Origin of the sequence: Streptomyces sp. SAI-170, from assembly GCF_049739565.1 — a bacterium.
Taxonomy (GTDB): Bacteria; Actinomycetota; Actinomycetes; order Streptomycetales; family Streptomycetaceae; genus Streptomyces.
The window spans coordinates 3,676,198-3,789,280 of record NZ_JBMGQD010000001.1; the positions used below are offsets into that span (position 1 = coordinate 3,676,198).

Here is a 113,083-nt window from a genome sequence, read left to right on the forward strand (position 1 = left end):
CGCCGTCTACTTCAACACCCTGGCCAACGGCCTGCCGTACCTGCTCGGGGTGGAGCGGCTCAAGGGCAGCCACTCGATGTCGATGTACCACTCGGCCGAGCTGTGCTACCTCGCCGCGGTGTACAACAACCTGCTCATCAACGGCAACGCGATGGACTTCTGGTTCAAGCCGGACCCGTCCGACCTGCCCGAGCGCACCCTGCGCGTCTCCCCCGACCTGCTGCCGGCCGGCTCGGTGCGCATCGAGAGCGTGGAGATCGACGGCGAGGAGCACACCGACTTCGACGCCGGCGCGCTGACCGTGCGGCTGCCCGAGACCTCGGGGCGCGTCAAGGTCAAGGTCCGGCTCTCGCCCACGGAGGTGTCCGGATGACCGTCAAGCTCACGTCCCGCATGGAGGGCTCGGCCTGTGTGGTCGCCCTGGAGGGGGAGATCAACTCCACCACCTCCGGCGGGCTCCAGGCCCAGCTGCTGCCCTTCATCGGGCACAGCTCCAGCGTCCTGATCGACCTGACCGGGATCAGCTACATCTCCAGCGCCGGGCTGCGCACGCTGCTCATCGTGCACCGCCGCGCCCAGCAGCTGGAGGCCCGCGTCACGCTGGTCGGGCTGTCCGAGGAGGTCAGGTTCGTGATGTCCGCGACCGGCTTCCTGGACTTCTTCGACATAGCCGAGGACCTCGGCTCCGCACTGGAGAACGCGGGCCGATGACCGTCCAGGACGTACGAGAGCGCGTCGACGGTTATCCGACGCGCCAGATCTCCGGTTACCGGGTGCGCGCGGGACGTCCGTTCCCGTACGGCGCGCACCCGGTCCCGGGTGGGGTCACCTTCTCCGTGTACTCCGACCGCGCCACCTCGATGAGCCTGGTGCTCTTCGAGCGTGGCGCCAAGGAGCCGCTGGTGGAGCTGCCCTTCCCGCCCGAGTTCCGTATCGGCAGCGTGTACGCCATGACGGTGTTCGACCTGGACACCGAGAACCTCGAGTACGGCTTCCGCGCCGACGGTCCCTTCGACCCCGGCGCCGGCGACCGCTTCGACCCGACGAAGGTGCTCAGCGACCCCTACGCCCGGTCGGTCTCCGGCCGGGACGTGTGGGGCGCCGAGCCCGACTGGTCGAACGTCTACCAGTACCGGGCGACCATCCCCGACGACGACTTCGACTGGGGCGACGACACCCCGCTGGGCATCCCCAGCGAGGACCTCGTCGTCTACGAGACGCATGTGCGCGGCTTCACCCGGCACCCGTCCTCGAAGGTGGCCGCGCCGGGCACCTACGCGGGCCTGCGGGAGAAGATCCCCTACCTGCGCGAACTCGGCGTGAACTGCGTGGAGCTGCTGCCCGTCTTCGAGTTCGACGAGCTGGACAACACGCGCAGCAACCCGGCCACCGGTGAGCGCCTGTACAACTACTGGGGCTACAACACCGTCTCCTTCTTCGCGCCCAAGGCCGGATACGCCGCCACGGGACGCTTCGGCATGCAGGCCGACGAGTTCAAGTCGCTCGTCAAGGAGCTGCACAAGGCCGGCATCGAGATCATCCTCGACGTGGTGTTCAACCACACCGCGGAGGGCAACGAGCAGGGCCCCACGATCTCCTTCCGCGGCCTGGACAACTCCACGTACTACATGCTCACGCCGGAGGGGTACTACTACAACTTCTCCGGCACCGGCAACACGGTCAACTGCAACCACCCCGTGGTGCGCGACTTCGTGCTGTCCTGCCTGCGCTACTGGGTGTCCGAGTACCACATCGACGGCTTCCGCTTCGACCTCGCCTCGATCCTGGACCGGGCCCCCCGACGGCACTCCGCTGCCCAACCCGCCCCTGCTCGAGCAGCTCGCCGCCGACCCGATCCTCAGGCACACCAAGCTGATCGCCGAGGCGTGGGACGCGGCCGGCCTCTACCAGGTCGGCAACTTCCCCAACTACGGCCGCTGGTCGGAGTGGAACGGCAAGTACCGCGACACGGTCCGCAAGTTCGTCAAGGGCGAGCCCGGACTGGTCGGCGAACTCGCGACCCGGATGGCCGGCTCCCCCGACCTCTACCAGGGCCGCACCTCCTCGGCGTCCGTCAACTTCATCACCGCCCACGACGGCTTCACGCTGTACGACCTGGTGTCGTACAACGACAAGCACAACGAGGCCAACGGCGAGGGCAACGGCGACGGCGCCAACGACAACAACAGCTGGAACTGCGGCGAGGAGGGCCCCACCGCCTCCGAGCACGTGCGCGCGCTGCGCATGAAGCAGATGAAGAACCTGATGGCGATCCTGCTCACCAGCCAGGGTGTGCCCATGTTCGTAGCCGGCGACGAGGTCGGCCGCACCCAGCTGGGCAACAACAACACCTACTGCCAGGACAACGAACTGTCCTGGTTCGACTGGGGCCTGGTCGACTCCAACGCCGAACTCCTGGAGTTCACCAAGTCGTTGATCGCCTTCCGGCACGCCCATCCGGTGCTGCGCAACTCGATGCACCCGATCGGCGCCGACCAGGTCGGCAGCGGCTACCCCGACATCAGCTGGCACGGTGTGCGCGCCTGGGCGCCGGACTGGTCCAGCCACTGCCGGGTGCTGGCGCTGATGCGGTGCGGCAAGCATGCCAAGGGCGGCACCGTCGCCGACGACCACGTCTACATCGCCATCAACTCCCACTGGGAGGGCCACGACCTGGAGCTCCCCCGGCTGCCCGAGGGCCTGAAGTGGCGGCTGTTCGCGGACACCTCCGCGGCCGGCGCCCACCCGCTGGGCCAGGAGCCGCCGCTGGAGCAGCCCGACAGCTACCACCTCGGCGCGCACTCCGTGGTGGTCCTCGTCGGCCGCTGACCGCCCCACCCCCGCACCATCCCCCGCGAAGGAGATTCCACCGTGTCTTTCGAAGTGAAGCTCAGGGTCAACGAGCGTGTCGCCACCATCGAGCTGAGCGGTGAGCTCGACGCGGCGACCGCGGGACAGTTCCACGACACCGTCGACGAGGCCGCCTCCGCGGGCGCCGTCGAGCTGGTCATCCGCGCCGAGAAGCTCTCCTACCTGTCCAGCGCCGGACTGCGCTCGCTGGTCTTCGCCCGCCAGAAGATGGGCGACGACGTGCGCATCGCCGTTGTCGGAGCGCCGGAGCCCGTGGCCCGGACCATCCGGCTGGCCGGGTTCGACCACAGCATCGACCTCGTCGACGTGTGAGGGGGCGGGCAGGCCGATGGCGATCGACCACGGTGCGCCGTCCGCCGCCGGAGTCCCCGCCCAGGTGGCCCGCGGCGGCGGCCTCCCCTTGGGTGTCGTCCGCCGCGCCACCGCGGAGCACGCGGTGAGCGCGGGACGCATCAAGGTGCGCGCCGCTCTGGAGGAACTCGACCGCGTCGCGGCCTTCGTCCTGGACGTCGGCCGCCGCGCCGGACTGAACGAGAGCGCGCTGTACCGGCTGCGGCTGGCCGCGGACGAGCTGGCGACCAACATCGTCATGCACGGATACCGCGGCCGGTCCGGTGAGATCGCCGTGGAGGCCGCCATCGAGCCCGAGCGGCTCTGGGTCCGCTTCCAGGACGACGCCCCGGCCTTCGACCCGCACCAGGGCATGCGCGCGCCCGAGCTGGACGCGCCGCTGTCCGAGCGCCGGATCGGCGGCCTGGGCGTGTATCTCGCCGTCACGGCGGTGGACGAGTACCGGTACGAACTCGTGGCCGGACGCAACGTGAGCACGCTGGTCATGCTGCTCCCCGGCCGGGGCGGAAGCACACGTCCGCCCCGGACCCGGGGCGGCGACGACGAGCCGACAGCGGAGTAGACGAGGCGGAGATGGTGCAGACGAAGGTGCTGGTTCTGGACGAGCATCGCAGCGTGCCTCCGGACCTGCACGACGCCCTGAAGCGTGTGGGCGCCGAGGTGCACGTGCACAGCCCCGGCGAGGTGCTTGCGACCTCGCCGGGGCGGCTGCCCGAGGTGACGGTGGTCCTGGCCCATGCGCAGCTGACCCCGCACACCGTGCGGGCGGTGGCGCGCAGACTGGACGACGAGGGACTCCAGCCGGCCGTGGTGGCCTACGCCGAGCAGGATCATCTGCATCTGCTGGACAGCCACGTCGGCGCCGGCGCGGACTACCTCGTGCCGCCGTTCCACACCCACCTGGTGCGGGCGCGGCTACGGGACTGCCATGAGAAGGCGCAGTTCAGCCGGACGATGGAGGACGTGGCCGCGCACGCGGAACTGCTGTCCTACGAGCGGGAGCTGGAGATCGGCCGGGAGATCCAGCTGGGTTTCCTGCCCGACGACCTGCCCAGCCCCGACGACTGGGAGATCCATGTGCGCTTCCGTCCCGCGCGGACGGTGGCCGGGGACTTCTACGACGTCTTCGAGATCGTCAACCGGCGGCGGCTCGCGCTGATCGTGGCGGACGTGTGCGACAAGGGCGTGGGCGCGGCGCTGTTCATGGCGCTGATCCGCTCGCTGCTGCGGCACACCGCCGAGCAGAGCGGGCTGCAGTCCCTGATCGCCGCCGAGCTGATGGGTGAGGAGACCACCTGGGCCGAGCACAGCCGGGCCATCCCGGTGGTGGGGGCGACGCCGCTGCTGAACGCGGTGGTGGGCACCAACAACTACCTCACCCGCAACCACATCCGGCAGGGCTACTTCGCCACCATGTTCTTCGGCGTCCTCGACCCGGCCACCGGCAACCTCGTCTACATCAACGGCGGCCACAACCCGCCGGTGCTGCTGAGCGCGAGCGGCGCCGAGCCGGTGCTGCTGCAGCCGACGGGGCCGGCGGTCGGGGTCATCCCGGACGTCGACTTCTCCCTCGGCTACGCCCGCATCAGCCCCGGCGACACGCTGTTCATCTACACCGACGGGGTCACCGAGGCCCGGTCGGCGTCGGGGCTGTTCTTCGGCGAGGACGAGATGATCCGGCAGCTGACCGCGGCGAAGGTGTGCGGGGAGGGGCTGCTGGACCACATGGACGGGGCGCTCAGCGAGTTCGTCGGGTCCGCGGAGCAGTCCGACGACATCACCATGATGGCCGTCCACTGGCGCCCGCCCGGGCCGCAGAGCAACTGATCAGTCGGGGGTAGACGTGTCGCAGATCATCACCGTGCATTCCTATCGGGGAGGCACCGGCAAGTCGAGCACGGCCGCCAATCTGGCGCTGCTGCTGGCCGCCTCCGGCCGCCGGGTGGCGCTGGTGGACACGGACATCCACACGCCCGCGCTGGACGTGATCTTCGACGGCTCGGTGGAGCAGGTACGGCGTCGCTCGCTCACCGACTATCTGATCGGCCGGTGCGAGATCGAGGACGCGGTGTACCCGGCGGACGGCGACTGGGGCCACGACGGGTTCTTCCTCATCCCGGCGCGCAGCCGGTCCACCGCGGCCGCCGAGATCATGGGCCGCGGCTACGACGTGGGCCTGCTGCGCGAGGGCTTCGACCGGCTCATCGACTCCCTCGCCCTCGACGTGCTGCTCCTCGACACCCACGCCGGGTTCAACAACGAGACCGTGACCGCGATGGCCTGCTCCGACGACCTGGTCGTGGTCACCCGTGCCGACCGCCTCGATCTGGCCGGCGCCCGCGAGACGGTCGCCCTCGCCGAACGCCTCGGCGGGGTCGGCCTGACCGTGGCGGTCAACATGGCTCCCGACGGCCAGGTCCACGACCGTCTGCACGCCGAGGTGGAGAAGGCCTACGACACCAGGGTCTCCGCCGTTCTGCCCTACGCGCCCGAGATGGCCACCCTGGCCGGCGAACGCGTCTTCTCCACGGCCTACCCCCACCACCCCCTCGTCGCCGGCTACCGCCGCATCATCGCCGAGGTCAGCAACGGAACGACGGGGCTCCGCCGGTGAGCCGGCCTGAAGCCCGGCCCTCCCTTTCAGCGACAGCACCCCCCGTGCGAGGAGGCACATGATGCAGGAGAAGCGCGCCGCACGGCGGTTCGCGCCCAGTGTGGGGCGTATTCCCGTGCTGGACGTCCGGCCCTCGGTGGACGGGGGACGGCGGCCCGCACGCGCCGTGCCGGGTGAGGTGTTCGAGGTGTCGGCGACCGTGTTCCGGGAGGGGCACGACGCCGTCGCCGCGAACGTGGTGCTCACCGCGCCCGACGGCACCGAGGGCGAGTGGACGCCGATGCGGCTGCTCGCACCCGGCACCGACCGGTACGCCGCCTCCGTGAGCGCCGACCGCGAGGGCGACTGGTCCTTCCGCGTGGAGGCATGGTCGGACCCGGTCGCCACCTGGCGGCACACCGCCGACATCAAGGTCCCGGCGGGCATCGACGTACCCCTCGTACTGGAAGAAGGGGCGCAGCTCCTGGAGCGGGCCGCCGACGCGTTCGCCAAGCGTGAGGGCGCCCCGCTGATCGCCGCCGTGCGCCGGCTGCGCGACACCGACAAGGCGCCGGAGGAACGGCTCGCCGCCGCGTCCGACCCGGTCGTGCTCGCGCTGCTGTGCGCGCGCCCGCTGCGCGAGCTGGTCACCCGCTCCGAGGAGCTGCCGCTGCGGGTGGACCGCGAACGCGCCCTGTACGGCGCCTGGTACGAGCTGTTCCCGCGCTCCGAGGGCGCCGTCGTGGCCGGTGCCCCGCAGGCCGACGGGCTGCTCCAGCCGCCGCGCTCGGGCACCCTGCGCACCGCGGCCAAGCGCCTGGAGTCGGTGGCCGGCATGGGCTTCGACGTGGTGTACCTGCCGCCGGTGCACCCGATCGGCACGACGTACCGCAAGGGCGCCGGCAACACGCTCGTGGCGGGTCCCCACGACCCGGGCTCGCCCTGGGCGATCGGCTCGCCGGCCGGCGGCCACGACGCGATCCACCCCGACCTCGGCACGCTCGAGGACTTCGACCACTTCGTGGCCCGGGCCACCGAGCTGGGCCTGGAGGTCGCCCTGGACTTCGCGCTCCAGTGCTCCCCCGACCACCCGTGGGTCACCGAGCACCCGGAGTGGTTCCGGCACCGCCCCGACGGCACGATCGCGTACGCGGAGAACCCGCCGAAGAAGTACCAGGACATCTACCCGATCGACTTCGACACCGACCCCGACGGCCTGCACGAGGAGTGCCTGCGCGTCCTGCGCCACTGGATGGCCCACGGGGTGCGGATCTTCCGCGTGGACAACCCGCACACCAAGCCGGTCGCCTTCTGGGAGCGGCTGATCGCGGCCGTCCACGACACCGACCCCGATGTGCTGTTCCTCGCCGAGGCGTTCACCCGCCCGGCGATGCTGCACACCCTGGCCCGGGTCGGCTTCCACCAGTCGTACACGTATTTCACCTGGCGCAACTCCAAGGACGAGGTGGAGTCCTACCTCTCGGAGCTGGCCGGTCTCGGCGGCGAGGAGTCGGCGGCCTTCCTGCGGCCCAACCTGTTCGTGAACACCCCCGACATCCTGCACGCCTACCTGCAGTACGGCGGCCGTCCCGCGTTCGCCGTGCGGGCGGTGCTCGCGGCGATGGCGGGGGCCAGCTGGGGCATGTACGCGGGCTACGAGCTGTTCGAGAACGTGCCGGCCGGGCCCGGCAGCGAGGAGTACCTGGACTCGGAGAAGTACCAGTACCGGCCGCGCGACTGGGAGGGCCGCGAGGCGTCCGGCGACTCGCTCGCCCCGCTGGTGCGCACCCTGAACGAGCTGCGGCGCTGCCACCCGGCCCTGCACCAGCTGCGCAATCTGCGCTTCCACCGCACCGACAACGACGCGGTGATCTGCTTCTCCAAGCGGGACGACACCGACTGGGTGCTGGTCGTGCTCACCCTCGACCCGCACACCGCGCGCGAGGCGACCGTCTTCCTCGACCTGCCCGCGCTCGGCCTGGACCGCTCCGACAGCTTCGAGGTGTACGACGAGCTGTCCGGTCAGACGTACACGTGGGGCCGCGACAACTACGTACGCCTGGACCCGCACCGCCAAGTGGCCCACATATTCACGGACGGGAACCCGCAGACGTGACCACCGCATCGCACTCACCGGCCCTGCCCGCCACCGACATCAAGCGGCTCGTCACCGGCGAGATCAGCGACCCGCACGCCCTGCTCGGGCCCCATCCGGGCCCGGACGGGGTGACGGTGCGGGTACTGCGGCCGCTCGCCGACGCCGTCCGCATCACCGACCCCGGCGGGGGTCTGCTGCTGGAGCTGGAGCACGAGTCCGACGGGGTGTTCGCCGGCCGGCTGCCCGGTTCGGCCATCCCCGACTACCGGATCACCGCCGTCTACGGCGGCGGCAACGAAGTGCACCGCTACGACGACCCCTACCGCTTCCTGCCCACGCTCGGCGACCTCGACCTGCATCTGATCCGCGAGGGCCGGCACGAGGAGCTGTGGCGGGTGCTCGGCGCCAACGTCCGCACCCACGAGTCGGGTTGGGGACCGGTCACCGGCACCGCGTTCGCGGTGTGGGCGCCCAACGCGCGCGCGGTGCGGGTGGTCGGCGACTTCAACTACTGGGACGGCCGGGCCCATCCGATGCGCTCGCTCGGCATCAGCGGCGTCTGGGAGCTGTTCGTGCCGGACGTCGGCGACGGCTGCCACTACAAGTACGAGATCCTCACCCCCGACGGCCGCTGGATCCAGAAGGCCGACCCGCTCGCCACCCGCGCCGAGCCGGCCCCCGGCACCGCGTCGATCGTGCACACCTCCCGCCACCGCTGGGGCGACAGCACCTGGATGGCCCGCCGCGCCTCCTTCTCCGCGCACCGCGAGCCGATGAGCGTGTACGAGATGCACCTGGGCTCCTGGCGGCCCGGCCTCACCTTCCGTGACCTGGCCCGTGAACTCCCGGCGTACGTCAAGGCGCTGGGGTTCACCCATGTGGAGTTCCTGCCGGTCGCCGAGCACCCCTTCGGCGGCTCCTGGGGCTACCAGGTCACCTCCTACTACGCGCCGTCCGCCAAGCTGGGCGGCCCGGACGACTTCCGGTTCCTGGTCGACGCGCTGCACCAGGCCGGCATCGGGGTGATCGTCGACTGGGTGCCGGCGCACTTCCCGCGCGACGAGTGGGCCCTGGCCCGCTTCGACGGCACCCCGCTGTACGAGCATCCCGACCCGCGGCGCGGCGAGCACCCCGACTGGGGCACGCTCGTCTTCGACTACGGCCGAGGCGAGGTGCGCAACTTCCTGGTGGCCAACGCCCTGTACTGGATCGAGGAGTTCCATGTCGACGGGCTGCGGGTCGACGCGGTCGCCTCGATGCTCTATCTCGACTACTCGCGCGGCGAGGGGCAGTGGCTGCCCAACGTCTACGGCGGGCGCGAGCACCTGGAGGCGGTGGAGTTCCTCCAGGAGGTCAACGCGACCGTGCCGCGCCGGAATCCGGGCGCCCTGACCATCGCCGAGGAGTCCACGTCCTGGGAGGGCGTGACCCGGATGACCGACCACGGCGGGCTCGGCTTCTGCCTGAAGTGGAACATGGGCTGGATGCACGACTCGCTGGACTACATGGCCAAGGACCCGGTGTACCGGCAGTACCACCATCACGCCATGACCTTCGCGATGGTCTACGCGTACTCGGAGAACTTCGTGCTGCCGATCTCCCACGACGAGGTCGTGCACGGCAAGGGTTCGCTGCTGACGAAGATGCCGGGCGACCGCTGGCAGCAGCTGGCCAACCTGCGCGCGTTCCTCGCCTTCATGTGGGCCTTCCCGGGCAAGCAACTGCTGTTCATGGGGCAGGAGTTCGCGCAGGACACCGAGTGGTCGCACGACCGCGGCCCGGACTGGTCGCTGCTCCAGCACGCCCCGCACGCCGGGGTGCGCGACCTGGTGCGCGACCTCAACGGCGGTTACCTCGCCCAGCCCGCGCTGTGGCGCCATGACACCAGCCCCGAGGGCTTCTCCTGGATCGACGCCGACGCGGCGCAGGACAACGTCTACTCCTTCGCCCGCCACGGCGACGACGGCGAACTCCTCGTCTGCGTCTACAACTTCCAGCCCACCCCCCGTCCCGGCTTCCGCATCGCGCTCCCCCGGGCCGGCGAGTGGACCGAGGCCCTCAACACCGACGCCCCGGCCTACGGCGGCAGCGGTGTGCTCAACCCGGGCACCGTGCACGCCGAGGAGACCCCCCACCAGGGCTTCCCGGCCAGCGCCGTCATCACCCTGCCGCCCCTGGGAGCGGTCTGGCTGCGGCCCCTCTGACCGACGGGCCCCACGACGGCGGCCCCGGGACACGGCGGTGTCCCGGGGCCGCTTTTTGCTGTTCCTAGGGCTTCTTTTTACTGTCCTGAGAACCTCTTCCGCAGTGCCCCCGACCCGGTCTCCGGCACCCCCGGGCGTCCCTTCGCACGGCAAAAACCGGTGGACTAACCGGAATCGGGTCCACTACATACGAAAGTCGGCCTGTTCACCCGACGCATCCCGGCCATGCGCCCTTCACAGGTTCTCCCAGTTCACCCACCCCACCAGGACGAACTGCGTGTACAGGGCCGCTTTTCCCTCCCGACGGAGGGAGGCGTTCCAGCCATACGTTCCTCTCGCCGACCCGGCCGGAACTGACCGGCCCCTTTCGGCCAGACGCACATGCACTTTCCGTGCAGATCCGTGCAAGGAGGAACCTTCATGCGACTCACCCGCGCGCACCGCAGCCTCGCGGCCCTCGCCCTGGCCCTGTCCGGCCTCGTCGCCGCCGCGGCCGCCCCGTCGACGGCCCTGGAGCCGGAGACCGTCGAGACCCCGAAGAAGGTCGACGGTCCGCTCTACGTCCAGGACGCCATCAGCCTGCCCGGCACCGACGCCTACCCGGAGGGCATGTCCGTCGACTACCGCAACGGCGACACCTACATCACGTCCTTCGCGACCGGCGCCGTCTACAAGGCCCCGGCCGGCCAGACCCAGGCCCAGGTCTGGCTGCCCGGCGGCACCGACGGCCGCACGGAGGCGATGGGCATCGAGGCCGACAAGAACGGCCGCATCTGGGTCTGTGACAAGAACTACGTCACCCTCTACGACGCGGCCACCAAGGCCCGGCTCGCCCGCTTCGTCACCCCGACCCCGGGCCAGTCCGTCCTCAACGACCTGGAGATCACCCAGGACGGCACGGCGTACATAACCGACTCCAACCGGCAGAAGGTCTACAAGGTCACGCCGACCCAGCTCACCGAGGCGATCTCGTCCGGTGCCGACCGCACCCTGACGGTCGCCTTCGACCTCAACAGCCTGGTCGCGCCCCACGAGGAGGGGGCCATCACCCTCAACGGCATCGAGGCGGGCCAGTACAGCAACTGGCTGATCACCGTCGACATGATGACCGGCGACCTGTTCAACCTCAACATCGCCACCGGCAAGGCCACGAAGGTCCAGTTCGTGGGTGGGAGCCTGCTCTCCGCCGACGGTCTGATGATCGAGAAGAACAAGATGTGGGTCGCCCAGTTCGGCACCAACAAGATCAGCCGGCTGCTGCTGAACTCCGAGGGCACCTCAGCCCTGGTGGAGAGCGAGGCCACCGACGCCAGCCTGATGAAGCCCACCACCATCGTGCGCAAGGACGGCTCGATCCACGTCGTGCGCTCTCAGTTCGGGCTCGACCCGACGACGCTGCCCTTCACCGTCGGCCGGATCAGCAGCGGCATCTGATCCTCGGCGGGCAGCGGCCGCAGCCGGTCCACCAGCCGTAGCCCCGGCCCTGCCATCGCGGTCGTCGCCAACGCCACCACCGTCAGCGCGACCAGCAGACCCCGGTCGATCAGACCGGCGTCGAACCCGGCCGACAGCACCACGATCTCGGTGAGGCCACGGGCGTTCATCAGCACCCCCAGGCGCAGCCACTGCGCGGACGGCAGTCCGCGCACCACCCCCGCGCCCGCACAGCCCACGGCCTTCACCACCACGGCGACGGACAGCAGGACGGCCAGCAGGAGCGCGAAGTCGGCGTCCCAGGAGACCCCGCCCAGGTCGACCCGCTGCCCGAAGCCCAGGAAGAAGCAGGGCAGCAGGACCTGGTCCACCACCGTGTCCAGCCGCCCGGCGGCCAGGTCCTCCACCGGCCGGCGCCTGCCCCACACGAAGCCGAACACCACGGCCCCGAGCAGCTGGTGCAGCCCGGCGGCCGAGGAGGCCGCAGCGGCCAGCGCACACCCCGCGACCAGCACACCGGCGTCCGCAGGGGCGCTGGGGGCCTCGGCACCGCGCCACCGCAGCAGGGCCGCGCACAGCAGCAGCCCCGCGGCCACCAGCGCGATCCGGCCCGGGCCCAGCCGGCCCGCCGCGAACAGCGCCGCGGTCAGGACGACCCACACGGCCGCGTCCCCGGCGGCAGCAGCGGCCAACGAGATCCGGCCGGCCCTGCTGTCGGTCAGCCCCTCGTCCTGCAGCAGCCGTGCCAGCACCGGCACGGCCGTCACCCCGAGAGCCCCGCCCAGGAACAGGGCGAGCGCGACCGGGGTGGCGTGCTCTCCGGCGTACGGGGCGCACAGCGTCAGCGCGAGCGGCACCCCCGCGGCGAAGGGCAGCACGAACCCGGCCGCCCCGACCGCGAGAACGGTCCCCCGCTCCCCCGAGCCGCCCCCTTCGCCCCGCGCCAGCAGCCGCCCGATCCGCAGCGCCAGCAGCACCAGCCCGAGCTGCCCGAGCCCGTCGAGCAGCGGCAGCACGTCATCGCCGTAGAGCAGGGCGTGCGCGTCGGGGACGGCGAGTCCGAAGAGGGAGGGCCCGAGCAGTATTCCGGCGGTCAATTCGGCGAGCACGGCGGGCTGTTTGATGCGCCGGGCGAGAAGGCCGGCGGCACGAGTAACCAGCAACAAGCAGGCAAGGGCGAGCAGAAAACGACCGGAGAGGTCCACCTTCGTCACTCCCTCAATGCAAGGAAGGGGCGCGGGGAACTGCGCGAGCAACCACATACGGCCCGCACAGACCCCACGCCCCAGCCACTCACATGCTCAGCGCTCGACCTTTGCGTAACGCCCGGAGGAAACGGTCGACTTGTCGATGGCGGCGAGGAACTCCTGCGTCTCCGGCGCGGCGAAGAAGCCGCCCATCGTCGCGTCGGCCTCCTCCGGCGAGGCCCAGTGCACGATGACGAGGTACTCGCCGTCCTCGCTGAGCGTCACCTCACGGGAGACGAACCCGGGCCGCTTGGCCATGTACTCGTTCTCGACCTTCTCGTCGAGCTTGCCGAAGGCCTCCGGGTCCGTACCGGGTATCAGCTTGAAACGGACGGTCTCGACAGTGGTCATGCCACGTACCCCTTCTCGAAGTTCAACTCTGGCTCTGGAAGTTCTGCGCGTGCGCCCGGGCCCACTGCGCGAAGGTGCGCGGCTCACGCCCCAGCACCTCGCGCACACCCGGCCGCACGATCGAGTCGTCGAGCGTGCCCTCGGCGTAGTAGCGGAAGAACGCGTCGACGTACTCCTGCGGCATCGAGCCCTCCATCCCGGCCCGCGCCTCCTCGTCGGTCAGCCCGACGAAGGTGAGCGGCCGGCCGAGGACCTCGCCGAGGATGCGCACCCGGTCCGCGGGCAGCAGGGCCTCGGGCCCGCTGAGGGCGTGCGCCGCGCCGAAGTGGTCGGCGTCGAGCAGCACCCGCGCGGCCACGGCCGCGATGTCGTACGGGTCGACCATCGCGACCCGCACCCCGCCGAAGGCGTCCCGCACCTCGTCGCCCGCCGCCAACTGCCCCTGCCACTGGAAGGTGTTGGACATGAAGCCGCTCGGCCTCAGGATCGTCCAGGGCACATCCGCGGCCCGGACCGCCTCCTCGGAGCGGATCATGAAGCGGGAGATGGCGTTGTCCAGGTCGCCGTCGGGTGCGGCGATGCTGGACAGCAGGACCACATGCTTGACGCCGGCCGTGCCCAGCTCGGCGAGCACGCCCGGCATGTCCGCGTAGCCGGGCAGCAGGAAGACGCCCTCGACGCCCTCCAGGGCGGGCCTGAGGGACGCCGGGTCGTTCAGGTCGCCGACGGCCGCCTCGGCGCCCTCGGGCAGGGTGCCCGCCGCCGGTGCGCGGCGGGCCAGGGCCCGTACCGGGCGGCCCGTACGGGCGAGTTCGGCGACCAGTTCACCGCCGACGTGTCCGGTCGCTCCCGTCACCAGGATCATTCCGCCTCCTCCTTCAGTGCCATGGGGTGGTCATCCGTTCCCCGGGAGGGTCAGGACAGATCCAGGACGAGCCGGCCGCGCACATGCCCCTGCTCGCCGAGCGCGTGCGCCTCGGCCACCTCGCCGAGCGCGAACACCCGCTCCACATGAGGGCGCAACCGCCCCTCGGCCAGCAGCGGGGCGAGCCGGTCCAGGACGGGCGCGTCGGGGTGGACGTAGGTGAATCCGGCGCGCACCCCGTGCTCGTCGGCGGCCTGCCGATGCTGCGGACCTTCACCCTTGAGGGTGACAACGATGCCGCCGGGGCGTACGACGTCGAGCATGCGGAAGTACTCGGCGCCGCCCATCGGGTCGACCGCCAGGTCCACGTTCTTCACCTCGCGGACCATGTCGTGCGCGACGACGTCCTTCGCGCCCAGGGAGAGCACGAAGTCACGGTTGCGGGCCGAGGCCGTGCCGATGACCTCGGCGCCCGCGTCCGCGGCGAGCTGCACCACCAGGTGGCCGACGCCGCCGGCGGCCCCGGCGACCAGCACGCGCTGCCCCGCGGTGAGGCCGCCGTGCCGGAACACGGTCTGCCAGGCGGTGATGCCGGGCATCGGCACCGCGGCCGCCTCCACCATCGACAGTCCCTCGGGGACGGCGGCGAGCTCGTCCTCGGGGGCCACCGCGTACTCGGCGTACGCCCCGGCGAGGGCCGGGAAGCGGGGCATGCCGTAGACGGCGTCGCCGACGGCGAACCGGCCTGCGCCGGGGCCGGTGGCGGCCACGGTGCCGGCGATGTCCCAGCCGAGCACGGCCGGGAAGGCGTCGATGCCGACGCCCCGCCCGACACGGGTGGCCCAGTCGATGGCGTTGATCCCGGCCGCCGCCACCCGCACCAGGACCTCACCCGGGCCGGGCCGCGGCACGGGCAGGTCGGTCAGGCGCAGGGTGTCGGCGGCGGGACCGAGACGGTCGATGACGGCGGCGCGCATGGTTGTCGCTCTCTCCACGCTTTTCCAGCCTCTTTCCTTGGTCGTTCTTTTTCGCTGGTGCGCCGCCGTGCGGTCACCGACCCCGCTCGGTGTTACGGGGCCAGCGTCAGATCGTGGCGCGGCGCGAGGTCCACGATCATCTGCTTCTGTTCGGGCGTCAGCGGCGCCGGAGCCTCACCGGCCCGCGCCTCCTGGCCTATCTCCATGAAGAACTTCTCCAGGTAGGCCGGGGTGAACATGAACAGCATGTGCGCCGTCTGCAGACCGACGTTGCGGAAGCGGTGCCGGGTGCCGCGCGGCACGAACACGAAGTCCCCGGTGCCGGCGACGAAGGTCTTCTCGCCGTTGAGGAACTCGATCTGGCCGCTGAGGATGTAGAACGCCTCGTCGGCGCGGGGGTGGATGTGCGGGGGCGGGCCGCCGCCCGGCGGGACGGTGGCCTCGGCCAGCGTCAGGTTGCCGCCGGTGTTCTCCGAGATCGCCTTGAAGCTGTAGATCGCGTCGCCGAACCACACGGTCTTCACGCCCGTGCCCGCCGGACAGTGCACGACGGCACCCTCCGGGTGGTTGGCGGCCGGGGCGGAGCCCGGCTGCGCTGTGGTGGTCATGATCTCTCCCAACTACAGAGGTGTGTTGGTCGGTTCGCTCAGAGCCGGAACAGGCCCGGGTCCTCGGTCTTGACGTCGATCAGCACCGGGCCGTCGGCGGTCAGCGCGTCGCGCAGCGCCTCCTGCAGGCCGTCGGGCGAGTCGACGGTCTCGCCGCGCACACCGAAGCCGCGGGCGATCAGCGCCATGTCGACGTCGCTGAGGTCGTAGCCCGCCTCCCACGACTTCTGGTCCTGGAGGTAGTACTTCAGGGACAGGTAGCCGGAGTTGTCCGGGATGACGAAGGTGACCGGCAGGTTGTGCCGGGCCGCCGTCCACAGGGCGTGGATCGTGTACTGCGCGGAGCCCTCGCCGACCACGACGACGGCACGCCGGTCGGGGCGGGCCAGCGCGTAGCCGACGGCACCCGCGAAGGGGAAGCCGAGCGCACCGGAGGCCGTGGCGAAGTAGCCGTTGTCCTCGCCGAGCGGGATCTGCTCGTGGAAGTCGGCGCGGGCGATCGGCAGTTCCTCGAACAGCACCGCGTTGTCGGGCAGTTCCTTGGACAGCACGTGGAACAGGTACGCCTGCGTCAGCGGCGTCGACGGCTCCGGCACGGCGACCGGCTCGCGCACCGGCGCCAGCTCGACCCGCTCACGCTGCTCGACCAGCGGCACCAGGCCCTTGACGACGGCACCCGGCGGGGCGACGAAGCTGCGTCCGGCGAGGGTCGCGGCGGCGGCCTGCGGGTCGTCGGTGACGTGCAGGAAGTCCACGTCCGCGGTCAGCGTCGGCCGCGGCGACTTGTCGAGGTCGGCCGGGGCGGTGGAGAACAGGTCCCACGCGGTGAACAGCGTGAACGCCGGCCCGCCGAGGACGACGACCACGTCGTGCTGCGCGGACAGCCGCTCGTTGATCAGCTCGGGGATGGGCGGCAGCACACCCGCGAACAGCGGGTGGTTCTCCGGGAAGGCACCGCGCGCCCACACCGGCGCACCCCACACGCGTGCGTTCAGCTTCTCGGCGAGCGCGATCAGGTCCCCGCGGGCACCCTGCGCGTCCACCGGGCCGCCCGCGATCAGACCGGGCCGCTCGGCCCCGTTGAGCGCGGCGGCGATCTGCTCCAGCGCCGCCGGGTCCGGCACGACCGCCGACTCGACCTTGGCGATGCGCAGCGGCTCCGGGTCGGCCGGGCGTACCCAGTCGTCCTCGGGCACGGCCACGAACACCGGGCCCTGCGGGGTCTGCTTGGCAATCTGGTAGGCCTGCGCGATGGTCGCCGGCACGTCCTGCGGCCGCGCGGGCTCGGCCGCCCACTTGATGTACGGCTTGGGCAGCTGGGTGGAGTCCTTGGCGATCAGGAACGGCTCGCCGAGGAGCATCTTGCGGGCCTGCTGGCCGCCGAGGATCACCATCGGCGTCTTCGCGGAGGCCGCGGTGTAGACGCTGCCCATGGCGTTGGCCAGACCCGGCCCGCCGTTGATGATGACCAGCGCGGGCTCGCCGGTGGCCTGCGCATACCCGTCGGCCATGCCGACGACGGCCTTCTCCTCCAGGCCCAGGACGAACTTGAAGTCCCCCTCCAGCCAGTTCTCGAACAGCTTCATCTCGCTGTGGCTGGGGTTGCTGAAGACCGTGGTCAGCCCTAACTGCTTCAGCACGTCCAGCGTGGCGTCACGTACGGTCCGCCCGGTTTCGGTCACGGGGTTTCACTCTCCTGAGAATGGTTGGTACGGAACTTGTGGGGGGCGTTCTAGGCGGGACGCGTCAGCCGGTGGCGGTGACCGGCGCCTTCTGGGCGGCTCCGGAGGCGGCGACCTCGCTGGGGGTGCCGGGCACCTTGAGGAACCTGGTGCCGAACACGGCCGGCAGGGCGATCACGGCGACGATCAGAGCGGTGAGCGGCACGTTGCGCACCTCGAAGGTGTCCAGGGCCCAGCCGCCCACGGCCGCTCCCAGCGCGACACCGACGTTGGTCGCGGAGGCACCCAGCGTCGCCGCGAGGTCACCGCCCTCACCGGCCAGCGAGATGACCCGCAGCTGGTACGCCGGTGTGACACCGAAGCCGACGATGCCCCAGCCGGCCAGCGCGATGGCGACCAGCACCGGGTTGCCCCGGAACAGATACAGCCCGGCCAGCGCCACGATCAGCACGACGTTGCCGATGAACAGCGTCGCCGAGGCGTTGATGTCGGCGAAGCGGCCGCCGGCGATCGTGCCGATCGCGCTGAACACACCGAAGATCAGCAGGAACGCGGACACCGCCCCGCTGCTCACCCCGGTGACGTCCTCCAGGAACGGCGCGAGATAGGTGAACGCGATGAACTGCGCGCCCATCAGCAGCACACCGGAGGCGAGCATCGCCAGCACCCGCGGGTGGAAGGCGTGCCGGGCCTGGGCCGCGAGACCGCCCGAGCCGGAGCCGTGCACGACCGACGGCACGAACGCCATCATCGCGGCCAGCGCCAGCACACCGAGCACGGCGACACCGGCGAACGTGGCCTCCCAGCCGAGGTTCTGGCCCAGCAGGGTGCCCAGCGGCACACCGACGACCGTGGAGACGGAGATACCGCCGAAGACCAGGCCGACGGCCTGTCCGCGGTGCTCCGGCGCGACCAGGCCGGTGCCGACCGCCGTGGCGGCGCCCAGGAACAGGCCGTGGATCGCGCCGCACAGCACCCGCGCGGCCACCAGGAGCCCGAACACCCCAGCGAACACGGCCACCAGGTTGCCCGCGATGAACACAGCCATGGCCAGCCACAGCAGGGATCGGCGCGACATGCGGATGGTCGCGGCGGTCACCACCGGGCCGCCGAGGGAGACGCCTAGGGCGTACGCGGTGACCAGCAGGCCCGCGGTGCTCACGGAGACACCGAGGTCGTCCGCGATCAGTTCCAGGACGCCGACGATGACCAGTTCGGCGGTGCCGATGACGAAGGCACCCAGACCGAGCGAGGCCAGCGCGAGCCGGTTAGGGCTGCCGGATGCCGTCGTGGTGGGGGTACTCATGGTGGACCTCTCCTGTCGGGCGGGTCAGGCGTACTGCAGGTCGAGCTTCGTGATGAGGCCGTCGCGGGAGGTGAACTCGTAGTTGGCCTCGAAGCCGCCGTCGCCGCCGGGGGCGAAGCGGACGAGGAGCGTGGTGCCGTCGGACTTGGGCGTGTTCTTCAGCACCGTGAGCTTGCCGCCGATGACCTCGTTGTCCGCCCAGTCGCGGATCTCGTCGTGGCCCGTGAACTCGCGGCCGACGTCGGTGAGTTCGGCGTCGGGGTGGAAGGCGGCCACGAGCGCGTCCAGGTCCTCCGCGGCGACCGCGTCGACGTACTTCTGGGCCGCCGGGTCGATCCCGCCGGGGTTCTCGCTGCTCGCCACGTCGTCCGTTTCCTTCGTGTCGCTCGGTTCGTTCGTCGCGCCGGCACCGGAGTCCTGGGGCGCCGAGACACTGGTGGTGGGCCCGTCGGCGGCGGTGTCGTCCTCGCCGTCGGAGCAGGCCGTCAGCAGGACGGTGGCGGCCAGGGCCAGGGGGACGTATATGCGATGTCGCACGGCAGTCCTTCTTTCTTCGGGCTCAGGCGTACGCCATGGACACCCGGGCGATCCGGTCGTCGTCCACGTCGAACAGGTAGGTGGCCCGGAAGCCCACGAGCGGGCCCTCCGGGTCGAAGCGCAGCAGCACGCTGGAGGTGCCGTCGCTCTCCGGGGTGTTCCTCAGCACGGTCAACCGGCCGCCGATCACCTCGTCGCTCGCCCAGGCACGGATCTCCTCGTGCCCACGGAACTCGCGTCCGGTGTCGGTGACGACCGCGTCGGGGGCGAAGGTGCCGACCAGTGCCTCGACATCCTTGTCGTCGACCGCGCTGACGTATCCGCGCACCGCGGGGTGCAGCGAGGCCAGCGCCTCGGCGTCGTGCTCCTCGGGGGTGTCGCGTACCGCCTCCTTGGCGGCGGCCCGCACATAGTCGCTGGTGAAGGCGAGGGCCACGCCCAGCACCAGCACCGCCGACAGGGCGTACGCGACGATCCGCCGCCTGCTCGGGCGGCGTGCGGCCAGAGTCACCATGCGATCCTCCTGCGGTGGCGGAAGAACCCGCCGGTGGGTCCGTCGTCCGGCAGCCGGGCGAGCCAGACGGCCGTGTCGGCGCCTTTCTCCACACTGGTGGGCGCCCATGCGCCGCCCATGTCGGTGCGCACCCAGCCGGGACACACGGCGTTGACCTTCACCCCGTGCCCGGCCGCCGCGGACACCACCAGCGTCAGCGCGTTCAGCGCCGCCTTGGAGATGCCGTACGCGGCCGGGGAGGGCACGTTGTCGGTCATGGCGCCGAGCCCGGAGGACACGTTGACCACGCGGCCCCAGCCGCGCCGGGTCATCGCCGGTACGAACACCTGGCTGGTGTGGAAGGCGCCCATCAGGTTGACGTCGAGGGCTTCACGGAAGGTGTCCTCGGTCAGTGAGAAGAACGAGTCCGTCGGGTAGACGCCGGCGTTGTTGACGAGGATGTCGATCTCGACGCCGTCGGCGACCAGCCGGGTCGCGCAGTCCGTGACGCTCGCCCGGCTGGTGACGTCGAGCTGTTCCACCCGGAGCCGGCCGTCGGCGCTCTTGAGGCCGCGGGCCGCCGACCGGCCGCGCGCCTCGTCGCGTGCGGCCAGGACGACGTCGTGCCCGGCCTGCAGCAGTTGCCGGCAGATCTCCAGGCCGATGCCCCGGTTGCCGCCGGTGACGAGTGCGGTGCGGGTCCTTGACCGGCTCACGTGCGTCAGTCCTCTCGGCTCAGACCTTGTAGCGCTTCTTGACGTCCTCGGCGAAGCCCAGGTAGTCGCGCAGCGGCCAGACCTTCTCGAACTCCAGGTAGTCGCGCATGGGCAGCCGGCCGAGCGCGGTGCGGTCCAGCTCCTCGGCGTCGGGCGAGTCGATGATGGCTATGACGCGCTTCTGCGCGGCGACCTTCCAGATGCCCACGCAGAACCCGGAGTCGAGGGTCTCCTGCGCGTGCTCGGCCTCTTCCTGCTCGAGCTCCCAGAGCTCGTCGAGGGTCATGCGGCCCTCGTGGATCCACTTCATCTGGACGTAGAAGAGCATGGACGACTCCCGTCGTACGAAAGGGGGTTGGGGGCGGCGTTCGGTGCGGCTCAGCCGGCCGAGCGGGCGCGGATCAGCTCGGTCAGGGCGTGGCCCTCGCCGAAGACCTCCACGGCCAGGTCGAGCGGCGTCTTGCCGTCGTGGGCGACGTGGGTCAGGTCGGCGCCCGCCTCGACGAGGATGCGGGAGCAGTCCTCGTAGCCGTGCCACAGGCTGTCGTGCAGGGGCGTGTAGCCGTTGGTGGCGCCGACCCAGTTGAGGTCGATGCCGTCCTGGCGGACCAGGTCGGCGGTGATGTCCGCGTGGCCGTTGTAGACGGCCTTGTGCAGCGGGACCGCACCGAAGGTCGGCTCGACGGCGTTGACGTCGGCGCCCGCGGCGAGCAGCAACCGCACGATCTCGGTGTGGCCGTCGCGGGAGGCGACCAGCAGGGGGGTGTGGCTGTCGTTGAAGCCGCCCACGTTGGGGTAGCGCTCGTCGACCTCGGCGCCGTCGTCGAGGAGCTTGCGCACCCGGTCGGTGTCGCCCTCGGCGGTGGCGGCCATCAGCTCCTGGCGGGCGATCGCGGCCTCGTCGGCGCCGCGCCGGGCCTTGAGGTGCTGCTCGGCCTGGAGCAGCTTGTCCTTGCCGAAGGTGTTCACGTTCAGCTCGTACTGGAAGTGCTGCTCCAGCGAGAAGCCGTAGTGGGTGTAGATGTTCAGCGAGGTGCCCTGGGCGAGCAGGTACTCGGCGATGTCCGGGAACTTGTACCAGAGGGCGTCCATCAGCGCGGTGTGGCCGGTGGTCGTGGCGATGGCGTCGACGAACGCGCCGGCCTCGACGAGCTGGCGCACCACGTCGAGGCTGCCGCCCTGGCAGGCCTTGTGCAGCGCGGTGGCGCCGGCCCGGGGGTCGGTGGTGAGGACGTCGGCGCCGGCGCCGATCAGGACCCGCACGGTGGCGGGGTCGGCCTGGCCGGACGCGATCATCAGCGCGGTCAGCCCGGAGGAGTTCTCGCGGGTGTCGGGGTTGGCGCCCGAGGCGAGCAGGCGCTCGACGACGGGGGTCTGGCGGCCGCGGACGGCCTTGATCAGTTCGGCGCTCATCAGGCGGCCACCTCATCGGGCTTGTCCCCGCGCAGGGCGCGGATGATCTCGGAGGGGTCGGTGTAGGACTTCCAGCGCACGATCTTTCCGTCGCGGACCGTGAGGGACTGGATGAATTCGATGTGGAATTCGACGCCCGTCTCCTTGACGACGGAGACCTCGTCGATGACACCGAAAGCCTGGTCCCCGTCGGCGACGAGGTTGATCAGCCGCTCGGATTTCACGTCGACGGCACCGGTGAAGATCTGCAGGGTGCCGAGGACGGCCTCACGGCCGTGGACCGTGCCGATCCACTTCATGTCGTCGTTGTAGCCGGGAACGATCGTGTAGTTGATCCACTCGACGTTCTCGTCCAGTGTGTTGAGCGCGGTCTCGAAATCACCGGAGGTAAGCGCCTCGAACCACGTCCGGGCGACTTTCCTGGTCTCTTCGGTGAGGTTGCTCATGGGGTCTCCTCGACAAGGTGGAGAGAGTGCCGAATGGTCGCGCAGGCATTCACCGGAAAATCATTCGCGGGCCGCTCGACCTGCGGCAAGAAAGGGAAGGTTGACTTCCTGACTTTCGGCTCCCGCCGACCGGCTTTCAGCTCTCGCCGGACGCGATCTTGGCCGCGTCGGTGAACAGCTGCTGGTTTCCGTCGGCCCACAGGACGGTCATCACGACGTCGTCGATCTGCCAGCCCGACGGCGTGCGGGTCAGCCCGAAGCGGTACTTCCCGGCCAGCGTCCACAGCGGGCCGCCGTGGTCGCTGGGCATACGGTGGGTGGCCTGGAACATGGCGGTGACGACCGCGGTGTCACCGGAGACCTCGGCGAGGAAGTTGCTCAGGATGTGCTGGGTGGCGGTGAACGCGCCCAGCAGGCCCGACCAGGCGGCGACGAGGTCCTTGCGGGCGATGGTGAAGGGCTCACCGCCGTTCAGGCTCGTGTAGTCCAGCCGGATCTCGTCGGCGAAGGTCTCACCGAGCTTCTCCCAGTCGCGGGAGTCGGTGTGCCAGGCCATACGGGTACAGGTGTCGATGACGTCCAGGCGGTCGGCCACGGAACTCATGAACGGTTCACCTCCGGTGTCGCGGTGACGCGGGTGGGCGGGGCAGGGGGGTGGTGCGGGCGGTCGGCCGTTTCGGGGGCCGTACGCAGATGGGGTGCGAGCCGGTCGATCTGCCGGGACCAGCGGTGCTCACTGACCAGGGCGGCCACGATGAGCAGTCCGAGCGCGACGACCTCGGAGACCGCGCTGCCGTAGCGGCCGACGGCGATGGCGCCGAGGCCGATGACGGAGGCCGCGAGATGGAAGCGCTGCGGCCCGATCTTGAGGATGCCGTGGAACCAGGCGATGCCGGCGAGATAGAGCGAGACACCGCCGGCCAGCGCGATCGAGGGCGCGAGCTCGAGCGGGTCGAAGGGATGCACGATGGTCTTCTTCACCGCGGAGGCGATCAGGATCAGCCCGAGCAGCATCGGCACATGGGCGTAGAAGAAGGCGCTGAGGGCGAGCCGGGAACGCTGGTGGGCGTCCTCCTTCTCCAGCGCCAGCTCCGCCCGGCGTGCCTTCTCGGACTCGTCGAAGTACACCCACCACAGACAGGCCGGGATGACGAAGATCAGTACGGCCGTCGTCACGTGCGAGAGCCCGGCCTGACCGCCGTCCATGCCGATGCCGAGCGCCAGGAACGAGTCGCCGAGCGCGATGATCATCAGCAGGCCGTGGCGTTCCACGAAGTGCCCCGGCCGCAGTGCGAAGCCGGAGACGCCGGTCACCACCGGCGCGACGACCTCCAGCAGCACGGCCGTGGCCCACAGCGCGTAGACGACCGGCCCGTCCAGGAAGCCGGCCGCGATGATCAGCAGCGCGGACAGCGTGTGGAAGGGCGCGATCCGCAGCATGTTGCGGGCCGCGTCGGGACCGCCGTACGCGAACAGCGCCGCGTGCACGCCGACGGTCAGCAGGTATCCGATGCCGAAGGCCACGCCGTCCCCGCCGAAGGCGTTGGGCGTGGCCAGTCCGAGCACCAGGAAGGACGCCATGCCGAGCAGAAGCAGCAGCCGGTGGCTCTTGCGGTGCGGGGGCAGATGGTTGGTGAGCCAGGCGTAGCCGCCGTACATCCACCACAGCAGCCAGAACACCAGCAGGACCTGCACCAGGCCGCGCGGGGTCATGTCCCGGCTCAGGAGCCGGGCCAGCTGGGTGAAGTTGAAGACGAAGGCGAGGTCGAAGAACAGCTCCAGGGTGGTGACCCTCGTCTCGCCGTGCGTCGTCGACGGGGACTGCGCTTCCGACATGTCCGCGAACGTAACGGCCGTGCGGGTGCCCCGGTCAACGCCTTCGAACGGACTCCATGAGGTCGCGCCGCCTCACCCTCGAAGGGCGCTGCGGTACACCTCGTGCACCCGTTCGGCGGCCACGTCCCAGCCGAACTCCCGCTCGGCGCGCAGCCGTCCGGCGGCGCCCATGGAACGGGCCGTTCCGGGCTCGGCGAGGAGCCGGTTGACGGCGGCGGCGAAGTCGGAGGCGAAACGTTTCTCGTCGAGCGGCGTACCGGTCCCGTCCTGCTCCTGCTCGATCGGCACGAGCAGCCCGGTCTCCCCGTCGACGACGACCTCCGGAATCCCCCCGGTGGCGGTCGCCACGACAGCGGTCCCGCAGGCCATGGCCTCCAGGTTGACGATCCCCATCGGCTCGTAGAGCGAGGGACACACGAACACGGAGGCATGCGTGAGCAGTTGCCGCAACGAGCGCTGGTCCAGCATCCCGTCGATCCGCACCACCCGCCCCCGCCTGCGCCCCAGCTCCTCGGCGAGGGCGGCGGTCTCGGCGGCGATCTCCGCGGTGTCGGGCTGCCCGCAGCACAGCACCAGCTGCGCCTCGGGATCGATCTCGAAGGCGGCGCGCAGCAGTTGGGGCAGCCCCTTCTGCCGGGTGACGCGCCCGACGAACAGCACGATGGGCCGGTCGGGGTCGACCCCGTGCCGGACGAGGGCGTCGGTGGCGAGGTCGGGCCCGTGGACGGCGGTGTCGATGCCGTTGTGCACGACGTGCACCCGCGCGGGGTCGACCTCGGGGTACACCCGCAGGATGTCCTCCCGCATGCCCCGGGACACCGCGATCACGGCGTCGGCGTGCTCCAGCGCGCCCCGCTCCACCATGGACGACAGGGCGTACCCGCCGCCCAGCTGCTCGGCCTTCCACGGCCGCAGCGGCTCCAGGCTGTGCGTGGTGACCACGTGCGGGACGCCGTACAGCGTCTTCGCCAGATGCCCGGCCGCGTTGGCGTACCAGGTGTGGCTGTGCACCAGCTCGGTGCCCTCGCAGCCGGCCGCCATCGCCACGTTCGCCCCGAGGGTGCGCAGCGCGGTGTTGGCCCCGTCGGCGAGGTGGGGCTCGGCATAGGCGCTCACCCCCTCCTCGTCGCGGGGAGCCCCGAAGCAGTGCACGCGCAGGTCGACCAGACGCCGCAGCGCCTTGGCGAGTTCTGCGGCGTGGACTCCGGCTCCGCCGTAGATCTCCGGCGGGTACTCCTTGGTGAGCAGATCGACGCGTGTGTTCATCCGACTTCCTGAGGTAGGCGAGCCTGGCGGTACGACTGTCGGCAGCCGCGGCCCGGACCTCAGGGCGGTGTTCCGGCCCGGTGGGGACGGGTCGCAGGGTGCCTGAACTGGCCTTGCGGGGGGGCCGGCGACGCTGCGACGGCGGGGTTGTTGGCGCATCCACCACCGACCCCCTCGGCGGCACGGTAACGAAAACCGGGCGCGCACCCGGCCCGGACCTCAGGACACCGGCCAGCCGCTTTCGGGGCCGGCCCGGGCGGACGCGGGCTGGGCGTGGTCACGGTTTGTTGCGGGATTCAGGCCTTCAGCCACCCCCGCACTGCACCTTTCGGTGATCACACCCCTGGAATACGCCGGGCCCCCGCCCCGTTCAAGCGTATGGTTGAACGGTCAACAAACTGGAGGGTGAGCGACCATGCAGTTCGGGATCTTCACGGTCGGCGATGTCACGCCGGACCCGACGAACGGCCGGACGCCGACGGAGCGCGAGCGGATCAAGGCCATGGTCGCCATCGCGCAGAAGGCGGAGGAGGCCGGACTGGACGTGTTCGCCATGGGTGAGCACCACAACCCGCCGTTCGTGCCGTCGTCGCCGACGACCATGCTCGGCTGGATCGCCGCCCGCACCGAGCGGATCATCCTGTCCACGTCCACCACGCTGATCACCACCAACGACCCGGTGAAGATCGCCGAGGACTACGCGATGCTCCAGCACCTGGCCGACGGCCGCGTCGACCTGATGATGGGCCGCGGCAACACCGGCCCCGTCTACCCCTGGTTCGGCAAGGACATCCGCGACGGCATCGACCTGGCCATCGAGAACTACGCCCTGCTGCGCCGCCTGTGGCGCGAGGACGTCGTCGACTGGGAGGGCAGGTTCCGCACCCCCCTGCAGGGCTTCACCTCCACACCCCGCCCCCTCGACGGCATACCCCCCTTCGTCTGGCACGGCTCCATCCGCTCCCCCGAGATCGCCGAACAGGCCGCCTACTACGGCGACGGCTTCTTCCACAACAACATCTTCTGGCCCGCCGACCACACCAAGCGCATGGTCGAGCTCTACCGCGAGCGCTACGCCCACTACGGCCACGGCACCCCCGAACAGGCCATCGTCGGCCTCGGCGGACAGGTGTTCATGCGACGGACCTCGCAGGACGCCATCCGCGAGTTCCGCCCCTACTTCGACAACGCACCCGTCTACGGCCACGGCCCCTCCCTGGAGGACTTCACCGACCAGACCCCGCTGACCGTCGGCACACCGGAGCAGGTGATCGAGAAGACGCTGGCCTTCCGCAGCTACGCCGGCGACTACCAGCGCCAGCTGTTCCTGGTCGACCACGCCGGACTGCCGCTGAAGACCGTGCTGGAACAGATCGACATGCTCGGCGAGGAGGTCGTGCCGGTGCTGCGCAAGGAGTTCGCCGCCGGACGTCCGGCCAATGTGCCGGACGCGCCCACCCATCAGTCCCTGCTCGCCACCGCCTCGAAGGAGGTCCTCGCATGAAGCTCGTCGTCGTCTCCGCGGGGCTGAGCGTCCCGTCGTCCACCCGGCTGCTCGCCGACCGCCTCGCCACCGCGGTGGGGCGTGCCGCACCGGTCGACATCCAGCACGTCGAGCTGCGCGAGCTGGCGGTCGAGATCGCGCAGAACTTCACCAACGGCTTCCCCGGCCGGCACCTCGCCGCCGCGCTGGACGCGGTGGCCGGAGCGGACGGACTGATCGTCGTCACGCCCGTGTTCTCGGCGTCGTACAGCGGACTGTTCAAGTCGTTCTTCGACGTCCTCGACAAGGACGCCCTGACCGGCAAGCCCGTGCTGATCGCCGCGACCGGCGGCACCGCACGGCACTCCCTGGTGCTGGAGCACGCGCTGCGCCCGCTCTTCGCCTACCTGCGCGCCGTCGTCGTACCGACCGGGGTGTACGCCGCCTCGGAGGACTGGGGCGCCGAAGGCCTCCAGGACCGCGTCGACCGGGCCGCCGGGGAACTGGCCGCGCTGATGAGCGGGCTCGGCGGGGCCCGGCGGCCCGCACCGAAGGACGACCTCGCGGTCGTGCCGTTCGAGCAGCGGCTCGCGGCGCTCCGGCCGACGGGGTGAGCAGCAGGTAAGAACAGGCGCTACGCGGGCCGGGGCCGCGGTTCCGCACAGATGGCTTTGCCACACTGGGCGGGTGGCCCCGACTGTTCTGCTCGCCGAAGACGACCGCGCGATCCGGCACGCCCTGGAGCGCGCCCTCACCCTGGAGGGATACCAGGTGACCGCGGTCGCCGACGGGATCGAAGCCCTGGAGCAGGCGCACCGGACCCCACCGGACGTGCTCGTCCTCGACGTGATGATGCCCGGCAAGGACGGCCTCCAGGTCTGCCGCACCCTGCGCGCCGAGGGCGACCGCACGCCCATCCTGATGCTGACCGCGCTGGTGGAGACCGCCGACCGGATCGCCGGCCTGGACGCCGGTGCCGACGACTACGTCGTCAAACCCTTCGACGTCGAAGAGGTCTTCGCCCGCCTGCGCGCCCTGCTGCGCCGCACCAGCCCCCCGCCCGAGACCCCCGCCGCTCCCGAGCCCGCCCAGGGCACGCTGGAGGCGGCCGGGCTGCGGATGGACCCGCAGGCGCGCAGAGCCTGGCGCGGCCGGCGCGAACTGGAGCTCACCCGCACCGAGTTCGAACTCCTGGAACTCCTCGTACGCCACGCCGGCACGGTCCTCGACCACGCCACCGTCTACGACCGCATCTGGGGCTACGACTTCGGGCCCGGCTCCAAGAACCTCGCCGTCTACGTCGGCTACCTGCGCCGCAAGCTCGACGAGCCCGGCGCCCCGCAGCTGATCCACACGGTCCGCGGGGTGGGCTACGTCCTGCGGGAGGGCTGAGTGAGCGGCGGCCGCCGCTGGCGGCTGGTGTCGCTGCGCACCACCTTCGCCCTGTCCTTCGCCGCGGTCACCGCCGGCGTCACCGTACTCGTCGGCATCCTGTCCTACGGCGCCGCCGCCCGGCTCGTGCGCGTGGACCAGCAGACCGTCTTCGACGAGGTGGTGCAGGACGTACGGGCCGAGGTCCGGCGCGGCCGCATGATCCCGGCCGACTTCTCCTCGGCGCCCGGCCACGACCTGGTCCGCCCCGCCCGCACGGACGTCCAGGTGCTGGGACCCGACGGCCACGTCTTCGACGAGGGCAGCCCTGGCCTGCCCGTCGGCGAGGACGACCGGCGCATCGCGGGCGCCGAACCGGCCGGCCGGCTGGTGGTGCACGAAGGCGTCGGCGTCGGCGACGACGTCTACCGCGTGGCGACCGTCGCACTCGGCGGCGGACGCGGCGCGGTGCAGGTCGGGCAGCAGTTCAGCGACACCGAGGACCTGCTGCGCGTGCTCCAGCAGCGCACCCTGGTGCTGGTCGGCGCGGTCGTCCTGGGCGCCGGCCTGTTCGGCTGGTGGCTCGCCTGGCGGATCACCCGCCGCCTCGTCGTCCTCACCTCCGCCGCGGAAGCCGTCGCCCGCACCCGCCGCCTCGGCATCGAGGTACCCGTCTCCGGCAACGACGAGGTGGGACGCCTCGGCCGCGCCTTCGACCGCATGCTGGGCCGCCTCGCCCAGTCGGAGGAGGACCAGCGACGCCTCGTCCAGGACGCGGGCCACGAACTACGCACACCGCTCACCTCCCTCCGTACGAACATCTCCCTGCTCGGACGGATGGACGAACTGCCCCCCGAGGCCCGCGAGGAACTCGTCGCCGACCTCGGCCAGGAAGCCCGCGAACTCACCGACCTGGTCAACGAACTCGTCGACCTCGCCGCCGGCCAGTCCGACAGCGAACCGCCCCAGCAGGTCGACCTCGCCGACATCGCCGAGGACGTCGCCGCACTCGCCCGCCGCCGCACGGGCCGGGACATCGACGTGCAGGCGACCGGAGTGACGATCACCCAGGGCCGCGCCGGCTCCCTCACCCGGGCCGTGTCCAACCTCGTCGAGAACGCCGCCAAGTTCGACCGCACCGGAACCACCCCCATCGAGATCCGCGTGACCGGCGGCCCCGGCGAAGGACTCCCCGTCCGCGTGGAGGTCCTCGACCGCGGCCCCGGCATCGACCACGACGACCTCCACCGCGTCTTCGACCGCTTCTACCGCGCCCCCGACGCCCGCGCCCTCCCCGGCTCCGGCCTCGGCCTCTCCATCGTCCGCGAAGTCGCCCTCGCCCACGGCGGCGCCCCCTTCGCCTACCCCCGAGAGGCCGGCGGCTCGGTGATCGGCTTCACGGTCCGCACGTCGTTTCCGGAGACGGGGGCGGGCTTGTGATCGCCGGACACTGAGCCGTCGACGACCCCTCCGCACCGTCCCCTGCGGCGACGGCTACGGCACCAGCACCACCCGCCCCCGCACCCCGCCCTCCGCCAGCAGCGCGTGCGCCTTCGTCGCGTCCTCCAGGGCGATCGTCTCGGCGACCCGCAGGGTGAGTACGCCGTCGTCGACCAGCCGCGCCAGCTCGGCCAGGCGGGAGCCGTCCGGGCTCACCTCGACCGCGGCGACCCGCACGCCGCGCACGGAGGACGGCTCGGCCTGCGGGATCACGCCCGCGTACGCGCCGCCGTCGCGCACCCAGGCCAGTGCCCGCTCACCCAGCACCGCCGCGTCCAGTACCGCGTCGAAGCCGGAGGCGATGCCCTCGGTCAGGAACGCCGAGGCGCCCAGCGAGCGGACCAGGTCCTCGTCGGCCTCGCGGGCCAGCCCCGTCACCGTGACACCCGCGTGCGCGGCGAGCTGGACGGCGAAGCCGCCGACCGCGCCGGCCGCGCCGGTCACCAGCAGGGACTGCCCAGGCCGCAGGTCGAGCAGGTCCAGGGCCTGGGCGGCGGTCAGCGCGTTCAGCGGGAGCGTGGCCGCGTGGACCGGGTCCACCGACGCCGGCGCCTTGGCGAGGGCGTCCGTGTCCACGACGACGTACTCCGCATGCGTGCCCAGCGCCTTCGCCACGCCGTACTGAAGGGCCACGACCTCCTCGCCCACCTGCCACGCCGAGGCCACGGCCACCGCGTCCACCGTGCCGGCCACATCCCAGCCGAGCCCCACCTGCGTGCCGGCCCCGCCGAACGCGCCCGAGCGCACCCCGGCGTCCACCGGGTTCAGCGTGGCCGCCGCGACCTTGATCCGCACCTGCCGCGCGGCCGGCTCGGGCACCGGCGCGTCCACGATCCGCACGGCCTCAGGACCGCCGAACTCCGTCACCACTGCAGCACGCATCTCAACTCTCCCCGGTTCACGATCACTTGTGGGCTTCCCGCCCCGTGACCACAACCCTAGGAAGAGTTACTATCCAGAAGGAAGTAGTTACCTGAAGGTGCCTACCGCACCCCAAGGGGAGCGCAGAGGAGAGCCATGGCCACCCAGACCGCCGCCCAGCGCCGCGAACAGGCCCGCGCCGAATACGACGCGTTCATCAAGGCCTGCCCCACCAACCAACTGCTCGACCGCATCAGCGACAAATGGGTCAGCCTCGTCGTCTCCGCCCTCGCCCCCACACCCATGCGCTACAGCGACCTCAGCCGCAAGATCGCCGGAGTGAGCCCCAAGATGCTCACCCAGACCCTGCGCTCCCTCGAACGCGACGGCATCCTCACCCGCACCGTCACCCCCTCCGTCCCCGTCCGCGTCGACTACGAACTCACCCCGCTCGGCCACAGCCTCGCCCTCCTCCTGACCGCCGTGAAGGACTGGGCCGAAACCCACTTCGACGAGGTCCACCGCGCCCGCGAGCACTACGACCACCAGCCACCGCACGCTCAGAAGTAGTACGTGTCCCCGGTGTCCAGCACCAGCACCCGCTGCCGGTCGTTGCCCCGATTCCGGTCCACCGCACCCCCACCCCACACCGTGTCCAGCTCCAGCCCCACCTCCGCCGGCACACCCCGCAGCCCTACCGCCAGCTCCACCCGCTCCCCCAACCCGTCCGCCGCCAGCTCCCCCGTACGGCACACCACCACCCGCACACCGGCCCGCACACACCCCTCCGGCAGAACCTGCCGCACACCCAGCGGCACCGACCAGCGCAGCCGCACCGTCGCATCCGACACCGCCTCCGGCCCGTGATTGCGCGCCACGAACCACACCCGCATCCGCCCGTCCGCCATCACGGCAGCCCCGTGATACGCCAGATCGGCCTCCCCCGGCGCCACACCCACCTCCCGACCGTCCCCCGACAACCCCGGCCCGCTCACCGCACCCGCCCCCGACACCCCCGCCCCAGCCAGCCCCAGCACCACACCGCACACCACAAGCCGCCGCGCCACCGCCCACATGCCGTTCACCAGCCCTCACTCCCGCACTACGCCGGGCCACCCGATGTCCACCCGGTACGCACGGCCATCTATCCCCCGGCCCACCCGCCCCCAGGCGCCCTCCAACAGGTGACAGCCCCCACCGTGCCAAGCTGCCCCCATGCTTGTGCTCCGCTCCGCCGCCCTCTTCGTCGTCGCCGCCCTCTTCGAGATCGGCGGCGCCTGGCTCATCTGGCAGGGCCTGCGCGAACACCGCGGCTGGCTGTGGATCACCGGCGGCGTCCTCGCCCTCGGCGCCTACGGCTTCGTCGCCACCTTCCAGCCGGACGCCCACTTCGGCCGCATCCTCGCCGCCTACGGCGGGATCTTCGTCGCCGGCTCGATCCTGTGGGGCGTGATCGCGGACGGCTACCGCCCCGACCGCTGGGACATCACGGGCGCACTGATCTGCCTCACCGGCATGGCCGTCATCATGTGGGCCCCACGCAACGGCTGAGCCGTCCGCCCCACGAAACTCCACGTCATCCGCGGCAACACGCCGCCTATCCTGGCGGAAGCCCGACGTACGAACGCCAGCACGAGGAGCAGCCCCATGGCCACCGCCGCACCGTCCGCCGCCTCCCGCATCGCCGTCGTCACCGGTGCGAGCAGCGGAATCGGCGCCGCCACCGCCCGGCAGCTCGCCGCCGCCGGCTACCGCGTCGTGCTCACCGCACGCCGCAAGGACCGCATCGAGGCACTGGCCGAGGAGATCAACGCCGCCGGCCACTCCGCCACCGCGTACCAGCTCGACGTCACCGACCGCGCCGCCGTCGACGAGTTCGCGACGGCCTTCAGGACCATCGGCGTACTCGTCAACAACGCCGGCGGCGCCCTCGGCGCAGACCCCGTCGCCACCGGCGATCCGGCCGACTGGCGCACGATGTACGAGACCAACGTCATCGGCACCCTGAACCTCACCCAGGCCCTGCTCCCCAAGCTCGAGGCCAGCGGGGACGGCACGGTCGTCGTGGTCTCCTCCACCGCCGGCCACGGCACCTACGAGGGCGGCGCGGGCTACGTCGCCGCCAAGCACGGCGCCCACGTCCTCGCCGAGACCCTCCGCCTGGAGATCGTCGGCCGCCCGGTCCGCGTCATCGAGGTCGCCCCCGGCATGGTCAAGACCGACGAGTTCGCCCTCACCCGCTTCGGCGGCGACGAGGCGAAGGCGGAAAAGGTCTACGCGGGCGTCCCCGACCCCCTCACGGCCGACGACGTCGCGGAAGCGATCACCTGGACGGTCACCCGCCCCAGCCACGTCAACATCGACCTCCTGGTCGTCCGCCCCCGCGCCCAGGCCTCCAACACCAAGGTCCACCGAGAGCAGCCGTGACGGACCCCGAATCCCCGGCCCACCGCCAGGCCCGCCGGGCCCGCGAAAAACGCGACGAACGCCAGATGTGGATGTGGCTCGCCTACTTCCTCTTCGGCATCCACATCGTGGCGCTCGTCATGATCTACGCGGTCATGCACGCGAAGTAACTCACACGGGTGATGATCCTCGATCACCCGAACGGCCTCCGAACTACCGACCTAGGCTCGCTCCACAACCAAGTCAACGGCCCCCGGCCGGGCGGCATCCCGACCGAGGGCCTGACCATCAGGAAGTGGAGGCTTCCCTATGGCTGATTGCGAGCCTAACCCTCACCAGTTCATGGACCTCAGGGTCCCCGAGTACGCGTACATGTTCGGCTTCTTGCAGGCGGACGGGCACCTGGCGAAGGGGGCCGGGCAGAAGGGGAAACTGACGGTCGAGATCAACGCTCGGGACGTCGACCTCTTGCGCGAGTTCCAGAAGCTCACGCCGTACTACAGCAGCATCACCGAACGCACGCGGTCGACCAACTTCTCCGAGACTCACACCTCAGCCGTCTGGAGCCTGTGCTCCCTCGAAGCCAGGACCCGCCTCAACGAACTCGGCCTGCCCTACGGCCGGAAGTCGACGACCATCGCCCCGCCGCAAGTCGAGCACTCAGCGCGCGACTACCTTCGCGGCCTCATCGACGCTGACGGCTCGGTCGGCTTCACGGGAAAGGGTTTCCCGTTCGTCGCTCTCACCACGGCCAGCACTGCCATCGCAACCCAGCTGTGCGATTACGCCAAGGAAGTGACAGGCGCCGAGCGCGTCCTCACGCGCAACGCCCGAGACAGCATCTACAACGCCTACTACGCGATGGAGCCCGCCCAGCGCCTGGCGGCCCACCTCTACTACCCCGGCTGTCTCTCCCTGGCACGCAAGCGCACAGCAGCCGACTCCCTGGCCGCTTGGACCCGACCTGCCGGCATGCGGGCCGAGTACACCCGGCGCCGATGGTCCGAGCAGGAAGACCGCATCCTGCTCGAACTGAACAGTCCGACAGCAGCAGCCGACGAGCTCGGCAGGACCGTCCAGAGCTGCAACCTCCGCCTCTGGCGTCTCCGCACAGGCCAAACACCACTGCCCAGCGAGCAGTGACCAGGTGAGGGGCCCCGGCATCGGCCGGGGCCCCTTGCGTCATCCCTTCACGCAGATGACCTGCTTCAGCTTCGCCACGACCTCCACAAGGTCCCGCTGCTGGTCGATGACCTGGTCGATGGGCTTGTAGGCGCCCGGGATCTCGTCCACGACGCCGGAGTCCTTGCGGCACTCCACGCCCCGTGTCTGCTCCTCCAGGTCCTTCGTCGAGAAACGCCGCTTGGCCGCGTTGCGGCTCATGCGCCGACCGGCGCCGTGCGAGGCCGAGTTGAAGGACTTCTCGTTCCCGAGGCCCTTCACGATGTACGAACCAGTGCCCATGGAGCCGGGGATGATTCCGTACTCCCCCGCCCGGGCACTGATCGCACCCTTGCGCGTGACGAGCAGGTCCATACCCTCGTAGCGCTCGCGGCTGACGTAGTTGTGGTGACAGCTCACCTCAGGCTCGAAGGTCACCTTGGCCTTCTTGAACTCCTTGCGGATCACGTCCTTGAAGAGCGCCATCATGATCGTCCGGTTGTACTTGGCGTACTCCTGAGCCCAGTAGAGATCATGCTCGTACGCCCTCATTTGCGGGGTGTCCGCAACGAAGACGGCGAGGTCCCGGTCGATCAGGCCCTGGTTCTGCGGCAGCTTCTGCGCCACGCCGATGTGATGCTCGGCCAGCTCCTTGCCGATGTTCCTGGACCCGGAGTGCAGCATGAGCCACACCGAACCGGACAAATCGACACAAAGCTCAACGAAATGATTTCCTTGGCCAAGGGTTCCCATTTGCGTAGCCGCCCGCCCCCTACGGAACTTCACCGCCTCGGCGACCCCGTCGAACCGCACCCAGAAGTCATCCCACCCGGCCGTGGCGAGCCCATGAAACCTCCCCGGCTCCATGGGGGTCTGATGCACCCCCCGCCCCACCGGAATCGCCTGCTCGATCTTCGACCGCAGCCGAGACAGATCCCCGGGAAGGTCGTTCGCCGTGAGGGACGTCTTGACGGCCGACATCCCGCAGCCGATGTCGACCCCCACCGCCGCCGGGCAGACCGCGCCCTGCATGGCGATGACGGAGCCGACGGTGGCGCCCTTGCCGAAGTGGACGTCCGGCATGACCGCGAGGCCCTTGATCCAGGGCAGGGTCGCGACATTGCGGAGCTGCTGCATGGCGACGTCCTCGACGGTCGTCGGGTCGGTCCACATGCGGATGGGCACCTTGGCGCCGGGCACCTCGACGTACGACATATCGTCCTCATTCCCCCGGAAAGCAATCAGAAGCCATAAATCGCAAAACCGGCGCCAAGGTCGATGAAAGGGATGACGGACCGGCGTCCACGGCATTGCGTGCGATACACATTGTCTGCGGGTGACACCCCCGCCCGGCAACCGAATAAGCGGCGGCCGGCACCCGCGGGGACATCGACCGAGAGGAGCCCGACCGTGCAGCGGAAGGCCTACGTACCCGGCACCGCCGCCCTGCTCGCGGCGCTGCTGGCCGGCTGCACAGGCGGCTCCGGCGGCGACGCCACCTCCGACGGCTCCAACCCGGAGGACACCGGCACGACGGTCACGGACGTCGAGCCGGGCCGCTACCGCACGCTCCCCGAGCCGTGCGGAGCCGTCGGCCGCGACACGCTCGACACCCTCCTGCCCGGCATCCGCGAGATCCCCGACGAGGTCCAGCGCGAGCAGGCGTACGAGGGTGAGGCGACGCTCACGTACGACACGGACCGCAAGGTCGGCTGCCGCTGGAAGGTCGAGTCGGCGACGGCCACGGACCACCTGCTGATCGACTTCGAGCGGGTGGTGTCGTACGACACGGCGGTCAGCGACGACAGCGAGGCCGAGGCCCTCTTCGCGACGAAGGTCACCGCCGCGGACCTCCCGGAGCCGATCGCCACGGACACGGAGACCGGCACGGAGACCAGTGCCGAGGCTGATGCCGAGGCCGCCGGCGCCGACGGCAGCCCCGGCGCCGGCCCCTCCCCGAGCAAGTCCGCCAAGTCCCCCTCCGGCAGCCCGAGCGTCGGCTCCTCCCCCTCGGCCTCGGCCTCCCCCTCACCCTCCTCCACCCCCACCGCCCTCCAGCCCCGGCTGCTCGACGACCTCGGTGACGAGGCGTTCGTCGACGACGAGCTCGGCAGCTCCGGTTCGACGGCCGAGCGCCGTACGGTCACTGTGGCGTTCCGCACGTCGAACGTCATCGTGACCATCGAGTACGAGGAGCAGCCGGCGACCATCGGCACGGCCCCGGACAGCCAGGAAATGCAGGACAGGGCGCGGAAACTGGCGTCCCGGCTCGCCGACTCCCTGTCGGGTTGAGCCACTTGTGCGGCCGGCCCGTGCCGTCCGGTGATGCGTCCGAAGGAAGGCCGTGGGTGTCGCGTACCGCGTACCGTGGCCCCTCGGACCCGATCCGACCGCAGGAACCACGAGCGTCATGAGTGAAGGAACCATGCAGCGACGAGCACAGCGAGCCGACCGGTCTGAACAGCGTGCCCAGCGAGTGATGCGGGGTCGCCGCGTCCTTGTCGGTGCCGCCGCCCTCCCCGTGGTGCTGCTGGCCGCGGCCTGCTCCTCCGGCTCGGACTCGGACGGCGGCGACGCCAAGCAGACGTCCCCGAGTGTGACGGCGAGCCCGTCGCCGACGGTGCGGGCGGCCGCGTACGGCACGCTGCCGGAGGCGTGTGACGTGTTGTCGGACAAGACGCTCGAGGATCTGGTGCCCGAGGCCCGCAAGTCGGGCAAGGAGGGCAGTTCGGACGATCTGGAGTCCCGGGCGAGCTGTTCCTGGGACAGCCTGGACAACAACGGCGTGAAGGGCTCGCAGTTCCGCTGGCTGAACGTCTCGATGCTGCGCTTCGAGTCGGACGTCGCGCGCGGCGCGGGTGACGAGCTGGCCGCGGAGTACTACGAGGGTCAGGTCGAGGACGCGCGGGCGGTGACGGGTGCGAAGAACGTGAAGTCGGCTCCCGTCGCGGGCATCGGTGACGAGGCGACGGCGGTGCGGTACGACCTGAAGAAGAAGGAGGGGTCCTTCAAGCAGCAGACGGTCGTGGCCCGGGTGGAGAACGTGGTGGTCACGGTGGACTACAACGGTGCCGGTCTGGCGGGTGACAGGACGCCGGACGCGGACGAGCTGATGAAGGACGCCCAGAAGGCGGCGAAGGAGGCTGTCGCGGCCGTGCTGAAGGCGAACAGCGCGGTCAGTGGGGACGCCGACGCCAAGGTTCCGTCCGCGACGAAGTCGCCGTCGAAGTCCGCGTCGACCTCGTCGGGTACGTCTTTGAAGAAGCCGTCGGCCTCCAAGTCGTCGTCGACTTCGCGGAGTTCGTCGAAGTCGTCGACGCGTAAGGGCTGACGCCGACAGCATCACCCCGGTCCGGCCACCCGTTCCCCGCACATGTGTGCCACTCTGTTGCCCGCACAACAGCACGCAGTGGGAGGGGAGTACGGGTGGCCGCGCCCATACAGCTGACACGGATGCACCGCGTTCTCATCGGCGTGGTCGTCTTCGGTGCCGTGATCATCGCCGGCATCGGTTTCGCGGGTTCCTACGCGGCTGTCCGCGAGCTGGCCCTGAAGAAGGGCTTCGGGAACTTCTCCTACGTCTTTCCGATCGGTATCGACGCGGGTATCTGCGTGCTGCTGGCGCTGGACCTGCTGCTGACGTGGATCCGTATCCCGTTCCCGCTGCTGCGGCAGACGGCGTGGCTGCTGACGGCGGCGACGATCGCGTTCAACGGCGCGGCGGCCTGGCCGGACCCGCTGGGTACGGGTATGCACGCGGTGATCCCGGTGCTGTTCGTGGTCGCGGTGGAGGCGGCGCGGCATGCGATCGGCCGGATCGCGGACATCACGGCCGACAAGCACATGGAGGGTGTCCGGATCACCCGCTGGCTGCTGAGCCCGGTGCCGACGTTCCTGCTGTGGCGGCGGATGAAGCTGTGGGAGCTGCGCCGTTACGACCAGGTGATCAAGCTGGAGCAGGAGCGGCTGGTCTATCAGGCGCGGCTGCGGTCCCGTTACGGCCGGGCGTGGCGGCGTAAGGCTCCGGTGGAGTCGCTGATGCCGCTGCGGCTGGCGCGGTACGGTGTGCCGCTGGCGGAGACGGCTCCGGCGGGGCTGGCCGCGGCGGGCATCGAGCCGGCGCTGATCCCGCCGGCGCCTCAGGCGCAGCAGGCCCAGCAGCTTCAGCAGCCGCGGCTCGCCGCCGTGCCGGTGCCGGCGCAGCAGCAGTTGCCCGCGCCGGAGCGGGCCGTGGACGCGGACGCGGACCCGGAGCAGAATCCGTGGCTGCACGCCCGGGACCCGCATGCGGTGGAGTACCACGGGGGCTACGACCCCAACTTCGATCCGGAGCTGTACGGGCCGCCGTACGAGGAGTCGCCGTTCCCGCCTCATGAGGAGGAGCCTGTCTCCGAGGGGCCTTCGGGTGAGGAGACGGGTGGCTTCCCGGTGCCGGCGGGGCCGGGCCGGACGCGTGAGCTGGGTGAGGGTGGCGGCTCGGAGCCGGACGAGGAGGCGTACTACCAGGTGTTCCGCGAGTCGATAAAGAGCGGGAACGGGGCGCCGACGCCGCGCGGGTTCATGGCGGACGTGGAGGCGACGTACGGGATCGCGTTGCCCGAGGCGGAGGCCAAGCGCATGGTGAACCGTTTCTCGAACCGGCTGAACGCGGAGCTGGCGGACGAGCACATCGCGTGAGCCCGGACATACGGAAGGGGCCCTCGTGAGAGGGCCCCTTCTTCATGCGTGACTCACTCTCCGAGCAGTGCCCGGACGCGGTCCTGGCCGACGGCCAGCAGCAGCGTGGGCAGGCGCGGGCCGGTGTCACGGCCGACGAGCAGGTGGTAGAGCAGTGCGAAGAACGTCCGCTGGGCGGTCTTGATCTCCGGGGGGAGTTCCTTGGGCGTGGCGTCCGCGGAGAATCCGGCCTGGACCTTGGGGACGCCGTAGACGAGGTGGGTCAGTCCGTCGAGCGACCAGTGCGAGGCGAGTCCGTCGAGGAGGAGTCGCAGGGATTCGCGGCCGGCGTCGTCGAGGGACTTCAGCAGCTCGGTGTCGGGCTCGGTGCGGACGATGGTGCGCTGGTCGGCGGGGACGTGGGTATTGATCCACGCTTCGGCCTTGTCGTAGCGGGGGCGGACCTCGTCGAGGGAGCCCACGGGCCGGGAGGGGTCGAGCTCGGTGAGGATGCGCAGGGCCTGGTCCTCGTGTCCGGCGGTGATGTCGGCGACGGAGGCGAGGGTGCGGTACGGCATCGGCCGTGAGGTCCGCGGCAGCTCACCGGCGGCGGTGCGGACGGCACGGGAGTGCGCGGCCACGTCGGCCGGGAGGGCGGAGCCGTCCGTCACCTTCGCGTCGAGCTTGTCCCACTCGTCGTAGAGCCGCTGGATCTCCTGGTCGAAGGCGATCTTGAAGGACTGGTTGGGCCGGCGGCGGGCGTAGAGCCAGCGCAGGAGCTGCGGCTCCATGATCTTCAGGGCGTCGGCCGGGGTGGGCACGCCACCGCGGGACGAGGACATCTTGGCCATGCCGGAGATCCCGACGAAGGCGTACATGGGACCGATCGGCTGCTTGCCGCCGAAGATCCCGACGATCTGGCCACCCACCTGGAAGCTCGACCCCGGCGAGGAGTGGTCGACGCCGCTGGGCTCGAAGATCACGCCTTCGTACGCCCAGCGCATGGGCCAGTCGACCTTCCAGACGAGCTTGCCGCGGTTGAACTCGTTCAGCCGGACGGTCTCGGAGAAGCCGCACGCGGTGCAGACGTACGTCAGCTCGGTGGAGTCGTCGTCGTAGGAGGTGACGGTCGTCAGGTCCTTGTCGCAGTTGCCGCAGTACGGCTTGTACGGGAAGTACCCGGCGGAGCCGGAGGAGCCGTCGTCCTCGCTGGCGGCACCCGATCCTTCGGCGGCCTCCAGCTCGGCCTCGTCGAGCGGCTTCTGCTGCTGCTTCTTGGCGGGGGCCTTCTTGGTGCGGTACTGGTCGAGGATCGCGTCGATGTCGCCGCGGTGGCGCATGGCGTGCAGGATCTGCTCGCGGTAGACGCCCGAGGTGTACTGCTCGGTCTGGCTGATGCCGTCGAACTCCACGCCCAGCTCGGACAGCGATTCGATCATCGCGGCCTTGAAGTGCTCGGCCCAGTTGGGGTGGGCGGAGCCCTTGGGGGCGGGCACGGAGGTCAGGGGCTTGCCGATGTGCTCGGCCCAGGTCTCGTCGACGCCCGCGATGCCGGCCGGGACCTTGCGGTAGCGGTCGTAGTCGTCCCAGGAGATCAGATGGCGCACCTGATATCCCCGCCGCCGGATCTCGTCGGCGACGAGGTGCGGGGTCATGACCTCGCGGAGGTTGCCGAGGTGGATGGGGCCCGACGGGGAGAGGCCGGACGCGACGACGACCGGTTTGCCCGGGGCCCGACGCTCCGACTCCTCGATGACCTCATCCGCGAAACGGGAGACCCAGTCGGTGGTCTCGGTGCTCTGAGCCACGATCGGCACGTCCTTCTTTCTGAACGGGTGACGCTGCCATTGTCACAGACCGTCCTGCGGCCGGGAAAACCGCTTTACCCCCCATGGGATACTGAGTGGGTCTATCCATCCCCACGAGGAGAACGGCACCCCTTCCTATGGCCTCGGTCACGTCCCTCAGCGACTCCGTCCAGCAGCACCTCGCGTCCGCCCTCTCGGCCACCCTGCCGGAGGCCGCCGGCGCGGACCCGCTGCTGCGACGAAGCGACCGGGCCGACTTCCAGGCCAATGGCATCCTGGCGCTGGCGAAGAAGGCGAAGGCGAACCCGCGGGAGCTGGCGACGCAGGTGGTGGCCGGGATCGTCACGGGCGAGGAGCTGATCAAGGACGTCGAGGTCTCCGGCCCCGGCTTCCTCAACATCACGCTCTCCGACCGGGCGATCACCGAGAACCTCGCGGCGCGCTACGAGGACGGCGACCGTCTCGGCGTGGCCCCCAAGCCGGACCCCGGCATCACGGTCGTCGACTACGCCCAGCCGAACGTGGCGAAGGAGATGCACGTCGGCCACCTGCGGTCGGCGGTCATCGGCGACGCGCTGCGCGGCATGCTCGACTTCACCGGCGAGAAGACGATCGGCCGGCACCACATCGGCGACTGGGGCACGCAGTTCGGCATGCTCATCCAGTACCTGATGGAGCACCCGGGCGAGCTGGCTCCGGCCTCGGAGGTCGACGGCGAGCAGGCCATGTCGAACCTGAACCGGGTGTACAAGGCTTCGCGGGTGCTGTTCGACGCGGACGAGGAGTTCAAGGAGCGGGCCCGTAAGCGGGTCGTCGCCCTGCAGTCCGGCGACAAGGAGACCCTCGAGCTGTGGCAGCAGTTCGTGGACGAGTCGAAGGTCTACTTCTACTCCGTCTTCGAGAAGCTCGACATGGAGATCCGCGACGAGGAGATCGTCGGCGAGTCCGCGTACAACGAGGGCATGCCGGAGACCGCCCGGCTCCTGGAGGAGATGGGCGTCGCGGTGCGCTCCGAGGGCGCGCTGGTCGTCTTCTTCGACGACATCCGCGGCAAGGACGACCAGCCGGTTCCGCTGATCGTGCAGAAGGCGGACGGCGGCTTCGGCTATGCGGCCTCCGACCTGACGGCGATCCGCAACCGTGTCGTGGACCTGCACGCGACGTCGCTGATCTACGTGGTGGACGTGCGGCAGTCGCTGCACTTCAAGATGGTCTTCGAGGCGGCGCGGCGCGCGGGCTGGCTGACCGACGAGGTCACCGCCCACAACATGGGCTACGGCACGGTGCTGGGCGCGGACGGCAAGCCGTTCAAGACGCGTGAGGGTGAGACCGTACGGCTGGAGGACCTGCTGGACGAGGCGGTGCAGCGGGCCGCCGAGGTCGTCCGGGAGAAGGCTCAGGACCTGACCGAGGACGAGATCCAGGAGCGGGCCCAGCAGGTCGGCATCGGTGCGGTGAAGTACGCGGACCTGTCGACGTCGCCGAACCGGGACTACAAGTTCGACCTGGACCAGATGGTCTCGCTCAACGGCGACACCTCCGTGTACCTGCAGTACGCGTACGCCCGTATCCAGTCGATCCTGCGCAAGGCGGGTGACGTACGGCCCGGCGCGCACCCGGAGCTGGAGCTGCACGAGGCGGAGCGGGCCCTGGGGCTGCACCTGGACGCGTTCGGCGACACGGTGTTCGAGGCGGCCGCGGAGTACGCCCCGCACAAGCTGGCGGCGTATCTCTTCCAGCTGGCGACGCTGTACACGTCGTTCTACGACAAGTGCCCGGTGATCAAGCCGCAGCCCCCGAAGGACGTGGCGGAGAACCGCCTCTTCCTGTGCGACCTGACCGCCCGCACCCTCCACCAGGGCATGGCCCTGCTGGGTATCCGGACGCCCGAGCGGCTCTAGGAGGAGGATGCCTCTCCGCCGTGCGGCGGAGAGGGTCCACCGGTGCGACTGATGTGAGGTCGCTGTCGTCACGGCCAGCATGAGGGGCATGACGACAGCGACCGCTCTGCTTTCCGCTCCGGCCCCGCTCTGGGCGCGCCGCGCCGCCCACGCGATCGCCCTGTGCGCCCTGCCGTCCGGCCTGTGGCGGATCGCGATGGCGTCGGGGGTGTACGTCGGCTACTCGGACCGGGTCCTGCGGGAGGTGTTCGACATCCCGGGGTGGGGCATCGCGTACGTCGTGGGGCTGTCGGTCCTCACCGAACTGGCGGCGCTGCTTCCCCTGTTGCTCGTCACCGATCGCCCGTCCGTGCTGCGGCCCCGGGTGCTGGGGGCTGTGGCCTGGACGGCGTCGGGCGTGCTGCTCCTGGGGGCGCTGTGGCAGTTGGTGGTGGCGTTCACCGTGGAGAGCCAGACCTATATGACGAGCGCCGCGGCCCATACGGTCTGGGCCGTCACCTTCGCCCCGCTGTTCGCCGTCCCGTTCCTGCTGACGGCGGTGACGTGGTCGTACACGAAGCGGTGCCGGGGCTAGAAGGGCCGTTGTCAGTGGGTGCCCGTACAGTCCCGGGCATGGCGACTCTTCCGAATCCGCTGCCGGGGCTGGCGGCCGATCCCAGTGGGCGTTCTCTAGGGCTGCGGCTGCCGCCGGGCCGGCTGGTCGACGTGACCGACGACGGGCCGTGGCACGAGCCGTTGTTGTGGCATGCGGAGAAGGGTGCCGCGTCGGGGAACTGGGCTGTGCTGGGCGGGCCCGCGGCCCAAGTGGGGCTGCTGCCGGTGCTCGTGGATCTGGGGGACGGTCAGGGTGGTCCTGCTGACTGGGAGTTGGATCCTGCGGGCGTGTCGTATCCGGGCGACCATGACGTCGAGGACGTTCTCGCCGAGTACTGGGAGGGCGACGAGGGCGAGTGGGACGAGGAACTCACCGAGGTGACCGAGCCGTTCGGGCCGGACTGGCCGGGGCTCGCGCCCGCCGGGGCGCTCACCGCCGAGCCGGGCTCGTGCGCGGCGCAGGTCGCCGACTCGTTGTGCGACGGGTCGCGGCCGTGGCAGGAGGGGCCGCATCTGGCGCTCGTCCCGGCCCGGCGCTCCGCCGACATACCGGCCGCGATCGGCTGGACGGGCCCGCTCAACCACGACGACGACGTGGCCCGGCTGTGTGCCGTGCTGCGGTCGTGGGAGGACCGGTTCGGCATACGGGTCGTCGCGCTGGGCTTCGACACGCTGGTGGTGTCCGTGGCCGCGCCTCCGGCGGACCTCGAGCAGGCGGAGGCGCTCGCGGCGGAGCACTTCGCGTTCTGCCCGGACGTGGTCACGCAGGACGGTCCGGGCAGTGTCGGGGCGTACGCGAAGGGGCTGGTCGGCGAGCGCGCCTGGCGCTTCTGGTGGGACTGAGTCCGGCCTCTTACGCCGCTCCAAGGCCTCGTGCCAGTCTGCGCAGGCCCTCGGCGATCTCGTCGGGGGTCTGGGTGACGAAGCACAGGCGCAGGGTGGCGGGGTCGGGGGTGCCGGCGTAGAAGGGGGCGCCGGGGACGTAGGCGACGTCGTGCTTGACCACCTCGGGCAGCAGGGCGGTGGTGTCGTAGGCGTCGGGGAGGCGGGCCCAGACGAACATGCCGCCCTCGGGCCGCTGCCAGGTGGAGCCCTGGGGGAGGGCGGCGGGCAGGCCGGCGAGCAGGGCGTCGCGGCGTTCGCCGTAGACGGCGCGGACCTTGGTCACATGGGCGTCCAGGACGTCCAGGTAGCGTGCGGCGGCGAGCTGGTTGAGGGTCGGGGTGTGCAGGTCGGCGGCCTGCTTGGCGACGGCGCAGGCGCGGCGCAGGGCGGCGGGTGCGCGCAGCCAGCCGAGCCGCAGGCCGGGGGCCATGATCTTGGAGAAGGAGCCGAGGAGGACGGTGCGGTCGGCGGCGCCTTCGTGGGAGGCGATCCACGGCAGATGGTCGCCGTCGTAGCGCAGTTCGCCGTACGGGTCGTCCTCGACGATCCACAGCCCGTGCGTCAGGGCGACGGACGCGACGGCGGCGCGGCGGTCGGCGGGCATGGTGCGGCCGGTGGGGTTCTGGAAGGTGGGGACGGTGTAGAAGAACTTGGGCCGTTCGCGGGCGACGAGGTCGGCGAGGGCCTGCGGGTCGACGCCGTCGGCGTCGGTCGGCACGGGGACGACCCGTGCGCCGGCGAGGCCGAAGACCTGGAGGGCGGCCAGATAGCAGGGGTCCTCGACGAGGACGGTGTCGCCGGGGTCGAGGAGTGCGGTGGCGAGCAGGGACAGCGCCTGCTGCGAGCCGGTGGTGATGAGCAGGTCGTCGGCGTCGGTGGGCAGCCCGCGGCGGGTGGCGCGGGCGGCGAGCGCGGCGCGCAGGGAGGGCTCGCCCTCGGTGGTGGAGTACTGCAGGGCCTGGGCGGGGGTGTGTTCCAGGGCGTCGCGGAAGGCCGCGGCGATGCCCTCGCGGTCGAACAGCTCCGGCGCGGGCAGCCCGCCCGCGAAGTTGATCACCTCGGGGCGTGCGGTGACCGCCAGGATGTCGCGTACGGGCGACCCGCCGACCGTCGCGGTGCGCGCGGCGAGGGGCGGGAGGGGAGCGGGGGCGACTGCTGCGGTCATGGCGGGGCTCCTTCGGCTGCGACACGGCTCGTGCCCGCAGCCTAGGCACATATATGCCGCCTACAACTTGTCTTTCATGATGTGGACTTGCGGCTACCGCTCACCGCGGTGTCGTCCCCTCGGGCACCCAGCCCTCGCCGCCCAGCGGGAACTCGTACGCGGGCCGCCCGTTGTTGCCGCTCGTGCGGAACGGCCGGCCCTGGTCGTCGACGGTGAGCGTGCCGTGCCGGCCGCCGGAGGACCAGCTCAGCACCAGGTACCAGCGCACGTCGTAGGCGGAGGCGTCGGCCTTGACGTAGTACACCTCCGGGTCGGACTCGCTCACCTTGAACGGGAAGTCCCGGTGTCCCGCGACCGGTTGCACGGCGGGTCGGGCGGCGTCCAGGGCCACGGTGAAGGACCGGACCGGCACGTCGCCGCCGCAGCCGACGCCGGGGTAGCCCATCGCGTAGTCGTTCCAGGCGAGCGGCGCGCTCCGGCCGGCCGTGCGCACGGACAGCCCGTCGACCACCACGGTCTCCTCGCCCGTCCCCTGCACGGTGAGCTTCACGTACTGCTCCCCCGAGGACACCGCCCTCATCGCCCCCACCCATGCGCTCGCGTTGTCCTCCACCGGCGGCGGGGACACCTCGTCCGGCTGTCCGTCGACGAGGTAGCGCTGGGAGCAGGGGTCCTCCCAGGCGTACGGCTCCGTCGTCACGGTCAGCGGCGGGCCTTCGGCGGCCGCGGCTCCGCCTCCGGCCGGGGCGGAGGGAGAGCCCGGGGTGGCGTCCCCGCTCGGCTTCCCGGCCGCGCCGGTAGGGTTCGCGCCCGGAGACGTGGTGGCGGAGGCGGAGGCGGACACCGACGCGGGAGCGGACGGGGCCGGGGAGGCCGGGGCCGAGCCGGACGCCGTACCGGCATGAGCCCCGCCTCCGTGCGACGCGGCCGCGACGGGGCCACGGCCCCCGCCGTCCTCCCCACCCGACGACGGCCCCACCGCCAGCGCCACCGCCCCGAACACGCCGGCGACGGCGATCCCCGCGCCGACGGCTACGGCGGTACGACGACGAGGGCGGGCCGGGCGGGATCCACCGGCCTCGCGGGCAGCTGGCGCGGACGGTGCGGTGGCCTCCTCGTCGTTGTCGACGGCCGGTGGCGCGGGCGCAGTTGTCTCCTCCTGTACGGCCGGTGTCGCAGGGGCAGATACCTCGTCGTCGACGGCCGGTGCCGGGCCCGCGGACGTTCTGCGCCCTCGCTCCGCGTCCGCCAGCACCCACCGCCGGTGCAGCGCGACCAGTTCCTCGGAGGTGGCCCGGCACAGGCGGGCGAGCCGTTCCACAGGGGCGTAGTCCGCCGGTACGGCGTCCCCGTTGCAGTACCGGTGCAGGGTGGACGTGCTCAGGTGGAGCCGCTTGGCCAGTGCGCCGTAGCTCAGTCCCGAGCGGACCTTCAACTCCCGCAGCAGCGCCGCGAAATCGGCCGCGGCCGTGCTCTCGGACACCTGTGTCTCCTCCCCCGTGTCCCGTCCCACCGTTCCAGGGGGCGGGTGTTTCCTCAGGTCAGACCCACTTCGGGCGTTCCAGCGTCCCGTGTCGGCCGCGCGGTGTGGCGGCCGGGACGAAGGCTCCCGCAAGCTCAGGTCATCCAAGCACGGCGCTCCCGTTCTCCGGTCGAGCGGCCGTCGCAACTCACCTGCACCGCAAAGGAATCAGCCATGCGCACACGCCTGCTCGCCACCGTCGGCGCCGCCTTGACCGTGCTCGCCCTCACGGCGTGCGACAACGGCGAGGGAACCCGGGACGAGGGCGCGGCCGGATCGACGGCCACGGCCCCCTCCACCGCACCGGGCACACAGCAGCCGGCGACGAGCCCCGGCACGGGCGGGGCCGGCGACGGGGACGGGGGTGGCAAGGGCACGGGCGGCGAGGGCGCCGACTCCCCTGCGCCGAGCGGCGCGGGCGAGGCGGCCGGCTCGGCCGACTCGGGCGACTCGGCGGACGCGAGCGGCGAGGCCGACACCGGTCTCGTCCCCTGCAACGGCGCCACCACCAAGGTCACCGCCCAGCCGGTCTCCCGCCCCCTCAACCACATGCTGCTCACGGTCGAGAACACCGGGAGCAGGCCCTGCCACCTCACCTACTACCCGGTCCTGCGGTTCGACGAGATGCAGTGGGTGCTGCGGGCGGCCGAGGAGACCAAGCCGCAGGCGGTGCCGACGCTGGCCCCCGGCGAGTCCGGCTACGCGGGCGTGCTGCTCTCCGCGGCGGACGGCAGCGGCCAGGGCGGCAGCACCGGTCACCGCCTGACGGTCGCGTTCCAGGGCGCGACCCCGAACAGCAGCGGCGGTGCCTCGGCGACGCCGCCGCTGCCCGCGCGGGGCGTGTACTACGACAGCGCGCTGACGGTGACGTACTGGCAGAGCGACCAGGACACCGCGCTGGCCTACTGACGGCCCAGCATCCGGGCGGCCTCGGTCGCCCAGTAGGTGAGGATGGTGCGCGCGCCGGCCCGCTTGATGCCGGTGAGCGTCTCCAGGATGGCCCGGTCGCGGTCGATCCAGCCCTTCTCGGCGGCGGCCTCGATCATCGAGTACTCGCCGGAGATCTGGTACGCGGCCACGGGGACGTCCACGGCGTCGGCGACCCGCGCGAGGATGTCGAGGTAGGGCCCGGCCGGCTTGACCATCACCATGTCGGCGCCCTCCTCCAGGTCCAGGGCCAGCTCCCGCAGGGACTCGCGGACGTTGGCGGGGTCCTGCTGGTACGTCTTGCGGTCGCCCTGGAGCGAGGAGCCGACGGCCTCGCGGAAGGGGCCGTAGAAGGCGGAGGCGTACTTGGCGGTGTACGCGAGGATCGCGACGTCCTCGCGCTCGATCTGGTCGAGCGCGTCGCGGACGACGCCGATCTGGCCGTCCATCATGCCGCTGGGGCCCACGACGTGGGCGCCTGCGTCGGCCTGGACCTGGGCCATCTCGGCGTAGCGCTCCAGGGTGGCGTCGTTGTCGACGCGGCCGTGTTCGTCGAGGACACCGCAGTGGCCGTGGTCGGTGGTCTCGTCGAGGCACAGGTCGGACATGACGAGCAGCTCGTCGCCGACCTCGGCGCGGACGTCGCGGATGGCGACCTGGAGGATGCCGTCGGGGTCCGTGCCCGGGGTGCCGAGGGCGTCCTTCTTCGACTCCTCCGGCACGCCGAACAGCATGATCCCGGAGACTCCCGCCTCCACGGCCTCGACCGCGGCCTTCTTGAGGCTGTCCCGCGTGTGCTGCACGACGCCGGGCATCGCCGTGATCGGCACGGGCTCGCTCACGCCCTCCCGTACGAAGGCCGGCAGGATGAAGTCGGCGGGGTGCAGGCGCGTCTCGGCGACCATCCTGCGCATGACGGGAGTGCCCCGCAGTCGCCGGGGCCGCGTACCGGGAAACGATCCGTACTTCGTCATGTCCCTAAGCTACGCCCGGCCGACGGGTGCCTTTGCCGACGCGGCGTCGGGTGCGGCGGGGCGCGGAGGGGGCTGCCGGGTCGATGCCGCCTGGCGTCTGCGGACCGTGGGGGGCCGGTCGCGCAGTTCCCCGCGCCCCTGAAGGCACACCCGCGGCGGGACGTCCAGCCGCACAGGCCACTCAGCTGCGGGCAATCGTGCCGCTGGGGCGGCACGGGTGGGCGCAGCGGCACCTCGTAGCGCCGAGCCGCGCGAACGCCCTGCCTCAGCCCCACCGACGTGCACCCGCGACGCTGCTCCCCCACATGCACCACACCCCCACCGGCGAGACCCTGGAATCACCAAGGGAGACCGCCATGACGAGCACACCCGATCTCTTCGCTCTCTCCGGCGTCAAGGGCCCGGTCCTGCGCCCCGACGACCCCGCCTACACGCCGGAGGTGACCGGCTTCAACCTGGCCGCCCCGCACACGCCCGACATAGCGATAGGCGCGCTGGACACCGACGACATCGTCGCCGCGCTGCGCTGGGCGGCGGCGACGGACACGCCTGTCACGGTGCAGGCGACGGGTCACGGCGCCAACTTCCCCGTGACCGAGGGCCTGCTGCTGAACACCTCGCGTATGACGGACGTCCGTATCGACCCCGGCACCCGCACCGCGACCGTCTCCGCGGGCGCGAAATGGCATGACGTCCTGGAGGCCGCCGCCCCGCACGGCCTCGCCGCGCTCACCGGCGCCTCCACCGGCACCGGCGCGGTCGGCTACACCGTCGGCGGCGGCCTCCCCGTCCTGGGCCGCGCCTACGGATACGCCGCCGACCTGGTCCGTTCCTTCCAGGTCGGCACCGCGGACGGCACCCTGCACCTGGCCACGGCGGAGGCGGAACCGGACCTGTTCTGGGCGTTGCGCGGCGGCAAGGGCAATGTGGGCGTGGTGACGGAGATGGTCACCGGACTCGTCCCGGTCCCCGAACTGTTCGGCGGCGGCCTCTACTGCCCCGGCGAGCACGCCGAGCCGTTGCTGCGCGCCTGGGCCGAGTGGACGGCGACCGTCCCGGACGAGATGGGCAGCGGGTACACCCTGCTGCGTCTGCCCCCGCTCCCGGACATCCCGGAACCCCTGCGCGGCAGATTCTGGGCGCGGGTCGTCATCGCCTGGCCGGGCGCCCCGGAGGCGGGCGAGCGGCTCATCGCCCCGCTGCGCACGGCCGCGCCGGTGACCCTGGACACCGTGTCCGTCATCCCGTACACGGCGATCGACAGCATTCACATGGACCCGCGGGACCCGCTCCCGGCCCGCGAGTCCTGCGCCCTGCTGACCGCACTGACGCCGGAGGCGATCACGGCGCTACTGCGGACGTGCGGCCCCTCGGCACCGCCCGGCTACCCGCTGCTGCTCGTCGAGCTGCGCCACATGGGCGGCGCGCTGGCCCGCCCCTGCGCGACCCCGGACGCGATCTGCTCGCGGGACGCGGAGTTCCTGCTGGAGTCGGTCGGCGTCCTGACGGACCCGGAGGCGGCGGAGGCCGTCGAGGCGGCCAACCACGACCTGTACACCGCGATGGCCCCGCACAGCACCGGCCTCACCATGGTCAACACCCACGGCCGCCCCGGCGACGCCCTGGACCGCGCCCGCGCCTGGACCCCAGAGGTCTACGACCGCCTGCGCCGCCTCAAGGCGACGTACGACCCGAAGAACCTCCTGCGCCACGGCCATACGGTCCCCCTGGCGGCGGCGTGAGGGCACAGGAGCACACAGCGGGGCGGGGAGCACCGGTGCACACAGCGGGGGCGGGGCGCCCCGAGGAGCACCCCGCCCTGATCACCGTGTGCGACGCGCCGTCAGCGCATCGGCGTCACGTGGCCCGGCGTCTGCGCGCCCCCGGCCTCCGCTCGCTCGGCCGCGTCACCGGATCTCCGGCCTCCACGGCGGCAGCCCTCCGCTTCATGCCGAAGTCGGCGAGGGCCTCGGCGAGCTTGTGGACGGACGGCTCGGGAGCCATGACGTCCACGCGCAGGCCGTGTTCCTCGGCGGTCTTGGCCGTGGCGGGGCCGATGCAGGCGATGACGGTGACGTTGTGCGGCTTGCCCGCGATGCCCACCAGGTTGCGCACGGTGGAGGACGACGTGAACAGCACCGCGTCGAAGCCGCCGCCCTTGATCGCCTCACGGGTGTCCGCCGGCGGCGGCGAGGCACGCACGGTCCGGTAGGCGGTGACGTCGTCGACCTCCCAGCCCAGCTCGATGAGCCCGGCGACAAGGGTCTCGGTGGCGATGTCGGCGCGCGGCAGGAAGACACGGTCGATCGGGTCGAAGACCGGGTCGTACGGCGGCCAGTCCTCCAGCAGACCGGCTGCGGACTGCTCGCCGCTGGGGACGAGGTCGGGCTTCACGCCGAAGGCGATGAGGGCCTTCGCCGTCTGCTCGCCCACCGCGGCCACCTTGATGCCCGCGAAGGCCCGGGCGTCGAGGCCGTACTCCTCGAACTTCTCGCGGACGGCCTTGACGGCGTTGACCGACGTGAAGGCGATCCACTCGTAGCGGCCGGTCACCAGGCCCTTGACCGCGCGCTCCATCTGCTGGGGCGTGCGCGGCGGTTCGACGGCGATGGTCGGCACCTCGTGCGGGACGGCGCCGTAGGACCGCAGCTGGTCGGAGAGCGAGGCGGCCTGTTCCTTGGTCCGCGGGACGAGGACCCGCCAGCCGAACAGCGGCTTGGACTCGAACCAGGACAGCTGGTCGCGCTGGGCGGCGGCGCTGCGCTCACCGACCACGGCTATGACCGTGCGGCCGCCGTCGGGCGAGGGCAGCACCTTGGCCTGCTTCAGGGTCTGCGCGATGGTGCCGAGGGTGGCGCACCAGGTGCGCTGACGGGTCGTCGTACCGGCGACGGTGACGGTCATCGGGGTGTCGGGCTTGCGGCCCGCCGAGACCAGCTCGCCGGCGGCGGAGGCGACGGAATCCAGAGTGGTCGACACGACCACGGTCCCGTCGGACGCCCCCACCTCCGTCCAGCACCGGTCGGACGCCGTGCGCGCGTCGACGAAGCGGACGTCCGCGCCCTGCGCGTCGCGCAGCGGCACACCGGCGTACGCGGGTACGCCGACGGCGGTGGCGATGCCGGGGACGACCTCGAAGGGCACGCCGGCCGCGGCGCAGGCGAGCATCTCCTCGGCGGCGTACGCGTCGAGTCCGGGGTCCCCGGACACCGCACGTACGACCCGCCTGCCGCCCCGCGCGGCCTCCATGACAAGATGTGCCGCATCCCGCGCGGCGGGAGCACCAACGGTTGTTGACGCAGCGTCAACGACCGTCTGCTGAGGCGTGCCCGCGCCCGGATTCGGGTCCGGCGAGGGATCCGTGTCCGTGTTCACGACGGAGACGCCCGGCCTGGCGTGCGTCCGTACGACGTCGAGCACCTCGTGCTCGGCGACGAGGACGTCCGCGTTCGCCAGCGCCTCCACGGCGCGCAGGGTCAGCAGTCCCGGATCCCCGGGTCCGGCACCGAGGAAGGTGACGTGCCCGTGTTCCGGACCGGCGGGAAGGGTGGTGGGGCTCACTGTGCTTGCTCCCCCATCAGACCGGCCGCGCCCTGGGTGAGCATCTGGGCCGCGAGTTCACGGCCGAGTGCCACTGCCTGGTCGTGCGTCTCGGGCACGGGACCGGTGGTGGACAGCTGCACCGTACGCGTGCCGTCGGTGGTGCCGACGACGCCGCGCAGGCGCATTTCCTTGACAATCTGCCCGTCGGCCAGCAGGTCGGCCAGCGCGCCCACAGGGGCGCTGCAGCCGGCCTCCAGGGCGGCGAGCAGTGACCGCTCGGCGGTGACGGCGGCCCGCGTGAACGGGTCGTCGAGTTCGCCGAGCGCGGCGATGAGGGCAGCGTTGTCCGCGGCGCACTCGATCGCCAGGGCCCCCTGGCCGGGGGCGGGCAGAACGGTGTCGACCGACAGGAAGTCGGTCACCTCGTCGGCGCGGCCGATCCGGTTGAGCCCGGCGGCGGCCAGCACGACGGCATCCAGCTCGCCGTCGTGGACGTACCGGATGCGCGTGTCGACGTTGCCGCGGATCGGGACGGTCTCGATGTCCAGGCCGTGGGCGCGGGCGTACGCGTTCAGCTGCGCCATGCGGCGCGGCGAACCGGTGCCGATCCTTGCCCCGCGAGGCAGGTCGGTGAACTTCAGGGCGTCCCGGGCGACGATCACGTCCCGCGGGTCCTCGCGCACGGGGATCGCGGCGAGCGCCAGTTCCTCGGGCTGCGCGGTCGGCAGGTCCTTCAGGGAGTGCACCGCGAAGTCCACCTCGCCCCTGAGCAGCGCGTCGCGCAGGGCGGTGACGAACACGCCGGTGCCGCCGATCTGCGCGAGGTGCTCGCGCGAGACATCGCCGTACGTGGTGATCTCGACGAGCTCGACGGGCCGTCCGGTCACCTGGCTCACGGCGTCCGCCACCTGCCCCGACTGGGCCATGGCGAGTTTGCTGCGCCTTGTCCCCAGCCTCAGTGCCTTCTCACTCATGCTGGCCCTCGGTTCTTCTCGGTGCTGTCCTCGGCGCGGGAGACGGAGGCCACCGTCTCCTGGTCGAGGTCGAACAGGGTCCTCAGGGCGTCCGCGTACCCGGCACCGCCGGGCTCGGCGGCGAGCTGCTTGACCCGTACGGTCGGCGCGTGCAGCAGCTTGTCCACGACGCGCTTGACGGTCTGGGTGATCTCGGCCCGGTGCTTTTCGTCGAGCCCGGGCAGCCGCCCTTCGAGGCGGGCGATCTCGCCGGCCACGACGTCGGCGGCCATGGTGCGCAGGGCGACCACGGTCGGGGTGATGTGCGCGGCCCGCTGGGCGGCGCCGAACGCGGCGACCTCGTCGGCGACGATCCGCCGCACCTGGTCGACGTCGGCGGCCATCGGCGCGTCCGCGGAGGCCTCGGCGAGCGACTCGATGTCGACCAGACGCACTCCGGCGAGCCGGTGCACGGCCGCGTCGATGTCGCGCGGCATCGCCAGGTCCAGCAGGAACAGGCTCGGCTCGGGCCGCGGTGCCTCGGCGACCGGCTCGGGCTTGCGCCGCTCGGGGATACGTCCGACGGTGGCCGCGGTCGCGGCGAGCGCGGTGATCAGCTCGGCGTCGGCCTCGGGCGTGCGCCGGGCGCCCTCGCGGCGCACGGTGCCGGTGCCGCTCAAGGCCCAGGCCGCGTGCTGCTCCAGCGTGGCCGCGTCCATCCCGGCGACGGCGGCCTCTCCCATGACGGAGAAGCCGGGCTGTACGGCGGTGAGGTCGAGCGGGCAGTTCTCCTCGACGGCGGGCTGGCGTACGTCCGTCCGCGCGGCCGGCAGCATCCGGGGGTACTGCTCGGCGATCCGCTCGGCGGGCGCGCCGGTGCGGTCCTCGACGGCGGAGGCGACCGCGTCGGCGGTCAGCACGAGTCCGGTCGCGCCGGTGCAGGACACCGCGACATCGGCACGTGTCAGCTCGGCCGGCACCGACTCCATCGGCACCGCGCGGGCCACCACGTCGCAGTCGTCGGCGACGTTCAGGATCTCGGCGAGGCGCTCGGCCCGCTCGAAGGTGCGGTTGGCGACGACGACCTCGGCGACCCCGGCCCGTGCCAGGGTGGCCGCGGCCAGCGAGGACATCGAGCCGGCGCCGATGACCAGCGCCTTCTTGCCCGAGGCCCAGGAGGGGACGTCGCCGCCGCGGGCGAGCTGCTCCAGGCCGAAGGTGACCAGGGACTGCCCGGCCCGGTCGATGCCGGTCTCGGAGTGGGCGCGCTTGCCGACGCGCAGGGCCTGCTGGAACAGGTCGTTCATCAGCCGGCCGGCGCTGTGCATGTCCTGCGCGCGGGCCAGGGAGTCCTTGATCTGGCCGAGGATCTGGCCCTCGCCGACGACCATCGAGTCCAGCCCGCACGCCACCGAGAACAGGTGGTGCACGGCCCGGTCCTCGTAGTGCACATAGAGATACGGAGTGAGTTCGTCGAGTCCGACACCGCTGTGCTGGGCGAGGAGCGTGGACAGCTCGGCGACACCCGCGTGGAACTTGTCCACGTCGGCGTACAGCTCGATGCGGTTGCACGTGGCCAGCACCGCGGCCTCGTCGGCCGGTTCCGCGGCGACGGTGTCCTGGAGCAGCTTGGTCTGGGCGTCCGCGCTCAGCGCGGCCCGCTCCAGCACGCTGACCGGGGCGCTGCGGTGGCTCAGCCCGACGACGAGGATGCTCATGCCGGCATCACGGCGGGTACGTCCCCGTCGGGCCCCTTGTCGGCGGACTCCTTGCGGGTCGCGGCGGGGACGCTCGCCTCGGCGGCGCTCTCCTCGCCGGCCTTGCGCTGCTCGTGGAAGGCGAGGATCTGCAGCTCGATGGAGAGGTCGACCTTGCGTACGTCGACGCCGTCCGGGACGGACAGCACGGTCGGCGCGAAGTTCAGGATGGAGGTGACCCCGGCGGCCACGAGCCGCTCGCAGACCTGCTGGGCGGCGCCGGCGGGGGTCGCGATCACGCCGATGGACACGCCGTTGTCCTGGATGATCTTCTCCAGGTCGTCGGTGTGCTGCACGGGGATGCCGGCGACGGGCTTGCCCGCCATCGCGGGGTCGGCGTCGATGAGCGCGGCGACGCGGAAGCCTCGGGAGGCGAAGCCGCCGTAGTTGGCGAGCGCGGCGCCGAGGTTACCGATACCGACGATCACAACCGGCCAGTCCTGGGTCAGGCCCAGTTCCCGGGAGATCTGGTAGACGAGATACTCGACGTCGTAGCCGACACCTCGGGTGCCGTAGGAGCCGAGGTAGGAGAAGTCCTTGCGCAGCTTCGCGGAGTTGACCCCCGCGGCGGCCGCGAGTTCCTCGGACGAGACCGTCGGCACCGAACGCTCGGAGAGCGCGGTGAGGGCGCGGAGGTACAGCGGAAGCCGGGCGACGGTGGCCTCGGGAATCCCTCGGCTACGGGTCGCCGGTCGGTGAGTTCGGCCAGTTGCCACGGTGCTCCTGCGGGTAGAGCGGGGCTGCAGGCGGTCATACGTCCCCAGACCGCCCCGTCGACAGCAGGCTATGTCTTTGTGAACGCGTGCACAAAGATGGTGTCCGATTTGCCCGGCCAACGTGACCGGGGTCACGCGCCCCCGGCGCGCGTCCGGGGAACCGGCGCCTACGCACCGTCGTTCCTTCTGTCTTGGGGGCAAAACCGCACACTCTCCTCAACGATCCATGCCCCCGAGACCAGCTCGCCGTCGATCCTAAGCGACTTTTCGGACTACTTGTACTGGCCGGTCAGTGACTTACGGCTCTCCTACGACTCTTCGAGCGCCCGTCGCAGACGCTCCTCGTTCACGCGCCAGAAGGTGTGCTGCTCGCCGTCGACGAGCACCACGGGGATCTGCTCCCAGTACTGCCGGTGCAGTTCTTCGTCCTGGGTGATGTCCTTCTGCTCCCAGGGCACTCCGAGTTCCCCGCACACCTTCTCGATCACGGCCTGCGCGTCGTCGCACAGATGACACCCCGGCTTGCGGACGAGAGTGACGAGATGGTCCTGGGGAGAGCGGCGGGCCCTGCCGCGGCGGAAGAGGGGGCTCATACGAGTCATTGTTCAACGTCGCGGCCGCGAAGAGTTCACGGCGCCGGAACCTGGCGGGTCCGAAGCCACCGAACAAACTGGCTATGCTCACGCCATGGCCGCTCTCGGATGGCTCACTCCCCGTAGGCGCTCCGCCACGGCGCGGAGCGTGTTGGCAGGCGAGGCCTCGGCGGAGGCCGCGCGCAAGTCCGTGCCCGAGACCGCGAGCGAGGAACCGCAGTTCCCGGTCGTCGGCGACGACAAGGCCGCGGCGTTCTTCGACCTCGACAACACCGTCATGCAGGGCGCCGCCCTGTTCCACTTCGGGCGGGGCCTGTACAAGCGGAAGTTCTTCGAGACACGCGACCTCGCCCGCTTCGCCTGGCAGCAGGCCTGGTTCCGGCTGGCCGGCGTCGAGGATCCCGAGCACATGCAGGAGGCGCGCGACTCGGCGCTGTCCATCGTCAAGGGCCACCGCGTCTCCGAACTGCAGTCCATCGGCGAGGAGATCTACGACGAGTACATGGCCGAGCGGATCTGGCCCGGCACCCGCGGCCTGGCCCAGGCCCACCTCGACGCCGGCCAGAAGGTCTGGCTGGTGACGGCGGCCCCGGTGGAGATCGCCCAGGTCATCGCCCGCCGCCTGGGCCTGACCGGCGCGCTGGGCACGGTCGCGGAGTCGGTCGACGGCGTCTACACGGGCAAGCTGGTCGGCGAACCCCTGCACGGCCCCGCCAAGGCCGAGGCGGTCCGCGCCCTGGCCGCGGCGGAGGGCCTGGACCTCTCCCGCTGCGCCGCCTACAGCGACAGCCACAACGACATCCCCATGCTGTCCCTGGTCGGCCACCCCTACGCCATCAACCCGGACACCAAGCTCCGTAAACACGCCCGTCAACTCGACTGGCGTCTACGCGACTACCGCACCGGCCGCAAGGCGGCGAAGGTCGGCATCCCCGCCGCGGCGGGCGTCGGCGCGGTGGCCGGCGGCACGGCAGCGGCAATCGCGCTCAGCAGACGCCGCCGCTAGGGGAGCGCCCCTTAAGGGGCGCGGGGAACTGCGCGAGCACCCCGCACGGTCCGCGCTCGCGAGACGGCGGGCATCACCCCTCGCCGCTGCATGCCCGCGCAGCGAAACGCGCCCAATCCAACGGACGTACCCGTCCGAGCCCCTGTCCAGTCACCTTGTCCGCGCACTGCCACAACACGCCCTGGTTCCACCCGGAATCCGAACCGATTCGATCAACAACCTGTCACTCTCCGGCAGTTGATCGAGCGTCAATCGGTTACAGAAGCGACGTAATCGATGATTTGAGCAACTCGGTGTAGCAGTGCCTGCACGAAGCGTTATTCTCCTCAGACGCAAACCGGTACCCCTCCGTCGCTACGACGGGTGAACGGTCCCGCACTGCACGTGATGGAAGCTCTGCCTCTGGGAGTCCCGTGTACCCACACGTCGGGGTTGACGCCTCGGGCCTGGCTACGCTGCGCGCAACGGTCCTCGACCTGTTGCGCGGCTTCGTCCCCACCGCGTACGCCGTCCCCGCCTTCGCCGCCGCCGCGCCCGTCGGCCCGTGCTACGCACTGGCCGAGGGCAGCGCCGCGGTCGGCAGACGCGGACGCTCCGCCGGCGCGGCCGCCACCACCGCACGCCGGCCTGCCGCCGACAGCGACAGCGCCCGCATGATGGACCTCGTCGAGCGCGCCCAGGCCGGCGAGGCCGAGGCGTTCGGCAGGCTCTACGACCAGTACAGCGACACTGTGTACCGGTACATCTACTACCGGGTCGGGGGCAAGGCCACCGCCGAGGACCTGACCAGCGAGACCTTTCTCCGTGCCCTGCGCCGCATCGGCACCTTCACCTGGCAGGGCCGCGACTTCGGCGCATGGCTCGTCACCATCGCCCGCAACCTCGTCGCCGACCACTTCAAGTCCAGCCGCTTCCGGCTGGAGGTCACCACCGGCGAGATGCTCGACGCCAACGAGGTCGAGCGCTCCCCGGAGGACTCCGTCCTGGAGTCCCTGTCGAACGCCGCGCTCCTGGACGCCGTACGCCGACTCAACCCCCAGCAGCAGGAGTGCGTGACCCTGCGCTTCCTCCAGGGCCTGTCCGTCGCCGAGACAGCCCGGGTCATGGGCAAGAACGAGGGCGCCATCAAGACCCTCCAGTACCGCGCCGTGCGCACGCTCGCCCGGCTGCTCCCGGACGACGCCCGCTGACCGCACCACCCTCGGTGACACCCAACTAACGGTCAGTGAAAGTCCGTTGACTTCTCGATCCGATCATCCGCAGTCCGTAACCCAAGTGCCACGCCGCTCGTTGTGCGGGATGCAGGCTCCCTGTGGTCACGTCCGAACCGAAGCCCGGTCACTCGATCGGGTGGAAGCGGTCTAGGGCGTGCAACTTTCAGGATCCTCAGGGAGTCGACCGTCATGACGAGAGGAGGTGCCGCCAGTGATCGCGAACGTATCGGCGCACCGGCGGGCGAACGCCTTCGCCCAGGCCCTGGAGGAGCAGTCCGAGCAGGGCACGGCGGCCGAGCAGTCCGAGGGACCGGCACCCACCCCGGCCCCCGCGGAACAGAGCGAGCAGGGCCGCCTGTTGGCCCTGGCCGCCGGTCTCGGTGAGCTGCCCAAACCGGAGCTGGACCCCGAGGTCAAGGTCGTACAGCGGGCCCAGCTCGTGGCCGCGATGGAGGCCATGCTGCAGACGGGCACCGCGGGGGGCGAGGCGACGGACCCTTCGGTACCCGAGCAGCGCTCCCGGAGCCGGGGCGCACACCGGGCGACACCACTGAGCAGATTCCGGCCACGCACCCGGCTGGCCAAGGGCCTCACCGCGGGCGGGCTCAGCGTGGGCGTCGCCGCGGGTGCGTTCGGCGGCGTCGCAGCCGCCAGCTCCGACGCCCTCCCCGGTGACTCGCTCTACGGCCTCAAGCGCGGCATCGAGGACTTCAAGCTCAACTACCTGGCCGACGGCGACACCGAGCGCGGCGAGGTCTACCTCGACCACGCCTCCACGCGCCTGAGCGAGGCACGCCGCCTGATGGAGCGCGGCCGCAGCGGACCCCTGGACCACGAGTCGCTCGGCGAGATCCGCCGCGCCCTGTCCGGCATGCGGCACGACGCCTCCGAGGGCCACCGGCTGCTGCGCGAGGCCTACGAACGCGACCCCGACTCACTGGGCCCCATCCAGGCGCTGTCCAGCTTCTCCCGCTCCCATCGCGAGGCCTGGGGCGCCCTGCGCGACAAGCTGCCCCTCCAGCTCGGCGACGTCAGCGACGAGGTGTCCTCGGTCTTCGACGCCATAGACGAAGAAGTCGCCCCGCTGCAGTCCCTCCTCCCCCAGCCGCCCGCGCAGTCCGGCGGCGGCGCGGGCGGCGGCACCCGGCAGGGCAGCGGGCCCTCCCGGTCGACCGGCACCTCCGGCACCGGCCGCTCCAGCACACCCGGCTCGGGCGGTGGCAGCACCTCCGACAGCAGCCACGGCACCAGCACCGGCAGCCCGAGCGGATCGGCCGGCACCGACACCGACGAGGGCCTCCTCGGCGGCAACACCGGCGGCCTCCTCGAACCACCCCAGGAGCCCGGCACCGCCTCCCCGTCCCAGAGCAGGACACCCACGGCCGAACCCGACGTCACCCTCCCGCCCCTCCTCCCCGGCCTCCTGCCGGGCCTGGGCATCGAGGGCGAGGACGCGGAGTAACGCTCTTACGGCGACGGGGGCGCCCCTTCTCATCGGAAGAAGGGGCGCCCCCGTCGTCGTACCAGAACCGCTAGAAGAACACCGACCTGCGCTGCACCAGCAGCTTGTACAGCGTGTGCTGGATCTGTTCCCGGACCTGGTCGGTCAGGTTGAACATCAGCATCGGGTCCTCGGCGGCCTCCGGCGGGTAGCCGTCGGTCGGGATCGGCTCGCCGAACTGGATCGTCCACTTGGTGGGCAGCGGGATCGCGCCCAGCGGGCCCAGCCACGGGAAGGTCGGCGTCAGCGGGAAGTACGGGAAGCCGAGGAGCCGGGCGAGGGTCTTGGCGTTGCCGATCATCGGGTAGATCTCCTCCGCCCCGACGATCGAGCACGGCACGATCGGCACGCCCTGCCGCAGCGCCGTCGAGACGAAGCCGCCACGGCCGAACCGCTGAAGCTTGTAGCGCTCGCCGAACGGCTTGCCGATGCCCTTGAAGCCCTCCGGCATCACCCCGACCAGCTCACCCTGCGCCAGCAGCCGCTCGGCGTCCTCCGCGCAGGCGAGGGTGTGGCCCAGCTTGCGGGCGAGCTCGTTGACGACCGGCAGCACGAACACCAGATCCGCCGCGAGCAGCCGCAGATGACGGCCCGCCGGGTGATGGTCGTGCACGGCCACCTGCATCATCAGGCCGTCCAGCGGCACCGTGCCCGAGTGGTTGGCGACGATCAGCGCCCCGCCGTCGGCCGGGATGTTCTCGATGCCCTTCACCTCGACCCGGAAGTACTTCTCGTACACCGGGCGCAGCAGAGACATCAGGACCTGGTCGGTGAGTTCCTCGTCGTAGCCGAAGTCGTCGACCTCGTAGTCCCCGGTGAGGCGGCGGCGCAGGAACGCCAGCCCGCTCGCCACCTTGCGCTCGAGGCTGTCCTGCGGCTGCTGCTCCTCGCCGGTCACCGGCACATCGTCCTGCGCGGGCGCCCTCGTGGGCAGGGGCTCGACCTCCCGGACCGGCTCGGTGCCCTTGAGCCGGCTCCCCGCACCGCGGCGCCGCGCGGGCCGCTGCACGCCGCCCCCGCGGGACCGGTCGTCGTCGAACGGAATGACCTTGGCGTCCGCCATCGTTGATGCGCTCCTCAGTCGGCGCTCTGCGTCCGGGGATGGGTCGGGGGCTGGGGCGTGGGGCTGTTGTCCGGTCGCGTCAGCGCGGCGAGCCGGTCGACGGCCCCCGCGATGGCCTCCGGCGGGAGAAGTCCGGGACCCCGGCTGCGGGCGAAGTCCGCGAACGCCTCCGCGGTCGTGTACTTCGGGTGGAATCCCAGCGTCTCGCGCATCTGGTCCGTCGCCACCACCCGCCCGTGGGTGAGCAGCCGGATCTGCTCCGGCGAGAAGTCCGTCACTCCCAGCGTACGCACCATCGTGCCCGCCCAGGTGACCGCGGGCAGCAGCAGCGGCACGGTGGGGCGGCCCAGCCGCCGCGAGCACTGCGACAGCAGCAGGACGCCGTCTCCGGCGATGTTGAAGGTGCCGCTGTTGAGGGTGCCGCGCGCCGGCTCGTGGGAGGCGATCCGCAGGACGTCCATCACGTCGTCCTCGTGCACGAACTGCAGCCTCGGGTCGTAGCCGAAGACGGTGGGCAGCACGGGCAGCGAGAAGTACGCGGCGAGCGGCGAGTCCGCGCTCGGGCCGAGGATGTTGGCGAACCGCAGCACACACACCGCCACATCGGGGCGGCGGCGCGCGAAGCCGCGCACATAGCCCTCGACCTCGACCGCGTCCTTGGCGAAGCCACCGCTCGGCAGCGACTTGGGCGGGGTCGTCTCGGTGAACACGGCCGGATCGCGCGGCGCCGAGCCGTACACGCTCGTACTGGACTTCACCACCAGCCGCTTGACCGTCGGGGACTTCTGGCAGGCGCCCAGCAGCTGCATCGTGCCGATGACGTTGGTCTCCTTGACCGTGGTCCGGCTGCCGCTTCCGAGCGCGGTGGCGGTGACGTCCATGTGGACGACCGTGTCGGCTCCCGTCTCGGCGAGCACGCGCGCGATGGTGGGCTGCCGGATGTCGGCCTGGACGAAGTCCGCGCCGCCCAGGTGGTGCTCGGGCGGCACCGCGTCCACGGCGACGACCCGGTCCACCTCCGGGTCGCGCAGGATCCGTCGTACGAACCGGCCACCCAGCCGACGGGCCACTCCGGTGACGAGCACGACCTTGCCCAAGATCAGCGCCTTCCTTCCGCCTGGCGGTTCGGATCGGTTCCGGTTTCCCTGGCTCGTACCCTGCCGCGTTCCCCGTGTACGGCCAACTTAGCGGGTCGGCGTTGCGCTGTGATGACCTCCGGATGCGGGAGGTGACCGGAAAGAGAGGGGCCGGGGGATATGCGTGTGGCCCCCCACCGCAGGGTGGGGGGCCACAGCCACGCCGTCGTCGGACGGGCCACTACACGTGGCCGCCCGAGGCGCTTACTTCTTGTTGCGACGCTGAACGCGCGTGCGCTTGAGCAGCTTGCGGTGCTTCTTCTTGGCCATCCGCTTGCGCCGCTTCTTGATAACAGAGCCCACGACTACCCTCGCTCACTTCTCATCACTCGGTGCTGGGCGCCATGGGCCCATACGACCTACGAGGGGCTAGCCTACCCGCCCGAGGGCCGAGGTCGTAATCGAGGGGCTGGAGGAGATCCACAAGCGACCGGTATTGCCCTGTGTTGCCCGGAACGGACCTCCTCACCGGTGGCCGTCAGGCGGTTTCCACCCCCACGTAACTCTCCCGCAGGTATTCGTGAACCGCTTGCTCCGGGACGCGGAACGACCGACCGACCCGGATCGCGGGCAGATGACCGCTGTGCACCAGCCGGTACACGGTCATCTTCGACACTCGCATCACTGAGGCGACTTCCGCCACGGTGAGGAACTGAACCTCGTTCAGAGGCCTCTCGCCAGCTGCAGCCATGACACACCTGAACCTTCCGCACTCGACGGCCACCGGCTTCCCCTTCCGGTGACTCTTCGTCGTTGCGTGCTCACTCCCCAATGTAGGGGCGGGTGATGCGAGTGGGGAAGAGGTGCACCCATCGGCGGCCTACTGTGACAGACACGCCCGATTGAGTACGTAGCGGGTAAGCGGACGGTAGTAATCGGACCGCACAGCGTCATCAAGTGGAACGGCCACGGACACCACGCCCTCCGCCTCCCCCACGAAGAGCGCCGGGTCGTCGGTGTCGGCGAGCCCGATGGCCTCGAACCCCAGCTGACCTGCCCCGCAGACCCAGCCGTGGTCGCCGATCACCAGCTCGGGCAGCGGGCCGCCGGCCTCCGCGGCAGCGGCCAGCGCCGTACGAACCGGGAGCGGTGAGTGGGTGTGCGCGCCGGTCGCACGACCGGGGGCGCGAGCGTCGGGGCCGCGCACCAACGCGACTCCTCGTACGTAGTCGAGGACGTGTGTACGTAGACCGAACCGGGTCGTTATGTCGACACAGCGACCCGTCGCTGGGGTGAGGACAGTACATCCCGCCGTCGACAGAGCGTCTGCGAGCTCGGCGTAGAAGCCGAGCAGCCGGTGAGGGTGTCCGGTGCCCAGCAGCACGGGCACCCGGCGCCGGGCGGCGGCCCCGACCCTCTCGGCGAACGCGTCCAGCGCGGTGAGCGTCCGCTGCGGGTCGATCACATCATGCCCCGACGTGCAGTGCGGATCGGCCGAAACCCCGCACTTGTCCGCCATGAGCTCGATCAGATCCCGCTGCTCCCACGTCCACATCGGGTCGAGCCCGATCAGCACCCGGGGGTCCCGCGCCGCGAACAGCCGATAGCTCCGCAGGCTCTCCTCCCTCGACGTCGCCACCGCCCCGGCGATCCGGGCAGCGACGAGATGCGCACGCAGGGCACCGGGAGTCACCATGCGGCGATGGTGACGGAGGGGGCCGGGAGGGGGGACGTAAACGGGAGAACACCGCACGGTTGGCGTAACGACGTGCCGCGCCCTGCCCCGGCGGCCTCGGCCATACGGCGACTGCGGGCCGTCGCGGGCCGCTCGCGCAGTTCCCCGCGCCCCTGGGGCATGCGGGCGGGGGCGTCCCGGCCGCGGGGGTGCGAGCCGCTCAGCTACGGGCAGGCGCGAGCCACTCGGCTGTACGCATGCGCGAGCCACGTAGCTGTACGCGTGCGCGGGCCGCCCAGCTGTCGGCATGCGCGAGCCGCATAGCTGTACGCGTGCGCAGCCGCTCAGCTACGGGTAGGCGCGAGCCGCTCAGCCCCAGCCGTGGCAGGCGCGTACCGCTCAGCTATGCGCGTGCGCGAGCGCATAGCCGCGGGCAGGCGCGAGCCGCATAGCGGTACGCGTACGCAAGCCGCTCGGCTGTGCACAGGCGCGAGCCGCATAGCTGCAGGCAGGCGTGAGCCGCTCGGCTATGCGCGTGCGCGAGCCGCACCGCTGCAGGCAGGCGCGAGCCGCACAGCTGCGGGCATCCGCGAGCCACTCAGCCGTGCGCATGAGCGAGCCGCTCAGCTGCAGGCAGGGCGCAAGCCGCATAGCTGCGGGCAATCGTGCCGCTGGGGCGGCACTGGTGGGCGCAGCGGCGCCTCGTAGCGCCGAGCCGCGCAAACGCCCCGTCCTCAGCCCGGACCCACCCGCACGCGAAAACCCGCCCAGCGACCACGCCCCTACGCCAACAACCCCCGCAAGGGAAACACAGCCCGCCGAGCAGCCAGCACGGCCTGGTCCAGCCGGTCTGCGGGGTCGTACCCCGCCTCCCAGTCGGCGAAGGAAACCGGCCACCGCCCATCGGTCATCCGCATCGGCGCCAACTGCCGAGTCCGCGCATAGACCTCCTGCCGCCAGCTCTCAGGAATCACCGTCTCCGGCGCGATCTCCCGCCCCGCAGCGATCCCCACCAGATGCGTCCAGGACCGCGGCACGACGTCCACCACCGCGTACCCGCCCCCACCGAGCGCGATCCACCGCCCGTCGGCGTACTCGTGCGCCAGCGAGTGACAAGCCACCTGCACCGCCCGCTGCGCGTCCAGCGAGACGGCGAGATGGGCCAGCGGATCCTCGAAGTGGGTGTCGGCGCCGTGCTGCGTCACCAGCACCTGCGGCCGGAAGTCGGCGATCAGCTCCGGCACGACCGCGTGGAACGCCCGCAGCCACCCCGCGTCCCCGGTCCCCGCCGGCAGCGCGACATTCACCGCGCTCCCCTCCGCCGAGGACGCCCCGGTCTCCTCAGGCCACCCGGTCTGTGGGAACAGCGTCCGGGGATGCTCGTGCAACGAGATCGTCAGCACGCGCGGGTCCTCCCAGAACGCCGCCTGCACCCCGTCCCCGTGATGGACGTCGACGTCGATGTACGCGACCCGCTCGGCCCCCAGCTCCAGCAGCCGCGCGATCGCCAGCGAGGCGTCGTTGTAGATGCAGAACCCGGCCGCGCCCCCGGGCATCGCATGGTGCAGCCCGCCCGCGAAGTTCACCGCGTGCAGCGCCTCCCCGCGCCACACCGCCTCCGCCGCGCCCACCGACTGCCCCGCGATCAGCGCCGACACCTCGTGCATCCCGGCGAACGCCGGATCGTCCAGCGTCCCGATCCCGTACGACCCGTCGGCCCCGCCCGGATCCGCCGACGCGGCCTTCACCGCCCGGACGTAGTCCTCACGGTGGACGAGCCGCAGCGTCGACTCCCCCGCCGGCTTCGCCGCCACGACCTCCACGTCCCGGTCCAGCCCGAACGCCCCGACCAGACTCCTGGTCAGGGCGAGGCGGACCGGGTCCATCGGATGCCCCGGCCCGAAGTCATACCCCGTTACTGCCTCGTCCCACATCAGCTGTGCGCGGCCGCTCATGCCCGCCACCGTATCGGTCCGGTTGAGCCGCGAACGACCGGGCATACACGAGCGTCACCAGCACCAACACCATCGGCACCAGCATCGCCCCGCGATAGCTCCACGTGTCCCCGAGCGCCCCCACCAAAGGCGAGCCGATCAGGAACCCGACGTAGTTGAAGACGTTCAACCGCGCCACAGCCGCATCCGACGCCCCCGGGAACAGCCGGCCCGCCGCCGCGAACGTCTGCGGCACCAGCACACACAACCCCAGCCCCAGCAGCAGGAACCCGAGCATCCCCACCCACGCCCCGGGCGCCCCGGCCACCACCGCGAACCCGACCGCCGCCACCAGCGCCCCACCCCGCACGACCGCCACCGCCCCGAACCGCCGCACCCCGAAGTCCCCGAGCGTCCGCCCCACCAGCGTGGTCACCATGTAGACGTTGTACGGGACCGTCGCCAGCTGCTCCGAGCTCCCCAGCACGTCCTGCAGATACTTGGCACTCCAGTTGGAGACGGTCGAGTCCCCGATGTACGCGAAGGTCATCACCAGGCACAGCGGCAGCAGCATCTTGAAGACGACACCGCCGTCCCCGGCACCGGCGGTCGACTCCCCGCCCTTGCCCGCGTCGCCTCCACCACCGACGTACCACCGGCTCCCCACCAGACACAGCGGCAACAGCACACCCACGACCGGCAGATACGACACGAACAGCACCAGGTCCCAGTGCGCCCCCACCCACGCCAGCGAGGCCCCGAGAATCCCGCCCAGGCTGTACGCCGCATGGAACCCGAGCATGATGCTGCGCCCGTACGCCCGCTGCAGACTCACCCCGAGCATGTTCATCGAGGCGTCCAACGCCCCCACGGACAGCCCGAACACCCCGAGGGCCACAGCCAGTTCCGCCATACGGTCCCCCGCCCCCACCCCGAGGAGCGCCAGGAGCACGACCGGCTGGGACCAACGCAGCACCGCACTGGCCGGTATGCGCCGCACCAGCCACTCGGTGCCCACACTGCCCGCCCCGGCCAGCACCGGCACGGCGGCGAGGAACGCGGGCAGCAGGGCGTCGGAGACCCCGTAACGGTCCTGAACGGCGGGGATCCGTGTCACGAGCAGAGCAAAGGCGACGCCCTGCGCGAAGAAGGAGAACGCCAGCGAGGCCCTGCCGCGGCGCAGCACATCAGTCATGGCGGCGAGCGTAGGGCCCCACGGTCCGGCTGGATACGCCGAAGCTGAATTTTCCTCAGCTTCGCTGCAACAGCCCGGCCAGCTCCTTCATGGAGGAGAACAGCAGCGTGGCCCCCGCGAGCTTGGCCGCCGGCGTCATCGCCGTGAACCCGTACACATCCATCCCGGCCGCCACGGCCGCCTGCACCCCGAGCGGGCTGTCCTCGACGACCACACACCGCTCGGGCGCCACCCCCATCCGCTCCGCGGCATGCAGGAAGAGATCGGGCGCCGGCTTCCCCCGCCCCACGTCCTGCGAGCTGAACACCCGCTCCTCGTCGAACCACCGGTCCAGCCCGGTCGTCCGGTGCCCCACCCGGATCCGCTCATGACTCCCCGAGGACGCCACGCAGTACCGCACCCCGGCCGCGTCGAGCCCTTCGAGCACATCGGCGGCCCCGTCCACCGCCTTCAACTCCCGCTCGAACGCCGCGAAGACCCTGCCGTGGAAGACATCGTCGAACTCGGCCGGCAGCCGCTGCCCGGTCCGCTCCTCGATCAGATCGTGGATCCGGTGCATGGCGGACCCCATGTAGTCCCGAATGGAGTCCTCGTACGTCGTCGGATGCCCGACCTCGGTGAGGTACTCGGCCAGCAGCCGATTGGAGATGGGCTCACTGTCGACGAGCACACCGTCGTTGTCGAAGATGATCAAGTCATAGCGCATATGGTGAGCCTAAACGCAGAAAAGGCCCACACCATAAGGTGTGGGCCTCTTCTTCAATGATTGTTCGGCGGCGTCCTACTCTCCCACAGGGTCCCCCCTGCAGTACCATCGGCGCTGTAAGGCTTAGCTTCCGGGTTCGGAATGTAACCGGGCGTTTCCCCTACGCTATGACCACCGAAACACTATGAAACTGTCAACCGCACCACGCCTGTGACATACGTGGGGTTGTTCGTGGTTTCAGAACCAACACAGTGGACGCGAGCAACTGAGGACAAGCCCTCGGCCTATTAGTACCGGTCAACTCCACACGTTACCGTGCTTCCATATCCGGCCTATCAACCCAGTCGTCTACTGGGAGCCTTACCCCATCAAGTGGGTGGGAGTCCTCATCTCGAAGCAGGCTTCCCGCTTAGATGCTTTCAGCGGTTATCCCTCCCGAACGTAGCCAACCAGCCATGCCCTTGGCAGAACAACTGGCACACCAGAGGTTCGTCCGTCCCGGTCCTCTCGTACTAGGGACAGCCCTTCTCAAGACTCCTACGCGCACAGCGGATAGGGACCGAACTGTCTCACGACGTTCTAAACCCAGCTCGCGTACCGCTTTAATGGGCGAACAGCCCAACCCTTGGGACCGACTCCAGCCCCAGGATGCGACGAGCCGACATCGAGGTGCCAAACCATCCCGTCGATATGGACTCTTGGGGAAGATCAGCCTGTTATCCCCGGGGTACCTTTTATCCGTTGAGCGACGGCGCTTCCACAAGCCACCGCCGGATCACTAGTCCCGACTTTCGTCCCTGCTCGACCCGTCGGTCTCACAGTCAAGCTCCCTTGTGCACTTACACTCAACACCTGATTGCCAACCAGGCTGAGGGAACCTTTGGGCGCCTCCGTTACCCTTTGGGAGGCAACCGCCCCAGTTAAACTACCCATCAGACACTGTCCCTGATCCGGATCACGGACCCAGGTTAGACATCCAGCACGACCAGACTGGTATTTCAACGACGACTCCACCCACACTGGCGTGTGAGCTTCAAAGTCTCCCAGCTATCCTACACAAGCCGAACCGAACACCAATATCAAACTGTAGTAAAGGTCCCGGGGTCTTTCCGTCCTGCTGCGCGAAACGAGCATCTTTACTCGTAGTGCAATTTCACCGGGCCTATGGTTGAGACAGTCGAGAAGTCGTTACGCCATTCGTGCAGGTCGGAACTTACCCGACAAGGAATTTCGCTACCTTAGGATGGTTATAGTTACCACCGCCGTTTACTGGCGCTTAAGTTCTCAGCTTCGCAACCCCGAAAGGTCACTAACCGGTCCCCTTAACGTTCCAGCACCGGGCAGGCGTCAGTCCGTATACATCGCCTTACGGCTTCGCACGGACCTGTGTTTTTAGTAAACAGTCGCTTCTCGCTGGTCTCTGCGGCCACACCCAGCTCACCGTGTAAAACGGATCACCAGACATGGCCCCCCTTCTCCCGAAGTTACGGGGGCATTTTGCCGAGTTCCTTAACCATAGTTCACCCGAACGCCTCGGTATTCTCTACCTGACCACCTGAGTCGGTTTAGGGTACGGGCCGCCATGAAACTCGCTAGAGGCTTTTCTCGACAGCATAGGATCATCCACTTCACCACAATCGGCTCGGCATCAGGTCTCAGACTATGTGCAAGGCGGATTTGCCTACCTTGCGTCCTACACCCTTACCCCGGGACAACCACCGCCCGGGATGGACTACCTTCCTGCGTCACCCCATCACTCACCTACTACCAACTTGGGCCGGCGGCTCCACCACTCCCCTTCACCCGAAGGCTCCAGGGCGGCTTCACGGCCTTAGCATCACTGGATTCGATGTTTGACGCTTCACAGCGGGTACCGGAATATCAACCGGTTATCCATCGACTACGCCTGTCGGCCTCGCCTTAGGTCCCGACTTACCCTGGGCAGATCAGCTTGACCCAGGAACCCTTAGTCAATCGGCGCAAACGTTTCTCACGTTTGTATCGCTACTCATGCCTGCATTCTCACTCGTCAACCGTCCACAACTCGCTTCCGCGGCTGCTTCACCCGGCAGACGACGCTCCCCTACCCATCCCAGCCTCCGTTGGGAGTACATGCTGGAATGACACGACTTCGGCGGTACGCTTGAGCCCCGCTACATTGTCGGCGCGGAATCACTAGACCAGTGAGCTATTACGCACTCTTTCAAGGGTGGCTGCTTCTAAGCCAACCTCCTGGTTGTCTGTGCGACTCCACATCCTTTCCCACTTAGCGTACGCTTAGGGGCCTTAGTCGATGCTCTGGGCTGTTTCCCTCTCGACCATGGAGCTTATCCCCCACAGTCTCACTGCCGCGCTCTCACTTACCGGCATTCGGAGTTTGGCTAAGGTCAGTAACCCGGTAGGGCCCATCGCCTATCCAGTGCTCTACCTCCGGCAAGAAACACACGACGCTGCACCTAAATGCATTTCGGGGAGAACCAGCTATCACGGAGTTTGATTGGCCTTTCACCCCTAACCACAGGTCATCCCCCAGGTTTTCAACCCTGGTGGGTTCGGTCCTCCACGAAGTCTTACCTCCGCTTCAACCTGCCCATGGCTAGATCACTCCGCTTCGGGTCTTGAGCGTGCTACTAAAATCGCCCTGTTCGGACTCGCTTTCGCTACGGCTTCCCCACCCGGGTTAACCTCGCAACACACCGCAAACTCGCAGGCTCATTCTTCAAAAGGCACGCAGTCACGAGACACCAGCAAGCTGATGTCCGACGCTCCCACGGCTTGTAGGCACACGGTTTCAGGTACTATTTCACTCCGCTCCCGCGGTACTTTTCACCATTCCCTCACGGTACTATCCGCTATCGGTCACCAGGGAATATTTAGGCTTAGCGGGTGGTCCCGCCAGATTCACACGGGATTTCTCGGGCCCCGTGCTACTTGGGTGTCTCTCAAACGAGCCGCTGACGTTTCGACTACGGGGGTCTTACCCTCTACGCCGGACCTTTCGCATGTCCTTCGCCTACATCAACGGTTTCTGACTCGTCCTGTTGCCGGCAGACAACAGAAGAGAGATCCCACAACCCCGTATGCGCAACCCCTGCCGGGTCTCACACGCATACGGTTTGGCCTCATCCGGTTTCGCTCGCCACTACTCCCGGAATCACGGTTGTTTTCTCTTCCTGAGGGTACTGAGATGTTTCACTTCCCCTCGTTCCCTCCACTTGCCCTATGTGTTCAGGCAAGGGTGACAGCCCATGACGACTGCCGGGTTTCCCCATTCGGAAACCCCCGGATCAAAGCCTGGTTGACGACTCCCCGGGGACTATCGTGGCCTCCCACGTCCTTCATCGGTTCCTGGTGCCAAGGCATCCACCGTGCGCCCTTAAAAACTTGGCCACAGATGCTCGCGTCCACTGTGCAGTTCTCAAACAACGACCAACCACCCGTCACAACCCACCGAAGCAGATTTTTACCGGGGCCGGCATCACGAGGGGGTTCATTCCCTCAGATACCCAACAGCGTGCCCGACCAGCTCCCGTCCGAAGATCATGCGTTCCACGCTCTTGCGAGCAGTACTAGCAGCCTCCGACCCAGAATCCGGCCGAGTAGTCAACGTTCCACCCATGAGCAACCAGCATCAGACATTCGCTGATGTACTGGCCTCTGACCTCGTCCCGAAGGACTCGGTAAGAAGTGCTCCTTAGAAAGGAGGTGATCCAGCCGCACCTTCCGGTACGGCTACCTTGTTACGACTTCGTCCCAATCGCCAGTCCCACCTTCGACAGCTCCCTCCCACAAGGGGTTGGGCCACCGGCTTCGGGTGTTACCGACTTTCGTGACGTGACGGGCGGTGTGTACAAGGCCCGGGAACGTATTCACCGCAGCAATGCTGATCTGCGATTACTAGCGACTCCGACTTCATGGGGTCGAGTTGCAGACCCCAATCCGAACTGAGACCGGCTTTTTGAGATTCGCTCCACCTCACGGTATCGCAGCTCATTGTACCGGCCATTGTAGCACGTGTGCAGCCCAAGACATAAGGGGCATGATGACTTGACGTCGTCCCCACCTTCCTCCGAGTTGACCCCGGCGGTCTCCCGTGAGTCCCCAGCACCACAAGGGCCTGCTGGCAACACGGGACAAGGGTTGCGCTCGTTGCGGGACTTAACCCAACATCTCACGACACGAGCTGACGACAGCCATGCACCACCTGTACACCGACCACAAGGGGGCGCCCATCTCTGGACGTTTCCGGTGTATGTCAAGCCTTGGTAAGGTTCTTCGCGTTGCGTCGAATTAAGCCACATGCTCCGCCGCTTGTGCGGGCCCCCGTCAATTCCTTTGAGTTTTAGCCTTGCGGCCGTACTCCCCAGGCGGGGCACTTAATGCGTTAGCTGCGGCACGGACAACGTGGAATGTTGCCCACACCTAGTGCCCACCGTTTACGGCGTGGACTACCAGGGTATCTAATCCTGTTCGCTCCCCACGCTTTCGCTCCTCAGCGTCAGTATCGGCCCAGAGATCCGCCTTCGCCACCGGTGTTCCTCCTGATATCTGCGCATTTCACCGCTACACCAGGAATTCCGATCTCCCCTACCGAACTCTAGCCTGCCCGTATCGACTGCAGACCCGGGGTTAAGCCCCGGGCTTTCACAACCGACGCGACAAGCCGCCTACGAGCTCTTTACGCCCAATAATTCCGGACAACGCTTGCGCCCTACGTATTACCGCGGCTGCTGGCACGTAGTTAGCCGGCGCTTCTTCTGCAGGTACCGTCACTTTCGCTTCTTCCCTGCTGAAAGAGGTTTACAACCCGAAGGCCGTCATCCCTCACGCGGCGTCGCTGCATCAGGCTTTCGCCCATTGTGCAATATTCCCCACTGCTGCCTCCCGTAGGAGTCTGGGCCGTGTCTCAGTCCCAGTGTGGCCGGTCGCCCTCTCAGGCCGGCTACCCGTCGTCGCCTTGGTGAGCCATTACCTCACCAACAAGCTGATAGGCCGCGGGCTCATCCTGCACCGCCGGAGCTTTCGATCACCAAGGATGCCCAAGATGATCAGTATCCGGTATTAGACCCCGTTTCCAGGGCTTGTCCCAGAGTGCAGGGCAGATTGCCCACGTGTTACTCACCCGTTCGCCACTAATCCCCACCGAAGTGGTTCATCGTTCGACTTGCATGTGTTAAGCACGCCGCCAGCGTTCGTCCTGAGCCAGGATCAAACTCTCCGTGAATGTTTACTCGGCCAGAAAATTAATTCAGCCGGTGCACACACACGAGAGCGGAACATCGGGAGGAATAGTCCCGACGTTCACAGCGTCCTCGCTGTGTTTTTCAAAGGAACCTCAACCCGATCGGAACCGATCAGGTCGGGGTATCAACATATCTGGCGTTGACTTTTGGCACGCTGTTGAGTTCTCAAGGAACGGACGCTTCCTTTGTACTCACCCTCTCGGGCTTTCCTCCGGGCGCTTCCCTTCGGTCTTGCGTTTCCGACTCTATCAGATCTTTTTCCGATCCGATTTCCTCGGTGCTTTCCAGGTTCCCGCTTCCGCGTTTCCCTTTCCGGCGGTTCCGACTCTATCAGATCCTTTCGGCGTCTGACTCCCAGTCAGGGGGTTTGTCTTCCCGGCCGCTTGGCCGTTCCGACGAGTGAGACTTTAGCGGATTCCTGGCTCCCGAGCTAATCGGGGGCCTGCGCCCTTTCGAACGCGGATTCCTCATTTCGCGAATACACATGCCAATGACGCGACGACAGGCGGACGAGCCGACTGCGCGTCGAGAGTGGTTGGTACTTGCGGAATGGCTGTCCGGGGACCGACCTTGGTCGGCGCTCACGTCGGACAACTCGGAGAACAGTACGGACCGAGGGAGATCGTGTCAACCCGGCCCCGGAAGGGGTCCCTGAGGCGTACCGTGGGCGTCATGACTACGCGTACGTGTCACCAGCAGTGGTGGGCCGCCTGACGGGCGGCCGGACTCACGTATGCACTCAACGGCCGCCGCTTCGGCGGCCGTTCTTGTATCTCCCTCCTGGGAGCCGGCCGGCGGGTGCGGCGGTCTCGACCAGGAGGTAGGAGATGAAGCGGGTCTTCAGCGGGGTCAAGCCGACCGGGCATCTGACGCTGGGGAACTATCTGGGGGCCATGCGGCAGTGGGCCGAGGTGGATCAGCATCGGTCGGACGCGCTGTTCTGCGTCGTCGACCTGCACGCGCTGACCGTGGACCACGACCCCGCGCGGGTGCGCCGGCTGAGCCGGCAGGCGGCCACCCTGCTGCTCGCGGCCGGGCTGGACCCGGAGCTGTGCACCGTATTCGTACAGAGTCATGTGGATGAGCACGCGCGGCTGTCGTACGTACTGGAGTGTGTGGCCACCGACGGCGAGATGCGGCGGATGATCCAGTACAAGGAGAAGGCGGCGCGCGAGCGGGAGCGGGGCGGGAGTGTGCGGCTGTCGTTGCTGACGTATCCCGTGCTGATGGCAGCGGACATCCTGGCGTACGGCGCGGACGAGGTGCCGGTCGGGGACGACCAGGCGCAGCATGTCGAGCTGACGCGGGATCTCGCGGTGCGGTTCAACCAGCGGTACGGGCACACGTTCGTGGTGCCGAGGGCGACGGTCCCGGCGGTGGCGGCTCGGGTGATGAACCTGCAGGAGCCGGCGTCGAAGATGGGGAAGAGCGACGACGTGGGGCCGGGGATCGTCTATCTGCTGGACGAGCCGGACGTGGTGCGCAAGAAGGTGATGCGGGCCGTGACCGACAGCGGGCAGGACGTCGTGTACGACCGCGAGGGGCGGCCGGGGGTGTCGAATCTGCTGGAGATCCTGGCCGCGTGCACGAATGGGAACCCCGCGGACCTGAGCGGTGTATATGAGTCGTACGGCGCCTTGAAGAAGGACACCGCAGAGGCCGTGGTCGAACTCCTCAGGCCCGTACAGGCCAGGCACAAGGAGTTGTGCGCGGACCCTGCGTATGTGGAGGAGGTGCTGCGGCGTGGTGCGGAGAAGGCGCGGGCGATGGCGCGGCCGACCGTGGATGCCGCCTATCGGGCGATCGGGTTGCTGCCCGCCGCTGAGACCGGGGCGGTGACGGGGGCGGTGGTGAGCGCCGCCGGGTAGGCGCGGCGGGTGAGCCGCCGCGCCCGGGGGGTCAGCTGTTGTTGCCGGAGGCCAGCTCGCGGCTGCGGTCGCGGGCGGCTTCGAGGGCGGCGATGAGGGCGGCTCGTACGCCGTGGTTCTCGAGTTCGCGGATGGCGTTGATGGTGGTGCCGGCGGGCGAGGTGACGTTCTCGCGGAGCTTGACCGGGTGTTCGCCGCTGTCGCGGAGCATCGTGGCGGCGCCGATCGCGGACTGCACGATGAGGTCGTGGGCCTTGTCGCGGGGCAGGCCGAGCAGGATGCCGGCATCGGTCATGGCTTCGACCAGGTAGAAGAAGTAGGCCGGGCCGGAGCCGGAGAGGGCGGTGCAGGCGTCCTGCTGGGACTCGGGGACGCGCAGGGTCTTGCCGACGGCGCCGAAGATCTCCTCGGTGTGGGCGAGGTGGTCGGCGGTGGCGTGGGTGCCGGCGGAGATGACGGACATGGCCTCGTCGACGAGGGCGGGGGTGTTCGTCATGACGCGGACGACCGGGGTGCCGGCGGCGAGGCGCTCTTCGAAGAAGGAGGTGGGGATGCCCGCGGCGCCGCTGATGACCAGGCGGTCGGCGGGGATGTGCGGGGCGAGTTCGTCGAGGAGGGTGCCCATGTCCTGCGGTTTGACCGTGAGGATGAGCGTGTCGGCGGTCTTGGCGGCCTCGGTGTTGGTGACCGGGGTGACTCCGTAGCGGGTGCGGAGTTCTTCGGCCCGTTCGGGGCGGCGGGCGGTGACCAGGAGGTCGGCGGGGGACCAGCCGGCGCGGATCATTCCGCTGAGCAGGGCTTCGCCGATCTTGCCGGTGCCGAGGACTGCGACTTTCTGGGTCATGCTCAGGTGCCCTCCGGGGTGTGCGTCGTCCGGGTTCATCCTCGCACCGGCGCCGCCGGCCCTGCTCGGCTGTCCGTCATGCGGTCCGGCGCCTGAGGGTCGCCGCGCCGAGGGTCAGGACGAGCAGGGCGCAGCCGGCGACGACGAGGGCGTCGCGGACGAAGGTGGCGGTCATGTCGGTGTGGTGGAGGACCTCGTTCATGCCGTCGACGGCGTAGGACATGGGCAGGACGTCGGAGAGGGCCTCCAGGGCGGGGTGCATGTTCGCGCGCGGGGTGAACAGGCCGCAGAGGAGGAGCTGGGGGAAGATCACGGCCGGCATGAACTGGACGGCCTGGAACTCGGAGGCCGCGAAGGCGGAGACGAAGAGGCCGAGGGCGGTGCCGAGAAGGGCGTCGAGCAGGGCGACGAGAAGGAGGAGCCAGGGGGAGCCGGTGACGTCGAGGCCGAGGAACCACAGGGCGAGGCCGGTGGCGAGGGCGGACTGGATGATCGCGAGGGCGCCGAAGGCGAGGGCGTAGCCGGCGATGAGGTCGGCTTTGCCGAGGGGCATGGCGAGGAGGCGTTCGAGGGTGCCGGAGGTGCGTTCGCGCAGGGTGGCGATGGAGGTCACCAGGAACATGGTGATGAGGGGGAAGATGCCGAGGAGCGAGGCGCCGATGTTGTCGAAGACGCGTGGGCTGCCGTCGAAGACGTAGCGCAGCAGGAAGAGCATCACGCACGGGATGAGGACCATCATCGCGATGGTGCGCGGGTCGTGGCGGAGCTGGCGCAGGACGCGGGCCGCGGTGGCGAGGGTGCGGGCGGGGTGGAGGGCGCCGGTGGGGGCGGGCGGTGTCGCTGTGCTTGTCGTGGTGGTCATCGGGTGGTCTCTTTCGGGCCGTTGCTCGGGTTCGGGTTCGTGGCTGCTGTCGCCTGGTCCACCAGGTGGAGGAAGGCGTCCTCGACGGTGTCGGTGCTGGTGCGGGTGCGCAGGGCGTCGGGGGTGTCGTCGGCGAGGATGCGGCCGTCGCGCATGAGGAGCAGGCGGTGGCAGCGTTCGGCTTCGTCCATGACGTGCGAGGAGACGAGGAGGGTGGCGCCGCGGCGGGTGGCGATGTCGTGGAAGAGGTTCCACAGGTCGCGGCGCAGGACCGGGTCGAGTCCGACGGTGGGTTCGTCCAGGACGAGGAGTTCGGGGGTGCCGAGGAGGGCGACGGCGAGGGAGACGCGGCTGCGCTGTCCGCCGGAGAGGTTGCCGGCGAGGGTGTCGGCGTGGCTGGTGAGGTCGACGTCGTCGATGGCGCGGGTGACGTCGCTGTGGCGTTGTGCGGCGGCTGCGTGGCCGGGGGTGAGGATCGCGGCGAAGTAGTCGAGGTTCTGGCGGACGGTGAGGTCGTCGTAGACGGAGGGGGCCTGGGTGACGTAGCCGATGCGGGTGCGCAGGCGGGGGTGGCCTGCGGGGCGGCCGAGGACGTCGAGGGTGCCGGTGACCTTGGCCTGGGTGCCGACGATGGCCCGCATGAGGGTGGACTTGCCGCAGCCGGAGGGGCCGAGGAGTCCGGTGATCTGGCCGCGCGGGACGGTGAAGTGGAGGTCGTGCAGGACGGTGCGGGGGCCGCGGACGACGGTGAGTCCGGCGGCGCGGACGGCGGGGGTGTCGAGGGGGTCGGGGTCGCGTAGGGAGGCGGTTCGGGGGTCGTGGTCCGGGGGCTCGGACCTGTAATTCACCATGTGATGAATAATCCTCGCGCCTCGATGACGCGTCAAGGTGAGCGGAGGAGTCCGGAGGCTGCGGCGGAGCGCTGGGACGGTCACCGGTGGGTGTGTGGATCGCCGTGCCGGCGCAGGGCCCAGCTCCGCTTCATGGCGGCGGGCTCCAGCGGTCGGCCCCTGCCCCGGCTCGGCGCTCGCGTCGATGCCGAGGCCGAAGCCGGGTTCTGGGGTGGTGCCTGCCTTCGAGTGGCTGGACACGCTGCCGCACGGCCGGGAGGTGTGGCTGGAGTGGGCCGTGGGGTCAGGTGTCGGTGCGGGCGACGAGCAGGTCGACGTCGTAGGTCTCCTCGACGATTCCGTCGGGGAAGGCCTTCAGCAGGTGCTCGCGCTCGGCGGTGAGGAAGGCGGTGCGGCGTTCCTCGGTGTCGGTGAGGAACATCGAGTGGCTGCCGAGGTTGGCGAGGTGGGTGTCGACGGGGATGCGACGGCTCCAGCGCAGGGTGCGGGGGGTGAGGTCGAGGCGGCCTTCGGGGTCGGCGACTTCGGGGTGCGTGTCGCGCTTCTTATAGGCCTCGATGTCGATGCCGAAGTGCGCTGCCTGGCGGGCGCCCGCCTCGGCGATCCAGGGCACGTCCGCGGCGCCCATGTTCCACCACAGGGCGAGCGCGCCGCCGGGGCGCAGCACGCGCAGGGCCTCCGGGACGGAGCGGGCGGGGTCGGTCCAGTGCCAGGACTGGGCGTAGGTGAGGAGGTCGACGGAGGCGGAGGCGAGGGGGAGGTGGTTGCCGTCGCCTCGGACGAGGGGTACGTCGGGGTGCGCGCGGCGGAACTCGGCCGCCATGCCGGAGCCGGGTTCCACGGCGATCACCTCGGCGCCGCGGGCGCGCAGCAGGGCGGTGGCTATGCCCGTACCGGCGCCTATGTCCGCGACGCGGGCGCCGTGCAGGGGGCGGCCGGCGAGGTCCTCGATCGCGTCGAGGAGGGCGGGCGGGTAGGAGGGCCGGTTGGCGGCGTACTGGGCCGCGGCCGCGTTGAAGGAGTGGGCTCGGGCGCTGTGTGTGGGAGCCGTCATGAGGTCATCGTGCCCATGGGCGGCTTGGTGTGCGGGGGCTTTTCCGGGGTCAGGAGCGGCGGCGCTTCCTCGCCGGGTTGCCTGTCCGGCGGGCCGAACGCTTCTGGTGTTCCTGCAGGGCCGTCTCGTACTCCCGGCGGTGCAGTTTCTCGCCGGGGGCCTCGGTGAGCGAGCGGACGAAGTAGGCGAGCAGGGAGCCGACGAAGCCGATGGTGAGCAGGCCGCGCAGGGAGGCCTGGCGGTCGGGGTCGGGGCGCTTGCGGAAGCTGTCCCAGGTGTGGCCGAAGGCGAGCGCGCTGCACGCGGCGAACATCACGGTGACCAGGAGGGTGACGAACGTGCCGATGTCCGCGATCTGCAGGCCCTCGTAGGCGAATCGCAGGACCAGGCAGGAGCCGGCGGCGAGGGCGAGCGAGCCGACGGAGGCGGCGATGCGGCGGAGGGTGTAGCCGTTGTCGTGCTCCACCCAGGTCGTGCCGAAGTACCGGAGGGGTTCGGGGGCGGGGGCCTCCGGCCGGGAGCCCGCCGCCTGGTCCCGGGTGCCGCTGCCGTTGCCGTTCTGCTTGTCGCTCACGGGTCGATTATGCGGCTGGGGTGGGGCGGGCTCCGTTTTCGCCTCGGGAGCCGGGGGGCTCAGGCGCAGCGGGAGGCCACGTAGCGGTCGCTGCCCGTGTTCACGTACGCGTCGGAGACGAACTCGCCGTCGTCGATGTTGTCCCAGAGGTTCGACGTGCCGTACGGACCGGTCACCGTCGTGCCCGGCATCTGGCAGAAGATCGCCACCTTGGAGCCCTCCGGGAGGACCCGCACGATGCGGTAGCCGGTGCCGGGGCCGCTGCGGACGTTGAGCCGGACGTCCGGAGCGATCGAGTAGGAGCGCATCACGGCTGCCGTGGCCGTGGGCGACACCCCGACCAGCAGCAGGAATGCGCCGGCCACGGCTGTCAGGAGGAGGGATGCGCGTCCGAGCAGTGCCATTGCGGTCCTGTCCTTGTCGGCGTCGAGATCAGATGCAGCGGGAGGCGACGTAGCCGTCGCTGCCCGTGTTCACGTACGCGTCGGAGACGTACTCGCCGTTGCTGATGTTGTCCCAGAGGCTCGAGGTGCCGTAGGGGCCCGTCACCCGGGTGCCGGGGCACTGGCAGTAGATCGGGACCTTCGATCCTTCCGGCAGGACTCGCACGATGCGGTAGCCGGTGCCCGGACCGCTGCGGACATTCAGCCGGACGCCCGGAGCGACCGAGTAGTAGGTCAGGACGTCGGACGCCGTGGCGGACAGCTCCTCGCCCTCACCTTCCGCGACATGGTCGACTGCCATGAATACCTCCCCCGTTGGGCCCCTTGAGCACCGCCCGCGGGGCCGCTGATGCTTGGAATCACGCCCTGGAACGCGCGTGCACAACTCGCACACGGAGGCTAGCAAGCCGCCTCGGCCTCGTACGAGTCATCGACTAGGCTCCGTGCGTCGCGCGCGCGGACGAACAGCACGGGGGTGGTCCATGGCGCCGCAGAGCAACATCGGGATAGGGGCGGAAGCGGAACTTCCCGAGTACGCCGGCCACTACCTCTTGGAGTCGCGCCTGGGCTCCGGCGGGATGGGGGTCGTGCACCTGGCGCGCAGCACCTCCGGGATGCAGCTCGCCGTGAAGGTCGTACATGCCGAGTTCGCGAGGGACCCCGAGTTCAGGGGGAGGTTCCGGCAGGAGGTAGCTGCGGCTCGGCGGGTGAGCGGGGCCTTCACCGCGCCCGTGGTGGATGCCGATCCCGAGGCCGAACGGCCCTGGATGGCCACGCTCTTCATCCCTGGGCCGACGCTCGCGGAGCATGTGAAGCGGAACGGGCCGATGAATGTCGAGCAGTTGCGTCGGCTGATGGCCGGACTGGCCGAGGCTCTGCGGGACATTCATCGTGTCGGAGTCGTGCACCGGGATCTGAAGCCGAGCAACGTGCTGCTCGCCGAAGACGGTCCGAAGGTCATCGACTTCGGTATATCCCGACCCAAGGACAGTGAACTGCGGACCGAGACCGGAAAGTTGATCGGTACGCCGCCGTTCATGGCTCCCGAACAGTTCCGTCGGCCACGGGAGGTCGGGCCCGCGGCGGACATCTTCGCGCTCGGTTCGGTGATGGTGCATGCGGCGACCGGACGGGGGCCGTTCGACTCCGACAGCCCCTATGTCGTCGCCTACCAGGTCGTGCACGACGAGCCCGACCTGACCGACGTGCCGGGCAGTCTCGCGCCGCTGGTGTCACGGTGTCTGGCGAAGGAGCCCGAGGAACGGCCCACGCCCGACGAGCTCATGCGCGAGCTCCGGTCGCTCGCCGCTTCCTACGACACGCAGGCGTTCATCCCGACACAGCGCACGGCCGACGTCCCGAAACCACAGCCCCGTCCCGCTTCCGCGGTTGGCGCGGCCCGCAAGCGCCGGGGCAGGCGGACGGTCGTCGGCGCCGCCACATTGGTGGTCCTGGCGGTCAGTGCCGTCGTCGCTCTCCGCGTGGTGACCGACGAGCCCAAGGCTGCGGAAACCGCCGGTACGCACACCGCTTCCGCCGCCGTCCGGGCGTGGGAGACCGAGCCCGTGGCCGGTGACACGACAGCTCCGCAGTGCTCCTACGGCGACGGAAGGCTGCTGTGTGGGCAGCGGGACGTGGTCTTCGCGCTGGATCCGGCCGATGGCACGCTGCTGTGGCGGCGTTCCATCATGGGGTCCCAGCGCAGCGGCGCACCCGTCCTGTCCGGTGGCCTGGTGCACCCCCTGGCAGAGGGGACCGAGCAGCTCGAGGCCATCGATCCCGCGTCGGGCAAAGTGCGTTGGCACCATCGGACGCCAGGCCCGTCCGGGGGGATGCAGCCTGCCGGGGACACGCTCCTGCACACCAGCCCTGACGGAACGACCACGGCCATGGACGGCGCTACGGGTGAGAACCTGTGGAGCCACCGGGTCGGAGAAGGGCTGTCGTCGTACTTCGTGTCGTTCCGCGGGGATCCTCTGGCGTACACGACGACGGTGAACGAGGGTGGCTTCAGCACGGTCACGGCATTGGTACCGAGGACGGGTGCCGTGAAGTGGGAAGCCCGGCTGGAGGGGGCCTTGGAACTCGCCGCCTCGCAGGACGGGTCGCTCTACTTCCTCGCCACGGACCATGCCTCGGGCAGGACGAGCGGCGTCGTCCGCTACACCCCGGGGGCAGGGACGGAGCACCGGGTGAAGTTGTCCGTGCCCCGGCAGGACGCCCAGGTGGGCATCCATGGTGACAGCATCTACATCCTGTCTGTCGGGGGGGCCTTGGAAGCCCTCGACTCAGCCACGGGAAAGCGGAAGTGGCAGCTCGAGACATCAGTGGTCCGCGGCTCCGCCCCCGTCGCCGACGCCCGGCACGTCTACTTCACCGCCCCCGACGGACGGCTCTTCGCGGTGGACGCCCGCAACGGACACCTCCTCGGCCAGACACGCCCGCGCCCCAGCGCCGCCTCCGACAAGGTGCCCGGTGAGCTGCCCGAACCCCTCGTCCGCGACGGCCGTGTCTACGCCTCCGCCCCCGACGGCACCGTCTTCTCCGTGCCCGCGAAGGACCCCGCCGCCTGGCGGTGATGTGCGAAGGGGCCGCCCTTCCCGGGAGGGAAGGGCGGCCCCAGGGGCGCGGGAGGTGTCAGCCCAGCTTGGTCACGTCGCGGACCGCGCCCTTGTCGGCGCTGGTGGCCATGGCGGCGTAGGCGCGCAGTGCCGCGGAGACCTTGCGGACGCGGGACTTGGGGGCGTGGTTGCCGCCCAGGGCCTGCTCGCGGCGGGCCAGCTCGGCGTCGTCGACCAGGAGCTCGATCGTGCGGTTGGGGATGTCGATGCGGATGCGGTCGCCGTCCTCGACCAGGGCGATGGTGCCGCCGGAGGCCGCCTCGGGGGAGGCGTGGCCGATGGAGAGGCCGGAGGTGCCGCCGGAGAAGCGGCCGTCGGTGACCAGGGCGCAGGTCTTGCCGAGGCCGCGGCCCTTGAGGAAGGAGGTCGGGTGGAGCATCTCCTGCATGCCGGGGCCGCCCTTGGGGCCCTCGTAGCGGATGACGACGACGTCGCCGTGCGTGATCTGCTTGTTGAGGATCTTCTCGACGGCTTCCTCCTGGGACTCGCAGACGACCGCGGGGCCCTCGAAGGTCCAGATGGACTCGTCGACGCCGGCCGTCTTCACGACGCAGCCGTCGACGGCCAGGTTGCCCTTGAGGACCGCGAGGCCGCCGTCCTTGGAGTAGGCGTGCTCGGCGGAGCGGATGCAGCCGTTCTCGGCGTCCGTGTCGAGGGCCTCCCAGCGCTCGGACTGGGAGAAGGCCTCGGAGGAGCGCACGCAGCCGGGCGCCGCGTGCCACAGTTCCACCGCCTCGGGGGACGGGGAGCCGCCGCGGACGTCCCACGTCTTGAGCCAGTCGGCCAGGGACGTGCTGTGCACGGAGTGGACGTCCTCGTTGAGCAGGCCGCCTCGGTGCAGCTCGCCCAGCAGGGCGGGGATGCCGCCGGCGCGGTGGACGTCCTCCATGTAGTACGTACGGTTCTTGGCGACGTTCGGGGCGACCTTCGCCAGGCAGGGGACCCGGCGGGACACGGCGTCGATCTCCTCCAGGCCGAAGGGGACGCCCGCTTCCTGGGCGGCGGCCAGCAGGTGGAGGATCGTGTTCGTGGAGCCGCCCATCGCGATGTCGAGGGCCATGGCGTTCTCGAAGGCCGCGAAGGTGGCGATGTTCAGCGGGAGGACCGACTCGTCGTCCTGCTCGTAGTAGCGGTGGACCAGGTCCATCACCGTGCGGGCGGCGTCGACGTAGAGCCGCTTGCGGGCGGTGTGGGTGGCCAGCACCGAGCCGTTGCCGGGCAGGGACAGGCCGATGGCCTCGGTCAGGCAGTTCATCGAGTTGGCGGTGAACATGCCGGAACAGGAACCGCAGGTCGGACAGGCGTTCTCCTCGATGCGGAGGATGTCCTCGTCCGAGATCTTGTCGTTCACGGCGTCGGAGATCGCGTCGACCAGGTCGAGGGTGCGGACCGTGCCGTCGACCAGAGTGGCGCGGCCGGCCTCCATGGGGCCGCCGGAGACGAAGACCGTCGGGATGTTCAGGCGGAGTGCCGCCATCAGCATGCCCGGGGTGATCTTGTCGCAGTTGGAGATGCAGACCAGGGCGTCGGCGCAGTGCGCCTCGACCATGTACTCCACGCTGTCCGCGATCAGGTCGCGGGAGGGCAGGGAGTAGAGCATGCCGCCGTGGCCCATCGCGATGCCGTCGTCGACGGCGATCGTGTTGAACTCGCGCGGGATGCCGCCCGCCTCCGTGATCGCCTCGCTGACGATTCGGCCGACCGGCTGGAGGTGGGTGTGGCCGGGCACGAACTCGGTGAAGGAGTTCGCCACCGCGATGATCGGCTTCCGGCCGATGTCCGCGCCGGGTACACCGGCGGCACGCAGTAGGGCGCGGGCGCCCGCCATGTTGCGGCCGTGGGTGACTGTGCGGGACCTCAGCTCGGGCATCGTCGCTCGCTCCTTCAGACAGATAGGGCTGATACCGAGCGTACGCCGGTCATCCAGGTGTCGGGACGAAGTGTCCGGAATACGGGACAGGGATCTCAGTGCGCGCGGGTTCAGGGGCCGGTCAGGTGTCCCTGCACCACCGGGGCCAGCCGCCGGATGATCTGCTCGGGGTCCGCCGACGCCAGCGGCTCCACCTTGATCACGTACCGCAGCATCGCCGTCCCCACCAGCTGCGCCGCCGCCAGCTCGGCCCGCAGCTCGGCGTCCGGCAGGTCCAGCTGGGCTGCGACGCGGCGCAGCAGCTGGGAGGCGACCAGGCGGCGAAAGACAGCGGCCGCGGTGTCGTTGTTGACGGCGGACCGCACGATCGCCAGCAGCGGCGTACGGGTACTGGGGTTCTCCCAGATGCCGAAGACGAACCGGGTGAGCCGCTCTCCTACGCCGTCCAGGGGGCCGTCGGCGAGCGCCTCGGGGGCGTTCAGGGCGGGCGCGAAAGCGACCTCGATCGCCGACTCGAACACCTGCTCCTTGGTGCCGAAGTAATGGTGGACCAGCGCCGAGTCGACTCCGGCGGCCTTGGCGATGCCGCGTACGGACGTCTTGTCGTAGCCCCGTTCGGAGAACTCCGCGCGGGCCGCGTTCAGGATGCGGTCGCGGGTGTCCGCGGACTCGGTGCGCGGAGGCCGGCCGCGCCGCCGGGAGGCCGCCTCGGTCATCGCCTCGGCACCTTCGTCGAGGACGCCAGGTGGAGCCGGGTGAAGGCCAGCGCCTCGGCGAGGTCGGCCTCGCGCTCCGCGCTGGACATCGCGCGGCGGGTGTTGACCTCGATCACGACATGCCCGTCGAAGCGGGTGGCCGCGAGCCGCTCCAGCACCTCGGCGCAGGGCTGGGTGCCGCGGCCGGGCACGAGGTGCTCGTCCTTGGCGGAGCCGCGGCCGTCGGCGAGGTGGACGTGGCCGAGCCGGTCGCCCATGCGGTCGATCATCTGGAGCGCGTCGGTGCGGGCGGTCGCGGTGTGGCTGAGGTCGATCGTGAAGTGCCGGTAGTCGTCCTTGGTGACGTCCCAGTCGGGGGCGTACGCGAGCATCTCGCGGTCGCGGTAGCGCCAGGGGTACATGTTCTCGACCGCGAAGCGTATGTCCGTCTCGTCCGCCATCCGCCAGATCCCGGTGACGAAGTCACGGGCGTACGAACGCTGCCAGCGGAAGGGCGGGTGCACGACGACGGTGCTCGCGCCGAGCTTCTCCGCCGCCGTGCGGGCCCGCTGGAGCTTGGTCCAGGGGTCGGTGGACCACACGCGCTGGGTGATGAGCAGACAGGGGGCGTGCACGGCGAGGATCGGGACGCCGTGGTGGTCGCTGAGCCTGCGCAGGGCGTCGATGTCCTGGCTGACCGGGTCGTTCCAGACCATGACCTCGACGCCGTCGTAGCCGAGGCGTGCGGCGATCTCGAAGGCCGTCGCCGTGGACTCCGGGTAGACGGAGGCCGTCGACAGGGCGACCTTCGCGTCCGGGATGCGCACGACTGGGTTTGCCACGAGCTACAGGGTACGTGGTCGCCTACTCGCCGTTGGGGGTTCCGGTCACGTGCGGGTGCGGGCCGTATATGGCCGTTCGCGCAGTTCCCCGCGCCCCTTCGGGGGCGCTTCTCCTAGGTCGGCATGTGGTCCAGTTTGCGCAAAATCACACCCTCGCGCAGGGCCCAGGGGCAGATCTCCAGGCGTTCCACGCCGAAGAGGTCCATCGCGCCCTCGGCCACCAGGGCGCCCGCCAGGAGCTGGTTGGCGCGGCCCTCCGAGACTCCGGGGAGCTCGGCGCGCTCGGCCGCGGTCATGCCGGCCAGCCTCGGCACCCAGGCCTCCAGGGACTCGCGCTTGAGGTCTCGCTGGACGTACAGGCCGTCGGCGGAGCGGGCGGCGCCGCCCATGCGGGCGAGCTGCTTGAAGGTCTTGGAGGTGGCGACGACGTGGTCGGGGGCGCCGAAGCGGGTGAATTCGCCCACAGTACGGGCGATCTGGGCGCGGACATGGCGGCGCAGGGCCCTGACGTCGTCGGGGTCCGGCGGGTCGCCGGGGAGCCAGCCGGAGGTGAGGCGGCCCGCGCCCAGGGGCAGGGAGACGGCGGCGTCGGGTTCCTCGTCGATGCCGTAGGCGATCTCCAGGGAGCCGCCGCCGATGTCCAGGACCAGCAGCTTTCCGGCGGACCAGCCGAACCAGCGGCGGGCCGCGAGGAAGGTGAGACGGGCCTCCTCGGCGCCGGTGAGGACCTGGAGCTCGACGCCGGTCTCGGCCTTCACGCGCGCGAGGACGTCGTCGGCGTTGCTCGCCTCGCGCACCGCCGAGGTGGCGAACGGCAGCAGTTCCTCGACGCCCTTGTCCTCGGCGGCCTGGAGGGCGTCATGGACGACGGCGATCAGTTTGTCGACTCCCTCGGGGCCGATGGCTCCGGCCTCGTCGAGGAGTTGGGCCAGGCGCAGCTCCACCTTGTGCGAGTGCGCGGGCAGGGGGCGCGCGCCGGGGTGGGCATCCACCACCAGCAGATGCACCGTGTTGCTTCCCACGTCGAGGACACCGAGTCTCATGTACGGAACGCTACTGCCCGCGCGGCGGTGTTCCCTCCCCTCGGACCTCGCCGGACCGGTCCCGGCGGGGTTGCCGGGCCACTTACCCTGGACGCGTGCCAAAGACGAAAAAGGCGAAGGACGACAAGAAGGCCAAATCGACCAAGGGGCTGTCGAGCAAGGCCCTGAAGGCGGACGAGAAAGGCCTCGACTTCGCGCGCGCGTGGGTGGAGTTCCCGGATCCGGCGGACGAGGAGCAGGTCTTCCGCTGCGATCTGACATGGCTGACCTCCCGCTGGAACTGCATCTTCGGAAGCGGCTGCCAGGGCATCCAGGCGGGCCGCGCGGCCGACGGGTGCTGCTCGCTGGGCGCCCACTTCTCCGACGAGGACGACGAGAAGCGGGTCGCCGAGCATGTGGCGCGCCTCACGCCGGACATCTGGCAGCACCACGACGAGGGCACGCAACACGGCTGGGTCTCCGAGGACGACGAGGGCTCCCGCCAGACCCGCCCCTTCCAGGGCTCCTGCATCTTCCAGAACCGGCCGGGCTTCGCCGGCGGCGCGGGCTGCTCGCTGCACATCCTGGCCCTGAAGGAGGGCCGCGAGCCGCTGGAGACCAAGCCGGACGTCTGCTGGCAGCTGCCGGTGCGGCGCACGTTCGACTGGATCGACCGGCCCGACGACACGCGTGTCCTCCAGGTCTCCATCGGTGAGTACGACCGACGCGGCTGGGGTCCGGGCGGCCACGACCTGCACTGGTGGTGCACCTCGGCGACCTCGGCGCACGGCGCGGGCGACCCGGTGTACGTCTCCTACCGGGCGGAACTGACCGAGCTGATGGGCAAGGCCGGCTACGACCGGCTGGTCGAGCTGTGTGAGCAGCGGCTGGCGTCCCAGCTGCCGCTGGTGGCTCCGCATCCGGCGGACCCGGTCGACCGGCCGTCGTCCATGACCGGTTGACCGGCTTACCGTCCATGATCGGTTGACCGGCTGACCGTCGTACGTCCTACGACGTCGAGGGGCTCGGGTCGCCGCTGTCGCTGGGCGGCGGCGTCGAGCCGGGGTCGGTGGGCTCGGGGCTGGTCGGGGTCGGCTCAGGGTCGGGGGACGACGGCGGTGGCTCGCTCGGCGTCGGCGGTTCGCTGGGGGCGGAGGTCGTCGGGGTGGGCGTGGGCAGGGTCGGGGTGGGCTCGGGGGGAGCGGTGGGCTGCGGCTCGGGGTCGGACGGGGTGGGTGCGGTGCCGTAGCCCTCGATCGTGACGACGGCCCCGGCGGGCGACACGGCCACGCGCGCGTGCCAGTGGCCGGAGGGCTCGCGCAGATGGTCGACGTACACCTTGATCGTCAACGTCCGGCCGGGCCGGAGGGTTCCCGAGGACTGGCTGAGATACAGCCAGTCGACGCCGGTGGAGGCCGACCAGCGCACGGGTGCGTCCCCGGACGCGGTGAGCGTGATCAGCGTGGTGTCGCCGCTGTTGCCTGCCGTGACCTCCAGGTGCCCGGTGCCCTTCTTCCCGGCGCCGGCGACGCTGACGACCTCGACGGAGACGTCGGACCGGGCGCCGTCGCCGAAGGCCGCTCCGGGCCGGGTGCGGGCGTTGCCGGCGTTCTCGTAGCCGCCGCCCGCGGCCACCCCGTCGAGACCTCCGGCCTCGTCCGCGCGGCTGGCGGCGGCGCCCCGGCCGCCCTCCGCCTCGGCGCCGAGCGGCTCGCCCCGGTAGGCCGACCACAGGGCGATCACCGGGGCGGCCACCACTGTCGCGACCACGGTCGTCGTCACGGCACGCGCGCGGAGCCGGTCGCGCCGGGCGGCACGGTCCTTGGGGTCCATCGGGAAGCCGCGCCGGTCGAAGCGCGGGACGGCCGCGCCCCGCGCGCGCGGGTGGTGCGTCATGGCCATGTGCAGCACCGCGCGGGGCGCCTGAAGGACGGGCAGCTCCTCGGGCGTGATGCTCGCTCCCGGCCAGCGACCGGGTACGGCCCGCTCGGCCGCCCTGCGGCAGCGCGGGCAGTCGTCGACATGGCGGACCAGTTCCCGCCGCAGGGCGGTGCTCAGCACGAGCTGGTGATCACCGATGAGCCGGGACACGCTCGGGCAGGCCCCGGTCTCGACGACGGCCAGCACCGCGCGCGTGCGCTCCACCTCGCAGGCGGCGGCCGCGAGGAGCTCCCGCGCGGCGGCGAGGTCCATGCCGAGCACCGCGGCCACCTCGTGCGCCGCCAAGTGGTGCCGCACGGCCAGTTCCAGCGCCTCCCGCTGCTCCGGTGTGGTGCCCGCCGCCTCCGGCCAGGCCAGCTGCGCCAGCTCGCGCCGCCGCTGCTCCTGGACGTCCTCCGACACGGCAGGAGTCCCCGGCGGGACGGGCTGCGGCCGGGGGCCGTGCCGTCCCGCGGCGTGGGTGGCCTGACGTTTCTGCTTGGCCTCGGCCATCTTGCGCAGACACGCCCAGCGGGCCAGCGCGTACAGCCAGGCCCTGCGGTCGCCGGCCGCCTCGGGGGCGCGGGTGCCGCGCCGCTCGGCCACCGCGAGGACGTCGCCCAGGGCGGCCGTCGCGTCGTCGTGGTCGCACAGTACGGACAGGCAGTAGGTGAACAGCCCGTCCAGGTACGGCTCGTAGCGCGCGGGCGTCCGCTGCGCCAACGTACGCGCCGCACCGCGGTCACGCACCTCCCGGTGCGCCCGGTGTGCGCCGGTGGTGCGGGTCGAGGTCTCCGGGCTGCTGCTCATCACCCGTGCGACCGTAGGCGGCGGAGGGCGGGCCATTCCGGCCCCTTGAGCACATTTACTCCGTACGGGTGAAACGATCCCTCATAAGGGGACAGTAACCCCGGTGTCGGTGGCGCGATCTAGATCGAACTGGCCGGTTCTTGATGAGGGGGCCGCGGGTGGATGTGCCTGAAAGGGGCGCGGGGAACTGCGCGACCGGCCGACGACGGCCGCCAGTCGCGCACGGCGAGCAGACGAACGGCGATCAGGCGCAGCCCGACGCAGGCACCCGTTGTCAGACCCTCCGGCTACGGTTTCCCCATGGCTGCCCGTACGAAGACCACCAAGGACCGTCCGTCCTACCGCTGCACGGAGTGCGGCTGGCAGACGGCCAAGTGGCTCGGCCGCTGCCCCGAGTGCCAGGCCTGGGGCACGATCGAGGAGTACGGCGCGCCCGCGGTGCGCACGACGACGCCCGGCCGGGTCACCACCTCCGCCCTGCCCATCGGCCAGGTCGACGGCCGGCAGGCCACCGCGCGCCCCACCGGCGTGCCCGAGCTGGACCGCGTCCTCGGCGGCGGCCTCGTCCCCGGCGCGGTCGTCCTGCTCGCGGGCGAACCCGGCGTGGGCAAGTCCACCCTCCTGCTCGACGTGGCGGCGAAGTCGGCCGGCGAGGAGCACCCCACCCTGTACGTCACGGGCGAGGAGTCCGCCAGCCAGGTCCGCCTGCGGGCGGACCGCATCGGCGCGCTCGACGACCACCTCTACCTCGCCGCCGAGACGGACCTCTCGGCCGTCCTCGGCCACCTCGACGCCGTCAAGCCGTCCCTGCTGATCCTCGACTCGGTGCAGACCGTCGCGTCCCCGGAGATCGACGGCGCCCCCGGCGGCATGGCCCAGGTCCGCGAGGTGGCCGGCGCCCTGATCCGCGCGTCCAAGGAGCGCGGCATGTCCACGCTCCTGGTGGGCCATGTCACCAAGGACGGCGCGATCGCGGGGCCCCGTCTGCTGGAGCACCTGGTGGACGTCGTCCTGCACTTCGAGGGCGACCGGCACGCGCGTCTGCGGCTGGTGCGCGGTGTGAAGAACCGCTACGGGGCCACCGACGAGGTCGGCTGCTTCGAACTGCACGACGAGGGCATCACCGGACTCGCCGACCCCAGCGGCCTGTTCCTGACCCGCCGTGCGGAGCCGGTGCCGGGCACCTGCCTGACCGTCACCCTGGAGGGCCGCCGCCCCCTGGTCGCCGAGGTGCAGGCGCTCACGGTGGACTCGCAGATCCCCTCGCCCCGCCGCACCACCTCCGGCCTGGAGACCTCGCGGGTGTCGATGATGCTGGCAGTACTGGAACAAAGGGGGAGAATCAGCGCACTGGGCAAACGGGACATCTACTCCGCGACGGTCGGCGGGGTGAAGCTCTCGGAGCCCGCCGCCGACCTCGCCATCGCCCTCGCCCTGGCCTCCGCCGCGAGCGACACCCCGCTGCCCAAGAACCTCGTCGCGATCGGCGAGGTCGGCCTCGCGGGCGAGGTGAGACGCGTCACCGGCGTCCAGCGCAGGCTCGCCGAGGCACACCGCCTCGGCTTCACGCACGCGCTGGTGCCGGGCGATCCGGGCAAGGTCCCGGCCGGTATGAAGGTGCTGGAAGTCGCGGACATAGGGGACGCCCTCAGAGTGCTGCCGCGCTCCCGTCGGCGAGAGGCCCCCCGGGAGGCGGAGGACCGCCGGTAGACTTTGCCCTGGTCTCGCCCGTCCGTACGAACAGAGTGCGCGATACGGGAGCGCCCCAGAACCTGCGACCGGAGGAGTGCAGTGGCAGCCAACGACCGGGCAGCAGCTCCCGGAAAGTCCGGTGGGAGTGCCGGTTCCGATGGCCTGATGCGCGCCTCCCTCAGCGCCGTGGCACCTGGCACGGCCCTGCGTGACGGCCTGGAACGGGTGCTTCGCGGCAATACCGGCGGCCTGATCGTGCTCGGCTGGGACAAGACGGTCGAGTCCATGTGCACCGGCGGTTTTGTGCTGGACGTGGAGTTCACCGCGACCCGGCTGCGCGAGCTGTGCAAGCTCGACGGCGGCATCGTGCTCTCCTCGGACCTGTCGAAGATCCTCCGGGCGGGCGTGCAGTTCGTGCCCGACGCGACGATCCCCACCGAGGAGACCGGCACCCGGCACCGTACGGCGGACCGCGTCTCCAAGCAGGTCGGCTTCCCGGTCGTGTCGGTGTCGCAGTCGATGCGGCTGGTCGCGCTGTACGTCGACGGCCAGCGCCGCGTCCTGGAGGACTCGGCGGCGATCCTGTCCCGCGCCAACCAGGCCCTGGCCACGCTGGAGCGCTACAAGCTGCGCCTGGACGAGGTCGCGGGCACCCTTTCGGCGCTGGAGATCGAGGACCTGGTGACGGTCCGCGACGTCTCCGCCGTGGCGCAGCGGCTGGAGATGGTCCGCCGTATCGCCACCGAGATCGCCGAGTACGTGGTCGAACTGGGCACCGACGGCAGACTCCTGGCCCTCCAGCTGGACGAGCTGATCGCGGGCGTGGAGCCGGAGCGCGAGCTGGTCGTCCGGGACTACGTGCCCGAGCCCACCGCCAAGCGCTCTCGCACGGTCGAGGAGGCCCTGGCCGAGCTCGACGCGCTGACCCACGCCGAGCTGCTCGAACTGTCCACGGTCGCCCGGGCGATGGGCTACACCGGCTCGCCCGAGACCCTCGACTCGGCCGTGTCGCCGCGCGGCTTCCGCCTGCTGGCGAAGGTGCCGCGGCTGCCCGGCGCCATCATCGACCGCCTCGTCGAGCACTTCGGCGGCCTGCAGAAGCTGCTCGCCGCGAGCGTGGACGACCTGCAGACGGTGGACGGCGTCGGCGAGGCCCGCGCGCGCAGCGTCCGCGAGGGCCTGTCGCGGCTGGCGGAGTCGTCGATCCTGGAGCGGTACGTCTAGCAAGGCGAACCGGGGGCGCGGGGCTGTATCGATATGCGGCTCCGCCGCGGGGGTGCGGGAAACCGCAGCGCACCCGCGCCCGCGCCCGGCCGGCAACAGCACGACCCCGAGCGATGGCCGTCAAAGCCTCAGCCGGCCTTCAGTCGACCCTTTCAGGCCTTCAGTCGGCCTTCAGCACGAACGACGTCTGCGCCTTCGCAAACCCGGAGGACCGGGCCTCGACCAGGTACGTGCCCGCTCCGGCCGACCCCGGCGGGGGCGTCCCGCACTCGGGGGCGCTCGGCTTGCGGTCCCAGCGCACGGTGTAGGTGATGCTGCTGCCCGCGGGCACCCGGTAGACCCGGCTGCCGGCGTCCTTCGGGCAGTCGGCCGACGACCAGTACGCGTCGTCGGCGGTGGCGTGAGTGATCGTCAATACCGCGCTCTTCGGCCCGAGATCGACCTTGCAGTCGCTGCCGGAGGAGTTCTTCGCGGTGATCTGGAAGGCGGGCGTCTGGTCGGGCGAGTAGGCGTTGTGCACGCTGCGCAGGCTCAACGTCACCGCGTTCGCGGTGCAGTTGGGCAGTGAGGAGCCGGGGGGCAGGGTGCTGACCGCGCCACCGCCGCTGTCTACGGCGCCGCCGGCCGACCCGGACCCGTCCGCGCCGGTACCGCTCCCGCCGGCCGAGTCCGCCGATCCGGAACCGTCCCCGGAGCCCGCGTCTGAGCCCTGCCCCGTACTCGAACCGTCCCCGGAGCCCGTCCCGTTGGAGTTGCCGCCGCCCGACTCGTCGCGTCCGCCCGGGGCTTGGCTGATCGCCGGACCGGAACCCTCGGGGCCTGGGGTGATGGTGGAGGCGGAAGGCGCGGGATTCTTGCCGTTGGTGCCGTCGGCGGTGTTCTTTCCGCCGCTGCCCGAGGTGACGATCCAGGTGATCAGGAGCGCCAACAGGGCGACCACGGACACCATGACGACCCTCCGTCGCCAGTAGATGGAGGAGGGAAGCGGCCCGACCGGATTGCGCAGAGATCCCACGGCGCAAACTGTACGAGAGATCGGCGCCGTCGCTCGCCCCACCCGCCGCTGAGAACGTCAACTTTTCCGGATCATCATCCCGGGACGGTGTACGCCCACCCCTGACGATCGTCGGGTGAGCGACCCGACGATCGCTCGGTGTGACCGTCCCGGCCCGTCGCCTACGGTCCGTGACCATGGACTCCGATGACACCGAGCTGTACCGCGACATCACCGAGTGGGCGCATGACACCCCTACGTGGGTACAGCACCTGGCCGAGGCATGGACGGAGGCGGGACTGCTGTTCTTCGGTGGGCTGTTCGCCGTCGCGTGGTGGCGGGCCCGCCGGGACACCTCCCATGCCTTCGCTATCGCGTTCCTTGCACCTCTGGCCACGGCTCTGGCGTATGTGTGCAGTGAGGTGCTCAAGTCGGCGGTCACCGAGGAGCGTCCGTGCCGTGCGGTCGCCGGCGCGGTGAGCCCGCTCGTGGCCTGTCCGCCGACCGGCGACTGGTCGTTCCCCAGCAACCACGCGACGATCGCGGGTGCCGCGGCCGTCGCCCTGGCCCTCACCCGGCGCGTCCTGCTCGCCGTGACGGCACCGCTCGCCCTGCTGATGGCGTTCTCGCGCGTGTTCGTCGGCGTCCACTATCCGCACGACGTCGCCGCCGGGCTGCTGCTCGGCGCGCTGGTCGCCGTCGTGGCGATCCGTCTGGGGACGCGCCCGGCGACCCGGCTGACGGAGGCGATGCGGGGCTCCTCCCGGCCGACGGCGACCTGGTTCGCGGGCCGCCCTTAGCGGCCTGGAGCCGCCCGGGTCACTCCTCTCCCGCCAGCCCCGCCTCGTACGCCACGATCGCCGCCTGCACCCGGTTGCGGACGCCGAGCCGTTCCAGGACGGCGCTGACGTACGCCTTCACCGTGCCCTCGACGAGGTGGAGCCGGGCGGCGATCTCGGGGTTGGACAGGCCCTGGCCGACGAGGCCGAGGACCTCGCGTTCGCGCGGGGACAGCACCGCCACGCGTGCGCGTGCGGCGGCCTCACGGCCGAGCCGGCCGCCGTCGGGCGCGCCCGCACCGAGGCCGTCGAGGAGGTCCCGGGCCACCTTCGGCGACAGGAAGGCGGCACCGGCCGCGACCGCCCGTACGCCCGCGATCAGCTCGTACGGGTCACCGGACTTGAGCAGGAAGCCGGTCGCGCCGCCGCCGAGGGCACGGGCCACATAGGCCCGTTCGGAGAAGGTGGTCAGCATGGCGACGGCGGTGCCGGGCAAGGTCCGTACGATCTCCTCCGCGGCGGCCAGGCCGTCCAGGCGGGGCATACGGATGTCGAGCAGGGCCACGTCCGGGCGGTGGGCCCGGGTCAGTTCGACCGCCTCATGGCCGTCGGCCGCCTCGGCGACCACCTCGATGCCGGCGTCGCTGGCGAGGATGGCCCGCACGCCCGCGCGCACCATCGCCTCGTCGTCGGCCAGCAGGATCCGGATCAACTCCCCCACTCCTCTTCCCTTTCCTCGTCCTCGACGGGCCCGGCGGGCTCCCGCTCACCGCCGTCCACCCGCGGTACGACGTCCTTGGCGATCAGCCGGCCGTCCGCGAAGCACAGTCTGAAGTGGTCGACGGAGGTGAGGAGTTCGCCGCTCGCACGGTAGTAGCGGCACTCGGCGCCGGGCGGCGCGTCCGGGGCGCGGTCGGCGGGCGGGTCGGCGACCGAGCGGTCGGGCAGCAGCCGGGCGACCTCGCCCTGCGGGGTGCCGAGGCGCAGGCCTGCGTAGGCGGCGGGCGGCAGGACCGAGTGCGTCTCGGTGTACGTGTACCAGGCGAAGGCCCCTCCGGTCAGGACGGCCCCGGCGGCGGCCGCCACGCCGAAGCCGAGGGCGACGCGGCGGCGGGCGCGCACGAAGGGGGCGCGGGAGGCGGGCCGGGGCGGCGCGGGGGCCGCCTCGGTGCGGGCGGGTGTGCGGGCCGCGGGGAGTCGGGCGCGGACCTGGAAGCCGTCGCCGTGCGGCCGGGCCGAGAAGGCGCCGCCCGCCTCGGTGACCGCGGCGCGCAGACCCAGCAGTCCAGATCCGCCCGAGGACGGGGAACTCTCGCGGGTGGGCCGTCCGTTGGTGATGGTGACGGTGGTACCCGCCGTCTCCCGGACCGCCGCCACCCGGACCGGGGCACCGGGTGCGTGCCGTGCCGCGTTGGTGAGGGCCTCGCGCACCACGCGGTACAGGATCCGCTCACCGACCGCATCGGCCTCTGCGGTGGGGAGCGGCTCGGGTCCGTGTGTCTCCCAGGACACCTCCAGCCCGGAGTCGGCGGCCCGTGCGAGGAGTTGTTCCAGGCTCTCGCCCGCGGGGGCCAGCGGCAGGGGTTCGTCGTCCTCGCGCAGGACGCCGATGATGCGGTGCAGTCGGTCGGTCGCGTCGGAGGCCGCCGCGCGCAGGTCGGCCGCTGCCGCGCGGTGGTGCCCGGGCAGGTCGGCGGCGACCTGGAGGGCGCCGGCGCGCAGGGCGATGAGGCTCAGTTCGTGGCCCAGGGAGTCGTGCATGTCCTGGGCGATCCGCGCCCGTTCGCGCAGCCGGGCCCGTTCCTCGGCGAGTCGCTGCTCGCTCTCCAGGCGGGCGGCGCGGACCCAGCCGGCCTCGGTCAGCTCGCGGCTCTGCCGCCAGTAGCGGCCGGCCAGCCAGGGGAACACACAACAGAACAGCAGCGTGCACATCAGCACCAGCCACTCGGGCGCCGGGTCGACCCCGAGGAGGGCGATGCGGACCGTGCCCGCACAGCCCACGGCGGCGAGCAGGGCCGCCGCCGGGCGCGTCCGGGGTGCCCGCAGCCCGAGCAGCAGGGCGAACACGCCGAGCGCCGGTGTCCAGGAGACGGTGAACAGGGCGGGCGCGGTGAGGAGGTTCAGCGCGGCCGTCGCCGCGAACGCCGCCGGTGGACTGCGCCGGGCCACACCGACAGCCACCGCGAGCACCCCGAACCCGACCGCCGACTGCCACAGCGGGCGTTCCTCGTTCAGCCCGAGCCCGTCCGCCGCCATGGCAGGCGCCGCGAGGGCGGCCCAAAGCAGCGCCGCCCGCAGCAGCTGCCCGAGTGCACCGGCCCGCAAGCGGCCCTTGACACGTTCCATCCACCCGACGCTACAAGCGGCCGGCGGGCCTGCGCCCCTGCTGATCGTCAGGTCTGCGTCCTCCCCTCGGGTGGCGGTCCTCACGGTGGCGTGCTCACGCATGGCAGGATCGGAACCGCCATGACTGCGCCCACGAAGCCCCCGCACAGCACGCCCCTCCCCCACGACAGGACCGCCGCCTCCGGTGCGACCGGGCAGGACCCCGCCTCGGGCTCCGCCCGGGGAGCGCAACCGCAGGGAGCGGAACTGCACGTCCCCGTCATCGCGTGGTTCGACCAGCACGCCCGGGACCTGCCCTGGCGGCGCCCGGAGGCAGGCGCGTGGGGGGTGATGGTCAGCGAGTTCATGCTGCAGCAGACCCCGGTGAACAGGGTCCTGCCGGTGTACGAGCAGTGGCTGGCCCGCTGGCCGCGTCCGGCCGACCTCGCCCGGGAGGCGCCCGGTGAGGCGGTGCGCGCCTGGGGCCGGCTCGGCTATCCGCGCCGGGCGCTGCGGCTGCACGGAGCCGCGGTCGCCATAACGGAGCGGCACGGCGGGGACGTACCGTCCGACCACGCCCAGTTGCTGGCGCTGCCCGGGATCGGCGAGTACACGGCGGCCGCGGTGGCGTCGTTCGCCTACGAACAGCGGCATGCGGTGCTGGACACCAATGTGCGGCGGGTGTTCGCCCGCGCGGTGACCGGGGTGCAGTACCCGCCGAACGCCACGACGGCCGCCGAGCGCCGGCTGGCCCGTGCGCTGCTGCCCGAGGACGAGCGGACCGCCGCCCGTTGGGCCGCCGCCTCGATGGAGCTGGGCGCGCTGGTGTGCACGGCGAAGAACGAGACGTGCCACCGCTGCCCGATCGCCGCGCAGTGCGCGTGGCGGCTCGCGGGCAAGCCGGAGCACGACGGTCCGCCGCGCCGGGGGCAGACGTACGCCGGGACGGACCGTCAGGTGCGCGGCAAGCTGCTCGCCGTGCTGCGGGAGGCGCACGCGCCGGTGCCACAGGCCGCGCTGGACGCCGTATGGCATGAGCCGATCCAGCGGGCCCGCGCTCTGGACGGGCTGGTGGCCGACGGGCTGGTGGAACCGCTGGCGGGCGGAATGTATCGGCTGCCGTCGGCCTGATCGGCGCCTCGACCGCCCCAAAACCGGATAACCCGGTACGGCCCCTTACCCCGCGCCTACTTCTGTTACACAACCGACGGACAGCCGAGCGCTGTCCGCAGGCTGCCTCGGACAGCCTCGTGACAACGCCTCCGTAGCTTCATGGGCAGAACAGGCACGGGGAAAAAAGCGGGAGGCGGTTGATCATGGCGCAGGGCGAGGTGCTCGAGTTCGAGGAGTACGTCCGCACCCGGCAGGACGCGCTGTTGCGCAGCGCCCGCCGGCTGGTGCCGGACCCCGTCGACGCCCAGGACCTGCTCCAGACCGCGCTGGCCCGCACCTACGGCCGCTGGGAGGGCATCGCCGACAAGCGGCTGGCGGACGCCTATCTGCGCCGCGTGATGATCAACACCCGGACCGAGTGGTGGCGGGCGCGCAAGCTGGAGGAGGTGCCGACCGAGCAGCTCCCGGAGTCCTGTGTGGACGACTCCACCGAGCAGCACGCGGACCGCGCCCTGCTGATGGACGTGCTGAAGGTGCTCGCCCCCAAGCAGCGCAGCGTGGTCGTGCTGCGACACTGGGAGCAGATGTCCACGGAGGAGACGGCCGCCGCCCTCGGCATGTCGGCCGGCACCGTCAAGAGCACGCTGCACCGGGCCCTCGCACGGCTCCGCGAGGAGCTGGAGTCCCGCGATCTCGACGCACGCGCGCTGGAGCGTGAGGAGCGGGAGCGTTGCGCGGCCTGACCGGAGCGGGACCCCTGCGGAGTCCCGGGGGGACGGCACGGAGCCGGGGCTCCCGGCGGGCGGTGAGCACGGCGACGGCCGGGTTCGCCGCCCTCGCCCTTGCCCTCTCGGCGTGTTCCACCGGCGGCACCGGGACGAGGGACGAGGGCCCGGCCCACGCCTCGGGCCTGACCGGCGCCGCGGCCTCGCCGTCGATGTCGGCCGGCACCCCGGCCCGGGTGAACGCGGTCCGGTTGGTGCAGGAGGACCCGCTGGTCTCGATGGCGGTCAAGCGCGATCTGCGCCCGTGCAACGGCGACGAGTACCCGGTCGACGTCTCCTACGGCGAGCTGACCGGCGGCACCGTCGACGACGTCGTGATCAACGTGCTGACCTGCGGGGACACCGTCGGTGTCGGCTCGTACGTGTATCGCAGGGAGGGCGGGCGCTACGAGAACGTCTTCCGGATCGAGGAGCCGCCGGTCTACGCCGAGATCGACCGCGGCGATCTGCTGGTGACCAAGCAGGTGTACGACGCCGGCGACCCGGTGACGGACCCGTCCGGCGAGGATGTCATCACCTACCGCTGGACGACCGACCGTTTCGTCGCGCGGCACCACTGGCACAACGACTACGGCACCACCGCCCGGGGCGGCGAGCCCGCCCCGGTGCCCGAGAGCAACTGACGGAGCATCCGGATGGCAGACCAGACCCACGTCCTGTTCGTGGAGGACGACGACGTCATCCGCGAGGCCACCCAGCTCGCCCTGGAGCGGGACGGCTTCGCGGTCACCGCCATGCCCGACGGCCTTTCGGGCCTGGAGGCGTTCCGGGCGCGGCGCCCGGACATCGCGCTGCTGGACGTCATGGTGCCGGGCCTGGACGGGGTCAGCCTGTGCCGCCGTATCCGGGACGAGTCCACGGTCCCGGTGATCATGCTGTCGGCGCGGGCCGACTCCATCGATGTGGTGCTGGGCCTGGAGGCGGGGGCCGACGACTACGTCACCAAGCCGTTCGACGGGGCCGTGCTGGTCGCCCGGATCCGCGCGGTGCTGCGCCGCTTCGGCCATGCGAGCGGCGGCGCGCAGGCCGAGGACGCCGACGCGGCGGTCGGCGGGGTGCTGACCTTCGGCGACCTGGAGGTCGACACCGACGGCATGGAGGTGCGCCGCGCCGGGCAGCCGGTGGGGCTCACCCCGACCGAGATGCGGCTGCTGCTGGAGTTCTCCTCGGCGCCGGGCACGGTGCTGTCCCGGGACAAGCTGCTGGAGCGCGTGTGGGACTACGGCTGGGGCGGCGACACCCGGGTCGTGGACGTCCATGTGCAGCGGCTCCGCACGAAGATCGGCCAGGACCGCATCGAGACGGTGCGCGGCTTCGGCTACAAGCTCAAGGCGTGAGCGGCCGGGAACAGGGCCCGGCCGGGTGGGGACTCCCCGCGGCCTGGGCCAAGGGGTGGGGGAAACGCGCCGGGTCGGGGGCCAGCGCCGGGTCCGGGTTCGGGTCGGGCGCCGGGTCCGGGGCCGCGTCCGAGCCCGGGGCCGGGTCCGCCGGGTCAGGGTCCGGGGCCGGGACCGGCGCCGGGTCCGCGTCCGAGTCGGGGTCCGGGGCCGGGGCCGGCTGCGGGTCGGGGACCAGCGCCGGGTCCGGGTTCGAGTCCGGGTCCGGGTCCGGGTTCGAGTCCGGGTCGGGGTTCGAGTCCGGGTCGGGGACCGGCGACGGGTCCGCGTCCGAGTCGGGGTCCGGGGCCGGGGCCGGCTGCGGGTCGGGGACCAGCGCCGGGTCCGGGTTCGAGTCCGGGTCGGGGACCGGCGCCGGGTCCGCGTTCGGGTCGGGGGCCGGGTTCGGGTCGGGGACCGGGATCGGCACCGGGTCCGCGTCCGGCACCGCGTCCGGGTACGGCACCGCGTCCAGCTCCGCGTCCAGCTCCGGGTCCTTGTCCGGGTCCTTGTCCGGTTTCGGCTCCGGCTCCAGCTCCAGCTCCAGCTCCAGCTCCAGCTCCAGCTCCAGCGAGCAGCAGTACCTCGCGCAAGACGCCGGCCGCACACCGCTGGGTCGTCGGGCCCGCCTCTGGCCGCAGGCCGACTGCACCCTGCGGGCCCGGCTGCACCGCGGGCTGGGCGGTCTGCCGGCCGGGCTCGGGCAGCGGCTGGGCGGGGACGGGCTGCGCACCGGGCTGCGCTGGAAGCTCAGCGCGGCGATCGCGCTGGTCGGCGCGCTGGTCGCGGTCGCGCTCAGCCTGGTCGTGCACAACGCCGCCCGGGTGTCGATGCTGGACAACGCCCGCGATCTGGCCGACGAGCGGGTGGAGGTCGCGCAGCGCACCTACGAGCTGACCGGCCGGCTGAACTTCCCCAACGTGGTGGTCGACGACCCGGACCTGCCCGCGCAGCTGCGGGAGAAGGTCGAGCGCGGGCGGCGGGCGACCTATGTGTCCGACGATCAGGACGGTCCGCCGGACATCTGGGCCGCGGTGCCGGCCAACGACGGCAAGGTGCTGTCCCTGCACACCGGCTTCCCCGACCGCAGCGAGGACATCCTCGACGACCTCGACCAGGCGCTGGTCATCGGCTCCATCGCGGCCGTCCTCGGCGGCAGCGCGCTCGGCGTGCTGATCGGCGCCCAGCTCTCCAGCCGGCTGCGCAAGGCGGCCTCGGCGGCGAACCGGGTCGCCACGGGCGAGACCGACGTACGGGTGCGCGAGGCGATCGGCGGGGTCGTGCGCGACGAGACCGACGATCTCGCGCGGGCGGTGGACGCGATGGCCGACGCCCTCAGGCAGCGCCTGGAGGCGGAGCGCCGGGTCACCGCGGACATCGCGCACGAGCTGCGCACCCCGGTGACCGGCCTGCTGACGGCGGCCGAGCTGCTGCCTCCGGGCCGGCCCACCGAGCTGGTCCTGGACCGGGCGAAGGCCATGCGCACCCTGGTGGAGGACGTGCTGGAGGTCGCCCGGCTGGACGGCGCCTCGGAGCGGGCCGAGCTGCAGGACATCCTGCTGGGCGAGTTCGTCGCCCGGCGGGTGGCGGCCAAGGAGCCGGACGCCGAGGTGCTGGTCGTGCACGAGTCGGAGGTCACCACCGACCCGCGCCGGCTGGAGCGTGTGCTGTTCAACCTGCTGGCCAACGCCGCCCGGCACGGCCGCCCGCCGATCCAGGTCACCGTCGAGGGCCGGGTCATCCGGGTCCGCGACCACGGGCCCGGCTTCCCTGAGGACCTGCTCGCCGACGGCCCGAGCCGCTTCCGCACCGGCAGCAAGGACCGTGCCGGGCGCGGCCACGGGCTGGGCCTGACCATCGCGGCGGGACAGGCCCGGGTGCTGGGCGCGCGGCTGACCTTCCGCAACGTACGGCCGCCGGGTGCGCCGGAGCATGTCCCGGCCGACGGGGCGGTCGCCGTGCTGTGGCTGCCGGAGCACGCGCCGACGAACACCGGCAGCTATCCGATGCTGCCCTGACGAGGCCGGCTCGGCGGGCCCGGACTCCTCAGAACTCCTTGGAGAAGTCCAGCTCCTCGCTGCGCTGGGTGAGGCTGTACCAGTTGCCGTTGTCGTCGCGGAAGATCGCCTCGACGCCGTACGGCCGTTCCTTCGGTTCCTGGAGGAATTCCACCCCGCGTGCCTTGAAGGTCTCGTAGTCGCCGCGGCAGTCGTCCGTGCGGAGCGCGCCCGCGCCGATGACGCCCTTGCTGACGAGCTTCTTCAGCGCCTCGGACGACTCGGCGTCCAGACCGGGACCGTCCAGGCTCATCAGGGCGAGCTCGACGTCCGGCTGGTCCTTGGCGCCGACCGTCACCCAGCGCATGTCGCCCATGGAGAGGTCGGTGCGGACCTCGAAGTCCAGCTTCTCGGTGAAGAACGCCTTGGTGCGCTGCTGGTCGAAGGTCCATACGGTGGTGATGCCCAGTCCGGTGATCATGGCGGTCGCTCCTCTGGATGCGGGGGCCGGTCGTTCCTCCGTCACCGTAGGCAGGGCGGCTCTCAGCACGCTTCTCCGGAATTGCGGTCCTGCCCGGCCGGGGCGCGGCGCGGGAAGCCGCCGGCCCACAGCATCGCGTAGCAGCCGGGTATCAGGGCCGCCCCTCGGCCGACATGCTTGGCGCGGTAGTCGCTCGGGGACAGCCCGGTGCGGGTCTTGAAGCGGCTGGAGAAGGTGCCGAGGCTGCTGAAGCCGACCAGGTGGCATATCTCGGTGACGCTGAGGTCGGCGGCGCGCAGCAGTTCCTCGGCGCGCTCGATCCGGCGGTGGGTGAGGTACTGGCCGGGTGTCTCGCCGTAGGCCTCCTTGAACGCGCGGACGAAGTGGTAGCGGGAGTAGCCGGCGTGCGCGGCGACCGCGTCCAGGTCGAGGGCGGGGTCGGCCCAGTCGCGGTCCATGGCGTCCTTGGCCAGCCTGAGCTGACGCAGCTTGTCCATCCGGGCCTCCTCTCCCCTGGTCGCACGACGCCCCTCACCTCGTGGGTGACGCCTCTCACCTCGTACGCCGATGGTGACACGAGGGTCTGACAACGGCCCCGCACCGACGGCCGCAGGCCCCCGGGAGCAACCTCCCAGGGGCCTGCGGAAACCCGGACCTCACCGTCGTACCGACGAATGTCAGACGGCCTCTCCGACGGGCGCCGGCGTCTCGGCGCCCTCGGTCTTCTGCGGGCCCGCCCCCTTGAGCGGCACCTCCTTGACGAACACCGACGCGGCCAGTGCGACCACGGCGACGATCGCACCGAGCAGGAACGCCCCGTGGGTGCCGGAGGACACCGCGTGCTGGTAGGCGTCGCGGGCCGCCTCGGGCAGCTTGGCGAGGCTGGCGGCGTCCAGCTGGGCGGACTGCTGGGTGACCTGGGAGCCCAGCGCGCCGGCCCGCTCGGTCATGACGTCCTGGACGCGGTGGTTGAACAGGGCGCCCATGATGGCGACGCCGAAGGAGGAGCCCAGAGTGCGGAACAGGGTGGTGGAGGAGGAGGCGACGCCCATGTCCTTCAGCTCCACGCTGTTCTGCGCGACCAGCATGGTGATCTGCATCAGGAAGCCCATGCCCGCGCCGAGGACGGCCATGTAGAGGCCGGAGGTCAGCCGCGAGGTGTCGGTGTCCATCAGGGACAGCAGGTACAGGCCGGCGATCATCAGCGCGCTTCCCGCGATGGGGAAGAGCCGGTAGCGGCCGGTGTTGGTGGTGACCCGGCCGGCGATCATCGACACGACGAGCATCGCGCCGAGCATCGGCAGGAGCAGCAGGCCGGAGTTGGTCGCGGAGGCTCCCTGCACGGACTGCTGGTAGAGCGGCAGGAAGAGGACCGCGCCGAACATCACGAAGCCGGTGATGAAGCCGATGACGGACATCAGGGTGAAGTTGCGGCTGCGGAAGATGTGCAGCGGCATGACGGGCTCGGCGGCCTTGGTCTCCCAGAACAGGAACCCGACGAGCGCGGCCACGCCGATGCCGGTCAGCTCCATGATCCGCGCGGACGTCCAGGCGTACTCGGTGCCGCCCCAGGTGGTGACCAGGACGATGGCGGTGATGCCGATGGTGAGCAGCCCGGCGCCGAGGTAGTCGATGCGGGTCTTGGCCGCCTTCTTGGGCAGGTGCAGGACCGCGCCGACGGCGGCGAGGGCGACCGCGCCGAGGGGCAGGTTGATGTAGAAGGCCCAGCGCCAGCCCCAGTGGTCGGTGATGGTGCCGCCGACGAGGGGTCCGCCGATCATGGCGAGGGCCATGACACCGGCGATGAGGCCCTGGTACTTGCCGCGCTCGCGGGGCGGCACGAGGTCGCCGATGATCGCCATGACGCCGACCATCAGACCGCCGGCGCCGAGACCCTGCACCGCGCGGAAGCCGATCAGCTGGCCCATGTCCTGGGCCATGCCGCTGAGCGCGGAGCCGGCCAGGAAGATCGCGATGGAGGTGAGGAAGGCGCCCTTGCGCCCGTACATGTCGCCGAGCTTGCCCCAGATCGGCGTCGACGCGGCGGTGGCCAGGGTGTAGGAGGTCACCACCCAGGACAGGTGCTCCAGCCCGCCGAGCTCGCCGACGATCGTGGGCATCGCGGTGCCGACGATCATGTTGTCGAGCATCGCGAGCATCATCGCGATCATCAGCGCGAGCAGCACGACCCGCACGTTCTGTGGCTTCTTCTCGGTCTTGTCTTTGATTCCTGCGTCCGCCATCGTCTTCTCCCCCAGACCTTGCTACTTACTTGCCGCCCGGCTAGTTCTTTACAGTGGGGAAAGTAGACCCCTAACTAGCCGGGCGTCAAGTAAGTTTGTCGGGCAGGCGGATTTCCGCGTGAACGCAAGGAGTACGAGGATGGGCGTCACGATGGACGGCACCAAGCAGCAGCGCCGCGGCAACACCCGCCAGCGCATCCAGGACGTAGCGCTCGAACTGTTCGCCGAGCAGGGCTACGAGAAGACCTCCCTGCGCGAGATCGCCGAGCGCCTGGAGGTGACCAAGGCGGCCCTCTACTACCACTTCAAGACGAAGGAAGAGATCGTCGTCAGCCTCTTCGCGGATCTGACGCAGCCGATCGAGGACCTCATCGAGTGGGGCAGCGCGCAGCCGTCCACCCTGGAGACCAAGCACGAGATCGTACGGCGCTACAGCGCGGCCCTGGCGGGCGCGGCGCCGCTGTTCCGCTTCATGCAGGAGAACCAGGCGACCGTACGGGACCTGCAGATCGGCGAGACCTTCAAGGACCGCATGCGCGCCCTGCGGGACATCGTCATCGACCCCGAGGCGCCCCTGGTGGACCAGGTCCGCTGTGTCAGCGCGATCTTCACGCTGCACGCCGGCATGTTCTTCCTGCAGGACCTCGAAGGCGACCCCGAGGACAAGCGCAGGGCTGTCCTGGAGGTCGCCATGGATCTGGTCACTCAGGCGCACCAGGGCGCCTGAGTCCCGTACGACAGGTCAGACGGTCAGGCCCTTGCCGCGCAGGAAGGCGACGGGGTCGACGGCCGTGCCGTAGTTCGGGGTGGTGCGGATCTCGAAGTGCAGGTGGGGGCCGCTGGAGTTGCCCGTGTTGCCGGACAGGGCGATGTGCTGGCCGGTGGCGACGATCTGGCCGATCTTGACGTCGATCCGGGACAGGTGGGCGTACTGCGAGTACGTGCCGTTGGCGTGCTTGATGACGATGGCGTTGCCGTAGGCGGGACCGTCACCGGCGCCGTTGCCGCCGGCCTTGACCACGGTGCCGCCGTGCGCGGCGGAGACCGGGGTGCCGGTCGGGACGGCGAAGTCCTGGCCGCTGTGGGTGGACTGCCACATGCCGCCGGCCTGCGCGAAGCTCGCGGTCTTGGTGTAGTGCTTCACCGGCGCGACCCAGGAGATCGCCTTCTTCGCGGCGGCCTTCTTGGCGGCAGCCTTCTTGGCCGCGGCCTTCTTGGCGGCAGCCTTCTTGGCCGCGGCCTGCTGCGCGGCGGCCTTGGCGGCAGCCGCCTTCTTCGCCGCGGCGGCCTGCGCCTTGGCGGCGGCCGCGGTCTTGGCGGCCTCGGCGGCCTTGGCCTGGGCGGCGGCCTGCGCCTGGACGGCACCGGCGGCGCTCGCGGCACTCGCGGACACCCCGGTGTCCGCGGCCATCGCGACCCCGGCTCCCATGACGGCCGACACCCCCAGCCCGGCGGCCAGGACGGCGGCGCGGGTGCGGAGCTTGGACGTACGGAAGGAGCGGGACGTGACGCGCTGGGACATCGAAACCTCATGCGGTGGGGAACAGGGGAACCACCCGGCACCGAGCGGCGTCCGGATGGCTGTTCCTTGGTAACCGGATCGCCCATCAACCCCCAAACGTGTGATCTACGACGGAAGCTAGTACCTCGGTCGGAATATCACGCTTCCTTGACAGAGCCCTCATTCGGGACGAATCGACCAGGATGCGGGGTCGAGCGCCCGGACCCAGGGCCGAAAGTCACTTCTTCAACCGCCAAGATCGCCACTATTCCCCCTAGTAACGGACAAATCGCCTGTGCGGCATGTCACCGGCGCGCCCACCCCGCTGACCTGCGGATGTGACGGGGGCTACGCGATTCCTACCCTCCGGTAACCTGACAGACCTCTCGACGCCACCCGACGAGGCGAGCATGCTCATGACACGTCGGTTGTGTACGGGACGCCGTACGCGCGTGAGAGGACCCCCCACAGATGACCGGACGACGCCCCGGGACACGTCGCGCCACCGCGACCGCCGCCACCGCGGCCGCCCTGCTGGCCCTGGCCACCCCCGCCGAGGCCACGACGGCCACCGCCGCGGATGTCGACTACGCGACCTGGCAACGGGACTGCCAGGCGGTGATGGACCAGGCGCTGCCCGACCTGAAGCAGCGCATCGCGAACACGAAGCCCGGCGAGAAGCAGGCGATCGTCTTCGACATCGACAACACCACCCTGGAGACCGACTTCGGCTTCAGCTACCCCCAGCCGGCCAACAGCCCGGTCCTGAAGGTCGCCGAGTACGCCCAGGAGCACGGCGTCGACCTCTTCTTCGTCACCGCCCGCCCGGGCATCATCTACGCGCCCACCGAGTGGAACCTGGAGTACCGCGGCTACGAGGTCTCCGGCCTCCACGTCCGCGGCTTCTTCGACCTGTTCAAGAACGTGGCCGACTACAAGACCGCCCAGCGCGTCGCCATCGAGAAGCAGGGCTACACGATCATCGCGAACATCGGCAACAGCGCCACCGACGTCTCCGGCGGCCACGCCGAGAAGACGTACAAGCTGCCGGACTACGACGGCCGGCTCTCCTGAACCAACTGCGGGTGATCTCACCCCCGTTGTGTACGGCGACGGGGGTGGGGCGCGGATGGAACCGGCGGTACTGGGCGGCAGGCTCGCGTCCTCGATGATCGCCCCGCTGGTCAGGAAACTCTTCCGGCCGGACGGCCCGGGCGCGGGCCTGGTCGACAAGCCGGTCCGTCTCTCCTCGCTGCTCTCCTTCAAGGGCGAGAAGCGCACGCTGACCGAGAAGGACGTCTCACGGCTCGCCGCGCAGCTGGTGGAGCGCGCCGTGGCCTCACCCGGCGAGCCGCCCTTCCCCTACGACGAGCAGGACGCGGTCACCGACGCCCTCGCCCGCCGCCTGCTCGCCCTCGGCGACCTGGACATGGACGACGTACAGGCCGTGCGCCTCGGCCACCGCGAGCTGGCGGCGCGCCTGCGCGGCGAACCCGACGGGCTGTCCACCGACGCGACCCACTTCCTCGACTCGGCGACGGAATGGGCCTGCCTGCACATCCTGGAGTTCTTCACCCGCCGGTCCACCTTCGTCGCCCGCACGCTGGTGGAACAGTCACGCGACCAGGCGGCCCTGATCGCCAAGGTCGACGAACTGCTGGCCCGCACCCCGCGCCCGCCGACGACGGACACCTCCTTCGAACGCCGCTATCTGGCGTACGTCGCCGAGCGCCACAACCACATCACCATCTACGGCCTCGACCTGCGCGACTCCCCCGACAGCTGGCCCCTGGAAGTGGCCTACCTGAGCCTGGAGGCGACGGCCGAGGAGACCGGCCTCGACGGGCCGGTGACCGGCGCGCCGGTCCACCTCCCGGCCGAGCACGCGCTGCGCGACCACGGCCGGGTCCTGCTGCGCGGGGACGCGGGCTCCGGCAAGACGACGCTGGTCCAGTGGCTGGCGGTGACCGCGGCACGGGACGGGACGCAGATCCCGTACGTCCTGCCTCTGCGGACCCTGATCCGTCGCGCCGCACTCCCCGCCCCGGCCGACTTCCTGACCGCGGTGGGCTGCCCGCTGACCCCGCCGGAGGGCTGGGCGGAACGCGTCCTGTGGGCCGGCCGGGGGCTGATTCTGGTCGACGGCCTGGACGAGATCCCGGCCCCCGACCGCCACCGCGCCCGCGACTGGCTCCTGGGCCTGATCAGCGCCTTCCCCGGCAACCGCTGGCTGATCACCTCCCGCCCCACGGCCGTACGGCAGGACTGGCTGGCCTCGGCCGGCTGCCGCGAAATGCTGCTGGCCCCGATGCGGCGCGGGGAGGTCGCGACGTTCGTGAGCCGCTGGCACCAGGCGGCAAGGGCCCCTGAGTACGAGGGTCCGCTCCTGGACTCCCTCCGCGTCAAACGCGACCTGGCCCGGCTGGCGACGAACCCGCTGATGTGCGGCCTGATCTGCGCCCTGCACCGGGAACGGCGGGGGTATCTCCCGACCGGCCGCAAGGAGCTCTACGACGCCGCCCTCGCCATGCTGCTCGCCCGCCGGGACCGGGAGCGGGGCATGGGCGCGGTGGACTCCGTCGACCTCGGCGAGGAGGCGCAGCTGGAGCTGCTGCAACGCCTGGCGTACGCGCTGGTGCTGAGCGGCCGCACGGAGATGGACACGGAGACGGCGGAGGGCATCGTGGAGCGCTGCCTGCCGACGATCGCCGCCCCGCCGGGGATGGACGCCCGCACGGTCCTTTCCCAGCTGTTGCTGCGCAGCGGCCTGCTCCGCCGCCCGGCCGAGGGCGTCGTCGACTTCGTCCACCGCACCTTCCAGGACTACCTGGGCGCACGGTACGCGGTGGAGGAGGGCCACCTCGACGTCCTCCTGAGCCACGCGGACGACGCCCAGTGGGAGGACGTCATCCGCATGGCAGTGGCCCACGCCCGCCCCCGCGAGCGCGCCTCGGTCCTACGCCGGCTCCTGGCACGGGAGACGCCCCGGCTGACCTTGCTGGCGCTGGCGTGCCTGGAGCATGCGGCGGCGGTGGATCCGGGGGTGCGGGGGGAGGTGGAGAGCCGGGCCGGGGCACTGGTCCCGCCCGGCACCAAGGACGACGCCAAGGCCCTGGCCGAGGCCGGCCCCTTGGTGCTGGAGCTGCTGCCGGGACCCGAGGGGCTGACGGACGAGGAGGCCCTGGCGGTGACGGTCACCGCATCCCTGCTGGCCGCGGAGGAGCCGGACGCGGCCTTGGCCGTGCTGCGCCGGTTCCGCGAGCACCCGTCCCTGGACGTACGGCGGCAGCTGGTGGGGACGTGGCATCGCTTCGACGCCGAGCTGTACGCCGGAGAGGTGCTGGACCACCTCGACCGGAACCGGTTGATCCTCACGTGCACGACGTCGGAGCAGGCAGCGGCGGTGCGGCTGATGCGCCCGTGGTGGGCGCTGACGTTGCAGGGGCTCGACGCGGAGAGCCTGCACCTCCTGGCGCCCACCTCGGTGGAACACGTGAGCCTGATCTTCCTCCGCGGGACCATCGACCCGTACGCGCTGAGGGGGGTCTTCCGGTCGCTGTCCGGTCTCCAGATCCTGGAATGCGACGGCGTCTCGAATCTGGCGGCTCTGGCGGAGCTGTCCCTGACCACGCTGAGGCTGGACAGCGACGCGAACCTCACCGGCCTCAACACGCTGCGCTCGTTGAGGCGGCTCTCCCTGCGGCTTCCCGCGGACCAGCAGCTTGCCGATCTGCTGCCTGTGGAGGCGCCGCTGGAATCCCTCCGCCTTACCGCACAGCGCAGCAGCCTGCCCGGTCCGCTGAGGGGGCTGAGCGCCTGGCACACCCTGAAAGAACTGGACCTTCACGGGGAAACGCTCTCCGACACGGACTGGGCGGAGATCGCGGCTCTGCCGGCGCTCGAAACGATCACGCTCCGCGGCCTCCCCCATGTTCCGGCTCACATCCTCGACCTGATCCCGCCCCTGAGGGGCGTGCGCCGAGTCAGCCTTCCCAATGTCGCCGAGGGGAGCGGGATGCCTGAGCTGAAGGCGGTGTTTCCGGAGGCGCGCTTCGACCACCTCCCCTTCTGACCCCGAGCACGCCGAAGGGGCCGGCACCTCGAAGGCGCCGGCCCCTTCTACCGCTCAACCCCGTAGGGTCACGCGTCCTTGCTCAGGTTGGGTCCAGCCCCACCCGCGGCCTGCTCGATCGGCGGGACGTCGGGGAGGGAGGACTTCTCCTCGCCGCGGAAGGTGAAGGTCTGGGCCTCGCCCTCGCCCTCGGTGTCCACGACGACGATGTGGCCCGGACGCAGCTCGCCGAAGAGGATCTTCTCCGACAGCGTGTCCTCGACCTCGCGCTGGATCGTGCGACGCAGGGGACGCGCGCCCAGCACCGGGTCGTAGCCCTTCTTGGACAGCAGCTCCTTGGCGGACTGGGAGAGCTCGATGCCCATGTCCCGGTCCTTCAGGCGCTCGTCCACCTTGCCGATCATCAGGTCGACGATCCGCAGGATGTCGGCCTGGGTCAGCTGCGGGAAGACGACCACGTCGTCGACGCGGTTGAGGAACTCGGGCCGGAAGTGCTGCTTGAGCTCGTCCGAGACCTTGTTCTTCATGCGCTCGTAGTTGGTCTTCGTGTCACCCGAGGCCGCGAAGCCCAGGTTGAAGCCCTTGGAGATGTCCCGGGTGCCGAGGTTGGTCGTCATGATGATGACCGTGTTCTTGAAGTCCACGACCCGGCCCTGGGAGTCGGTCAGGCGACCGTCCTCCAGGATCTGCAGCAGCGAGTTGAAGATGTCCGGGTGGGCCTTCTCGACCTCGTCGAACAGGACGACGGAGAACGGCTTGCGGCGGACCTTCTCGGTCAGCTGACCGCCCTCTTCGTAGCCCACGTAGCCGGGGGGCGAACCGAAGAGACGCGAGACCGTGTGCTTCTCGCTGAACTCCGACATGTCGAGGGAGATCAGCGCGTCCTCGTCGCCGAAGAGGAACTCGGCGAGCGCCTTGGACAGCTCGGTCTTACCGACACCGGACGGGCCGGCGAAGATGAACGAGCCACCGGGACGCTTCGGGTCCTTCAGACCGGCACGCGTACGGCGGATCGCCTTCGACAGCGCCTTGACGGCGTCGTTCTGGCCGATGACCCGCTTGTGGAGCTCGTCCTCCATGCGGAGCAGACGGGAGGACTCCTCCTCGGTCAGCTTGAAGACCGGGATGCCGGTGGCGGTCGCGAGGACCTCGGCGATCAGCTCGCCGTCGACCTCGGCGACGACGTCCATGTCGCCGGCCTTCCACTCCTTCTCCCGCTTGGCCTTGGCGGCGAGGAGCTGCTTCTCCTTGTCGCGCAGGGAGGCGGCCTTCTCGAAGTCCTGCGAGTCGATCGCGGACTCCTTGTCGCGGCGGACGCCGGCGATCTTCTCGTCGAACTCGCGCAGGTCCGGCGGCGCGGTCATCCGGCGGATGCGCATCCGGGAGCCGGCCTCGTCGATCAGGTCGATCGCCTTGTCCGGCAGGAAGCGGTCCGAGATGTAGCGGTCGGCCAGGGTGGCGGCCTGGACCAGCGCCTCGTCCGTGATGGAGACCCGGTGGTGGGCCTCGTACCGGTCGCGCAGACCCTTGAGGATCTCGATGGTGTGCGGCAGGGACGGCTCGGCGACCTGGATGGGCTGGAAGCGGCGCTCCAGGGCCGCGTCCTTCTCCAGGTGCTTGCGGTACTCGTCCAGCGTCGTCGCACCGATGGTCTGCAGCTCACCACGGGCCAGCATCGGCTTCAGGATGCTCGCGGCGTCGATCGCGCCCTCGGCGGCGCCCGCACCGACCAGCGTGTGCAGCTCGTCGATGAACAGGATGATGTCGCCGCGGGTGCGGATCTCCTTGAGCACCTTCTTCAGGCGCTCCTCGAAGTCACCGCGGTACCGGGAGCCGGCGACCAGGGCGCCGAGGTCCAGGGTGTAGAGGTGCTTGTCCTTGAGGGTCTCGGGCACCTCGCCCTTGACGATGGCCTGGGCGAGGCCCTCGACGACGGCGGTCTTGCCGACGCCGGGCTCACCGATGAGGACCGGGTTGTTCTTGGTGCGGCGGGACAGCACCTGCATGACCCGCTCGATCTCCTTCTCGCGCCCGATGACCGGGTCGAGCTTGGACTCACGAGCGGCCTGGGTGAGGTTCCGGCCGAACTGGTCGAGGACCAGGGACGTGGAGGGGGTGCCCTCGGCAGGACCGCCGGCGGTGGCGGTCTCCTTGCCCTGGTAACCGGAGAGCAGCTGGATCACCTGCTGCCGCACGCGGTTCAGATCTGCGCCCAGCTTGACCAGGACCTGGGCGGCGACGCCCTCGCCCTCACGGATCAGGCCGAGCAGGATGTGCTCCGTGCCGATGTAGTTGTGGCCCAGCTGAAGCGCCTCGCGGAGCGACAGCTCCAGCACCTTCTTGGCACGGGGGGTGAAGGGGATGTGGCCCGAGGGCGCCTGCTGGCCCTGGCCGATGATCTCCTCCACCTGCTGGCGGACCGCCTCGAGCGAAATCCCGAGGCTCTCAAGGGCCTTGGCGGCGACACCCTCACCCTCGTGGATCAGGCCCAGGAGGATGTGCTCGGTGCCGATGTAGTTGTGGTTGAGCATCCGGGCTTCTTCCTGAGCCAGGACGACAACCCGCCGCGCGCGGTCGGTGAACCTCTCGAACATCGTTAATCGCTCCTCAGAGCGGTCAGGCAGTGGGGGGAACTTCCCCTCCCTGTCCTTCCGCAGCTTAGTCCCGCAAGCGGGGACCGCTCATTCCAACTGCCGACACCGTCGATGGCCTCCTGACCCCTGACGCCGACATCTGCTCCAACCCGATGGTGCGAGACGATGTTCCCGCAGGCCAGGCAGTTACCCCACTCGCCACTACGCCGATGGCGAACGTGAGACGTCCTTTCCCGCGCGTCGCCCCCTCCCACTAGGGATGTCTTACCCGCTGGGACTGACACTCCATGCCGTGCGCCCCCTTTCCCTCCGCTACGGGCGAACAACCTTGCGCCTCCCCGCACGCCCACACGCCCCCTCGTCCGGCACTCTTCGCACACGTCGGAACACCCAGCGTAACTCCGGGGCTGTTTCGGCGGTTGCACTTGTCATGGTTGGCGCAGTCCCGCCGGCGACCCCGGCGCCTCCGGTCTCCCCGACGGTCCCGCTTCCCCGCCGGGCGCCCGAGGCGAGCGCCCATGTGCGGCGGTGGTACGAGAACGAACTGGGCTGGGCGACAGTGCCCGGGGATCCGGTACTACTTTCCGTAGGTCTGCGCTTCGACGTCCTGGACGTACCGATGGAGGCCGGAATCGCCGCCCTGCGGCATCTGCGGCCCGGTTCTCCGGTGGCCGTGTGCGGCGGGCGGATGTGGCTGCTGGCGGCCCCGGGGAGCGCCGAGGAGCTGCCCGGTCTGCTGGACTGGCTGGAGTGGGGCGCACTGTCCCCGGACGTCATGGCGATCGGTCCGGGCGGGCTCGTCCAGGCTCCGCCGCCCGCCGAGCCGGGCGCGGTCGCCGCGGGCCTGTCAGGGGCGGGTGCGCGACCGGGCCGGCCCGGTGCGCTGCAGGGGGCCGCTTGGCTGCGGCCCCCCGTGCCGGGGTGCGAGGTCGAGGCCTCGCTGCCGAC

General features: G+C 70.7%; 102 protein-coding genes, 3 rRNA genes and 1 pseudogene (2 of these 106 running past the window's edge). 46 read left to right on the top strand and 60 right to left on the bottom strand.

Going from position 1 to position 113,083, the window contains the following annotated elements; genetic code table 11:
* From RKD23_RS16350 to RKD23_RS16400, 11 genes and pseudogenes are all read left to right on the top strand, one after another.
* On the top strand, positions 1-373 hold the 3' end of the coding sequence (locus RKD23_RS16350; protein ID WP_424854325.1) for an AGE family epimerase/isomerase. It extends 1,466 nt beyond the left edge of the window; the window shows 373 of its 1,839 coding nt (coding positions 1,467-1,839); the start codon falls outside the window, past its left edge; its stop codon occupies positions 371-373.
* Complete coding sequence (locus tag RKD23_RS16355; RefSeq protein ID WP_404044050.1) at positions 370-711, top strand: STAS domain-containing protein; 342 nt, start codon at positions 370-372, stop codon at positions 709-711. The genes RKD23_RS16350 and RKD23_RS16355 overlap by 4 nt, the downstream gene beginning before the upstream one ends.
* A pseudogene (locus tag RKD23_RS16360) lies at positions 708-1,520 on the top strand (glycogen debranching enzyme); the annotation flags it as partial. The gene RKD23_RS16355 and the pseudogene RKD23_RS16360, both read left to right, overlap by 4 nt.
* Before the next feature lie 505 nt (positions 1,521-2,025).
* The gene (locus RKD23_RS16365) at positions 2,026-2,829 is read left to right on the top strand and encodes a hypothetical protein (RefSeq protein WP_424854326.1); all 804 of its coding nucleotides are present in this window, start codon (positions 2,026-2,028) and stop codon (positions 2,827-2,829) included.
* A 42-nt stretch (positions 2,830-2,871) separates the two neighbouring features.
* Positions 2,872-3,183, top strand: a complete 312-nt coding sequence (locus RKD23_RS16370; protein WP_424854327.1) for an anti-sigma factor antagonist — start codon at positions 2,872-2,874, stop codon at positions 3,181-3,183.
* Positions 3,184-3,199: 16 nt separating this feature from the next.
* On the top strand, positions 3,200-3,784 hold the full coding sequence (locus RKD23_RS16375) for an ATP-binding protein (RefSeq protein ID WP_404044056.1): 585 nt from the start codon (positions 3,200-3,202) through the stop codon (positions 3,782-3,784).
* Between the two features lie 11 nt (positions 3,785-3,795).
* Positions 3,796-5,049, top strand: coding sequence for a PP2C family protein-serine/threonine phosphatase (locus RKD23_RS16380; protein WP_424854328.1), 1,254 nt, complete (start codon positions 3,796-3,798; stop codon positions 5,047-5,049).
* A gap of 16 nt (positions 5,050-5,065) precedes the next feature.
* Positions 5,066-5,836, top strand: coding sequence for a MinD/ParA family ATP-binding protein (locus RKD23_RS16385; protein ID WP_404044060.1), 771 nt, complete (start codon positions 5,066-5,068; stop codon positions 5,834-5,836).
* A gap of 58 nt (positions 5,837-5,894) precedes the next feature.
* Positions 5,895-7,931 carry an alpha-1,4-glucan--maltose-1-phosphate maltosyltransferase gene (locus tag RKD23_RS16390; protein WP_424854329.1) on the top strand — a complete coding sequence of 679 codons (2,037 nt, stop codon included), beginning with the start codon at positions 5,895-5,897 and terminating at the stop codon, positions 7,929-7,931.
* Positions 7,928-10,117 carry a 1,4-alpha-glucan branching protein GlgB gene (gene glgB, locus RKD23_RS16395; protein WP_424854330.1) on the top strand — a complete coding sequence of 730 codons (2,190 nt, stop codon included), beginning with the start codon at positions 7,928-7,930 and terminating at the stop codon, positions 10,115-10,117. Before RKD23_RS16390 ends, glgB begins: the two co-directional genes overlap by 4 nt.
* A gap of 420 nt (positions 10,118-10,537) precedes the next feature.
* Positions 10,538-11,551: an SMP-30/gluconolactonase/LRE family protein gene (locus tag RKD23_RS16400; protein WP_424854331.1), complete on the top strand. Its 1,014-nt coding sequence runs from the start codon at positions 10,538-10,540 to the stop codon at positions 11,549-11,551.
* Here RKD23_RS16400 and RKD23_RS16405 read toward each other — a convergent pair.
* The 16 genes from RKD23_RS16405 to glgA form a co-directional block, all read right to left on the bottom strand.
* A complete protein-coding gene (locus tag RKD23_RS16405; protein WP_424854332.1) occupies positions 11,488-12,765 on the bottom strand; it encodes a cation:proton antiporter in 1,278 nt (425 codons plus the stop codon). The two genes, RKD23_RS16400 and RKD23_RS16405, sit on opposite strands and share 64 nt — an antisense overlap.
* Before the next feature lie 87 nt (positions 12,766-12,852).
* On the bottom strand, positions 12,853-13,149 hold the full coding sequence (locus RKD23_RS16410) for an antibiotic biosynthesis monooxygenase family protein (RefSeq protein ID WP_404044070.1): 297 nt from the start codon (positions 13,147-13,149) through the stop codon (positions 12,853-12,855).
* A 22-nt stretch (positions 13,150-13,171) separates the two neighbouring features.
* Entirely contained in the window at positions 13,172-14,014 is an 843-nt protein-coding gene (locus RKD23_RS16415) for an NAD(P)H-binding protein (RefSeq protein ID WP_424854333.1), read from the bottom strand.
* A gap of 50 nt (positions 14,015-14,064) precedes the next feature.
* Positions 14,065-15,009 (bottom strand): NADP-dependent oxidoreductase, encoded by a 945-nt coding sequence (locus RKD23_RS16420; protein WP_424854334.1) that lies wholly within the window; start codon positions 15,007-15,009, stop codon positions 14,065-14,067.
* A 74-nt stretch (positions 15,010-15,083) separates the two neighbouring features.
* The gene (locus tag RKD23_RS16425) at positions 15,084-15,599 is read right to left on the bottom strand and encodes a cupin domain-containing protein (RefSeq protein ID WP_424854335.1); all 516 of its coding nucleotides are present in this window, start codon (positions 15,597-15,599) and stop codon (positions 15,084-15,086) included.
* A gap of 38 nt (positions 15,600-15,637) precedes the next feature.
* Positions 15,638-17,281: a benzoylformate decarboxylase gene (gene mdlC / locus RKD23_RS16430; RefSeq protein WP_424854336.1), complete on the bottom strand. Its 1,644-nt coding sequence runs from the start codon at positions 17,279-17,281 to the stop codon at positions 15,638-15,640.
* A gap of 64 nt (positions 17,282-17,345) precedes the next feature.
* Complete coding sequence (locus tag RKD23_RS16435; RefSeq protein WP_424854337.1) at positions 17,346-18,587, bottom strand: MFS transporter; 1,242 nt, start codon at positions 18,585-18,587, stop codon at positions 17,346-17,348.
* Positions 18,588-18,611: 24 nt separating this feature from the next.
* Positions 18,612-19,124, bottom strand: a complete 513-nt coding sequence (locus RKD23_RS16440; protein WP_424854338.1) for a nuclear transport factor 2 family protein — start codon at positions 19,122-19,124, stop codon at positions 18,612-18,614.
* A 22-nt stretch (positions 19,125-19,146) separates the two neighbouring features.
* Positions 19,147-19,638 carry a nuclear transport factor 2 family protein gene (locus RKD23_RS16445; RefSeq protein ID WP_424854339.1) on the bottom strand — a complete coding sequence of 164 codons (492 nt, stop codon included), beginning with the start codon at positions 19,636-19,638 and terminating at the stop codon, positions 19,147-19,149.
* Positions 19,632-20,333, bottom strand: a complete 702-nt coding sequence (locus tag RKD23_RS16450; RefSeq protein ID WP_424854340.1) for an SDR family NAD(P)-dependent oxidoreductase — start codon at positions 20,331-20,333, stop codon at positions 19,632-19,634. Before RKD23_RS16450 ends, RKD23_RS16445 begins: the two co-directional genes overlap by 7 nt.
* A gap of 19 nt (positions 20,334-20,352) precedes the next feature.
* Positions 20,353-20,661: a muconolactone Delta-isomerase family protein gene (locus tag RKD23_RS16455; RefSeq protein ID WP_404044087.1), complete on the bottom strand. Its 309-nt coding sequence runs from the start codon at positions 20,659-20,661 to the stop codon at positions 20,353-20,355.
* 50 nt (positions 20,662-20,711) lie between these two features.
* Positions 20,712-21,746, bottom strand: a complete 1,035-nt coding sequence (locus RKD23_RS16460; RefSeq protein ID WP_404044089.1) for an ankyrin repeat domain-containing protein — start codon at positions 21,744-21,746, stop codon at positions 20,712-20,714.
* Entirely contained in the window at positions 21,746-22,192 is a 447-nt protein-coding gene (locus RKD23_RS16465) for a nuclear transport factor 2 family protein (RefSeq protein ID WP_404044091.1), read from the bottom strand. Before RKD23_RS16465 ends, RKD23_RS16460 begins: the two co-directional genes overlap by 1 nt.
* A 136-nt stretch (positions 22,193-22,328) precedes the next feature.
* Complete coding sequence (locus RKD23_RS16470) at positions 22,329-22,796, bottom strand: nuclear transport factor 2 family protein (RefSeq protein WP_424854341.1); 468 nt, start codon at positions 22,794-22,796, stop codon at positions 22,329-22,331.
* Positions 22,793-24,028: a low temperature requirement protein A gene (locus RKD23_RS16475; RefSeq protein WP_424854342.1), complete on the bottom strand. Its 1,236-nt coding sequence runs from the start codon at positions 24,026-24,028 to the stop codon at positions 22,793-22,795. The genes RKD23_RS16470 and RKD23_RS16475 overlap by 4 nt, the downstream gene beginning before the upstream one ends.
* A 72-nt stretch (positions 24,029-24,100) precedes the next feature.
* Positions 24,101-25,294 carry a glycogen synthase gene (gene glgA / locus RKD23_RS16480; protein ID WP_424854343.1) on the bottom strand — a complete coding sequence of 398 codons (1,194 nt, stop codon included), beginning with the start codon at positions 25,292-25,294 and terminating at the stop codon, positions 24,101-24,103.
* A gap of 415 nt (positions 25,295-25,709) precedes the next feature.
* On the opposite strand from glgA, the gene RKD23_RS16485 reads away from it, so the two are divergent.
* The 4 genes from RKD23_RS16485 (at position 25,710) to RKD23_RS16500 (ending at position 29,588) form a co-directional block, all read left to right on the top strand.
* Positions 25,710-26,798: an LLM class flavin-dependent oxidoreductase gene (locus RKD23_RS16485; RefSeq protein WP_424854344.1), complete on the top strand. Its 1,089-nt coding sequence runs from the start codon at positions 25,710-25,712 to the stop codon at positions 26,796-26,798.
* The gene (locus tag RKD23_RS16490) at positions 26,795-27,391 is read left to right on the top strand and encodes an FMN reductase (protein WP_424854345.1); all 597 of its coding nucleotides are present in this window, start codon (positions 26,795-26,797) and stop codon (positions 27,389-27,391) included. The genes RKD23_RS16485 and RKD23_RS16490 overlap by 4 nt, the downstream gene beginning before the upstream one ends.
* 73 nt (positions 27,392-27,464) lie before the next feature.
* Complete coding sequence (locus RKD23_RS16495) at positions 27,465-28,169, top strand: response regulator transcription factor (RefSeq protein ID WP_424854346.1); 705 nt, start codon at positions 27,465-27,467, stop codon at positions 28,167-28,169.
* Entirely contained in the window at positions 28,170-29,588 is a 1,419-nt protein-coding gene (locus RKD23_RS16500; RefSeq protein WP_424854347.1) for a HAMP domain-containing sensor histidine kinase, read from the top strand.
* Between the two features lie 54 nt (positions 29,589-29,642).
* On the opposite strand, the gene RKD23_RS16505 is transcribed toward RKD23_RS16500, so the two are convergent.
* Positions 29,643-30,530, bottom strand: a complete 888-nt coding sequence (locus RKD23_RS16505) for an NADP-dependent oxidoreductase (RefSeq protein ID WP_424854348.1) — start codon at positions 30,528-30,530, stop codon at positions 29,643-29,645.
* A 135-nt stretch (positions 30,531-30,665) separates the two neighbouring features.
* Here RKD23_RS16505 and RKD23_RS16510 point away from each other — a divergent pair, with 135 nt between their 5' ends.
* The gene (locus tag RKD23_RS16510) at positions 30,666-31,079 is read left to right on the top strand and encodes a winged helix-turn-helix transcriptional regulator (RefSeq protein WP_424854349.1); all 414 of its coding nucleotides are present in this window, start codon (positions 30,666-30,668) and stop codon (positions 31,077-31,079) included.
* Here the strand turns inward: RKD23_RS16510 and RKD23_RS16515 are convergent.
* On the bottom strand, positions 31,070-31,462 hold the full coding sequence (locus tag RKD23_RS16515; RefSeq protein ID WP_424854350.1) for a hypothetical protein: 393 nt from the start codon (positions 31,460-31,462) through the stop codon (positions 31,070-31,072). The genes RKD23_RS16510 and RKD23_RS16515 overlap by 10 nt on opposite strands.
* A gap of 262 nt (positions 31,463-31,724) precedes the next feature.
* On the opposite strand from RKD23_RS16515, the gene RKD23_RS16520 reads away from it, so the two are divergent.
* From RKD23_RS16520 to RKD23_RS16535, 4 genes are all read left to right on the top strand, one after another.
* Entirely contained in the window at positions 31,725-32,060 is a 336-nt protein-coding gene (locus tag RKD23_RS16520; protein WP_424854351.1) for a YnfA family protein, read from the top strand.
* Positions 32,061-32,156: 96 nt separating this feature from the next.
* A complete protein-coding gene (locus RKD23_RS16525) occupies positions 32,157-32,936 on the top strand; it encodes an SDR family NAD(P)-dependent oxidoreductase (protein ID WP_424854352.1) in 780 nt (259 codons plus the stop codon).
* Positions 32,933-33,085 (top strand): hypothetical protein, encoded by a 153-nt coding sequence (locus tag RKD23_RS16530; protein ID WP_404044111.1) that lies wholly within the window; start codon positions 32,933-32,935, stop codon positions 33,083-33,085. The genes RKD23_RS16525 and RKD23_RS16530 overlap by 4 nt, the downstream gene beginning before the upstream one ends.
* Positions 33,086-33,224: 139 nt before the next feature.
* A complete protein-coding gene (locus tag RKD23_RS16535; protein WP_424854353.1) occupies positions 33,225-34,058 on the top strand; it encodes an LAGLIDADG family homing endonuclease in 834 nt (277 codons plus the stop codon).
* Positions 34,059-34,097: 39 nt separating this feature from the next.
* Here the strand turns inward: RKD23_RS16535 and RKD23_RS16540 are convergent, their stop codons facing one another.
* Positions 34,098-35,291 (bottom strand): RtcB family protein, encoded by a 1,194-nt coding sequence (locus RKD23_RS16540; RefSeq protein WP_424854354.1) that lies wholly within the window; start codon positions 35,289-35,291, stop codon positions 34,098-34,100.
* 195 nt (positions 35,292-35,486) lie between these two features.
* Here RKD23_RS16540 and RKD23_RS16545 point away from each other — a divergent pair, with 195 nt between their 5' ends.
* The 3 genes from RKD23_RS16545 (at position 35,487) to RKD23_RS16555 (ending at position 38,753) form a co-directional block, all read left to right on the top strand.
* Complete coding sequence (locus tag RKD23_RS16545; protein ID WP_424854355.1) at positions 35,487-36,368, top strand: DUF3558 domain-containing protein; 882 nt, start codon at positions 35,487-35,489, stop codon at positions 36,366-36,368.
* 118 nt (positions 36,369-36,486) lie between these two features.
* Positions 36,487-37,407: a DUF3558 family protein gene (locus RKD23_RS16550; RefSeq protein ID WP_424854356.1), complete on the top strand. Its 921-nt coding sequence runs from the start codon at positions 36,487-36,489 to the stop codon at positions 37,405-37,407.
* A gap of 95 nt (positions 37,408-37,502) precedes the next feature.
* Positions 37,503-38,753: a DUF2637 domain-containing protein gene (locus RKD23_RS16555; RefSeq protein ID WP_424854357.1), complete on the top strand. Its 1,251-nt coding sequence runs from the start codon at positions 37,503-37,505 to the stop codon at positions 38,751-38,753.
* A gap of 53 nt (positions 38,754-38,806) precedes the next feature.
* Here RKD23_RS16555 and lysS read toward each other — a convergent pair whose 3' ends face one another.
* A complete protein-coding gene (gene lysS, locus RKD23_RS16560; protein WP_424854358.1) occupies positions 38,807-40,549 on the bottom strand; it encodes a lysine--tRNA ligase in 1,743 nt (580 codons plus the stop codon).
* 128 nt (positions 40,550-40,677) lie between these two features.
* On the opposite strand from lysS, the gene argS reads away from it, so the two are divergent.
* From argS to RKD23_RS16575, 3 genes are all read left to right on the top strand, one after another.
* A complete protein-coding gene (gene argS / locus RKD23_RS16565) occupies positions 40,678-42,441 on the top strand; it encodes an arginine--tRNA ligase (protein ID WP_424854359.1) in 1,764 nt (587 codons plus the stop codon).
* Between the two features lie 88 nt (positions 42,442-42,529).
* Positions 42,530-43,015, top strand: coding sequence for a hypothetical protein (locus RKD23_RS16570; protein ID WP_424854360.1), 486 nt, complete (start codon positions 42,530-42,532; stop codon positions 43,013-43,015).
* A 38-nt stretch (positions 43,016-43,053) separates the two neighbouring features.
* Positions 43,054-43,878 carry a DUF4253 domain-containing protein gene (locus tag RKD23_RS16575; RefSeq protein WP_424854361.1) on the top strand — a complete coding sequence of 275 codons (825 nt, stop codon included), beginning with the start codon at positions 43,054-43,056 and terminating at the stop codon, positions 43,876-43,878.
* 10 nt (positions 43,879-43,888) lie between these two features.
* On the opposite strand, the gene RKD23_RS16580 is transcribed toward RKD23_RS16575, so the two are convergent.
* Together RKD23_RS16580 and RKD23_RS16585 are read right to left on the bottom strand one after the other, a co-directional pair.
* Positions 43,889-45,085: a PLP-dependent aminotransferase family protein gene (locus tag RKD23_RS16580; RefSeq protein ID WP_424854362.1), complete on the bottom strand. Its 1,197-nt coding sequence runs from the start codon at positions 45,083-45,085 to the stop codon at positions 43,889-43,891.
* Between the two features lie 100 nt (positions 45,086-45,185).
* The gene (locus RKD23_RS16585; protein WP_424854363.1) at positions 45,186-46,568 is read right to left on the bottom strand and encodes a helix-turn-helix domain-containing protein; all 1,383 of its coding nucleotides are present in this window, start codon (positions 46,566-46,568) and stop codon (positions 45,186-45,188) included.
* A gap of 213 nt (positions 46,569-46,781) precedes the next feature.
* Between RKD23_RS16585 and RKD23_RS16590 the strand changes: the two genes are divergently transcribed.
* Complete coding sequence (locus tag RKD23_RS16590; RefSeq protein WP_424854364.1) at positions 46,782-47,516, top strand: DUF4232 domain-containing protein; 735 nt, start codon at positions 46,782-46,784, stop codon at positions 47,514-47,516.
* Here the strand turns inward: RKD23_RS16590 and hemB are convergent.
* Positions 47,510-48,508 carry a porphobilinogen synthase gene (gene hemB / locus RKD23_RS16595; RefSeq protein WP_424854365.1) on the bottom strand — a complete coding sequence of 333 codons (999 nt, stop codon included), beginning with the start codon at positions 48,506-48,508 and terminating at the stop codon, positions 47,510-47,512. The genes RKD23_RS16590 and hemB overlap by 7 nt on opposite strands.
* 356 nt (positions 48,509-48,864) lie before the next feature.
* Here hemB and RKD23_RS16600 point away from each other — a divergent pair, with 356 nt between their 5' ends.
* Positions 48,865-50,250, top strand: a complete 1,386-nt coding sequence (locus tag RKD23_RS16600; RefSeq protein WP_424854366.1) for an FAD-binding oxidoreductase — start codon at positions 48,865-48,867, stop codon at positions 50,248-50,250.
* A 115-nt stretch (positions 50,251-50,365) separates the two neighbouring features.
* Here RKD23_RS16600 and RKD23_RS16605 read toward each other — a convergent pair whose 3' ends face one another.
* The 5 genes from RKD23_RS16605 to RKD23_RS16625 form a co-directional block, all read right to left on the bottom strand.
* Positions 50,366-52,069: a uroporphyrinogen-III synthase gene (locus tag RKD23_RS16605; RefSeq protein ID WP_424854367.1), complete on the bottom strand. Its 1,704-nt coding sequence runs from the start codon at positions 52,067-52,069 to the stop codon at positions 50,366-50,368.
* A complete protein-coding gene (gene hemC / locus RKD23_RS16610) occupies positions 52,066-53,025 on the bottom strand; it encodes a hydroxymethylbilane synthase (protein WP_424854368.1) in 960 nt (319 codons plus the stop codon). The genes RKD23_RS16605 and hemC overlap by 4 nt, the downstream gene beginning before the upstream one ends.
* Entirely contained in the window at positions 53,022-54,722 is a 1,701-nt protein-coding gene (locus RKD23_RS16615; RefSeq protein ID WP_424854369.1) for a glutamyl-tRNA reductase, read from the bottom strand. The genes hemC and RKD23_RS16615 overlap by 4 nt, the downstream gene beginning before the upstream one ends.
* Positions 54,719-55,477 carry a redox-sensing transcriptional repressor Rex gene (locus RKD23_RS16620; protein ID WP_404044140.1) on the bottom strand — a complete coding sequence of 253 codons (759 nt, stop codon included), beginning with the start codon at positions 55,475-55,477 and terminating at the stop codon, positions 54,719-54,721. Before RKD23_RS16620 ends, RKD23_RS16615 begins: the two co-directional genes overlap by 4 nt.
* Before the next feature lie 308 nt (positions 55,478-55,785).
* On the bottom strand, positions 55,786-56,070 hold the full coding sequence (locus RKD23_RS16625; protein ID WP_424854370.1) for a glutaredoxin family protein: 285 nt from the start codon (positions 56,068-56,070) through the stop codon (positions 55,786-55,788).
* 94 nt (positions 56,071-56,164) lie between these two features.
* Between RKD23_RS16625 and RKD23_RS16630 the strand changes: the two genes are divergently transcribed.
* From RKD23_RS16630 to RKD23_RS16640, 3 genes are all read left to right on the top strand, one after another.
* Positions 56,165-57,076 (top strand): HAD family hydrolase, encoded by a 912-nt coding sequence (locus tag RKD23_RS16630; RefSeq protein ID WP_424854371.1) that lies wholly within the window; start codon positions 56,165-56,167, stop codon positions 57,074-57,076.
* A gap of 413 nt (positions 57,077-57,489) precedes the next feature.
* Positions 57,490-58,266 (top strand): ECF subfamily RNA polymerase sigma factor, BldN family, encoded by a 777-nt coding sequence (locus tag RKD23_RS16635; protein WP_424854372.1) that lies wholly within the window; start codon positions 57,490-57,492, stop codon positions 58,264-58,266.
* Between the two features lie 235 nt (positions 58,267-58,501).
* Entirely contained in the window at positions 58,502-59,752 is a 1,251-nt protein-coding gene (locus RKD23_RS16640; RefSeq protein WP_424854373.1) for a DUF5667 domain-containing protein, read from the top strand.
* A gap of 70 nt (positions 59,753-59,822) precedes the next feature.
* On the opposite strand, the gene RKD23_RS16645 is transcribed toward RKD23_RS16640, so the two are convergent.
* The 11 genes from RKD23_RS16645 to RKD23_RS16695 form a co-directional block, all read right to left on the bottom strand.
* Positions 59,823-60,854: a lysophospholipid acyltransferase family protein gene (locus RKD23_RS16645; protein WP_424854374.1), complete on the bottom strand. Its 1,032-nt coding sequence runs from the start codon at positions 60,852-60,854 to the stop codon at positions 59,823-59,825.
* A 14-nt stretch (positions 60,855-60,868) separates the two neighbouring features.
* Positions 60,869-61,951, bottom strand: coding sequence for an NAD-dependent epimerase/dehydratase family protein (locus RKD23_RS16650; RefSeq protein ID WP_424854375.1), 1,083 nt, complete (start codon positions 61,949-61,951; stop codon positions 60,869-60,871).
* Positions 61,952-62,194: 243 nt separating this feature from the next.
* Positions 62,195-62,293, bottom strand: a complete 99-nt coding sequence (locus RKD23_RS16655; RefSeq protein ID WP_003948845.1) for a 30S ribosomal protein bS22 — start codon at positions 62,291-62,293, stop codon at positions 62,195-62,197.
* Positions 62,294-62,468: 175 nt separating this feature from the next.
* On the bottom strand, positions 62,469-62,681 hold the full coding sequence (locus tag RKD23_RS16660) for a helix-turn-helix domain-containing protein (protein WP_004984898.1): 213 nt from the start codon (positions 62,679-62,681) through the stop codon (positions 62,469-62,471).
* 129 nt (positions 62,682-62,810) lie between these two features.
* On the bottom strand, positions 62,811-63,626 hold the full coding sequence (locus tag RKD23_RS16665) for a phosphatase (RefSeq protein ID WP_424854376.1): 816 nt from the start codon (positions 63,624-63,626) through the stop codon (positions 62,811-62,813).
* 761 nt (positions 63,627-64,387) lie between these two features.
* Complete coding sequence (locus RKD23_RS16670; protein WP_424854377.1) at positions 64,388-65,560, bottom strand: acetoin utilization protein AcuC; 1,173 nt, start codon at positions 65,558-65,560, stop codon at positions 64,388-64,390.
* Positions 65,511-66,734: an MFS transporter gene (locus RKD23_RS16675; protein ID WP_424854378.1), complete on the bottom strand. Its 1,224-nt coding sequence runs from the start codon at positions 66,732-66,734 to the stop codon at positions 65,511-65,513. Before RKD23_RS16675 ends, RKD23_RS16670 begins: the two co-directional genes overlap by 50 nt.
* Before the next feature lie 55 nt (positions 66,735-66,789).
* Entirely contained in the window at positions 66,790-67,440 is a 651-nt protein-coding gene (locus tag RKD23_RS16680; RefSeq protein ID WP_424854379.1) for an HAD family hydrolase, read from the bottom strand.
* Between the two features lie 62 nt (positions 67,441-67,502).
* A 5S ribosomal RNA gene (rrf, locus tag RKD23_RS16685) occupies positions 67,503-67,619 on the bottom strand.
* Positions 67,620-67,707: 88 nt separating this feature from the next.
* Positions 67,708-70,830, bottom strand: a 23S ribosomal RNA gene (locus tag RKD23_RS16690).
* Positions 70,831-71,138: 308 nt separating this feature from the next.
* Positions 71,139-72,664: ribosomal RNA gene (locus tag RKD23_RS16695) — 16S ribosomal RNA — on the bottom strand.
* The 16S, 23S and 5S rRNA genes sit together here, the layout of an rRNA operon.
* A gap of 846 nt (positions 72,665-73,510) precedes the next feature.
* Here RKD23_RS16695 and trpS point away from each other — a divergent pair.
* Complete coding sequence (gene trpS, locus RKD23_RS16700) at positions 73,511-74,551, top strand: tryptophan--tRNA ligase (protein WP_424854380.1); 1,041 nt, start codon at positions 73,511-73,513, stop codon at positions 74,549-74,551.
* A gap of 31 nt (positions 74,552-74,582) precedes the next feature.
* Here trpS and proC read toward each other — a convergent pair whose 3' ends face one another.
* The 7 genes from proC to RKD23_RS16735 all read right to left on the bottom strand — a co-directional run bounded on the left by proC (position 74,583) and on the right by RKD23_RS16735 (position 79,480).
* The gene (proC, locus tag RKD23_RS16705) at positions 74,583-75,395 is read right to left on the bottom strand and encodes a pyrroline-5-carboxylate reductase (protein WP_424854381.1); all 813 of its coding nucleotides are present in this window, start codon (positions 75,393-75,395) and stop codon (positions 74,583-74,585) included.
* A 76-nt stretch (positions 75,396-75,471) separates the two neighbouring features.
* Positions 75,472-76,257, bottom strand: a complete 786-nt coding sequence (locus RKD23_RS16710; RefSeq protein ID WP_424854382.1) for an ABC transporter permease — start codon at positions 76,255-76,257, stop codon at positions 75,472-75,474.
* Positions 76,254-77,108 carry an ABC transporter ATP-binding protein gene (locus RKD23_RS16715; protein WP_424854383.1) on the bottom strand — a complete coding sequence of 285 codons (855 nt, stop codon included), beginning with the start codon at positions 77,106-77,108 and terminating at the stop codon, positions 76,254-76,256. Before RKD23_RS16715 ends, RKD23_RS16710 begins: the two co-directional genes overlap by 4 nt.
* A gap of 283 nt (positions 77,109-77,391) precedes the next feature.
* A complete protein-coding gene (locus tag RKD23_RS16720) occupies positions 77,392-78,162 on the bottom strand; it encodes a class I SAM-dependent methyltransferase (RefSeq protein ID WP_424854384.1) in 771 nt (256 codons plus the stop codon).
* A gap of 49 nt (positions 78,163-78,211) precedes the next feature.
* Positions 78,212-78,736 carry an EamA/RhaT family transporter gene (locus RKD23_RS16725; protein WP_424854385.1) on the bottom strand — a complete coding sequence of 175 codons (525 nt, stop codon included), beginning with the start codon at positions 78,734-78,736 and terminating at the stop codon, positions 78,212-78,214.
* Between the two features lie 59 nt (positions 78,737-78,795).
* Positions 78,796-79,140, bottom strand: a complete 345-nt coding sequence (locus RKD23_RS16730; RefSeq protein ID WP_424854386.1) for an SH3 domain-containing protein — start codon at positions 79,138-79,140, stop codon at positions 78,796-78,798.
* A gap of 28 nt (positions 79,141-79,168) precedes the next feature.
* A complete protein-coding gene (locus RKD23_RS16735) occupies positions 79,169-79,480 on the bottom strand; it encodes an SH3 domain-containing protein (RefSeq protein WP_424854387.1) in 312 nt (103 codons plus the stop codon).
* A gap of 181 nt (positions 79,481-79,661) precedes the next feature.
* On the opposite strand from RKD23_RS16735, the gene RKD23_RS16740 reads away from it, so the two are divergent.
* The gene (locus tag RKD23_RS16740) at positions 79,662-81,758 is read left to right on the top strand and encodes a serine/threonine-protein kinase (RefSeq protein ID WP_424854388.1); all 2,097 of its coding nucleotides are present in this window, start codon (positions 79,662-79,664) and stop codon (positions 81,756-81,758) included.
* 58 nt (positions 81,759-81,816) lie between these two features.
* Here the strand turns inward: RKD23_RS16740 and ilvD are convergent, their stop codons facing one another.
* The 4 genes from ilvD to RKD23_RS16760 form a co-directional block, all read right to left on the bottom strand.
* Positions 81,817-83,670 carry a dihydroxy-acid dehydratase gene (ilvD, locus tag RKD23_RS16745; protein WP_424854389.1) on the bottom strand — a complete coding sequence of 618 codons (1,854 nt, stop codon included), beginning with the start codon at positions 83,668-83,670 and terminating at the stop codon, positions 81,817-81,819.
* Positions 83,671-83,780: 110 nt separating this feature from the next.
* Complete coding sequence (locus tag RKD23_RS16750) at positions 83,781-84,386, bottom strand: TetR family transcriptional regulator (protein ID WP_424854390.1); 606 nt, start codon at positions 84,384-84,386, stop codon at positions 83,781-83,783.
* On the bottom strand, positions 84,383-85,207 hold the full coding sequence (locus tag RKD23_RS16755) for a sugar phosphate isomerase/epimerase family protein (protein WP_424854391.1): 825 nt from the start codon (positions 85,205-85,207) through the stop codon (positions 84,383-84,385). The genes RKD23_RS16750 and RKD23_RS16755 overlap by 4 nt, the downstream gene beginning before the upstream one ends.
* Before the next feature lie 113 nt (positions 85,208-85,320).
* On the bottom strand, positions 85,321-86,250 hold the full coding sequence (locus RKD23_RS16760; protein WP_424854392.1) for a Ppx/GppA family phosphatase: 930 nt from the start codon (positions 86,248-86,250) through the stop codon (positions 85,321-85,323).
* Positions 86,251-86,345: 95 nt separating this feature from the next.
* Between RKD23_RS16760 and RKD23_RS16765 the strand changes: the two genes are divergently transcribed.
* The gene (locus RKD23_RS16765) at positions 86,346-87,191 is read left to right on the top strand and encodes a hypothetical protein (RefSeq protein ID WP_424854393.1); all 846 of its coding nucleotides are present in this window, start codon (positions 86,346-86,348) and stop codon (positions 87,189-87,191) included.
* A 46-nt stretch (positions 87,192-87,237) separates the two neighbouring features.
* Here RKD23_RS16765 and RKD23_RS16770 read toward each other — a convergent pair whose 3' ends face one another.
* Entirely contained in the window at positions 87,238-88,962 is a 1,725-nt protein-coding gene (locus RKD23_RS16770; protein WP_424854394.1) for a BACON domain-containing protein, read from the bottom strand.
* Between the two features lie 297 nt (positions 88,963-89,259).
* Between RKD23_RS16770 and radA the strand changes: the two genes are divergently transcribed.
* On the top strand, positions 89,260-90,669 hold the full coding sequence (radA, locus tag RKD23_RS16775; RefSeq protein ID WP_424854395.1) for a DNA repair protein RadA: 1,410 nt from the start codon (positions 89,260-89,262) through the stop codon (positions 90,667-90,669).
* Positions 90,670-90,750: 81 nt separating this feature from the next.
* Positions 90,751-91,875, top strand: coding sequence for a DNA integrity scanning diadenylate cyclase DisA (gene disA / locus RKD23_RS16780; RefSeq protein ID WP_404038224.1), 1,125 nt, complete (start codon positions 90,751-90,753; stop codon positions 91,873-91,875).
* A 160-nt stretch (positions 91,876-92,035) separates the two neighbouring features.
* On the opposite strand, the gene RKD23_RS16785 is transcribed toward disA, so the two are convergent.
* Positions 92,036-92,890, bottom strand: coding sequence for a hypothetical protein (locus RKD23_RS16785; protein ID WP_424854396.1), 855 nt, complete (start codon positions 92,888-92,890; stop codon positions 92,036-92,038).
* Between the two features lie 176 nt (positions 92,891-93,066).
* On the opposite strand from RKD23_RS16785, the gene RKD23_RS16790 reads away from it, so the two are divergent.
* Positions 93,067-93,669, top strand: a complete 603-nt coding sequence (locus tag RKD23_RS16790) for a phosphatase PAP2 family protein (RefSeq protein WP_424854397.1) — start codon at positions 93,067-93,069, stop codon at positions 93,667-93,669.
* Positions 93,670-93,688: 19 nt separating this feature from the next.
* Here RKD23_RS16790 and RKD23_RS16795 read toward each other — a convergent pair whose 3' ends face one another.
* Both RKD23_RS16795 and RKD23_RS16800 read right to left on the bottom strand, forming a co-directional pair.
* Positions 93,689-94,360 carry a response regulator gene (locus RKD23_RS16795; RefSeq protein WP_424858256.1) on the bottom strand — a complete coding sequence of 224 codons (672 nt, stop codon included), beginning with the start codon at positions 94,358-94,360 and terminating at the stop codon, positions 93,689-93,691.
* Positions 94,357-95,994: a sensor histidine kinase gene (locus RKD23_RS16800; RefSeq protein ID WP_424854398.1), complete on the bottom strand. Its 1,638-nt coding sequence runs from the start codon at positions 95,992-95,994 to the stop codon at positions 94,357-94,359. Before RKD23_RS16800 ends, RKD23_RS16795 begins: the two co-directional genes overlap by 4 nt.
* 120 nt (positions 95,995-96,114) lie before the next feature.
* On the opposite strand from RKD23_RS16800, the gene RKD23_RS16805 reads away from it, so the two are divergent.
* The 4 genes from RKD23_RS16805 to cseB all read left to right on the top strand — a co-directional run bounded on the left by RKD23_RS16805 (position 96,115) and on the right by cseB (position 99,208).
* Complete coding sequence (locus tag RKD23_RS16805; protein ID WP_424854399.1) at positions 96,115-97,104, top strand: A/G-specific adenine glycosylase; 990 nt, start codon at positions 96,115-96,117, stop codon at positions 97,102-97,104.
* Positions 97,105-97,289: 185 nt separating this feature from the next.
* Complete coding sequence (locus RKD23_RS16810) at positions 97,290-97,829, top strand: SigE family RNA polymerase sigma factor (RefSeq protein ID WP_399643610.1); 540 nt, start codon at positions 97,290-97,292, stop codon at positions 97,827-97,829.
* The gene (locus RKD23_RS16815; protein WP_424854400.1) at positions 97,817-98,494 is read left to right on the top strand and encodes a hypothetical protein; all 678 of its coding nucleotides are present in this window, start codon (positions 97,817-97,819) and stop codon (positions 98,492-98,494) included. Before RKD23_RS16810 ends, RKD23_RS16815 begins: the two co-directional genes overlap by 13 nt.
* Before the next feature lie 12 nt (positions 98,495-98,506).
* Positions 98,507-99,208, top strand: a complete 702-nt coding sequence (gene cseB / locus RKD23_RS16820; RefSeq protein WP_424854401.1) for a two-component system response regulator CseB — start codon at positions 98,507-98,509, stop codon at positions 99,206-99,208.
* Here cseB and RKD23_RS16825 read toward each other — a convergent pair.
* Positions 99,198-99,854 carry a hypothetical protein gene (locus RKD23_RS16825; RefSeq protein ID WP_424854402.1) on the bottom strand — a complete coding sequence of 219 codons (657 nt, stop codon included), beginning with the start codon at positions 99,852-99,854 and terminating at the stop codon, positions 99,198-99,200. The two genes, cseB and RKD23_RS16825, sit on opposite strands and share 11 nt — an antisense overlap.
* A 58-nt stretch (positions 99,855-99,912) precedes the next feature.
* On the opposite strand from RKD23_RS16825, the gene cseC reads away from it, so the two are divergent.
* Positions 99,913-101,265, top strand: a complete 1,353-nt coding sequence (gene cseC / locus RKD23_RS16830; protein ID WP_424858257.1) for a two-component system sensor histidine kinase CseC — start codon at positions 99,913-99,915, stop codon at positions 101,263-101,265.
* 28 nt (positions 101,266-101,293) lie between these two features.
* On the opposite strand, the gene RKD23_RS16835 is transcribed toward cseC, so the two are convergent.
* The 3 genes from RKD23_RS16835 to RKD23_RS16845 form a co-directional block, all read right to left on the bottom strand.
* Entirely contained in the window at positions 101,294-101,725 is a 432-nt protein-coding gene (locus tag RKD23_RS16835; protein WP_404038203.1) for a VOC family protein, read from the bottom strand.
* Between the two features lie 62 nt (positions 101,726-101,787).
* Positions 101,788-102,222: a helix-turn-helix transcriptional regulator gene (locus RKD23_RS16840; RefSeq protein ID WP_424854403.1), complete on the bottom strand. Its 435-nt coding sequence runs from the start codon at positions 102,220-102,222 to the stop codon at positions 101,788-101,790.
* A gap of 180 nt (positions 102,223-102,402) precedes the next feature.
* A complete protein-coding gene (locus RKD23_RS16845; protein WP_424854404.1) occupies positions 102,403-103,968 on the bottom strand; it encodes an MDR family MFS transporter in 1,566 nt (521 codons plus the stop codon).
* 139 nt (positions 103,969-104,107) lie between these two features.
* Between RKD23_RS16845 and RKD23_RS16850 the strand changes: the two genes are divergently transcribed.
* Entirely contained in the window at positions 104,108-104,695 is a 588-nt protein-coding gene (locus RKD23_RS16850; protein WP_424854405.1) for a TetR/AcrR family transcriptional regulator, read from the top strand.
* 15 nt (positions 104,696-104,710) lie between these two features.
* Here RKD23_RS16850 and RKD23_RS16855 read toward each other — a convergent pair whose 3' ends face one another.
* Complete coding sequence (locus RKD23_RS16855) at positions 104,711-105,490, bottom strand: M23 family metallopeptidase (RefSeq protein ID WP_424854406.1); 780 nt, start codon at positions 105,488-105,490, stop codon at positions 104,711-104,713.
* A 450-nt stretch (positions 105,491-105,940) separates the two neighbouring features.
* On the opposite strand from RKD23_RS16855, the gene RKD23_RS16860 reads away from it, so the two are divergent.
* A complete protein-coding gene (locus RKD23_RS16860; RefSeq protein ID WP_424854407.1) occupies positions 105,941-106,543 on the top strand; it encodes an HAD family acid phosphatase in 603 nt (200 codons plus the stop codon).
* Positions 106,544-106,598: 55 nt separating this feature from the next.
* Positions 106,599-109,541, top strand: coding sequence for an NACHT domain-containing protein (locus RKD23_RS16865; RefSeq protein WP_424854408.1), 2,943 nt, complete (start codon positions 106,599-106,601; stop codon positions 109,539-109,541).
* A 68-nt stretch (positions 109,542-109,609) separates the two neighbouring features.
* On the opposite strand, the gene RKD23_RS16870 is transcribed toward RKD23_RS16865, so the two are convergent.
* Positions 109,610-112,135: an ATP-dependent Clp protease ATP-binding subunit gene (locus tag RKD23_RS16870; RefSeq protein WP_404038184.1), complete on the bottom strand. Its 2,526-nt coding sequence runs from the start codon at positions 112,133-112,135 to the stop codon at positions 109,610-109,612.
* 430 nt (positions 112,136-112,565) lie between these two features.
* Here RKD23_RS16870 and RKD23_RS16875 point away from each other — a divergent pair, with 430 nt between their 5' ends.
* Positions 112,566-113,083 carry the 5' portion of an SCO3374 family protein gene (locus tag RKD23_RS16875; protein ID WP_424854409.1) on the top strand. Its footprint extends 124 nt past the window's final position, so 518 of the gene's 642 nt are visible here — the first part of the coding sequence; the start codon lies at positions 112,566-112,568; its stop codon lies off the right edge, out of view.

What these genes read in the sequence shown, in the direction of transcription:
- RKD23_RS16730 (WP_424854386.1), bottom strand. Translation starts at nt 79,140, where the DNA reads ATGGCACTGCTCGGACGCGCATCCCTCCTCCTGACAGCCGTGGCCGGC.
- RKD23_RS16740 (WP_424854388.1), top strand. Translation starts at nt 79,662, where the DNA reads ATGGCGCCGCAGAGCAACATCGGGATAGGGGCGGAAGCGGAACTTCCC.
- RKD23_RS16675 (WP_424854378.1), bottom strand. Translation starts at nt 66,734, where the DNA reads ATGACTGATGTGCTGCGCCGCGGCAGGGCCTCGCTGGCGTTCTCCTTC.
- RKD23_RS16615 (WP_424854369.1), bottom strand. Translation starts at nt 54,722, where the DNA reads ATGAGCATCCTCGTCGTCGGGCTGAGCCACCGCAGCGCCCCGGTCAGC.
- cseB (WP_424854401.1), top strand. Translation starts at nt 98,507, where the DNA reads ATGGCAGACCAGACCCACGTCCTGTTCGTGGAGGACGACGACGTCATC.
- RKD23_RS16860 (WP_424854407.1), top strand. Translation starts at nt 105,941, where the DNA reads ATGACCGGACGACGCCCCGGGACACGTCGCGCCACCGCGACCGCCGCC.
- RKD23_RS16800 (WP_424854398.1), bottom strand. Translation starts at nt 95,994, where the DNA reads ATGGAACGTGTCAAGGGCCGCTTGCGGGCCGGTGCACTCGGGCAGCTG.
- RKD23_RS16380 (WP_424854328.1), top strand. Translation starts at nt 3,796, where the DNA reads ATGGTGCAGACGAAGGTGCTGGTTCTGGACGAGCATCGCAGCGTGCCT.
- RKD23_RS16575 (WP_424854361.1), top strand. Translation starts at nt 43,054, where the DNA reads ATGGCGACTCTTCCGAATCCGCTGCCGGGGCTGGCGGCCGATCCCAGT.
- RKD23_RS16455 (WP_404044087.1), bottom strand. Translation starts at nt 20,661, where the DNA reads ATGCTCTTCTACGTCCAGATGAAGTGGATCCACGAGGGCCGCATGACC.
- argS (WP_424854359.1), top strand. Translation starts at nt 40,678, where the DNA reads ATGGCCTCGGTCACGTCCCTCAGCGACTCCGTCCAGCAGCACCTCGCG.
- RKD23_RS16400 (WP_424854331.1), top strand. Translation starts at nt 10,538, where the DNA reads ATGCGACTCACCCGCGCGCACCGCAGCCTCGCGGCCCTCGCCCTGGCC.
- RKD23_RS16665 (WP_424854376.1), bottom strand. Translation starts at nt 63,626, where the DNA reads ATGGTGACTCCCGGTGCCCTGCGTGCGCATCTCGTCGCTGCCCGGATC.
- RKD23_RS16590 (WP_424854364.1), top strand. Translation starts at nt 46,782, where the DNA reads ATGCGCACACGCCTGCTCGCCACCGTCGGCGCCGCCTTGACCGTGCTC.
- RKD23_RS16670 (WP_424854377.1), bottom strand. Translation starts at nt 65,560, where the DNA reads ATGAGCGGCCGCGCACAGCTGATGTGGGACGAGGCAGTAACGGGGTAT.
- hemC (WP_424854368.1), bottom strand. Translation starts at nt 53,025, where the DNA reads ATGAGTGAGAAGGCACTGAGGCTGGGGACAAGGCGCAGCAAACTCGCC.
- RKD23_RS16435 (WP_424854337.1), bottom strand. Translation starts at nt 18,587, where the DNA reads ATGAGTACCCCCACCACGACGGCATCCGGCAGCCCTAACCGGCTCGCG.
- RKD23_RS16600 (WP_424854366.1), top strand. Translation starts at nt 48,865, where the DNA reads ATGACGAGCACACCCGATCTCTTCGCTCTCTCCGGCGTCAAGGGCCCG.
- RKD23_RS16680 (WP_424854379.1), bottom strand. Translation starts at nt 67,440, where the DNA reads ATGCGCTATGACTTGATCATCTTCGACAACGACGGTGTGCTCGTCGAC.
- RKD23_RS16470 (WP_424854341.1), bottom strand. Translation starts at nt 22,796, where the DNA reads ATGAGTTCCGTGGCCGACCGCCTGGACGTCATCGACACCTGTACCCGT.
- RKD23_RS16465 (WP_404044091.1), bottom strand. Translation starts at nt 22,192, where the DNA reads ATGAGCAACCTCACCGAAGAGACCAGGAAAGTCGCCCGGACGTGGTTC.
- radA (WP_424854395.1), top strand. Translation starts at nt 89,260, where the DNA reads ATGGCTGCCCGTACGAAGACCACCAAGGACCGTCCGTCCTACCGCTGC.
- RKD23_RS16510 (WP_424854349.1), top strand. Translation starts at nt 30,666, where the DNA reads ATGGCCACCCAGACCGCCGCCCAGCGCCGCGAACAGGCCCGCGCCGAA.
- glgA (WP_424854343.1), bottom strand. Translation starts at nt 25,294, where the DNA reads ATGAACACACGCGTCGATCTGCTCACCAAGGAGTACCCGCCGGAGATC.
- RKD23_RS16840 (WP_424854403.1), bottom strand. Translation starts at nt 102,222, where the DNA reads ATGGACAAGCTGCGTCAGCTCAGGCTGGCCAAGGACGCCATGGACCGC.
- RKD23_RS16580 (WP_424854362.1), bottom strand. Translation starts at nt 45,085, where the DNA reads ATGACCGCAGCAGTCGCCCCCGCTCCCCTCCCGCCCCTCGCCGCGCGC.
- RKD23_RS16625 (WP_424854370.1), bottom strand. Translation starts at nt 56,070, where the DNA reads ATGAGCCCCCTCTTCCGCCGCGGCAGGGCCCGCCGCTCTCCCCAGGAC.
- RKD23_RS16485 (WP_424854344.1), top strand. Translation starts at nt 25,710, where the DNA reads ATGCAGTTCGGGATCTTCACGGTCGGCGATGTCACGCCGGACCCGACG.
- RKD23_RS16390 (WP_424854329.1), top strand. Translation starts at nt 5,895, where the DNA reads ATGATGCAGGAGAAGCGCGCCGCACGGCGGTTCGCGCCCAGTGTGGGG.
- RKD23_RS16630 (WP_424854371.1), top strand. Translation starts at nt 56,165, where the DNA reads ATGGCCGCTCTCGGATGGCTCACTCCCCGTAGGCGCTCCGCCACGGCG.
- RKD23_RS16660 (WP_004984898.1), bottom strand. Translation starts at nt 62,681, where the DNA reads ATGGCTGCAGCTGGCGAGAGGCCTCTGAACGAGGTTCAGTTCCTCACC.
- RKD23_RS16710 (WP_424854382.1), bottom strand. Translation starts at nt 76,257, where the DNA reads ATGACCACCACGACAAGCACAGCGACACCGCCCGCCCCCACCGGCGCC.
- RKD23_RS16760 (WP_424854392.1), bottom strand. Translation starts at nt 86,250, where the DNA reads ATGAGACTCGGTGTCCTCGACGTGGGAAGCAACACGGTGCATCTGCTG.
- RKD23_RS16520 (WP_424854351.1), top strand. Translation starts at nt 31,725, where the DNA reads ATGCTTGTGCTCCGCTCCGCCGCCCTCTTCGTCGTCGCCGCCCTCTTC.
- RKD23_RS16425 (WP_424854335.1), bottom strand. Translation starts at nt 15,599, where the DNA reads ATGACCACCACAGCGCAGCCGGGCTCCGCCCCGGCCGCCAACCACCCG.
- RKD23_RS16570 (WP_424854360.1), top strand. Translation starts at nt 42,530, where the DNA reads ATGACGACAGCGACCGCTCTGCTTTCCGCTCCGGCCCCGCTCTGGGCG.
- RKD23_RS16445 (WP_424854339.1), bottom strand. Translation starts at nt 19,638, where the DNA reads ATGGTGACTCTGGCCGCACGCCGCCCGAGCAGGCGGCGGATCGTCGCG.
- RKD23_RS16715 (WP_424854383.1), bottom strand. Translation starts at nt 77,108, where the DNA reads ATGGTGAATTACAGGTCCGAGCCCCCGGACCACGACCCCCGAACCGCC.
- RKD23_RS16850 (WP_424854405.1), top strand. Translation starts at nt 104,108, where the DNA reads ATGGGCGTCACGATGGACGGCACCAAGCAGCAGCGCCGCGGCAACACC.
- RKD23_RS16535 (WP_424854353.1), top strand. Translation starts at nt 33,225, where the DNA reads ATGGCTGATTGCGAGCCTAACCCTCACCAGTTCATGGACCTCAGGGTC.
- RKD23_RS16835 (WP_404038203.1), bottom strand. Translation starts at nt 101,725, where the DNA reads ATGATCACCGGACTGGGCATCACCACCGTATGGACCTTCGACCAGCAG.
- RKD23_RS16790 (WP_424854397.1), top strand. Translation starts at nt 93,067, where the DNA reads ATGGACTCCGATGACACCGAGCTGTACCGCGACATCACCGAGTGGGCG.
- RKD23_RS16505 (WP_424854348.1), bottom strand. Translation starts at nt 30,530, where the DNA reads ATGCGTGCTGCAGTGGTGACGGAGTTCGGCGGTCCTGAGGCCGTGCGG.
- ilvD (WP_424854389.1), bottom strand. Translation starts at nt 83,670, where the DNA reads ATGCCCGAGCTGAGGTCCCGCACAGTCACCCACGGCCGCAACATGGCG.
- RKD23_RS16365 (WP_424854326.1), top strand. Translation starts at nt 2,026, where the DNA reads ATGGCCGGCTCCCCCGACCTCTACCAGGGCCGCACCTCCTCGGCGTCC.
- RKD23_RS16735 (WP_424854387.1), bottom strand. Translation starts at nt 79,480, where the DNA reads ATGGCAGTCGACCATGTCGCGGAAGGTGAGGGCGAGGAGCTGTCCGCC.
- RKD23_RS16645 (WP_424854374.1), bottom strand. Translation starts at nt 60,854, where the DNA reads ATGGCGGACGCCAAGGTCATTCCGTTCGACGACGACCGGTCCCGCGGG.
- hemB (WP_424854365.1), bottom strand. Translation starts at nt 48,508, where the DNA reads ATGACGAAGTACGGATCGTTTCCCGGTACGCGGCCCCGGCGACTGCGG.
- RKD23_RS16410 (WP_404044070.1), bottom strand. Translation starts at nt 13,149, where the DNA reads ATGACCACTGTCGAGACCGTCCGTTTCAAGCTGATACCCGGTACGGAC.
- RKD23_RS16870 (WP_404038184.1), bottom strand. Translation starts at nt 112,135, where the DNA reads ATGTTCGAGAGGTTCACCGACCGCGCGCGGCGGGTTGTCGTCCTGGCT.
- RKD23_RS16810 (WP_399643610.1), top strand. Translation starts at nt 97,290, where the DNA reads ATGGCGCAGGGCGAGGTGCTCGAGTTCGAGGAGTACGTCCGCACCCGG.
- RKD23_RS16475 (WP_424854342.1), bottom strand. Translation starts at nt 24,028, where the DNA reads ATGTCGGAAGCGCAGTCCCCGTCGACGACGCACGGCGAGACGAGGGTC.
- trpS (WP_424854380.1), top strand. Translation starts at nt 73,511, where the DNA reads ATGAAGCGGGTCTTCAGCGGGGTCAAGCCGACCGGGCATCTGACGCTG.
- proC (WP_424854381.1), bottom strand. Translation starts at nt 75,395, where the DNA reads ATGACCCAGAAAGTCGCAGTCCTCGGCACCGGCAAGATCGGCGAAGCC.
- RKD23_RS16355 (WP_404044050.1), top strand. Translation starts at nt 370, where the DNA reads ATGACCGTCAAGCTCACGTCCCGCATGGAGGGCTCGGCCTGTGTGGTC.
- RKD23_RS16490 (WP_424854345.1), top strand. Translation starts at nt 26,795, where the DNA reads ATGAAGCTCGTCGTCGTCTCCGCGGGGCTGAGCGTCCCGTCGTCCACC.
- RKD23_RS16720 (WP_424854384.1), bottom strand. Translation starts at nt 78,162, where the DNA reads ATGACGGCTCCCACACACAGCGCCCGAGCCCACTCCTTCAACGCGGCC.
- RKD23_RS16750 (WP_424854390.1), bottom strand. Translation starts at nt 84,386, where the DNA reads ATGACCGAGGCGGCCTCCCGGCGGCGCGGCCGGCCTCCGCGCACCGAG.
- RKD23_RS16525 (WP_424854352.1), top strand. Translation starts at nt 32,157, where the DNA reads ATGGCCACCGCCGCACCGTCCGCCGCCTCCCGCATCGCCGTCGTCACC.
- RKD23_RS16865 (WP_424854408.1), top strand. Translation starts at nt 106,599, where the DNA reads ATGGAACCGGCGGTACTGGGCGGCAGGCTCGCGTCCTCGATGATCGCC.
- RKD23_RS16540 (WP_424854354.1), bottom strand. Translation starts at nt 35,291, where the DNA reads ATGTCGTACGTCGAGGTGCCCGGCGCCAAGGTGCCCATCCGCATGTGG.
- RKD23_RS16805 (WP_424854399.1), top strand. Translation starts at nt 96,115, where the DNA reads ATGACTGCGCCCACGAAGCCCCCGCACAGCACGCCCCTCCCCCACGAC.
- RKD23_RS16845 (WP_424854404.1), bottom strand. Translation starts at nt 103,968, where the DNA reads ATGGCGGACGCAGGAATCAAAGACAAGACCGAGAAGAAGCCACAGAAC.
- RKD23_RS16855 (WP_424854406.1), bottom strand. Translation starts at nt 105,490, where the DNA reads ATGTCCCAGCGCGTCACGTCCCGCTCCTTCCGTACGTCCAAGCTCCGC.
- RKD23_RS16550 (WP_424854356.1), top strand. Translation starts at nt 36,487, where the DNA reads ATGAGTGAAGGAACCATGCAGCGACGAGCACAGCGAGCCGACCGGTCT.
- RKD23_RS16415 (WP_424854333.1), bottom strand. Translation starts at nt 14,014, where the DNA reads ATGATCCTGGTGACGGGAGCGACCGGACACGTCGGCGGTGAACTGGTC.
- RKD23_RS16375 (WP_404044056.1), top strand. Translation starts at nt 3,200, where the DNA reads ATGGCGATCGACCACGGTGCGCCGTCCGCCGCCGGAGTCCCCGCCCAG.
- RKD23_RS16460 (WP_404044089.1), bottom strand. Translation starts at nt 21,746, where the DNA reads ATGAGCGCCGAACTGATCAAGGCCGTCCGCGGCCGCCAGACCCCCGTC.